We start from the raw sequence: 81,378 nt of genomic DNA, 5'->3' as shown, positions 1-81,378 counted from the left end.
TAGTAATCCGATTACCGAATATCAGGTAGCTGTTGGAGCGACAGAAACAGTATGGGCTCGCAGCATTAGTGGAAATAACTGTATAGGATATGCATCTACTACCTTAGAGGTGTACGACAATCCAGACCTGGTATTAAATCCACAGACCTCTTGTGAAGATGGTCAGACAGGATCTTATACCTTTGCATTAACTGATGCGGTAATGGTAAATGAAGCTGACGGTGGTCAGGTAACTTATTATGCTACCGAGGCAGACGCACAGGCCAATAGTAATCCGATTACCGAATATCAGGTAGCTGTTGGAGCGACAGAAACAGTATGGGCTCGCAGCATTAGTGGAAATAACTGTATAGGATATGCATCTACTACCTTAGAGGTGTACGACAATCCAGACATAGTAGCCACCAATGCAACAATTTGCGAAGCAGAATCTATTGACTTAGCTTCTTTAGTTAGTCAGCTTGACGGAGGAACTGCTAAGTATTACGATGATGAAAATGAGGCGATGAATAATAGTGTAAACACTATTTCATCTACAGTCAGTCCAAATGCTACTGATACATACTACGTTGTTAGCTACAATGCGACAACTGGTTGTTTCTCTTATGAGCCAATTGTAATTACGGTAGTGCCTTGTAGTGAAATTAATATTCTGAAAACTACTCAGGGTAGTACTACTTACACAGATGTCTGGACATTTAGTTTATGGGAAGGACCTGACGGTTTTGGTGGCACAAACATTGCGTCAGAGACTACAGCCGCAGGTAATATCACTTTATTTGATGGTCAGACTCTAAGTATTTATGAAGAGTATACTGTCTGTGAAGAGAATGTGCCAGCAGGTTGGTCTACAACATGGGATATAGGAGGAACAATTGTTATTCCTTATAATCCTAATGCTGATGATGTACCTCCAGCTGATTTAGGAAACAGATGTTTTGATATCGGACCAGGACAGGTCTATCAATTGCCTACAGCAACATACGGAGTGGATGATCCTGCCATATTCAATATTACAGTAGATAATTCCTTCCCTGGTGGTGAAGCAAGAACTCCTGGTTACTGGAAAAACTGGAACACTTGTTCCGGTGGTGGTCAGGCAGCAACTGCAGAAGCCAATGGAGGTTATGACGCTGGTTATATCTTACTCGATGACATATTGAATCAACCAGGTGTAGTATGGTGTGCCGGCACAAACAGTGAATTTGGAATTACAACCTGTGAAGTGGCTGTATCAATACTAGATCAAAGGGATATAGCTACTGGTAAGAAAAATGCCAGCGATCCGGCTTACACATTAGCAATGCATGCTTTAGCTGCTCAATTGAACTTTGGAGCGGGCGCCAGTACATGCCAGGAAGCAATGGATGCGCTTGCGCAAGCTCAGGCATTATTGTGTGACATTGGATTCGATGGAACAGGTACTTACCTGAAATCCAAAGGAAAAAATGGTGATCCAAGAGGATCATATGCACTTGAACTGGCTGCAACCCTTGATGCTTACAATAACAATGAGCTTTGCGATACCGAAGGTGTTACTCAAGCTGAGCTTATTACAGATGATTCATTTAATGAGTTAACTGAGCCATACACCATCAGAACTTATCCAAATCCATTCCAGGATTTTGTAACCATCGAGTTCTCTGTTGAGAAAACTTCAAGAACAACTGTAACACTATTCGATATCTCAGGACGTCAACTTGATATCCTATTTGATGAAGAAGCTGTTGCAGGACATGTATATGAAGTTGAGTTTAACGGAGCGCTTCATGGTGATCAGATGTTCATCTACCGTATCGAATCTGATAATGGTCTGAGAACAGGAAAGATTGTGAAATCAGAATAAATAATTAAAACTTAAAACAAAATTTAGCGGCTTCCTTTTATAGGGGGCCGCTTTTTTTTACTTTCACAAAATTATAAGCATTAAAATTATTTATGTCGTCAAAACCACAGTTGCTCAAAAGATGGAAAAACCTGAAAGCTCTTCATCATTCTTATATAGAGATGTTGAATAACGAATCTGAAGAATTTCTTTATTTTCAGCCCAACGAGGATAAATGGAGTGCCGCCCAGATCATTAATCATCTGACTAAAGTGGATAAAAATACTTATGATTTTATCGCTCAATTTGATTTTAACAGGAAAAAAGAAAAGATGGGATTGAGAAATAAGATCAATAGTTTGATGCTGAATTATTTCTTGAAATCAAGCCTCAAGGCAAAAGTCCCTGTTGAATCGATTTATCCTGAAGACAGACCTGATATTGGATCGATGATTACTTTTTATGAGGATTTTACAGGTGAATTTGAAAAATTCATTAAGCAATTTCCGGAAGACAAATTAGACTTTTTTATATTTAAGCATCCGTTGGCCGGGAAGTTAAATATTTTACAAACTGTTGAATTTTTAACTAACCATTCACGGCACCACAATATTCAAATAAACAAACTAAAAAGAAAATTTAACCAATTACAAAATGGTAGAAGCACTTAAATCTTTAAAGCCTGAAGAAGCAAAAACCATGTTGGAAGCACCGGTTTGGATCACTATTTTGATCGCCAGTGCGGATCATAGTATTGATAAAGATGAACTCGATGAAGCTTTGGAGATGATCCACCTGAGAGAAACAACAGGTAGATTTGTACTAAGAGAATATTATCACGAGGTAGATCAGACTTTCAAAGAAGATCTTAATAAAGCAGTGAATGCATTACCTGAAGATGAGCAGAAGGCAGGGGAATTAGTAATGGGTCATTTGACAAAATTAAATGATATCCTCCCTAAGCTCGACAGGAAATTTGCAATTCAGTTTTATGATGCTATGCAGGATTTTTCCAGCAAGATTGCTAAAGCAAATGGCGGTTTTCTTGGATGGTTCAGAATTAATTACGATGAATCAAAAGTAGTTGATCTTCCTATGATCGATGATCCATCAAAATATTAAAAACAAAATTCTTTCTTGAGCTGCTTATCTTTCGGTAAGCAGCTTTCTTTATTTATGGAGAATATTTTACTGATCATCATTTGTCTATTCGGAGGGGTCTTGCTCCGATACTTGAGATTGGCTCCAAAAAATGCACATATCGGATTAAACGCATATGTGATCAATATTGCATTACCTGCCTTATCACTTTATTTCATCAGCTCCCTTGAATTTACCATGGAGTTGCTTTTTCCGGTGTTCGTGGCATGGATTCTCGTTTTTCTTTCCTGGATAACTTTTGCTGCCTTAGGTAAAATATATAATTGGCCTGATAAACTGATTGGTTGCCTCGTGCTGACTACCGGATTTGCCAATACTTCCTTCTTAGGGTTTCCGGTTATCGAAGCTTTTTATGGCGAAGAAGGATTGTCTAAAGCAATCATTGTTGATCAGGTTGGGTCTTTTATGGCATTATCAACTATTGGACTATTTATCGCTGAAAAATATGCTCATAATGACCAATCCAACAGGAGTATCTTAAAAAGATTGATATCATTTCCTCCTTTTATAGCTTTTACAATTGCTTTGTTATTAAATATCACAGGAATTTCAATTAATAATGATCTTAACCTTGTTTTTAAAAATCTTGGAGGTACCCTTGTGCCAGTTGCTCTGATCTCTGTTGGCCTGCAATGGAAGATCAAGAAAAGAACTGTTTATATGCCGTATTTAGTGATGGGTTCGTTAGCGAAATTGTTGGTTTTTCCCATTGTCATCCTTGGATTATATTATTTCTTGGGAGCTACAGGAATAACCGGTAAGGTAAGTGTTATGGAAGCCGCTATGCCTTCAATGATCACGGCTTCGATTCTGGCAGTGAACTATAATTTGAAAAAAGAACTTGCTAATTCGATGGTAGGAGTGGGCCTTCTCGCCTCGGTAATTTTACTTCCGCTATGGTATTTTTTACTGGAAATTATTTTTTAAAAATCAATTGTTAGTTGAAGATCACCTTCGTTGGCTTTAGTTAATGTTGAAATCCCAAATCCTAAGAGCCTGACAGCAGGATATTTTTTTTCATAAAGCAGATCTTTTAATAATTGCGATGCGACTTTTTGGATCAGATCTTTTTCTTTAAATGGCAGAGTAGAAGAATGACTTTTGGAATAGATCCTGAATTGATTATCCTTTATTTTAATAGTAATTGTCCGTCCAAAATTTTCATTCTTTTTACTCCATTCATAAATTTTATCAATCAGGCCAGTTAGAAAATCCTGCAAATAAGATTCCTGCCTGTGATCTTTATCGAAAGTCCTTTCCGCACTGACAGACTTTCTAATGCGGTCAGCCACAACGGGGCGATCATCAATTCCCCTGGCTATATTATAGAAATACAGTCCCTGTTTCCCGAAATTACTCCTTAACCGCTCGAGGCTTAACTGCTTCAGGTCTCTTCCATAAGAGATCCCCATGCGATGCATTTTTTCTGAAGTTGATTTTCCTACTCCAAAAAACTTTTCAATTGGTAGTTTTTCAATGAAAGAGGTGACATTTTCCGGGGGTATAAGGGTTAGTCCATCAGGTTTGTGAATGTCAGTAGCAGTTTTAGCTAAAAATTTGTTAACCGATATGCCGGCAGAAGCTGTCAGTCCAGTAGTTTCTTTGATTTTTCTTTTAATTTCTTTGGCTATTTTAGTCGCGGATAAAATGCCTAGTTTATTCTGAGTCACATCAAGAAATGCTTCATCAAGAGATAGAGGTTCAACCAGATCTGTATACTCGTAAAAAATCTCTCTGATCTCCTGGGATACCTGTTTGTATATTTCGAATCTGGGTTTAACAAAGATGAGGGAAGGACATTTTCTTTTCGCGATTACACCTGGCATAGCTGATTTAACTCCATATTTACGAGCTTCATAACTTGCTGCTGCTACTACCCCCCGATTGCTACCACCTCCAACCGCTACAGGTTTGTTTCTCAGTTTAGGATCATCACGCTGCTCAACAGAAGCGTAAAATGCATCCATGTCCACATGAATTATTTTTTTGGTTATCTGAGATGATAAGTGGTTTGCATTCATAAAAAAATGCCATTATTATTATACATTATAATTCTGTTGTTAAATCAGGATTAATAATTATATCAAAGATAATCAGGTTAAACTAAAAAAGGAGGAACCTTGAAAAGAAGAGATTTTATACAAATGTCAGGACTCGGGCTTGGAGCAATGGCACTTTCATCAATTCCAATTTTTGGAAAAAGTGTGGATCCGAGCAGGTTTTTAGAAAGTCCCTTAGACGTTGCAGCTAAAAAGGCTTTGGCTGATGCAGCCCTAAATGCCGCTAAAAAAGCAGGCGCTTCTTATGCCGATTTCAGACTGGGCAGATATTTGAACCAGTATGTTATTACCAGGGAGGATAAAGTTCAAAATATAGTGAATACCGAATCTTATGGTATAGGTATTCGAGTTATTGCAAATGGTACCTGGGGCTTTGCCTCTACCAATGAAGTTAATCAGGACAGTATAGCCAAAACTGCTCAAAAAGCAGTAGCCATAGCTAAAGCAAACAGCAGATTCCAAACCGAACCTGTTGAATTGGCACCGGTAGAATCTTATGGCGAAGTTTCCTGGAAAACTCCTATTGAAAAAAATGCCTTTGAGGTTCCTGTTGCAGATAAAGTTGATCTTTTACTTTCTGCTAATTCTAAGGCTATGGAAAATGGAGCGAATTATATTAATAATTTGCTATTTCTGGTTAATGAGCAAAAGTATTTTGCATCAACAGAAGGAAGTTATATAGACCAGGATATCCACAGGATATGGCCAACTTTTACAGTAACGGCGATTGATCCGAAAACTGGGAAGTTCAAATCAAGAAATGCACTTTCTGCGCCAATGGGCATGGGATATGAGTATATGACTCCTAAAGATAGTGAGAAAATTGTCAGTCCTGCCGGATTTAATCTTTACAGAAATAACTATGACCTTGTAGAAGACGCATTAATAGGAGCGGAGCAGGCAAAACAGATGTTGTCAGCACCATCTATTATGCCTGGTAAATATGATCTTGTTCTCGAGCCAAATCACTTAGGTTTGACGATACATGAATCTGTGGGGCACCCACTGGAGCTTGACAGGGTACTGGGTTATGAAGCTAACTATGCAGGGACAAGTTTTGCTACCCTTGACAAATGGAAATCAGGAGACTTTAAATATGGAAGCCCGATAGTTAATCTTGTTGCCGATAAAACTCAACCAAATTCTTTAGGTAATGTAGGTTGGGATGATGAAGGTGTTAAAACCAAGAAATGGCACCTGGTTAAAGATGGGGTTCTGGTTAATTATCAGGCGATCAGAGATCAGGTTGATATCATTGATCAGAATGAATCTCATGGATGTTGCTATGCCGATAGCTGGAATAGTGTACAATTCCAGAGAATGCCAAATGTATCGCTTGAGCCTGGAAAGGATAAATACAGTGCTTCAGACATGGTGAAGGATGTTGAGAAAGGTATTTATATAGCTGGTAGAGGATCTTATTCTATCGACCAGCAGCGATATAACTTCCAGTTTGGAGGAACAACATTTTTTGAAATAGAAAATGGAGAAATAAAAGGTCCTGTAAATGATGTGGCATACCAGTCGAATACTCAGGAATTCTGGAATTCTTGTGTTAAAATATGCGACAAAGATGATTACAGGTTGTTTGGTTCTTTCTTTGATGGTAAAGGCCAGCCTTCGCAGATCAGTTCTGTATCTCATGGAAGCTCCACAACGAGGTTCAATGGTGTGAATGTGATCAATACTGAACGTAAAATTTAACCTAAAGAAATTATCCAATGGCAATATTATCAAAAGAAGAGGCTAAACAGATCCTTGAGAAGGTAATTAGTCTCAGTAAAGCAGATGCGATCGAAGCAAATCTTAGTGGAAATACCGGAGGAAATATCCGATATGCCCGAAATACAGTTTCCACTGCTGGAGCTGAAAGTAATACCTCATTAGTCGTACAATCTAATTTTGGCAAAAAAGTAGGAACTGCAACAATTAATGAGTTTGATGAAGACTCTCTGAAAAAAGTAGTTTCCAGATCGGAAGAGTTAGCAAAACTTTCTCCGGAAAACCCCGAGTTTATGGAGCCACTGGGACCACAAACTTATTTGGAATCCAAATCATTTTATGAGAGTACAGAAAATATATCTCCTGAATACAGAGCTGAAGTAGCAGCAAAATCGATTAACCCAGCGAAAGCAAAAGATGTTACTGCAGCTGGCTTTTTACAGGATTCAGCAGGTTTTTCAGCAATGATGAATTCAAAAGGCCTGTTTGCCTACAACAAGAACTCTAATGTTGATTTCACGGTAACAATGAGATCAAATGATGGAACAGGTTCAGGTTGGGTATCAAGAGATTTTAATGATGTGGACAGATTTGATGCCGAAGAAGCTTCAATGGTAGCCTTGAAAAAGGCAACAATGTCACAAAATCCAAAAGCAATTGAACCGGGTAAATACACAGTTATACTTGAACCAGCCGCTGCCATCGGCCTTCTTCAGAATATGATTGGTAGTATGAATGCAAGATCTGCTGATGAAGGACGAAGCTTTCTTTCTAAGAAAGGAGGGGGGAATAAAGTAGGTGAAAAGTTATTCGACGAGCGAGTAACTATTTATTCTGATCCGACCCATGAACTTGTGCCTTCAGCTACCTGGAATGGTGATGGCCAGCCTCTTAAAAAAACAATGTGGGTAGAAAATGGCGTGGTTAAGAATATGTTTTATAGCCGCTATTGGGCTCAGGAGAAAGGTGTTGAGCCTTTGCCGGGACCAAGCAATGGTATAATGGTTGGGGGTGATAAGTCTTTGGATGAGCTCATTAAAAGCACTGATAAAGGAATACTTGTTACCAGATTATGGTATATCAGAACAGTAGACCCACAAACCTTATTATATACCGGTCTTACCAGGGATGGAACTTTCTATATTGAAAATGGAGAAATTAAATACCCTGTTAAGAATTTCAGATTTAACGAAAGCCCGGTTATTATGCTTAACAATCTGGAAGAGCTCGGAAAACAGCAGAGGATAAATGGAAATTTAGTTCCTTCAATGAAAATTAGGGACTTTACCTTTACTTCGCTTTCTGACGCAGTTTAAATTTGAAACATTAAATACGCTCAGGTGTATAATAGTATGCACCTGAGTTTATTTATATTTGATGAACTATCCGTTTTTCTTTACTCGATTACAATATAATTCCGGCGATTGGAATGTAGATCAGAGAATGCCCAGTAATTTATTGAATTCACTGGCAGAATATACTTCATTAGAAATTGATACTGCTGAAAGAGTGATTCCTTTGAGTAGTAAAAAAATCTTCGAAAGTCCATTTTGCTATCTTTCAGGGCATAAGCTGGTGGAATTTTCAGAAAAAGAGGCCAACAATTTCAAGCAATATGTTGAACAGGGAGGTTTTGTCTTTGTTGATGATTGCAATCATGATATTGATGGTTTGTTTGCTAAATCATTCGAGAGACAAATGGCTGAACTCTTTGGTCCGAATGAATTAAAGAAAATTTCAAATAACCACTATTTGTATAATTGCTTTTTTACATTTGAAGACGGTCCGCCAACAACTTCCCAGGAATTGAATGGATGGGGAGATGATCTTGTGCACGATTATTTAAAAGCAATTACTATAAACAATAGAATTGTTGTGTTGTATAGTAACAAGGATTATGGTTGTGAATGGGACTATGATTATCGAAATAAACGTTGGCTAGCCCGTGATAATACTCGTTTTGGTGTTAACATTGTAATGTATGCCCTTACCGTATAAATATGAGTGAACTAAAAACTAAAGAAGAAGAATTAACCATTCTTCAGGATAAACTAAAAAGTGTAGAACGAGAAGTTCGTAAGCAGATCGTAGGACAACAAAAGGTTCTCGATGAATTACTTACTTCTATGCTTGCCGGCGGTCATGCGTTAATAGAAGGTGTGCCGGGATTGGCAAAAACCTTATTGATAAATTCTATTGCCCAGGCAATGGATCTTAAATTTAAAAGGATACAATTTACACCCGATCTTATGCCTTCTGATATTATTGGAACTGAAGTGCTCGATGAGGATCAGGAGACTGGAAAAAAGATCTTTAAGTTTTTACCGGGACCAATATTTGCCAATATTATATTAGCTGATGAAATTAACCGGACTCCTCCAAAAACTCAGGCTGCCTTACTGGAAGCAATGCAGGAAAAAATGATCACTTACGCTGGTAAAGATCATGTTTTTGATAGGCCATTTTTCATTTTAGCTACTCAAAATCCAATCGAACAGGCAGGGACATTTCCTCTACCTGAAGCTCAGCTTGACAGATTTCTTGTTAAAGTTAATATCGATTATCCCTCTGAACTTGAAGAGGAACAAGTACTTAAAATGACAACAGGCACTCATTTTGATAAAATTAGTCCGGTATGCACCGCAGAAGAGTTTATAGCTGCTCAAAACAATGTTAAAGAAGTATTTATCGATGACAAGCTCATCTCGGAAGTTAATACTTTAATTAGATCTACCAGACCAGCTGAAAATAATAATTCTGAAACATCTAAATACCTTAGATTTGGTGCAGGGCCAAGGGCTGGTCAGGCTTTAATAATGACTGCAAAAGCCAGGGCATTTAAAGCCGGAAGACTGGCAGTAACACCCGAAGACCTTAAATCAATGGCTCCAGCTGTTTTAAGACATCGACTGTTGTTGTCATATAAAGCAGAAGCTGAAAATGTTAATATTGAAGAGTTAATAGAGAAATCTGTTAGTGAGATCGGATGGTAAAGCCGGGTTATTCATATAGAGAACTTGACCAATTAATATTTGAAATACAGAGAAAGGCCGAAGCCTTTTTACAAGGACGTCATGAAGGCTTGAAAACCGGTATTGGCATTACTTTTAGCCATTACCGTCAATATATGCCCGGTGATGATTTGAGGACTCTCGATTGGAAGATGTATGCCAAAACTGGTAAGTTTTATGTTAAAATGTCTGAAATTGAGACTAATTTAAGATTAAAACTTATTGTTGATGCAACTTCCTCTATGCTTCATCCAGTTGGCGATTCTACCAAGTGGAACTACATTCAGAAGTTTTTGGCCGGATTTATTTATGTTGCCCATAGAAGTGGAGACAGACTTAACTTACAATGGGTAGGTGGCACCGATGAGCAGGTTATCAGAAAACTAGATATAAGCCATTGGCAAAATCTGGCTGTAAAAATCTTTTCTACTAGCCCATCAGGAAATGATTCAACAGGCGAGAAAGAAATTACCTGGAAACATATGTTGCCGGACGCTGAAGAAGAGGTTGTGATATTAACTGATGGGTATGATGATCGATTTAAAAAGTTTATTGAGAAATATTCAACCCCCAAAAAACACATCACCTTATTACACGTTCTCAGCCCTGAAGAATTAGAACTAAATTATAATTATGAAAGTTTTCAGGATCTTGAAACGGGGAAAATATTGACAACTTCCACAAACAAAGCCAAAGGTGAGTATTTAAAAAAACTGAATAAATTTATTGCCGAATGGAAAGAGGTATGCTATTCAAATGGGGCTGATTATCGTCAGTTAATATTAAGTGATGATCCCGTAAAGCTATTAGTAGAATTCTTAACTGGGAAACACCGGATATGAAAATTGATTGGCTTCCATATGGACTGGCTTTTTCTGCACTAATTATCCCTTTGATCATTCACCTGGTTAACAGAAGGCAGGGAAAAATTTTAAAAATCGGTTCCCTAAAGTTTTTAGAAGGTAAAGAAGTACAGAAGGCAAGATCAATTAAGCTTCATGAAGTAATTCTGATGCTACTAAGAATGGTACTGATACTCCTTTTAGTATTCTATTTTTTAGATCCAGCAGTAAGAGGTATTAAAAAGGTTAATTTCAAACCAGCAGAATGGATTGTCGGAGATTCTTTAGGTGTAGCTGAATGGTTAAAGAAAAATCCTTCTGATTCTGTAAAAAAGAAGCTTGTCATTAGAGAACAAAATCTAAAGGATCACTTAATGAAAAAAATGATCAGATGGAATAATTCGGATACTTTGCCCGAAAGTGTGATCTTTCTTGCTGATTGGAAAAAAAAGGATATCGCCCGTAGTAATATCCTTCTTGAGTATAATTCATTTTTAGCTAATCCTTTTGTAGATGCCTTTCATACTCAAAAGTATGATATAATTTCAGCTGCTAAAGACAGCATTAAAGGGAAATGGGTTTATGAATACGATTTAGATCGAGATTCTATTTATTTTGAAATAACAGATGATATATCAATAGATACTTTACTTTATGTCATTAACATTGATTCTTCTTTTAATCTGGATAATGAGATAAAAAATTCAATACGTGCAATATCTAAAATTACCGGGGTCAAGTTTTTAGAAATTGCTAATGAAAAGGTTGCTGACCTGGTTTTTTATAGTAATCACCTTTCCCTTCATTCATCTAATCAAACATTGGTTTTATTAAAAAAAGGAACTGATTATAGTGTGATAAAGACAGGGATGAACACTTTTGATTTATATTTTGATCCCGACGGTCTTGAAACTGAAAGAGGGTTATTATTCCCTTATTATGTTAGTCTACCTGTCTTACGGCCTGATACAATTACAGAGCGAAAAAAAATTGATATGTATAAATTTGGCCGTGCAGATAATAAATTAAGAAAAGGCAGTAGAATAATTGAATCAAACTACAGCAGGAAATTCAAGCCCTGGTTACTGACAGCATTTCTGATTATTTTGATCTTCGAAAGGTTTTACGCTAAAAAGGTTGGTTTGTAATGAAGGAGATCAAAGGCAAAATAAATTGGTTTTTGATTAAATGGAAAGTGAAAATACTTTTACAATCCATTTTTTACTCTTTTGGCCTTTCATTGATATTAATTCTATTAGGGGAGGGCTATGAGGATGTCTACTATTGGGCATATGGATTATTTGTTATCACTCTAGGCGGTTTTTTAATGGCCTTTCAGTTTTTTTCGTTGGACAATCAGGATGTAGTTGATTACCTGAATAAAAATTATGATAGACTTCAATCGAGCGCTTCCCTTATTCTCAAAGAAGACCTTTCAGTTATTGAAAGAATTCAGTTAGAAAGAATAAAAACAGATTTTCATGTGGCTCTAAAGAAATTAAAGCCTCCTATAAATCTTTTTAATACATTTCTTTTTGCCTTATTCACAGTTATAGCATGGTTTCTCTCCCAGGAAGCTAACCAGCAAAATGAAAGTATTCTTTCCATGAAGAATGATCTGGTAACCAGTGATACTCTTCCTGATATCAATGAGCAATTAAAAATTTCATTTGATATTGATGAAGCTAATTTGCGAATTATACCTCCATCATATACAGGACTGTCTTCTTATTATAAAGACCTGGAGTCGGTATCAGTTCCTGAGGGATCATCTATGGTATTGAAAATAAGATCAAAACCTGACAGAAAAATAGTATTAATCAATAACCTTAATGATACTGTTGCATTAAATGAAAATAAACCCGGTGAGTATTTTTGGAGAAGCGGTACATTAAAAGACAAGGTAATGGAGATTGGAATCTCAGAAAAAGAACAATACATTTCTGTAACTAATTTCTCAATAAATATTATTCCCGATGAATATCCCCAAATCTCTTATTTAATTCCTGAAGAGGAATATCAGGTAAGAGATTTTAATAAAAATGATGAATTTGAGATCAAAGCAAGAATCGTGGATGATTATGGCCTTGTCGATACAAAACTGATTGCGACAGTGAGCAGGGGATCAGGTGAAAGTGTTAAATTTCGCGATGAAACTTTCGATCTTTCCAATCAGGGAAATAATGTTTTTGGGTCAAAACTATCAGTAAGTTCTTTATCACTAGAGCCAGGCGACGAAATATATTTTCATTTTGAAGCTACCGATAATAAATCACCAAATCCTAATATCAAAAAGAGCCAAACCCGTTTTATTCGATACCTTGATAAGGATGCTGAAAAGAATACATTTTCAGGTGGAATGGCAGTGGATATTATGCCCGAGTATTTCCGATCACAAAGACAAATAATCATCGATACTAAAAAGCTTATTAATGATAGAAGTAGTATTTCACCAGAAAAATTCAGACAAAGAAGTAATGAACTTGGTTATGAACAGAAACTCTTGAGAATACGCTACAGTAAGTTTATGGGGGAAGAATTTGAGACAGGTGGCCTGGGAATTTCTGTTCCGGAAGGAGCTTCCGAAGCCGATGATGCTTCTCATGCTGGTGAAGATCACGAAGATCATGAACATCATGAAGAAGAGGCATCTGAAGCACCAGCTGGTAAACAAGAATTAATTGGACTTGATGATTTTGTTCATACCCATGATGTTCAGGCTGAAGCTACTTTCTTCGATAAGTCAATTAAGTCATTACTCAGAGCAGCATTAAATGAAATGTGGCAGGCAGAGCTTAATTTAAGGTTAAACAAACCTGCCAAAGCATTGCCATATGAAGAAAGCGCTCTTTTGTTTATTAAAGAAATTCAGCAAAGATCACGTATTTATGTGGAAAGAGTTGGTTTTGAACCTCCGCCTATTAATGTTTCTGAAAGAAGATATAAAGGAGAATTAAATGAAATTGGAGATAAAAGATTGAGATATGATCGCAATGAAGAAAAATTGATTTTATACCAATCTTTATTAAACATTAAAAGATTTCTTGCTGGCATGGAAAGTGATTTTAAAGAGGATGATATTAGAATTATTGGTAATTATTTTTCAGAGCAAATTGTTGAAAATAATAATGCCGGATTGATCAAGCCTTTATCGTCTCTTAAGAGATTAAATGAAAGAAAGGAAATGACATCTACTGAAAAGTCACAACTATTAAATGCGATCAATTTAACTTTTATTGAACTTGATTTAAATCCTGGGCAGGATAAAACAAAACTAGATAGTCTTGTTTATTGGTTTAAAACAATGAAAAGTCAATGATGCATTATTGGATAAATATTAGCCTGATTGTATTAATGATGATCATTTCATTGATCCTTGTAATTAAATCACCTAAAATAAGTATGGTCATCCAGGTAATAGGTGTTCTGGTCCTTGCTTCAGGTATCTTATTTATATTTTATCCGATTAAATCTGTAGAAGAGTCTAATCCCATTAACTTGTATCTGGTCGGTTCCGGAGGTAGCTTACCAGACTCTGTAAGTATTTATGATTCTGATGTAAAAGTGGTTTTTGAAGATTCAGTTTCTAACGATCAAAATTCTGAAGAAAATATTAAATATAATATCAAAGTTTTAACTCCCTGGGAAAACCAATATAAATTAAAATCATTTTTATATGGATCGTTTCCCGTAAAATTTATCAAAAATGCTGATTTAGAGCCACCATTTGTTACGGACTTTTATCCTGTTCAGAATAAAGAATGGACTATCCAGTTGAATGATTCTTTTTATGAAAATTATGACAGCATTGTTGTTAATTACGATGAGAAATTAATTTATAACAGGAGAATAACTCCTCAAGACTCTGAACTTCATATTGTACATAAATTCTCGTCACCCGGTCCGGTAGTTCTATTAATTAAGCTATATGACAAGGAAGTAATGAAGAGGGAGTCAAAAGTTTCGTTATTAGTTAAACCTGCCACACTCTCAAAAATCGCATTATTCACCAGGCATCCTAACAGTGAGTTTAACACATTACTCAGATGGCTTGAAGATGAAGGATTTGAATACTTTTATCGGACAGAAATCTCTAAAGATAGATATATTAATAAAAAGGTAGGGAGTATTGATCCTTACCTGTTTAATTCAGAATGGCTTGATCAATTTGATCTGTTTATAATTTCCTCCGATGCATTTAATTCTTACCAGTGGTCAATGCTTACTGATAAAGTGCTAAAAAAGGGTAAGGGACTGATAATTACCGGTGATAATAAAAGAGGTATAAATATCCCTTTAAATTATCTTGGCGGTGATATTTCTGCTTTTTGGCAGGAAGGAGAAAGAAATCCTTTTGAATTAACAGCAGGAAATAAACAAGCACAAATTGAAAAGTCCGATTTGAGAGGTTTAACCTCAACTGGAATCGGGTATTCTATTTTTAAAGATTCTGATTTGAGAGGATTAACCTGGCCGTATTTCATAACTGGCTCAGGCCGGATGACCGTGATGCCTTTTGAAAAGACATACGACCTAATTCTAAAAAATGAGAAGCATATTTACGACTTAATATGGCATGCTTTCATAAACAATGTATCCTATGAAGATGAGAAATATCCGAAATTTCTCAATTATCCGTATATTAGTGCCGGTCATAAGGAAGAACTATTTGTTATAGACCATAGTGATAAGGCTCTGGCAAAATCAAGCGGAACTGATTTGGCCTATTTGCCCTATTTATCGATCATACATAAGAATGGTGAGAAAAAAGGTTGGGAACAACCGGCTGAAGAATCAGAATTGTTTCCAGGTGTTTTTATTTATGATCAGGATTGGCCTGAATTTGAATACATTAATAATAAAATAGAAACCAGTAAAACTATTCAGGCTCATAACAGAGGATTAGAAAACAATAAAATCTTAATTTCAAAGAAAAAGGATCCCGGCTGGCTATCGATTAGTCTTATATTAATTGGATTAACATTAATGTGGGCAGGACCAAAGATTTAAATAAATGGCAAAACAAAATTCTAAATCGAAGAAATATTTTTTGATCTTTTCAGCGATATTTATATTAATAATAGGGATAGTATGTATAGATATTGCCAGAAGAACCACATTTCCCGGTGGTAAACCTCAACTTAAAGAAAGGATTTTCCAGAAAGATGGTGAGAGTCCAGACTCCTCAAAAGTTAGTGATACGATAAAAAAAGCTAATTAAGCCTAAATTTTAGGATGTTTTCTAGAAAATCTTATTATCTTGTTAAGTTTTTAAAGTAGTATAGTACATCTGTATTTTTTAATATTAAATTGCAGTTTTATTGAATTTCTACGTTATGCTATTGTATATTAGAATTCAATTCTGGACAGCTGTATAGATAACAAGTGAAATACTTTATTCAATTAATTTGTATACTGGCCATTTTAATACCTGGGGGAGGTATCGCTGGTCAAAATCTTCAATACGAATTTAGTCAGATCAGAGTAGGTAATACTTACAATGAAACTACCGTTTCATCTGTAACTCAAGATATTAATGGATACCTATGGGTCGGCACTAAAGGTAGTGGTGTCTTTCGCTATAATGGATCAGAATTCATTCAGTTTAATAGAGAAAAAGGCCTTCCATCAGATTTTATTTTAGATATTGAAGTTTCTGGGAATGGTGAAGTCTGGGTTAGTACCTTGAATGGCACCATAATTATCGATGGTGAAAAAGTTAAGCAATATCAGGATTCGATTTTTCAAGAAAGGGTTGATAATATTGTAGCAGGAGCAGGAGATAGTCTTTATCTGATTTCAGAAGGTAAAATTAGTTTAGTCCAGGATACTAAAGTTTTCCAATTTGATATCCCGGTATTATACAAAAATGAAAAAGTAACTTTTCTCAATTACCTCAACGGTCAGTTGTTTGCAGGTACATCCAAAGGTAGATTATTAATAAATGAGGACATTGGTGCTTATCAAGCAATTCAGGTATCCCGTGGACCAATAAGTCTTATTAAAAAATTAAGCAATAATGAACTGGCTATAGTTTCCAATGATGTTATTTATACTTATAAAAATGAAGAAATAAATAACTTTAGTAAAAGTTATCCGGGGCTGTATCGGGCAGGAGTGAACGATATAACTAAGGATAGTAAAAACAACATTTGGATTTCATCATACAAAGGCCTTTTTTCTGTAGATGAGAAAGGAATAATAAAGTATAATTCCAAAAATGGTCTTCCAGCTAACGAAGTCTATGATCTTTTTCTTGATAAGGATGGTGTTTTATGGTTGGCTGCAGGTAATGCAGGGATTTTTAATTACAGGGGGGATCAGTTTTCTTACCTGGTTGTAGATGAAAATAAACTAGGGATTATTACTCAAATTTATTCTCCTGTATCAGAAAGAAATTTACACTGGGTTACTACTTTAGGTAATGGTGCTTACAGAATTTCTTCATCAGATACTGTGAGTCTTTCAGAACTCACCGGGGAAAAATGGCTTGAAAATGAGTTGTTTACAAGCGTAAGTTACGGAGGCGACGCTCTATGGTTTGGTACGAGTGATGGAAGGTTGATAAAGTATAAAAATGGATTTATTGATACTTATAGTTTAAAACCATATACCAGTGGAAATGTAAACGCCCTGTCCAGATCAGTAAGAGGTGTATGGGTTGCCACTAATAGTGGATTGTTGTTGTTTAATAATAAAGTGATCAGGCATTATGATGAAAATGATGGACTTGGTACCTCAAACATTAACGATATTTATTCTGACGAATTTAATAACTTATTGATAGCTACTGACAATGGACTATTTAAACTGGAAGATAATAAGATCAGCCCACTTAAGTTTGATATCCCATTAACAGGTAAAGTAACTCAAATCAGCAAAAGTAAAGATCAGGATTATTGGTTGGCTACTCTTGGTTCTGGAATTATCAGGATTCGAAATGGTAAATTAGTCAAGTATGACAAATCAGATAGCTTAAGTTCGGTCAATGCTTTTAATATATTTATTGAAACAAACAGAAAGATCTGGTTTAGCACAGACAACGGATTGGAATGTCTTTACCTGGATAAGGAAGGGAAAGTAGAAAAAACTGTTTTGTATAATGAAAAAGATGGGTTTTATGGAATATCGAGGTATTCTCATGCTCTTTCATATTCAAAAAATCATTTGTGGATAGGAACCGATAATGGAGTTACTTTACTGAATAGGGCACCTGATATCCTGGGATCATCATCAGCACAATTATTAGTTAATGATCTCACAGCAAATTACGGAGATCTTGATATTGAGTTAAACAATAATGTCAATCATTATGTCAATTCAGTTAATGAAATAGTTATTAATAATGATGTTACTACCTTATCTTTTTATTTTGACTGCATTGATTTAACTGGTAAAACAGATTGGGTTTACCGGTATAGGTTGCTGCCTGTTGAAAAATACTGGTCACCAACCTCTAAGCAAAGAATAGTTTCTTTCAGTAATTTGAAACCAGGTAATTATTCACTGGAATTTAAAGCATCTAATGTAAACGGAACTCAGTCTATAGAACCCGTTACGATCAATTTTAAAATTCTTCCACCTTGGTATGAAACACCCTGGTTCTTATTACTTGCTGGAATATTTGCTCTATTATTTATAGTTCTTATTATTAATATCAGTATTTCAAGCCTCAGAAGTTATAACAGAAAGCTTGAGGAAAGAATTGATGAGAGAACTAAGGAAATTCAACAGCAAAAGAATGAAATCGAGGAAAAGAAAGAAGAACTAGAGACTCTTAATGAACAGCTCAAGGATGCTAATAATACTATTCATGATAAAAACCTGCAATTGGAAGATAAGAACTTTCAATTAAGTGACTTTAATGAGAAACTTAAACTAAAAGTGCAGGAAAGGACAGCCAGCCTGGAAGAAGCAAACAAAGAACTTGCCTTTTTGAATAAAGAACTGGATACATTTTTGTACAAAGCAAGTCATGATCTTCTTGGGCCATTAGCACGACTAAAGGGTTTATGTCATTTAGGTAAACTCGAAGTTAAGGAAGAGCTAGCAGTTAAATATATGGCCTTGCTTGCTAATTCTGCTGATGAGATGTATATCATTTTGAAGAGACTTATAGACATAATTTCCATACGGGAAAATGAACCTTCTTTGAAAAACACAGATTATGAAAAGCTAATTTTAAATGCTTTTAAAGAGGTGAATGTTAAGAAAAACGAGTCAATTAACTTCAAGATAAATAACGAATATAAAAAACAGCTATCTACTGATCCGGAGTTACTCAAAAGAGTATTTGTTAATTTATTTTCAAATAGCTTACTATATAAAGAATCAAAAAAACAATCTGAAGTTAATGTGGATATAATACCAAACGGGGAATTCGTCAATTTTATGGTAAGTGATAATGGAGATGGTATTGGTAAAGAATCTGCTACCAGAATATTTGATATGTTTTATAAAGGATCTGAGAAGTCTAAAGGATCCGGATTAGGCCTTTATATCTCAAAAGTAGCGATGGATAGACTCGGGGGTAAAATCAAACTAGTTGAATCTAAAAAAGGTAAAACCATTTTTCAGGTCTCTCTTAAAAAGGATAAATTATAAGTTGGTTGATTTAGTTGAGCTGGTACTTAATGTTGACCGGTTCTGCAGGAATATTGAAAATAACCTCAGTATAAGAATGTTCTCTGCTTAAAATTGACATTTCTCCCCCTAATTTATTTATTGCAGCTTTACAAAGGTATAAACCTAACCCATTGCCTGTCGATCTGTCTGTTGCTTTGTAAAACATTTTACAAACATTATCCAACTGAGATTTCTCAATGCCCATACCATTATCATAAACTGAAATCACCACATTTTTACACTCTTGTTTTATTTTGATTTCGATTTTACTTTCTGAGTTATTTATGTCTTTTTTACGGTACTGAATACTGTTATCAATCAGGTGAAATAATATGAGAAAAATTAATCTCTTGTTAATATGAATATCTTCAGTATCATGGACGAATTCTAGTTTGACACCGGAGAGAGATAACTTGGATTTGAATTCAGAAAGGATTTCGATCCTCAAGTTGTTTAGATTTACAATATCCTTTTGATCATCATAATGATATATTTCACTAATACTGATCAATTTTTTTAGCATGTTATCCATTGTTCCGGCAGTTTCTCTCATCATTTTAAGTAGCTGATGAAGCTCTTCGGAACTTAAATTTCCAAGTGCGATACTACATAATCCCTGGATTGACGTGAGAGGTCTTCTCAGGTCATGAGATGCTCTGTATAGAAATGTATCTAACTCATTATTTGCTTTTTCTAGTTCTTTTGTTCTTTCAAAAACCTTTTCTTCAAGGCTTTTGTTTATAGCCGTTATTTCTTTATGCTTTTTCTCAAGTTCATCTCTCTGGTTCAGGATTGTATTATGAGATTCCTGGATCTTATTATGCTGTTCTTCAATTTTTATATTTTGAAGAGTAGTTTCCCTTTGCAGGGTTTCCAGTTGGTTAAACCTTTTCGCAAATCTTCTAGACAAAGTACTTGCGTTTAATAGAAAGATCAGAAGGTAACCCAGATCAATACTAAAATCAGGTATTGAAAAAGTCTGGAAAAATAATAGCCATTCTAATCCAAAAATTGCCATTGCTGAGATCGCAGCAGCCAGTCCTATTTTTGAGATGTCATCGTTATTTTTATATGATTGATATGACAGGTAGATAACATAAATAATTACCGGAGAAAGTATGAAATGGACAAATACAGTAGCTTCAGTGAATACTTTAACCGGCGTGACTATGGTGCTTATAACCATTAAAGAGGTTCCGGCTACGACTAATTTTGAAAAATCAGGTATAGAATAGCTTTTAAATAATTTATTAAAAAATAGAAATCCAAAAAGGATACTACAGTAAAAGCCAAAATAATCAATGCGAATCAAGGTTTCCCATTCAAAATTGTTATATAAAAAACTGATATGCTTGGATGCAGTTGATATGCAACGCACAGCCCACATTATTGCGAATAATCCAAAGTATAATATTTCCATGTCCTTTTTCCAGGAAATGAAGAATAATATAAAGAATATACCAAGGAGAATGATACTACCATAAATAGCAGTAAGAATTATATCGCTTTTTCTAATATGCCATAAAACATCATCGTGAGTACCTATTACCGGAGGGGTGATCAATCCGCCCTTAGCATGGGCATAATTAGCGAATGTTATGGAAATGGTATTCTTTCCGGGGTGTAATGTGATATCATACGGCTTTACCTTCATACCCGGATGGTAAAATTTTCTGTTTTGTGATACTTTTCCTTGTTCGGCCACGAGTACATTATTGACCTTCAATTCAAAAGATGTTCTTATGAGTGGAATGTAAATGGAAAGATCGAGTGAAGAATCACTTTCCAATAAAATGTTTTTATGGTAAGTGCCATATGATCTTTTGGAATTGTTAACCGGACCATCTTCAATGGTGATGACTTCTTGTTTATATCCAGGTGATTCTAATAGCCAAACACCCGTTAGGTGTATAATTTCCGGGGAGTCAGCTTCTAATATTAAATTATTATCAGATGCAAATGATTTTGTTGTAAATAAAATTACCGCAAGGGAGATATGTATCAACCTAAAAAATGAAATCATTAACGTAGCCTAGTTTATTGTTTATTCAATAACCAATCAAATAGTAACCTGTTGATGTCACTTTTTGTCAATATAATCTTTAATGAATGATTTACGACCATATTGCTGGGTTATAATATCCTTTTCAAATTTGTATCCTCTCGCTGGCGAATATTCCCTTGCATAGAATATGATTTGTAAATGAACCTTATTCCAGGTTTCTATTGGGAATATCTTTTTCAAGTCTTCTTCAGTTTTCTCTACAGATTTTCCTGTTGAAAGACCCCACCTCCAAGCAAGTCGATGTATGTGGGTGTCAACTGGAAATGCGGGCTCATTAAATGCCTGTGACATGACCACTGAGGCTGTTTTATGTCCTACTCCTGGTAATTCTTCTAGCTTTTTCATATCAGCAGGAACTTCACCATTATATTTTTCAATAAGAATCCTGCTCAGTTCATGAATAGCTTTTGATTTTCTTGGTGATAATCCACAGGGTCTGATTATAGACTTGATCTGATCTACATCTGCTTCAGCCATTTTAAATGGGTTGTCTGCCAATGCAAAAAGTTCTGGTGTTACCTTATTAACTCGTTCATCAGTACATTGAGCCGATAGGAGTACCGCTATTAGTAGTGTATATGGATCTTTGTGATCAAGTGGGACAGGTGGTTCCGGATAAATGTTATTTAATATGTTTAAAATTTCTTTTGCCTTCTCTTTCCTCGTCATTTTCTGTCTCTTCGTTTTTTGGAGCGACCAAGATATTTAAAAGCATCTACTAAAACAATGGTTCCGCCAAGTCCTATAGTACCACCCGCGATAAGTAAGCCCTGACCCAGGTCATCATTTTCACGTCCCAGCATTAACCCGCCTATGATGGTTACTGTATAACCAGCAGCTGCCATTACAGCACCGGTTTTGAATTGTTTGTCCATCTTAGATAAGTTATCCTCCAAATAAGACAAACGTTCTTCCATCATTTGAATTTTAGCCTCAGTTCCTGTGGTGTCTATGGAAACGGGACCCTGAGCGTAAAGAGAGTGATTTAATAGAAAAATAAAAAATAGCAACGGTGTCAGGAATAGGTTTTTCTTCATATTTATTGATTTAACCAGGATTTAAAGGAAGCGACTCTTTCCCTGCTGACTATTGCCTCAAATGGCAATTTTAATTCCGGTAGCATAAGCAGGAGCCTACTATTTACATAATTTCTAATTTCGGAAATTTTATCAATATGTATAATCATTTTCCTGTTAATCCTGAAAAATTTGTTAGGATCAAGTAATTCATTTTCTAAGTGATCCAGGGAATATTCAATTATATATTTAGTGTTGTCATTATTTTTTATACAATATACAGTCTTTCCGTCAGCGTAAAATCCTGATATTTCTTCGGTTTTAATAATGAAAAATTTTGTCCCGATTTGGCTAATGAATCGATCTTTAAACTTATTTCTATTTAAAAGTTTAGATTCAAGTGATAATAAACTTTGAAAGCCATGTAGATCATTTAAAGAATTGAATTTATCAATCGCTTGTTGTAAATCTGAATCAGAAACAGGTTTTAATAAATAATGAACACTATTGACCTTGAATGCCTCAAGTGCATATTCATCATAAGCTGTCACAAATATTACCGGATAATCAAGGTGGGTATTTTTAAATATTTCAAAGGAAATCCCATCGGTTAATTGAATATCCATAAAAACAAGATCAACCGGCTTGTGGTCACTCTTTAATAATTCAATCGTTTCAGAAACACTTTGACAATATCCTGAAAATTCTGCCTGGTTGTCTATTTTTTTTAATTGAGCTTTGAGCTTTTCAGCTGCTATTTCCTCATCCTCTATTATTAAATAATTCATTGCCGCTGTTTGTTGGGATTATTGGTAACATAACAGAAAATGATGAATCATTGTTTAAGCTTTCAATTCTTTTATTCGAAAATGATTTGTATCGATTGATTATATTTTTGAATCCAACACCATTGCTTTCTGAAGGAGATATAGTTTTAGGGTTTCTGGTATTCCAGATTTCAAGGTAATTATTATCGTTATTTTTTAGTGTTATTTTTATTTCGATAGGGTTTTGCCTCGTGAAACTGTTGTATTTAAATATGTTTTCACAAATAAGTTGTGTAACAGAAGGTATAATCAATTGATCCTTTAATTTATCATCTACTAATATTTCATACGTTAATGCATCACCATATCGGTATTTATACAAGTCGAGGTAATTTTTAATAAAATCAAGCTCTTCCTTAATCGTTACTAACTCTTTACTATTGTGTTGCAATAAATAACGAAAGATTAGTGACAATTTTCTTACAAATGATTCAGCCCTGACAGGAGATGTTGATATCAGACTGCTAAGAGCATTCAAATTATTAAACAAGAAATGAGGATTTAATTGATTTCGAAGTGCATCAAATTGCACTTCAAGCATTTCTTTTTCCAACTTATTTTTCTCTTGCTTCATTTTAGAGGCTTTATGAGCATAAATTACAATTGCATTGATGGTGTGTAGAAAAAGATTTACTCTAAATACAAATGCAAGATCTAATTTAAGGTTATTCCAAAATCTCATCTCTGAGACATTTAAAATTAGAGTACTTACATACGTAGCAAATAATGATATTACAATAACCAGGGGTAAGGATATTAAGAAATAATACCCGAGTTTTTGAATGGTATTTATAGATTCATTTTTAAATATCTTATTTAAATATCTGTTTCCTTCCCACACAAAAATCACCTGTACTGCTAATACTATTAATAAATAAAGTGATGGAGATTTAAAATCAAATATTTCTTCTCCTACAGTGAACTTGATGTTCAGGAAAGAATAAACAGATATCAAGGTTATGATACCCCACCGATATTTATTGTTAAATAACATTATATTAAGGTAAAAAGAGAGGAGAAGAAAAATGATGAACCATTCCTACTTCTCCTCGTTTCAGCAGGCAATATATTAAATATCTACTGGTAATAAAATTTCATCTATAGTGTGTACTACACCATTGGTTGCCTGGATATCTGTAGCGGTTACTGCTGCATCCGCATTATCAGGATCGTTATCTGTAATAGTAACATTTGATCCTATGTTAATAATAAAAGTACTTCCTTGAAGAGTCTCAGGAGTTAAACCGTCGGACAGATCAGAACTGTATACGCGGTTACCGAGAACATGATAAGTTAATACAGCTTCAAGGGTTCCATCATCAACACCAGCAGGTCCTTCTACACCTAATGCAGAATAAAGTGCATCAAATGCTGCGTTTGAGGGAGCGAATACAGTATAGTTGCCTTCTTGAGTGAATGTTTCAGCCAGGCCAGCTTCTGTAAGGGCTTCAACTAATCTTGTTAATCCTGCTTCTGAAGCAATCTCTGCTATGGTTCGGGTTTCTGGTACCATTACTGAATTAATAGCATGTACGACACCATTATCTGCCATTACATCTATTGCTATAATGTTTGCATTATCATTTAGGATGAGATTTGTTACGTCAACATCTATTGCCTGTCCATTTAAAGTAGGTAAATAACCATCAGATAGCATGTCAGAAGTGAATGCACCGTCAACTACATGATAAGTAAGTACTGCTGAAAGAAGATCTGTCGGGATATCCGAAATCTGAACATAACTAAGTTGACTTAACAGATTTACAAATGCATCATTTGTTGGGGCAAATACTGTTAACTCTCCACCGCTTAGAGCTTCTACTAATCCTGCTTGTTCAACTGCAACCGCAAGACTATCAAATCCGTTATAAACTGCCTGATCTACTATAGTTTTTGGAGGAAGAACAACACCGTCTATTACATGAATAACTCCATTTGTTCCAAGAATATTAGTTGTTGCAATATTTACAGGATCTTCATTATTCGCACCTTGTAGAGTTCCATTATCTGCGTCTACTGTTAATGGTTCGCCATTTAACATTGTAATATCTCCATTTGTAAGGTCAGAACTAAATGCATATCCTGATAAAACATGATAGGTTAATATATCAATTACCTCTGCATCTGAAAGCTCTGCTGCAACATCTGCTGTAATTCCGGAATTTTCAAAAGCTGTGTTAGTTGGAGCAAAAACAGTGAATTCTCCATTTCTAACTGCGTCTACTAAATCAACTCTTTGTAATAATGAAACGAGTACAGAAAAGTTTTCATCTCCTGCTGCAATGTCCACAATATTATCTGTAGGCGGCATAAGCACCATGTCTATTACGTGTATCACACCATTAGATGCTTCTACGTCAACAGCACTTATATTTGTGTTACCGTTAATTGTCAATGCTGAAGCATTAGGATATAATGCACTTCCCTGAAGTGTTGCTTCAGAATTCCCTAATTCTCCTGAATTTTTAGAGCTAGCTAAAATGTGATACTGCAGTACTGATTCAAGAGCTGCATCAGGAATCTCGGTTACATCTGCCCAGCCATTAGCATTTAAAAAAGCTGCAAAAGCATCATTGGTAGGGGCAAATACGGTCAAATCATTATTTTCATCAGTTAAGGCTCCATCCAGCCCAGCTTCTTCTGCCGCTGCAAGTAAAGAAGTGAAACCATTTTCCGCTGCTACTTCTGCCAAATTTTTATCTGGTTGAATGTTGACGGGATTATCATCGTCATCATCACACGCTGAAAGTGTGATTAAAAAGACACTGAGCAAGGCCAGGGTCATTTTCGTTAGTTTTAGTGATTTTAAGGTCTTCATAGTTTTTGCTGTTTTAATTTCAAACTTGTCTAAACAACTATTGTGGATAAATTTTGATTATCATTAATCCGTGAGTTGTAGGTATTTGGTCGTGAACTGTCAAATAGTCTGAGTAAATTGCATGGGGATATTTTTAAGTAGGGTTATAATATGAGGAAATATGCGATCGTAGACGTTGAAACCACCGGTGGATCTTCGATAGATAACAAGATTACAGAAATAGCTATTTATCTGAGTGACGGTACTCAGATTATCGATTCTTTCCATTCACTTGTTGATCCTGGTGTTCCTATACCTTCCTATATCACATCCATAACAGGGATAGACGAGGAGACTATCCATGGAGCTCCTTCTTTCTCAGATATTTCAGATGAAGTTATATCTATATTAAAGGATAGTATTTTTGTGGCCCACAATGTTAATTTTGATTATCACTTTGTGCGACAGGAATTAAAATCATCCGGATATCAATGGGATTCAAAAAAACTCTGTACTGTCAGGTATGCAAGAAAGATTTTTCCGGGTTTACAGTCTTACGGGCTTGGAAAATTGAGTGCTCATCTGGGTTATACTAATAAGGCCAGACACCGGGCATACGGTGATGCCTCTGTAACCGCTGATATATTGCATTTAATGATCTCAAAGGATAGCCTGGGGATAATGGAAAAATTGATAAGTCATGGAAGTGTGCATGGCTATATTCCTCCAAACCTTGATGAAAATGAATTTAAGAATTTGCCTGAAATGCCCGGAGTTTATTATTTCCATGATGGTAAGGGTAAAGCCTTGTATGTAGGAAAAGCTAAGAATATAAAAAAGCGAGTTAAATCTCACTTCTCAACCAGGTCTGGAAAACCTGAGCTTTCATTTTTAAATCAAATTCATCATCTTGATTATGATCTCTGTGGAAATGAATTGATTTCTTTGCTCCATGAAAATGAGAAGATCAAAAAGCTTTGGCCTCCGTTTAATCGTGCACAAAAATTTAACTCTAAGGTTTTTAGTTTAGTTAGTTATAAAGATGGAAGTTCTTACTTAAGGCATGGCGTTGCCCCAGGAAGAAAGCCTAATCTGCTTATGACTTTTAATTCTTTGATGGAGTCGAGAAATTATCTTTTTGGGGTTGCTAAAGAATATTCCTTATGCCCCAAATTACTTGGTTTGCAAAAAGTTAAAGGTAAATGTTCATGGGTAGATTCCGGAGAATGTGAGGGGGCCTGCGTAGGGGAAGAGTCTTTTGATGAGTATAACAAAAGGGTTGAAAAATGGCATTCTTCAATCACTTCATCCAATAGTGATTTTATTATTATCGGAGAGGGTAGAAATAGTGATGAAAAAGGATTTGTAGTGGTGATGAAAAACTTATACAAGGGGTATGGTTTCGCACCAACTGAAGTTAACATCATGGAAAAATGGGAAGAATATATTCAGCCCGGTATTCACGATGCTGACGTACAAAGAATTTTAAATCAATTCCTTAATCATAATTCCAGCGAGTATAATTTTCTTCCGTTTTAGTTCCTTGATAATTTGGACTAAACGCTTATCTTTGCCCTTATTAACTAACACTTGTTAGGCATGGAATTGTTACCGAGAGATATTTTTAATGAAGAGCATGCGCTTTTCAGAGATTCAGTAAAAGATTTTATAAATAGGGAAGTTGTTCCGTATAATGAGGAGTGGGAGAAGAATAAAATGGTCTCTCGTGAATCGTGGAAGAAATTTGGAGAAAATGGTTTTCTGGGAATCCAGGTACCTGAGGAGTATGGAGGTCTCGGTATTGATGATTTTCGTTATAATGCCATATTAATAGAAGAACTTTCAAGATCAGGATGTGCTGGACCGGCCATCGGATACCCACTTCATTCTGATATAGTATTACCTTATATTATTCACAATGGCTCTGAAGAACTCAAAAAGAGAGTTCTGCCTGAAATGCTTACCGGAGAAAAGATCAATGCCATTGCGATGACTGAACCGGGTGCAGGAAGTGATCTCAAATCAATGCGAACAACCGCAGTAGATAAAGGAGATCATTATTTGGTGAATGGAAGTAAAACTTTTATCACTAACGGTTATTTAGCTGATTACGTGGTTGTTGCAGTTAAGACTTCCCCTGAGCATGGTGCTAAGGGAATTAGTCTTATACTTGTAGAAGAGGGAATGGAAGGATTTAAAAAAGGAGTTCCTTTTCAAAAAGTCGGCTTACATGCACAGGATACTTGTGAATTGTTTTTTGAGGATGTCAAAGTCCCTAAAGAAAACCTGATTGGTGAAGAAGGAAAAGGGTTTCATTACCTTATGTCTGAGTTGCCACAGGAACGACTGGTGGTTGGCCTTAGTGCAGTAGCTGCTGCCGAGGCTGTTTATGAACAGACAGTTGAGTATACAAAACAACGAGAAGCTTTTGGAGGATCAATAAGTAAGCTGCAAACTATTAAGTTTAAACTTGCTGAAATGGCTTCCTCTTTAACAATGGCACGTGCCTTTGCTGATAAATGTTTGATGATGCACAATGAGGGTAAACTGGATACAGCTACAGCCTCAATGGCAAAGTATAAGTTAACTGATCTTCAGTGTGAAATAGCTGATGAATGTGTACAGCTTCATGGTGGATATGGTTATATGTGGGAATACCCTGTAGCACGAGCATGGGCAGATGCAAGGGTGCAGAGAATATATGCCGGAACAAATGAAATCATGAAGGAAATAATATCAAGAAAAATACTCGGTTAATATCTTGTTTTAATACAAAAAATTAATCGTTTATTTCCGATTGCCCATTTAAAAGAGCCCTTGCCCGGGGCTCTTTTTATTTTTACCTTACATGTAGAGCATGTCTTCTTTTTTCTTTTATTAAAAATTGTTTATTTGCTAGCTTAACAGCTATTGGAAATTAAATGCAACGTGCACTAACCGGATTTTTTATTTTTTTAATTTTTGCTGTAGTAATTACTTTTTTCCAGACTTTAACGCCTTTGTTTCTTCTGGAAAAACACAAAGTAATTTCTGCATTTCAATTTCTAGATCAAAAGTACCCTGCAATACATTTTCTGACTAATTATAATGCTTTAAAGAGTTTTTTTGATGGTCTGGACCTGTCTTCTCTTTTGAGAAATATAGAGTTAGATTTAAGTGAATACAGGGTAAAGAATTTTCTTTATGGCCAGGTTCTGTTTATGGTTCATAATTTATTTTGGATTCTGGTTATCGAACTTCCGGTAATATCATATATATCAGGATTTATTAACAAAAAGAAAAAGAAGAAACGATCAAAGAACGCCAAATCTGGTGACAAGGAAGTCGGTTTATCATACCGTTCTCCTGTTTATTACTGGTTAAAAGTGTTTGGCTTCCCGATCGGCTTTTTAACTATTTGCATTCTAATCAGCAATATGTTGATAGTGATTCAATCTGCTGGAAATCTGGAAAGTTCACCCGAAGATATAGAAATGAAAGCGCCTGTTTTAGTGCTTGGTACGAATAAATTTCTTAAAGATGGTGTCTCAAAAAATGCTTATTACGAAAACAGAATGGAGATGGCGGCTAGTCTTTATCGTACTGGTAAGGCCAGTTTTTTTATCCTTTCTGGAGACAATTCATCCAAAAGTTATAATGAACCAGCCTTAATGAGGCAATCACTAATGCAAAGAGGAGTTCCGGGAGAAATTATTGAGCTCGATTATGCCGGTAGAAATACGCTCGGTTCAGTAGTAAGACTTAAAGATCACAATGTCAAAGATGTAATCATTATTTCTCAGAAATTCCATTTAAGGAGAGCTATACCAATTGCTGAATATCATGGGTACAATGTAGTTGGATTAGAGGCAAAGGGAGGAATGACATTAAGAATGTTTGTGAGGGAACTGATTGCCAGATTTAAAGTCCATCTTGATCTTTACATATTTAATACCAAGCCGATTTACAGCGGAACCTTTTCAGGTCCTGATTTAAATATGAAACAGAATAAAAGTGATTATAATTTATTTGTTATTGTTGTTTTTGTCAATTTATTATCAATTTTGGCAACATCATTTGTAATCGGATATAGTTATTCAAATCGACTAAATAAAAGAAATGGCCGTAGCACCGGAAAAAATAATAGAAGAACTAAATAAGGGAACTTATCACCCGGTATATTTTTTACAGGGCGATGAACCTTTTTATATTGACCTGATTACTGAATATATTGAAAATAATGCCCTGGAAGAATCACAGAAAGGATTTAACCAGATGGTGTTTTATGGTAAAGATGTTGATGTTAATACAATAATCACCAATGCCGGTCGCTTTCCGATGATGTCAGATCGACAAGTGGTTATTGTGAAAGAAGCTCAGGATATTCCGGATCTTCAAAAAGAACAAGGAATTAAGTTGATGGAAAATTATATTAAAAATCCTCAGCCCAGTACTATTCTTGTTTTTGCTCATAAACATAAAACTCTTGATGGGAGAAAATCCCTTGCCAAAAGTCTGGACAAATATGCAACGTTAGTAAGCGTTAAAAAATTATACGATAACCAGGTTCCTGACTGGATTGAAAAGTATGTTTCGGGGAAGGGATATAAGATCAATCAGAAAGCGATGATCATGCTCGCTGATTTTATTGGTAATGATCTGAGCAGGCTAAGTAACGAAATAGATAAAATTCTAATAAATTTTAAAGATGGTGATACCATTGATGAAGATCATGTTCAGAAAAATGTAGGTATCAGTAAAGACTTTAATATTTTTGAATTACAAAAGGCATTATCTACGAGGAATGTAGTTAAGGCCAACAGAATTGTTCAGTATTTTGCAGCCAATTCTAAAAGTCATCCAATCATTCCTGCTTTGGCAGTACTGACAGGATACTATACTAAATTGCTTCAAATTCATCATAAACAGGCGTATAACGAGAAGGCTGTCGGTGGGGTGATTAAAATATTCAATCCATATGTTCAAAAAGAATATTTAGCAGCTGCAAAAAATTATCCACCACAAAAGGTGATTGAAAATCTCGGACACTTGTTTAAAGCAGACCTTGCTTCAAAAGGAGTAGGGGCAAGCATTGAAGAAAAAGAATTATGGAAGGAACTTGTTTATAAGCTAATGCATTAAAAGGCTTTTTTAAAAAGACAGGCTTTCTTTATTTTCATAAATCTGGTTATAGATCTTTTCATATAAAAGTTCCGGATTTAATGGCTTAGCAGCAAAGTCGTTCATGCCTGCTTCCAATACCTGCCTTTTTACTTCAGTCATAGCTGATGCTGTAAGGGCAATAATAGGCAAGCTTTGAAATTTGCGGTTATTCATTCCTCTGATTAATTTGGTAGCTTCAATGCCATCCATATCAGGCATTTGCAAGTCCATCAGAATAAGGTCATAATCATTTTTCTTACATTTTTCTAAAACTTCATTGCCGTCCTCAGCGGTATCAACCAAGGCATTCCATCGATTCAGATATTTCACAGCAATAAGCAGATTTACTTTATTGTCTTCAGCAACAAGGATTTTAGCTTTTCTAAGGTCTTTTTTGTCATCGTTGATATTAAGCCCTTCAGGTGCTAATTGTACATCGGACTTGCCAAATTCCAGAGTGAAGTGGAAATCTGCTCCTTTTCCTTTTTCGCTTTCCAGTTTCAGTTCACTTCCCTGAAGTTCTAATAGTTTTTTGCAAATTGAAAGACCAAGTCCGGTGCCGCCATACTTTCGGGTAGTTGAGCTTGAAGCCTGGCTGAAGCTTTCAAAGATCTTCTCCTGCTCTTCATCAGAGATACCAATTCCAGTGTCCTTGACCGAGAAATGTAATTTAATGTTGTCTTCTGTATCTTCATTTATTACTACAGAAATAGTTACTGACCCAGTCTGTGTAAATTTAATAGCATTGCTAATCAGGTTAGTTAATATTTGTGTTAACCTGGTACTATCGCCGACAACTACATCGGGTATATTATCTTCAAGATATAATATAAGTGGAAGATCTTTTTGATAGGCCTTTGTAGAAAGAGAACTTTTTACACCATTAATAACTGTTTTGATATTGAACGGAGCTTTTTCAAGTTCTATTTTTCCGGCGTCAATCTTATTAAAATCAAGGATGTCATTTATAATTGCAAGGAGGTTTTCACCACTGAATTTTAATATTTTTAAATCCTCTATTTGCTCTTTACTTGGATTAGCGTTGAGTAGAAGATTAGAAATGCCTATCACCGCATTTAATGGAGTTCTTATTTCATGGCTCATGGTAGAAAGGAATTGAGCTTTTGAAATAGATGCCTGTTCTGCTTTATCTTTTGCTTCGAGAATTTCTCTTTCGTATTGTTTTCTTTGTGTTATATCCCTGATAAACACACTAAAAATAAATTCACCATAATAGTTTACCGGAGAAATAGATAATTCCGATTCAATATTATAACCTGATTTATGGATAGAATTCATCTCAATTCTCAGGTTATGAGAATTGATTGGATATTGATCCATAATTTTAACCAGGGGTTCTCCCGAGCTTTTTTTAGTAATTTCAATATCAGGTAAAATCGTTTCATTGACCTGCTTGCCCAAAATATCTTCTTTGGAATAACCCAGAAGGATTTCTGCTTGTTTATTCCATTCCATTATAACTCCGGAGCCATTGAATATTACTACAGCATCCATCGCAGATCCGATGATCTGTGCAAGGCGTTGTTCACTGTCTTTTAATGCTGATTCTACCTTTTTACGTTCTGCAATCTCTTCATTCAGCCTGTTGTTTACAGCCTCCAGGTTGCCTACCTTTTCGATAAGTAAATTCTGAATATGCTTCTTGCTTAGCATACTCAACTGTTGTTCATTAAGTGCCTGTTGTGGGATTACAACCACTACGTCTTGAAAGGTATCAAGTAAGCGGTAATTGTCAGCCATGAAATTGTATACCCCCTGGAAAATTTCTGAAGCTGTTTTCTTACCCGCTGAAGTTGTGAGTTCAGAATAAATAGATTCGGTAAAAGACTTTAATTTCCCTATAATTTTTTTTGACCTGTCTGCTTTGAGAGATTTTTTATCAGATATTAAGCTCTCAATAAATTCAGTAGCTTTAGTGATCTGATTTTTGCCTTGCGAATCTATTTGTGAGGCACTATTTGTGATTATTTTTTGAAGGAAAAGAATGCACAATAATTTTTCCTGAATAAGTTTTTCTTCAAATAGTAAACTCATTTCAGGTGAGTTACTGATATTCGGAAAACGTTCACAAAAATCTTTTCGGAAATTCTCTTTATCTGTTTCAGTGGTATATTTAGGACCACTCAGAATATTTCTTTCAAAAAGTAAATAAAGTCCGGGTAAGAAATTCTTTTTATGTTCAGGATCTAACTTGTTTATTTCTCTGATCCTTTCCTTTAAAAGAGAATCTGATTCAATATCTTCAACATTATAAACGAGATAACTTACAAATCGGCTGATCTGCTCATCTCCAAAGGAGGGAGTATTATTAAAGTTACTCTTGTTTCTGAATATTTTCTTTAGACGCTTTAACAATTATTAATGATTTAAAAAATTGCCTTCTACAATAATAGAAATAATTATTTATAGTTTACAGACTAAATATTATTGATTACTGTTCAATCTTACATAAAACCAGATTTAATTGAATTTTTAAGATGTTGGAAATATTCTTTATTCATTTTGTTTTATCCCAACAAAATAATTCAGAATTTTAACTGTTATAAAAATAAAACTAATAGCTTCATATGCATAGAATAAAAGTCTTTTTCGGACTTCTGATTTTTTTTGCGATAAATTTTTCAATTTTCTCTCAGCAAACATTGTTTTTTACTGATGACAATGGTCCGCTACTGCAAGCAATTTCTCTATATAATAGTGGGAAATACAATGCTAGTAGAAGCCAGCTTGAAAATTACCTTGAAACCTCACCAGAGGATAACAATTTGATGGAAGCCAAGTATTACCTGGCGATGAGTGCTATTAAACTTTATCATGATGATGGTGAATATCTTTTGAGGCAATTTACCAACCGATATCCTGGACACCCATTAGCAAACCAGGCATTTATAGAACTAGGAGACTACTATTATCGTTCAGGCACTTATAATAAGGCAATCGAGTATTTTAAACGAGCAGATCTTACCAAACTAAGCAGATCTACTGCAATTGAAACCAGGTTTAGATTAGCTTACTCTTATTTTAATGAGCAACGGTTCGATGAAGCCTTAAGTCAATTCGGGTTTTTAAAAAATTCTTCCAATCCGTATACATATGCAGCTCATTATTATAGTGGATATATTCATTACCGCAATAAAAACTACAATGAAGCATTAAATGAATTCCGACAAGCAGAGGCTGGTGATTCATATAAAGAAATCGTCCCATCTCTTATCGCTTTGTCTTACTACGAAACTGAAAGATATGATGAGTTAATAGAGTATGGAGAACAGATCAATCAATCGGGAAGAAGGATTCGTAATGCATCTGATTTCTATCTCTCAATGGCTGAAGCTTATTTTTTTACAGACAGAAAAGAAGAAGCTTTAGTTTATTATGATAAATTTATTTCTTCCAATAGGGGAAAAGTGGATGAAAGGATCGCACTAAGAATTGGTATTTCTAATTATGAAGCAGGAAATTTTGAAACAGCTGTAAACAGGCTTCGACCATTGGCATTGACCGAAGGTGAGGTGGGTCAAAGGGCTTCATTCTTTTTAGGGTTGTGCTATCTGGAATCTGGAAATAAATCGTATGCTCCAGCTCCATTAAAGAAAGCTTCGGAGATGGATTTTGACGATAAAATTAAAAAAGAATCCTTGTTACTGTATTCAAAGCTAAGCCTGGAATTAGGCAATTTTAATGACGCTATTTCAGGTCTGGAATCATATAAAGATACATATCCTGAGGATGCAAACCGTAATAATGTAAATGACTGGTTAAGCCAGGCATATTTATACAACAATAATTACCAGGCGGCCTATAATCATTTAATAAACACTAATCTCAATACCTATCAACTAAAAGAGGTCTTCCAAAGGGTCACTTATAATCTAGGTGCTGAATCGTTTAATAAAAAAGAGGTTGATAAAGCTGTTAGATATCTTAATGAATCTCTGGAGGTGAATGTAAATGAAAATCTAACTGCGAAAGCCTCATATTTAAAAGGTGAAATTCTGGTTTTGAATGAACAATATTCTGAAGCTGTAAATGCTTATGCCAGAGTATTCAGATTAGAAAATGATAATTCAGAGCTTTTCCTTAATGCACGGTATGGTATTGGATATGCCTATTTCAATAATAAAGAATACGATAAGGCAATTCCTCACTTCAGGATTTATTCGAATTTAACTGGTGAGACGGAAGCTGAAAAAAGAAAAATAGCAGATGCTACATTAAGATTAGGAGATTCTTATTATGTAACTAAACAGTATTCGCAAGCTGTAAATTCCTATCAGGGATACCTGTCAAGATCTACTGTAAATGCAGACTATGCAACTTTCCAATTAGCTGCTTCTCAATGGCTTTCCGGTAATGATCAGGCAGCGGTTCAATCTCTGACAAAATTGGTGAGAAATTACCCGAACAGTGTATATAGAGAAGATGCAGCGTTCCAGATCGGAACTATTCTGTTTGAAGGAGGAAAATATCAGGAAGCGATCGATGCCTTTTCTCGGTTTTTATCCGGAGCTACCAAAAAGGAGTTAATAGTTGAAGCACATGTTAAAAGAGCACTTGCTGCTACTAACTTGCAAAATTATGACATGGCAATAAAGGATTATAAAACAGCAGTGAGTAACTATTCAACTTATCCAAGTGCCTATAATGCATTGCTGGGATTACAGGACCTTCTTGCAAGAACCGACCGTTCTGAAGAATTCAATAAGTATTTGGAGATTTACAGAGATACTAACCCTGAAAATAAACAACTGCTTACAGTTCGTTATGAAAGTGCCAAGTCATTGCTTTATGCAGGTAAATATGATGAAGCGGTAAAATCCTTCAATGAGATTATTAACGAATACGATGGGACAACAGAGGCTTACGAATCTCAGTATTTAAAAGCTGAAGCCTTTAGGTACAGTGGAAAATCTACTGAAGCGATTCGGGCTTATCGCCAAGTTATTGAGCAGAACAAAACAAATAAAGTTAACAGAGCCAGGCAGAAAATTGGTGATCTTCAACAGAGCGAAGGTAACTGGGAAGAGGCAATCGTGGCTTATACAAAACTTGAACAAGATGCTGTTAACAAGCGTCAGAAATACGATGCAGTCGAAGGGTTAATGATAGCATATTATAATTCCGGTCAATATGAAAGAGCTATTGAATATGCTCAAAAAGCTGTTGAGATCGGCTCTCCTAAACCATCAAGTGCAACAATGGCGGCTACCTATAAAGGAAAAGCTTTACTTGGTAAAGGGGATACGACTACTGCAATTCAGGTATTTGACAATGTGATAGCTAATGCTTCCGACGAATATGCTGCGGAATCTATGTATCGAAAGGGGGAGATCCTTCATGCTCAGAAAGAATACGAAAAAAGCAATGAGATACTCTATGAATTTATCAACAAATTCGGGTCTTATGATTACTGGCTGGGTAGAAGCTTTATTCTTATTTCTGATAACTTCATAGCAATGGATGAAATGTTACAGGCGGAAGCTACATTAAAATCAGTAATGGAAAATGCTACCAATGAAGAGATCATAGAGATGGCAAAAGAAAAACTTGATGAGCTAAAAGGCATCGAAAAACAGATTGTAGAGAAAAATTATATTGATACAGACAGTATAAAATAGACTTTTTATGAATATTAAATTCATTCCAATATACATATTCTTACTTTTTACCTCTGTTACTATAACAGCCCAGGACGGAGATAAGAAAAATGATAAACCTGAAAAAGCGGATAGCATTGATCCGACTAATATCGTTATAGAAAAGAATAAGGAGCTTACCGTTCCAAAAGCATCCAAGATTTTTGTAACCGCTGAAGAGTCTGAGGCTGATAAAAAAGACTTAAAAGTTAATTACACTATTCCAAAGCTTGAGATAAAACAATTGCCTGCCTTAATTCCAATAAGGCCATTACGGATTAATACGGAACCTATTGAAAAGCTATACGGTAATTTTGTGAAAGCTGGGTTTGGTAATTATGCCACTCCTTATTTGAAAATATTAGTTAACAATAAACGTAGCGAAAACCTGATACTGGGAGCCAGGGTATTTCATAATAGTTCAGGTAAAGGGCCGGAACCATATGATGAAAATGCAGCTTTCGGGAATACAGACATTGAGCTGAGTGGTAAATATATGGATAATGGATTGCAGGTAGGAGGAACTCTAATTGGTAGTCTTGATAAATATCATTATTACGGTTATGATCCTTCTCTTGAAGTTGATAAAAAAGATATTACACAAAAATACAAAAATATAGGTCTTGAAATTGACTTCGGGACTTACCAGGAAACTAAAGATTTTAATTACAACTTCACAACAAGAGCAAACAGGTTCTGGTCTGACTTTGAAGACTCTGAAACCCAGGTCGGTCTTGAAGGACATGCAGATTGGCATGTTAATGATGAACAAAATTTACAGATTGATCTCGAATTATGGCACAGTAGTTTAAAGGATACAACCCGGACAGATAAAAGAAATCTTTTTCAGTTTACTCCTTCATACTACTTTCACTGGAATGATTTCAGGATAAGAGCAGGTGTGACGGTAGCGTATGAAGATGATACCATAAGCGATAATCAAAAAGATCTCAGGTTTTTCCCTCAGTTATTTGCCGAATATGACCTTCAGGAGATGATCAGTGTGTATGCAGGTATTTCCGGAGGTATTAATAAGCAAACCTATAAAGGATATGTTGCCGACAATCCTTATCTGGGCTCTAATCTCGATATAAGACAGGAAATAAAAACCTTTGAATTTGATGGAGGTATCAGGGGACAGAACAAAAATTATGCTTATAGTGTAGGATTCAGAGCAGGTAGCTATTTAAATATGGGCTTTTTCAACAATAGTGCAGCGGATACATCAAAATTTGAGATAGTATATAACAATGATGCTGTGGCTGTATTTAATTTCTATGCTAACGGAAGATATCAATTTAACGAAAATGGCAATATCCAGTTATCAATGGATGTTTTTAATTACGGTTTGGATGAATTGCTGGGGGCATGGCATAAACCTACCTATAAATTTGACCTTGTAGCACAATATAACTTTTATGATAAACTTCATGTGGGTTTGGGTGCTTACTACATGGGACAGATCGAGGCCTTAAATCCGGCTCAGGATGATATAGTGCAGTTGGATAATATACTTGATCTGAATGCTCAAATATCCTATCTGTTTTCTCCAAGATTCAGCATTTTTTTAGAAGGGTATAATTTATTGAATAATGATTATGAACGTTATTTAAATTACCGTAACAAGAAAGTGCAATTCCTTGCTGGTCTGACTTATAGCTTTTAATTAAGCCTAAATACTTGATTTGGGTTAAAAAAGTGTTTACTTTAGGTTTTTGAGGTATAATTTATTTAAATTAAGTTTACACTCGAAACTTTAAATTTTTTAAAAACTGTCAGCAAATTAATATCATGGAGCAAAAGTACAGGTCTAAAGATTCTGATTACGGGTTGCCGGAAAATCAGTCATACGATCCGATAGATAGAGACAAACCTGCAAAAGCTGAAGGCCAGCAGCAATCTCAAAGAAAACAGACAAGTTCATATAAGAAAAAGAATGATGATTCCAATACGGGATTAATTGCCGCAGTGATTATCGTTCTTTTGATTGCCGCCGGATTTGCAATATGGTTTTTTGTGATTAAACCAAACCAGGAAGCAGATCGAATAGCTGAGGCAGAAAGACAACGACAACAAGAGTTGGAAGACCAGAAGTTGAAAGAAGAACAGGCCAGACAGGCAGAATTAGAAGCTGAAAGACAAAGAGCATTAGACTCTGCAAGAGCTGCACAGGAAAATATTCCGGCTGAAGGAACAATCAATGTACTAAAAAGCAGAACAGGTCGTTCATATGTTGTAGTTGGCAGTTTCTTCGACAAAGATCAGGCTATGGATTTTGCCAATGAAAGAAAAGATGATGGACTTACGTCTTATATCATTGAGCCTTACGGAAAAACCAGATTCTACAGAGTAGCCGTTGAATCTTTTGACACTTATCAGGAAGGTGTACAGCAGGCTGAAGGATATAAGGGCGAGTATGGGTCTGAAGTATGGGTGTTGAAATATTAAAAAATTTATGAGCTTACTTTTGCAACTGACTCAGACGTCAGATTCGCTGGCTATGCAATCTATGTCGTCTGAACAATCACTAACATTTTTAGAATTATTACAAAAAGGCGGATGGTGGTTATTACCTCTTGGTTTATTACAGCTCGCCGCCGTTTATATTTTCTTTGAAAGAATATTTACTATCAGACGAGCGGATGAAGATTCTGCAGATCTTATGGAGCGTGTCAGACATACGGTGACCTCCGGGGATATCTCAGGGGCAAAGAGTATTTGCAAGGCTGAAAACACTCCGATCGCCAGGATGATCGAAAAGGGGATAGACCGAATTGGATCTTCCCTGAAAAACATTGAAGTGAGCATTGAGAATGTTGGTAAGATCGAAATCTACAGGTTAGAGAAGAATCTGAACCTGCTTGCTACTATCGCTGGTGCTGCTCCGATGCTGGGTTTCCTTGGTACTGTTACCGGTATGATCACCGCTTTTATGGACATTACTAAGATCGAAGGGGCATTAACTCCTCAGCAATTATCTGCAGGTATTTACGAAGCACTGATTACCACTGCTTGTGGACTTTTTATCGGTATTCTGGCTTATCTGGGGTATAATTATCTTGTAGCGAGAGTGCTCAAGGTTGTGCACAGAATGGAGTATACTTCTGTCGAATTCATTGATCTTTTACAAGAGCCGAACAAATAATTATGGCACTAAAGTCAAAACACAAAGTCGATCCAACTTTCAATATGTCATCGATGACTGATGTCATATTCTTGTTGCTGATCTTTTTTATGCTGACTTCAACTGTAGTTGATCCGATGGCTTTACCCGTTAATTTACCTAAGTCGAAAAGTAATACGTATAGTAACCCGGTAATCAAAGTAGCTATTACTGATGATCTTCAATATTATTTTAACGGTGAAAAAGTAAGCAGGAAAGAGATTGAGCCTATGCTGAGAAACGAAATCGGGAAAACCGAGACTCCGACAGTTTCGTTATATATTGATAAGTCAGTACCGACAGAACATTTTGTAGAGATCGCCGGTATTGCGACTTCATTAAAAGCGAAAGTTTCAATAGCAACGACACCTGATAAATAAGAATGATAAAGCGCGAGGACGAAATAGCAAGAAAGAAGGATAAGCAGAAATCAATGGTGATAACAATTGCCATTCATGGTGTCCTTTTAGTCTTATTTGCATTTCTTTTAGCGTGGAAAGAACCTAATCCTCCATTACCTCAATATGGTATAGAAATAGATATGGGTATGGATGATGTAGGAAGTGGTGATGATCAGGACAATATCGAAGCTCCTGAGTCTGAAGCTGAAGATGAGCCTTCTCCAGTCGAAGAAGCAGTAGAGGAACCGACCGAACAACCGGTGGAAGAAACTTCAGAGCCTACAGAAGTAGTGGAGACAGAAGAACCTGTTGAGCCTGTAGAAGATGTTTCTGAAAGTGAAGATGCAGTTCCAGTTGAACCTCAGCCGAAGAAAACAACCACTAAAACCGAAACGAAGACTGAAACTAAAAAAGAAACAGTCAAAGCACCGATTTATCCGGGTACTGAAAAAGGAGAGGGTAGTGGAGCAAGTAAAAAAAGTGATGGTGACGATAGCGATCAGCAAGGGGATAAAGGTGATCCGGAAAGTGTAGATCAAAGATATATTTATAAAGGTACATCCGGAGGCGGTGGTGGTGGCCCACAACTGGATATAACCGGCTGGACATGGGATCGTGTACCAGATAAAAGAGATGATTCAGATCAGAGTGGTCGAATCGTCTTTGAGTTTACCATTGATGCTGATGGTTATGTAATTCATACAGAGCCACTAGAGAGTACCGTGAGTCCTGATATTGTTATTTTCTATCAAAGACAATTAGAAGAGACTACCTTTCATCAGACCGGTAGTTTACCAGCAAAACCCAGAACAAAAGGTAAGGTAACTTTCATTATTAAAAGCCAATAACTTACTATCTTTGTCACCGTTTTAAATTACGGTGATGACCTACGAGCAAATAGAAGAATATCTTTTTGAGCAATTGCCCATGTATCAACGGATGGGAACAGTTGCTTTTAAGACTGGTCTTGGTAATATTCAGGAATTTTGTAAGATCCTGGGTGATCCACAGGATCAATTTAAGACAGTTCATATTGCCGGTACTAACGGTAAGGGAAGCTCATCTCACATGATTGCTTCTGTTTTACAGGAAAATGGATACAAAACAGGGCTTTATACCTCTCCACATCTTAAATCATTCCGGGAACGGGTGAAAATCAACGGACTGCTGATTTCCAGGCAATACATCATAGATTTTGTCGAAAAGTATAAGACACAAGTAGAGCATTTAAAACCTTCGTTTTTTGAATGGACTGTCGGACTTGCTTTCAAATATTTTGCCGATCAGAAAGTGGATATAGCAGTAATAGAAGTTGGTTTAGGTGGTAGACTTGATTCCACTAATATAATTACTCCATTAGTTTCTCTGATCACTAATATTGGGTTAGATCATAAGGAGATGCTCGGTAATACTTTGCAGCAAATAGCAGGGGAAAAGGCCGGAATTATAAAGCCGGGAATCGATGTGGTCATAAGTGAAACTCAACCTGAAATAGCAGATGTTTTTAAAGCTAAAGCTAACGAAAACAAGAGCAATATAATTTTTGCCGCTGACAAGTTTACCCTAACCGACCTAAAGAAGTATTCACTGGATCTAAAAGGTGAATATCAGCTGAGAAACTTACCGGGAGTACTGGCTGTAATAGATGAATTGAAAGAAAAAGGATTTGTTCTCCCCAAAATTAACGAAGGGCTTTCAAAGGTGGTGTCTAATACGGGGTTACAGGGAAGATGGCAGATTTTGTCTGAAAAACCATTTGTAGTTTGTGATACTGCTCATAATGTCGAAGGATTAAGAGAAACAATTCAGCAATTTTTGGCCAGAAAGGCTAAAAGGTATCGGTTCGTGATGGGATTTGTCTCAGATAAAGCTGTGGAAGAGGTATTAGAACTAGTACCTAAAAATGCTGTGTATTATTTTTGTACGCCGAATGTACCTCGTGGTTTAAAAGTAGCTGATCTGAAACCAAGAGTGACTCCGGATATTGTTGTAAATGGTTATTATGATAGTGTAAATGAAGCTGTAATTGATGCACGAAAAGATCTGGAAGAATCGGATGCACTATACATTGGCGGTAGTACTTTTGTTGTCGCTGAATTGAATGAATTAGATTATGAGAAATAAGCAAAAGCGCTTTGCTGAGAATAGAGAAAGAGCAAACATTTTTGAGCCGGAGAAACCGGGATACGAGGAAATAAAAGGAAACTGGCACGGGAAGTACTTTGAAAATGAAAATCACATCACATTAGAATTAGCCTGTGGTAAGGGAGAATATACTACCGGTCTTGCCAGGCATTATCCTGAAAGGAATTTTATTGGTGTTGATATAAAAGGAGATCGAATATGGTATGGGAGTAAAGAAGCCGAGGAAGAAGATTTAAATAATGTGGCTTTTTTGCGAACCCAGATACAGCTTCTGGAGAAATTTTTTGTTGATGGAGAAGTTCATGATATCTGGATTACATTTCCCGATCCAAGACCTAAAAAGAGGGATATTAAAAGAAGACTCACTTCACCAAGGTTTCTCGATATGTATAAGAAAGTAATGCAAAAGGAGGGGTGGGTATTTTTTAAAACTGATAATCCTGGATTATTTGATTATACCCTTGAAGTACTTTCTGAAAGAAACGATATTAAGAATCTTTCCTATACGAGAGATCTATATCATTCTGAATTTATGGATGAACACCACGGTATCAAAACCAGGTTTGAAAAAATGTTTTATGAAAAGGGGTTTTCAATTAAATATTTGAAATTTCAGTGGGATCAATAGAACCATAAAGCAACAGCAAGGATAACAAAAACTCCCAGAGTTACATATTTTAAAGTTTTACTTTCTGTATTCACAGACCATCGGCTGGAAATCCATGCTCCAAGCATATTTCCAGCTGCAAGCCATAGGCCTGCAGTCCATTCGATCTTGATTTGATAGGCAAATATTATTAATGCAATAGCAGTATAAACTACGTTAACAAACATCTTAATGCTGTTGGTTCTGACGAGATCTAGTTTATTAATCCCGGTTAAAGCTGCCATTATCAAAAAACCAACACCAGCCTGTATATAACCGCCATAAATGCCAATAAAAAAGAATATGATAATAGAAAATATCAGGTTTTTTCCTCTGAGCAGGGCTTCTTCCGGTTTATAATGGTGTTTTGTGAATAAAACAGTGAAAAACACCAGAATTAGCATGAAAATGGATATAGATTTTTTAAAGAGGTTTGGATCAATTTCTATCGCTAACTGGGTACCTATAACGGCTCCTATCAATGCAGAGACTGAAAGGTAGATACTAAACCGGCCGATATTTACTCCCTTGCTTTTAAAACCTGCAACTCCTGAAATGCTCTGTAATAATACAGCTACCCGGTTTGTTGCATTGGCCACTGCTGGTGGAATTCCGATAAACATCATAAGAGGTAAAACAAAAAAACTGCCCCCTCCGGCGATAACATTAATGAAGCCGGCTACAATACCGACACCAAATAATAAAAAATAATCAATTACAGGTAAACTCACACTGCAAATATATGAACCTGATTATTTATAGTGGAACTTATTTTGTCAAAGATTTGGTAAAAATCAGTTAATAAAAACTCAAGTCTCTTTGATATGTTTGCCTTAACATTAGAGGGGCCAATATAATTTTTACATTTTGTTATTATTTTACTGGTTTGACTTTCATTAAAGCCCCATTTTAAACCAATATGATTGATTAATCGTGCTTCATTTGGATGTATAACTCCATCGGATAATATCAGGGCATAGTATTCCGATAGCTTTTTTCTGCTAAAAAGGTTCCGACGGGTTTTGATTACAACAGCATTTTCCCTGCTGTATTTAATGATCTTCATAATTTCGAAATCCGGGATTTCCATATTATTACCGATTGCAATGATGTATTTCTTTTCCGATTCATCGAATGTTCCATCTGCAATAGCTAATGCACACAGGTTTATCAAATGCTTTTTATTCTGCTTTTCGATTACCTTTTTCCTGATGTTCTTAAAAAATAATATATCCATATCCGTTAATACTTTTTAGAGTGATTAGGTGGCGAAAATTTTATATATTTTCTTTAAATAGTTTACTTTTTTCGATAGAAGTGTTATTTTGGCACATTATCAACCAAAACAATACTTTTTTATTATGAAGACCAGAGCTTGCAAACTATGCGGGAATTCCATCAATTCCGGTAGCAGGTCAGATAAGATATTTTGTTCTGATCACTGCAGGAGCACTTTTAACAACAGAATCTCTTCAGGAGAAAATAATCTCATTAGAAGAGTGAATTACAGATTACAAAAGAATCGCAGAATCTTAAACCAGCTTAATCCAAATGGGAAAACCAAAATAACACGAGAGACTTTAATAGCTTATGGCTTTGACTTTTCATATGTTACCAGTTTTTATAAAGCTAAGAATGGAAATACCTATACCTTTGTTTATGATCAGGGTTATATCGACATTGGTGGTAACAATTTAATTCTTGTAAAAAATCAACGCATTGTAGAAAAATCATCAGTTATTTGAGTAATTTCGCTATCATTATTTTGATAAGTGAAAACAAAAATTGACTTTTTGCCATTGATCGACACGGTTGTCGAAAATGGTTTTGCGATATGTGATGATTTTATATCGTCAGATTATCTTGCCAAACTTCGGCAAATCATAGATAACCATTATCTGGAAGGGGAATTTAAAGAAGCAGAAATAGGAGACAGGTTTAATCAAACCAAAGTTAAGAGTATTAGAAAGGATAAAATTCTTTGGCTTAGCAGAGGCTTAAATACAGATCTTGATCAATTCTATAGTGAAATAGACCGACTCATTTCAGTATTAAATCGTTATTGCTTTTTAAGTATTAATGATTGTGAATTTCATTTTGCTGTTTATCCTCCCGGAGCATTTTACAAGAGGCACATTGATCAGTTTAAAAGTAATGACGGACGCTTATTAACGGTGATTCTTTACTTAAATGAATTCTGGGAAGAGAATAACGGAGGAGAATTAATGATATATCCTGAATCAGGACCAATAAAAGTACTCCCTCAGCCCGGAAGGTTAGTGTTGTTCAAAAGCGATGAACTTCCTCATGAAGTTTTGAAAACAAATAAAAGCAGGTATTCCATAACAGGATGGTTAAAGCATAAACATACACCGCTTTAAGGTTCGTGTAAATAAATTGTACACTCATCGTATAAAATGTACCGTTCATCTAAATACTTTTTATAAATATATTAATATCTGATATATTTGAAGTGCAAGTAGAATCAAGTATATCTTTCTTTCCATAGCTGGTTGAAAAGATGCCCGGAGCTCATTCGGGCTTTTTTTATGTCCAAAAAGTAAAGGCCCCGATTAGAGGCCTTTTATATTAAAGAGTTTTGAATTTTTTATTTATATAATTATTTAAAAGCAATCCGCTGATTATTACCACCAGCCATTGGGTTATTACCGATGCATTACTGTATACATCAAAGACATTCCACATGCCTTCTTTAGTAAACCAAGGCTCCGGACTGTATCCTCTTGATAACCACCACCAGATTAAAACAATTCCAAATGCAATATTTACATACATAGATATGGCGTAATAAAGATCAGGTAATCTTAAGTCTGAATCAGGATCAATCATTTCATCTTTTATTTTCTTAACTCCGATCCTTAAAGCTGGGAAAATTATAAATAGTCCGCTGACCACTAAACCTACTCCCCAAACCCAATCCTGATTATTAAATATATCTAACGACCAGGCACTTGGGAATCCAAATATTGCACAGCATATCGCCGCAATGATTACAGCTTTTTTTCTGAATATTCCCAGATCGGTTAAAGTTTTGATAAATAATTCGATCATTGGAAGCAGACTACTAAATGCAGCCAGGAAAAATGCGCCAAAGAAAATCACACATAATACAGGCCCACCCGGGATTGAAAAGAATAATTTCGGGATTATCGTAAAGGTTAATGCCTGGTTACCACTTTGGAGGTATTCCAACGCATTAGCTTCCGACGCACTCAATGCAAAAACAGATGGAATAATAGCTATACCTGCCAATATCGATGCAATGTTATTTCCAATCGAACTCATTATTATGTTGAGAGTCACATCTTCTTTCTTTCTTGAATAAGCAGAAAGGGTCATGATAAGGCCCCAACCAGCACCTGTTGACCAGGCACTCTGAGATAATGCCTCAATCCAGACTTTTGGATTTGAAAAATGCTTGGCATCGACACCAAACATATATTTTAGTCCAACCTCTCCGCCATCAATATTTAATGCGATAACAGAAATTACTATTAACAAAATAAAAAGAGTTGGGATCAATATTTTATTTGCTTTTTCAAGCCCGTTTTTTACTCCTTTTGTCAAAACGAAAACGGCAAAAGCCAGTGCTAATAGGTGGAGTCCAACTGTTTTAAAATTACCGTTTGCAATATTATCCCAATAACTAGTAAGTTGTTCTTGAGTACCGATACTTGCCAGATCTGCTCCCTGGAAATACTTAAGTGTATATTCAATAGAGAATCCCAGGTACTGCAAACTCCATGCAGTTACCACTGAATAATAAAAAGCTATACCCAGTGTGCATAGAGTTATGAAATAACCCATCCAGGCAAATTTAGAACCAGCAAATTCACTATACGATCCAATTACTGATCGCTTAAACTTTTTCCCGATACTGAATTCAGTAAGTAGAATCGGAATTGACCAAATAAACAAAAACACCATCCATAAAATGATGAAGGCACCGCCGTACTCTCCCGCTAATCTGGGGAACCTCCATAAGTTTCCTGCACCGACAGCCATAGCCAGGGCAGCTAAAATAATTCCCCACCGATTACTGAATTCCTCTTTTTGAGACATAAAAAATATGGTTTAAATGATCTTTATTTATATATTGGTAAATAATATTTTTATTGAGGTTGCTAAGATTATAATTTTTTGGACAAAATGAAATTTAAGGACATATTAAAGTGGGGAATAAAGCCAGATCAGCCCAGGTTTTTAAAAAGAAAAATTTACCAGTCTAATATTACTGCACTTATACTGGCTTTTTTTGTGTCGTTGCCTTTTATAATTATTTCTCAAAATACTCTAAAGCCAACCATCGGAATTCCTATTGCCGGTTTTTTTCTTTCTCTGTTAGCGCTGGTATTAAATCGATTTGGTTTAATATATATAAGTCGAATAATTATTTCATTAGTTCCAATATCTCTAGCAATTAGCGAAGGGGCATTCATAGTTGAATCCGGAAACCCACCCATGGTCGGTATGGCTATGTTATCTTTAGCTTTTCTATTCATTCCCTTTATTGTATTTGATATAAGAGAAAAAGCTTATTTATTTACCTGTGGTGGCTTAGCTATTTTAATGATTTTGGGATTTGATTTTATAAATGATCTTCTTGAGATCGAATTAGACAGGACTGAATTACAAAAGGGAAACCTTACTCGAGTTGCTATTTTAATTTCCGTGGTTTTTGCAGTAGGTATAATTATGGTGCTGCTTCTGGAAAATAAAATGTCTGAAGAAAGATCTTCTTACTACATTGAGGAAAGCAAAGACATAGCCAGAAAAATGGAAGAATCCGAAAAGCAAGCAAAAGAAAATCTGAGGGAAGTTGAACTCGTAAGGCAAAATGAAAAAAAACAGCAATGGGCTGTGCAGGGGTTAGCTCAGGTAACAGAATTGCTAAGGGGATATGATAGTTTAAAAAGTCTTTGTGACAATATTATGGCTTTTTTGGTGGAGTATATGGAAGCAAATCAGGGGAGTATGTACCTGATAGATACCGATGGTTCTGTGCTGAACCTTTATGCAACCTATGCCTATAACAGGAAAAAGTTTGAAGAAAAACAAATCTATCCCGGGCAGGGATTGATTGGTCAGGCTTACATCGAACAAGATGTAATACATTTGAAAGAGATACCACAAAATTACGTCAGAATCACTTCAGGCTTAGGTGAGGCTACTCCAAAAACATTACTTATTGTACCAATGATCTTTAACGAGCAGGTTGAAGGTATCCTGGAAATAGCTTCATTTAAAGATTTTGATGAACATCAGATCAGTTTTGTGAAAAAACTAGGAGAGTCCATTGCTTCCAGTTTAAAAGATATCAAGATCAACGAATCTAATAAAGAGTTACTTGAACAGGCCAGACAGCAGGAAGAAGAAATGAAAGCCCAGGAAGAAGAGATGAGGCAGAATATGGAAGAACTTGCTGCTACACAAGAAGAAATGTTAAGAAAAGAAAAACGTTATTTACAGGAAATCGAAGACTTGAAAAGGCAATTACAATTAGAAAAATAAAAAAGGGGAGTTTTTTGCTCCCCTTTTTATTTTTAAGGTTTTTCCGATGAATGACTTAGACTGATCAGATTAATAAGTAATCGATAAGCTCCAGGTACTCCAGCCGGTAATTCCCTGAAAAAGGATAGACCGGTATACACATAATACCCTTCCCCGTATTCAGCTACTAGAAGACTGCCTTTAAGAGGGTCTTCATTAATATCCTTGATGCTTAACAGGGGAGTGTAGTTGTCATCCCATGTGGCAGGGAAATACAAACCACGCTCCTGAACCCAGTTTTTAAAATCATCTTCTGTGATTTTGTTTGGGAGATTTAAAGCAATGTGATCTTTATTTAAAATTTTGACATCAGAATTTTCATCAGTCACTCTACCTCTAGATATACTGATAGGGTAGGGTCCCGGATTTTCTACATTTAATCCATATGACGTATTATACTGTACTATTACAGTTCCTCCATTGTAGACAAAATTGTATAATTTATCCATAGACCTGGCTAATTCAGCGTTTGTGTTTAAGGCTCTGATGCCCAAAATAATAACATCGTAATCAATGTTTTTCCCTCCATTCAGGTCATCTACACTTATTTGATCAACATACATGCCAACATCAGTTAATAAGTTTGGAACATCATCACCCGCACCCATAATATACCCGACTTTAACTTTTGGTATATTAATGTCTACTGCGGAGACCGTCATTTCAGAGGCTCTGACATCAATCTGATTTGGAATGTGGTCATATTCAATAAATACAGTATATTGATCAAACCGGGATTCATTTGTTATGAACTCAAATGAGACATTGTTTTCCTCAAATTTTGTTGCCTTTTCAGCGGAAATATGAAATTCAAAGCTTCTTACCCTTTCTACTCCATCTCCTTCATACTTAATTTTCTTGTTTTCACATTTGATTCCTTCAGGAAGATTAATTGTTAATTCCCCTGATGGTAATGGTGAATCAGAAGTTAGCGTTACGATTATACTTTTCTTTTTGTTTACCGGAAGAACAAGAACTTTTTGCAGTGGCTCAATGCTGATCTCAGGAATAATATGCATTGGCTGGACCACCTTTCCTTTTACTCTGTCAGTTGTATGGTAGGTGAGAGTTAATTCTAGCTTTACTATTTCATTATATACATCCAGAGTTATTTCTGCCTGGTATACAGGATCATTTTCTGCATTACCTATCAATGAGAAACTTGTTACATCAAAGTTGGCATCAGTCTGATTTCCATTTAACCAATATGGGTCTGTAAAATCTATATTAGGAGGTAAGACCAAATCAGTACTAAACTCAAATGGTTTGTTTGGATTTAAAGCACCGTTTCTGCTAACATCCGTGCCTGGAATGTTGATCTTCGAAATTCTTAAACCAATATCAGATCTGTTTACTGCTTCGAAATTAATTTTAACCGTATCACCCGGGGAATAATAAGGCTGGTCGGAATGCAGACCTATATATAATCCCAGGCATTTTACAATTAGTTCGTCTATCTGACTGAGCTTAGTTTTAATTTTTTCATTTTTAAGATCTGTCTTTCTTATCTCATTCTTAAGCTTTACAAGATCTTCAACAGAACTTTCAGGTCTTAAAGGATTGAAATTGGAGATGATCTTATCAATGCTCTTTTCAATACCAGGAGCTCCCATTTGAGCCCAGGATGTATTTATTCCAGAATAAAAATCTTTTTCGGAACCTGCAACAGTTTTAACAGGAACGAGCCATTCAAAAGATTCTCCTCTTGATCCTGAAGATCCGAATCCTTGTGATTTATGCATGCTTCGGCTTCTTCCCGCAACTTCCTCGATTGATTCACCCATCGAAGGCAGGTAATGCCCAACGTTTAGTTTCACGAGGTTAGTCGTGTCAAATGATTCATCACGCCCCCTGTAAAACCATGGGCTGGTGTTCCAATATATCTTTTTAGGCTGCCATGTTTTAACATGATCCAGTTGCTCTGGATAAGCAGTTGGATCACTGGCCAGATCAAAGGCTTCTCTGGCTATTATGGCACTGGCTGTATGATGGCCATGTGTAATTCCAGGTATTTCAGGAAACCGGGTAATAATTATATCCGGACGAAATTTACGGATGACGTATACAGCGTCCCCGAGTACCTTTTCTCTATTCCATTTATTAAACGTTTCAGTAGGGTTTTTCGAATATCCGAAATCATTGGCTGATGTGAAGAATTGATTTCCTCCATCGATTTTTCTTGCAGCGATAAGTTCCTGAGTTCTAATCAATCCAAGGCCATCCCTGATTTCTGATCCGATTAGGTTTTGTCCGCCATCACCACGGGTCATGGATAAATACCCGGTTTCAAAATGTTTAAATCGGGCAAAATAGGTGATTAACCTGGTGTTTTCATCATCAGGATGTGCTGCAACATATAATACCCTGACAAAAGATTTTAATCCTTTTATTTCATCAGCAATTACAGATGAAGGGGGAGGAGATATTATATGTTCTTCCTGAGCTGATAATGTTGAGAATATAATTGAGGTAAATAAAAAAAGTAAAAACAGTTTATTCATTTCTATCTGTTGAGTTTGAAGTTTGTAATTTACCAAACCTTGATTATTATTGGGAATTCTTATAAAACTATATTCATGAGAAAACGAGTCAAAGTTTTTTACGTTCTGTTAGGAGTTTTTGTTTTCACCTTATTGGTGTTGCTGATCAAAACTTTCATGTTTTCTTCAAAGCAGCCTGTTGCAATGGCTGTGGAAAGGAAAACAGTTGAAGAGACAGATCTGGCACAGCTTTCGAAACTTTTACGTTTAAAAACGGTGTCATACGAAGGTAGAAATACTTCTGATAGTTCAGATTTTGATCTTTTGTTGCCATGGATTAAAGCAAATTACCCTGTAATAACCAGCCAGTCTGAGATCAAAGTGATAAATAATTCGGGTATCCTAATAAAGGTTGATGGTCAGAATAAAAACTTAAAACCTGATCTTTTTGCAGCACATCTTGATGTTGTGCCATTAGCGGAAAATCAGTTAGATCAATGGGTTCATCCACCTTTTGCGGGTGAGTATGATGAGAAATTTGTCTACGGAAGAGGAACACTTGATGATAAAGGGTCGGCATTCTTAATTCTGGAAGCTGCAGAGAGTTTATTGTCTGAAGGGAAAAACCCCACAAGGACTATTTACTTAGCTTTTGGTTTTGATGAAGAGATCGGAGGTAATGATGGGGCAAAGGCAATTGCTAATTACCTCAAAGATCAGGGAGTCAATTTGAGAATGGCTCTTGACGAAGGTTCAATTGTAACAAAGGGTATTGTTCCCGGGCTGGATAAAAATACAGCGATAGTAGGTATTGCAGAAAAAGGATATGTAACATACCATTTGGAAGCTGTGGCAGAAGCAGGGCACTCTTCTATGCCCGCCAGAGATAATGCTATAAATCAATTAACGGAGGTATTAGATAAAATAAGAAAAGAGCCATTTAAGGCCAGGATTTCTGTTCCATTACGGGCTTTTATCGAATATTTGGGTCCTGAAATGCCATTTCCTCAACGCTTAGTGTTCGCAAATACCTGGCTTTTTGATGATCTTTTGATATCTACCTATGAAGAAATTCCATCAGGCAATGCAATGGTGAGAACAACATCGGCAGTAACAATCCTTGATGCAGGAGTTAAAGACAATGTTGTTCCTGCTAAAGCGGAGGCAACAATTAACTTTAGAATCCTGCCCGGTGAGAATATCAAGGGTATTGAAAATTATCTCAATAAGGTGACTGTTAATACAAATGTAAAAATCAAAAAGTCAGATAAGTTCGCTAAAAACCCAAGTAAAATCTCAAATCATCAAAGTGAATCCTTCGTAGAACTATCAAGGATAATTGCAGGAACATTTGATAATACCGTTGTTGTTCCCGGCCTTGTTATAGCAGGCACTGATGGCAGGCATTATGAAGGTATAGCTGAAAACGTATATCGCTTTTCGCCATTTGTTTTAGAAAATCAGGATCTGGAAAGAATCCATGGTAATAATGAAATGATCAGCATTGATAACCTGAATTCAGCTAAGACCTTTTTTTATAATGTTATGGCTAATTAATAAGCTGTTATTTCAATATCGTCTCTGATAACTACATGGCTGGTATGCTCCCATACAGTAGCATCGATATAGATGTGCCCTCCATCTAAATATCCGGATCCTTCGATATCAAAGTGACCAATTTCCTGGTAGGGAATTGAAATTCTTGAACCATTCAGGTAAGCTTCTACGATTATACCGGAATTATAAAAATTTTCTATGTAAATAATATTATCCGGACCAGTTAAATAAGGCTGTTCAACATAAATAGAATAACCAAAATATTCATCATAATAATAACTGTATTCTTCTACTCTGTATGTACCCTCTAAATCCAGGTAAGGTTCTTCAATGTAGGTAGTACAAGATGATATTAACACTATTAAAAGTACAGGTATTAAAAAAAATTGTCTTCTCATATCAGTAGAAAGTTTATTAATAGATATTCAAAAGTTATACCAACTTTTTTAAGACTGTCCCAATGAGTGTATATTCGCGACAAATTTTAATGAGAATGGATAAATACGACATTATAATTATCGGTGGGGGAATAGTAGGTTTAGCAACAGCTTACCAGTTGAGTATTAAAAAGAAAGGACTAAAAATCGCTGTCCTTGAAAAGGAAGACCAGCTTGCCCTTCATCAAACCGGTAATAATAGTGGAGTGATCCATTCCGGGCTATATTATAAACCCGGCAGTCTGAAAGCAAAAAATTGTGTTGGCGGCTATAAGATGCTTCTTGACTTTTGTGATCAAAATGAAATCAAATACGAGCTTTGTGGTAAGGTGGTCGTAGCAACTGATGAATTTCAACTTTCACAGCTTGATGTGTTACGTGATCGAGGTGCTAAAAATGGACTGGAAGGAATTTTGAAACTTAATGAAAGTGAATTAAAAGAATATGAGCCGCATGTTTCTGGTATTGCGGGATTATACGTTCCTCAAACAGGGATTATTGATTATAAGGAAGTAGCAAATAAATATGCTGAATTATTTAAGAAGAATGGTGGCGAAATTCATCTAAATGCAAAAGTTGAAAATATAATATTAAAGGGTGGGGAGAGAATTCTTAACACTAATAAGGGTGACTTTAAAACCAATGTAATTGTTAACTGTGCTGGTCTTTATTCAGATAAGGTCGCAAAAATGACCGGACAGAAAATGAATGTTAAAATCATTCCCTTTCGAGGTGAATATTATGAGCTTAAACCAGAAAAACATCATTTAGTAAAGAACCTCATTTATCCAGTTCCTGATCCGAATTTCCCATTTTTAGGAGTTCATTTTACCAGGATGATTAATGGTGGAATAGAAGCAGGGCCAAATGCTGTTCTTGCTTTTGAAAGGGAAGGATATTCCAAGACAGACATTAATGTTGCAGAACTACTGGAATCTTTGACTTGGCCAGGATTTATAAAAGTGGCATCAAAATACTGGAAGACTGGTTTTGGAGAAATGTACCGATCGTTTAGTAAATCAGCCTTTACGAAAGCACTGCAAAAATTAATGCCCGAACTAAAAGAGGAAGACCTTATGCCGGGTGGAGCAGGGGTAAGGGCTCAGGCTTGTGATAAAAATGGTGGCTTGATAGATGATTTTTTAATTCTTGAGTCTGAAGGAGTTGTGAATGTTTGTAATGCTCCTTCTCCAGCAGCGACATCATCATTGTCTATCGGCGATGTAGTTTCTGATAAAATTCTAGATCAGTTTTGATGAAATAGATCTTGATTTTTTTTGGAATTCTATAAAAATAATTCTTATTTGCGCCAAATAATTACTATCAACTATAATTTTTTAAATGATGAGAGCTGTTCTAATATTGCTATTAGCATTATCTATTTCCATTTTTTCATATTCTCAAACTAAATATAGGGTAGGAAAAGTATCTGAAGATGACTGGCAGATCGAAAAATTAGATTCCTTAAAACAAGTTTGCGATGCAGTTATAATCGAAAATATCGGAAGCTCACGTATTGACTATAGTTTAGCACAAGGCTGGATGCTTGAATACAACTATTATGTCAAAGTATTAGTGCTTAATGAAGATGGAATACAGAAATATGGTAATCTTGATGTAAAGCATTATGAAAAAGATGATGTTTACATAAAGGGATATTCATATAATTTGAATGAATCGGGAAAAGTAGAAAAGGAGAAGTTTAAAACCGGGGATGCGATTAAATCTGAGTATACTTCATCCATGGAGAACTTTATTTTGCATGTTCCAAGTTTAAAGAAGAACAGTATTGTCGAATATGAACTAAAAATCATATCAGAAAATATTGCCAATGTTCGTGATTGGGAGTTTCAAGCGGAAGATCCTGTTTTTTTCAGTGAATATACCACCATTTTACCAGAATATTTTGATTTTAATGCCTTTTACCAGGGATCTTATTCTGTACAAACAGAAAATGAATCTGGTACTTCAACAATTACTGACGAAGATTTTACTGAAAATTATATTTATAAAAAAAGTGTTTATTCAGCAAAAAATCTTCCAGGAGTTCCAGATGAAATATTCTCATCTGTAAAGGAAAACTCCTTCACTAAATATAGGTTTGAAATCAGGGGTTATAAAGACTTTAGAGGTATTTATCATCCATTAGCACAAAGCTATTCTGATATCATGAAGAATAGACTCTTTAAAAGTGATAACTTTTCACAATATAAAAGGAATAATGGTGTATTGGATCAAATTCTTGGTGAAGCAAATATTGAAAACAATATAGCAGGAGCTAGAATGGTTTTCAGATCAGTTAGTAAAAATATTGCCTGGAGTCAAAAATATGGTGGTGTTTTTCCTGATAATGGTTATAGGAAGATAATAAATGATAAAAGAGGGGATGCCAGTGAATTGAATAATTTATTAATAGGGGCATATAGAAGGGCTGGATTTACAGCTTACCCTGTTTTACTCAACACTCGGGAATCAGGATTCGTAAACCCGTTTGTACCTTTATTAAGTAATTTCAACTATGTGATCTGTCTTTTAGAAATTGAAGGTCATCGCATTCTTATTGATGCAACTGAACCACACGCTCCATTTGGTATGATCCCTTTAAGATGTATTAATGGAAATGGCTTAGTAGTAAGAGATGATGCAACCGAGCAGTGGATAAATTTAAGTAAATATCTTGATGCAGAAACCCTGACGACAGCTCAATACTCGATTGATCCAGTTGAAGAAAATATTAATAAGCAAATCACCAGAAAAAGGAAGGGAGTTGATTTAATTACTTTTACAACCGGACTGGATTCAGCAGAATATGTTGAAGAATTTAAAGAGGATTATTTATCGGAGTTTTCCGGGGCAAATATTAAAGAACATAGAGTCTCTGTAGAAAATAATGCCTGTATTGAAAGCTTAGATGTTTCAAAACCTGCCTTGATTGCTAATAATACTATCTATATAAATCTTTTTGAAGATTTTCAACTCAAAAATAATCCTTTCAAAAATGAAAATCGTTATCAGACAATTGACTTTTTAAGCCCCTGGAGAAAGGTGTTTATGATTAATTTAGAAGTGCCGGAGGGATATACTTTACAATCAGAGTTAGAGAACAAGTTATTCATGACATCCGATAAAAAGATGGAATTCAGGCTAACGAAATCGAAGATCGGAAAAAAGGCGACCTATGTAGTTAAACTATCTATTGACGAAAATATATTCTTAAGAACTAAATATCCTGAAATAAAAATGTTTTTCGATGCGATAGAACAGGAACTTTCTAAACAAATAATATTAGTTAAAGAGGTATAATTTATTTTTTTATGAAGAGCAATCAAATAATTGTACTGTTATTATTTTGTATGATAACAGTGGTCAAAGGTGCTAATATAAATGCTGAAAAAAATGTTTCTCAAATAGTAACGATTAACGATGATGGCTCTTTTGAGGTGGAATTCATTGAAGAAACAATAGTATTAAACAGAAATGGTCATCAATACGCTAAAGCATTTTTCCGATATGGAGATCTTTATGACGTTAAAAATCTCAAAGCAGAAATAATAGCAAATGGGAAAACTCAAAAGGTTAAATCCAAAGAATTCTTAGATGTATCAGCTGATTATGGAGGAAACATTACTGGTGAACGAATAATTTATTATCAACCAACTTATCCTGTATACCCCTATGTAGTCAGGTATAGTTATAAAATAGAATGCTCATCACTGTTTTTCCTTGAATTTTTTGGAGCATGGTCTCCAATTAGTAGTGAAGAAGTAAAAGTGAAAAAGTATTACTATGAATTTAATTACAATCATCTTTTTAATATACATAAACAATTCAAGGGGGACACAAGTCTGTATACAGTTAGCGAGAAACAGGATGGGATTACTATTGAAATGGAAAATTATGTTTCTGAATCTGAAAAACATTATTATGTGCCCGGTTTAGATCAGGATCCAGGATTTGTACCACAACCTAATAAATTCTTTTTTGAAGGTAGTTTTGTAGATATGTCTTCCTGGAGGGATTATGGGAATTGGTTTTATAAATTAAATGAAGGAAGAGATAAGTTACCAGAGAATAAAGTTCAGGAAGTAAAATCACTTATACAGGATACTGATTCTGAGCTGGAGAAGATTGAAAAACTCTATAAATATCTTCAGAATAATACCCGATACGTTAGTATTCAGCTAGGTATTGGTGGTTGGCAATCAATGACGGCGGAAAGTGTTGCTGCCAATGGGTACGGAGATTGTAAGGGCCTATCAACCTATATGAAAGGGATGCTTGAAGTTGCTGGTATTAAATCTAATTATGTTTTGGTTGGGGCTACTTACGGAAAAATGCATCAACCATACAATATAGATGTTCCTGAAAACAATTTTAATCATGTTTTTTTGGTAGTACCTATGGAAGAAGATACTATATGGCTTGAATGTACAAGTTCGAATACAGATATGAATTACAGTGGCTTCCATATCGGAAATAGAACTGCCTTATTAGTTGATAAAAATGGATCAAAATTAATAAAAACTCCTTCGTTTACTTATGAAGAAAATGCTGAAGATCTTAAAATTGTTTATGATCTTGAAAAGGATATACCAACTTTTGAGATTAGTAAAACCGTGAAAGGTAATAAGGCTTATATGGAAGGATTAGATAATGATTATAATCTGAAAATTAACGAGATAAAAAAAAGGATGAAAAGAAACTTGCCATTTCAAGTAAGTTCTTTGAATGATTTTAAAGTGGAGAAAATAAAAGAATTAAATCCTACCTTTCAACTAACACTTAAAGGAGAAAGCAAAGGGTTGATGTCTTCAGCAGGAAATAACCGGGTGATTAGGCCATTGATGATATGTAAACTAGATGAGAGAATTAAATTAGAATTAAATTATAACAGAAAGTTTCATATAAATACAAGGCAGCAGGAAAGTTGCACGATTAAAATACTCTTACCAAAAGACTATACAATTGCAGAAGTGCCTTCTGATGTTAATCTGGAATCTACAGCAGGTAGTTATCATTTGAAATATGAGTTAAAAGAAGGAGAATTAGTGATTAATAGAAAAATCAGGTTTTCAGGAAAGGTATTTTCTCCAGAAGAAGTTAAAGAGGTGAATGATTTTTATAATAAGGTACATAAAAATGATAATAAGTCCTTGATTTTACTGAATAACAATAAGAGTTAATTCATTTTTAAAATTTAGTATATTGAAAAATATATTTACAATTATCATATTCCTTTTAACAGGGTTTCAAATAATTTTTGCACAGGAAAAGGACTCTCGTTTGGGTGAAGTGACAAAGGAGAGTTGGGATATTCATAATCTAGATTCAATTAAAGAAATTCATGATGCTGTCATTATAGAGAAGATTGGTAAATCTATTCCCGGTGAATATTTTGGACGAGTTGATTATTCGGTATACTTAAAAGTCTTAGTATTAAATGAGACCGGTGTTAAACGATATTCATCAAAAGATATTATTTATTTCAAAAGAGGATCGTTAAATTTTAATGGTATTACCTGGAATTTAAAAGATGGTAAACTAGAAAAAACTGAATTTAATGCTGAAGATAATGGCTACCATGTCGATTATTTAGGCATGTTAAATAAGGTTATTATTAACTATCCTAATGTTACACCCGGGTCTATAATTGAATATGAATATAAAATTAAAGGGTTAAGCGCTATTAATGTACCTACATGGGAGTTTCAGGCAAAAGACCCGGTGTTATATAGTTCTTTCCATTCTGGTATTTTAACAGATTATATTACGAGGGCCCACTATATAGGGGCTCATCCGGTGAAAGTCACAAAGTTGGGAAAAAGCAAAGCTATTGTTAGCCATAGAGGACGCAAATTCAAGGAATTGACAAATACTCTTTATGAGGCAAATAATGTTCCAGGAATTGTTGATGAACCATATTCACAAGTATTGAAAAATAAACTGACTAGGTATACTTTTGATTTTGTTGGTTATACCGATATAAATTCAGCCTATCATGAGTTGGGGGGTGACTATTCGAAACTTATCAATGATTATCTTCTTTCTGATGAGGGATTCACAAAATATAAGTCAAATAACAAGTTTCTTTTAGATTATTTTGAATTCTCTAAAGCGACGAATCTAACCGATACTCTTTCTATAATTAAGAAAGGGATTAATAATATGGTCGCATATAATGGCAAAGATGGAATTATACCAAGTCAAGGGTTTAGAAAAACAATTAGAGAGAAAAGTGGAAGTTCAGTAGATATTAATTTGATCTTTGTTTCTGTATTAAGGGAATTGGGATTTGTGGCCTATCCTGCAATCACTGCTACAAGAGACCTAGGTTATGTAAACCCTTACATTGAAACGATGGGGCATTTCAATTATCTACTCGTTTATTTATATAGGGGATATGATGATTTTCTTATTCTTGATGCTGTGAAGCCAGAATTAGCCCCAAATGCAATACCCCTGAAGTCTAGAAATGAGAATGCCTTAGTTATTAATGATTCAGGGGATGAATATTGGATTGATATCAATAGAAATTCATTAGCATCAACTATGACAACAGTTGAAATAAAATTGAATTCTGAAAGTAGCATAACCAAAAACATTTCCAAAATCAGAACAGATGCAGATTATGCATTATTTATGGACGAAATAGAGTATAATATAGAAGAACATAAGGAAGATTTCAGAAGAAATTATTCTAAGAACCATATTAACTCCGATTTTGAATCACATGAATTTATATTTGGAAAAGAATACTTAACAGAGAATATAACTATAACCGAAGATATATCTCAAGTTCATAATTCTTTTTACTTAAATATATTTGATGATTTTCAGCTTAGAGAATCTCCTTTTTCGTCAAATCAACGAAATTCTGATATTGATTTTATATCTCCCTGGAGTAAGAAATTTATGGTCACAATTGAAGTTCCAGAAGGCTATAAAGTCAAAGAGGATATAGAGAGTAAAGTAGTGTTGTCAAAAGATAAATTACTTAGTTGTAAGATCATTGAAAATACGAATAAACAAAAATTAACTTATATAATTATCCTGAATATTAAAAAGCACTTTTTCTTAAAGTCTACTTATGCAGGGATAAAAAGCTTTTTTGATCAGGTTAGTCTTGAGTTAAATAAAAATATAGAGTTAACCTTAGTGGAAGAAAAAAGATCTGGCATTGGCGGATAAGGGATTTAAAAATATTAAATTAGCAGCCAATGGAAGAGAATAAATCAAATAATATACCAATATTTAAATCATGGAAGGGCTGGTATGCCCTTCTTTTATTTATATTGCTTTTACAAGTTGTATTGTTTTATTTTTTAGGTAGGATATATTCCTGATTTATGAGTTGGATTGACTGGCTGGTTCTGGCAGGAACGTTGATTTTTATAGTAACCTACGGGGTGATTAAAACCCGGGGTTCAAAAGATATTGAAGATTACCTCAAAGGGGGTAATACTTCAAAATGGTGGACAATAGGTTTGTCAGTAATGGCTACTCAGGCTAGTGCAATTACTTTTTTAAGTACTCCTGGTCAGGCATATGCTGATGGGATGCAGTTTGTGCAATTCTATTTTGGATTGCCAATAGCTATGATCGTCCTTTCCGTAACCTTCATTCCAATATTTTATAAATTAAAAGTTTATACAGCGTACGAATTTCTTGAAAATCGCTTTGATGCAAAAACGCGTTCTCTGGCTGCTCTATTATTTTTATTACAAAGAGGATTAGCCGCAGGAATAACAATATATGCGCCGGCTATAATTCTTTCTACTCTTTTAAGTATTCCTTTATCTATTACTACTCTGATTATAGGGGTGCTAGTTATTATTTATACCGTAGTCGGAGGAACTAAAGCGGTGTCTCAAACCCAACAGCAGCAAATGGCTGTGATGATGGGAGGGATGATTGTAGCTGGTATTATGGTATTTGTTCTTTTACCAGATGATATATCGTTTAAAGACGCTTTATATGTTGCAGGCAAAAGTGGTAAACTCAATCCGATAAGTTTTTCTTTTGATCTGGAAGACAGATATAACATGTGGTCGGGAATATTCGGGGCTTTCTTTTTATTCATGGCTTATTTTGGAACTGATCAGTCACAAGTACAAAGATATATTTCAGGTCTATCAATTCGCGAAAGCAGACTTGGTTTGATGATGAATGGATTACTGAAAGTTCCAATGCAGTTTTTAATACTTTTTGTCGGAATTTTGGTTTTTGTTTTCTATCAATTCAATCAACCTCCCGTATTTTTCAATGAGGTAGCCATTGAAGAAATATCCGAAAAAGAGGGGAGTGCTTTCTTCGATCAGGTTAATGAAGAATTCGAGAATATTCATCAAAGTAAATCCAATGCTTACCGGGATATGCTTTCAGCAATAGATAATGGTGACGACAAAGCTTCTGAAAATGCCCTGAGTAAAGCAATGCAGATGAGTGAAGCTGAAACTGAATTAAGGTCTGAAGTAAAGAAATATATCAATGAGAAATCACCTTTGGTAGAAACTAATGATAAAGATTATGTATTCATGACCTTTGTTATGGATCATTTACCGGTTGGTATAGTAGGTTTATTGTTCGCTGTGATTTTTAGTGCAGCCATGAGTAGTACTTCATCTGAATTAAATGCATTGGGTTCTACTGCAACAGTTGATTTTTATAAAAGATACTTCAAAAAAGAAGCTTCACAACAACATTACTTAAATGCCAGTAAATTATTAACACTATTCTGGGGCATCTTAGCTATGACATTTGCCTTTAATGCAAATCTTCTTGAGAACCTTATTCAACTAGTTAACTTATTGGGGTCCTTATTCTATGGGGCGATTCTAGGTATTTTTGTTACAGCGTTTTACATTAAATTTGTAAAAGGAACTGCAGTATTTATTGGTGCTGTAGTAGGAGAAGGACTGGTTATTGTGACTCATATTCTAAATGTCAAAGAGATCTTCGAGATCGGATATTTGTGGTATAACCTAATAGGATGCCTGGCTGTAGTATTTGTGGCAGTAATTATTCAGTGGATCAGAAATAATAGGGCATAAAAAAAGGAACTCCTTATGAGAGTTCCCTTAAATATTTGATGTTTTTTTTACATCATTTCTTTCCATTTCTTAATCGCGTCCTGGTTATTTTTGATGTAACCAAAATCTCCATTTGGATTTTCTTTAGCTAGCTCCATTGATTTTTCAGCAGTTTCAATTGCAGCTTTGTAATCTCCGTTTTTAGCTTGCATTTTAGCTTTATTATGCATCAACCAGAAAGCTTTTGGATTTGCTTCAAGAGCTTTGTTTACCCATTCGATGGCCTGATCCATATCATCTTTATCTGCCATTAAATAATAATTAGCAGCTGCTGCATATAAGCTTGCGTCAATATCTCCCTCAGCATTAATAACCTTTTCATTGATCTGAGCCATTACCTTACTGTCGACTTCAGTTGAAATTTTAAAGCTGACGACAGTGTTTCCCCATTTGATGTCCATCATTGCATCGGCGAAACCCAGATTTGAAAATTCGATCGTCAAAGTTTCAAAGAAAGTTTTTGAAGATGTTGGTTTTACAGAAAATCTAACCAGATCATCTGATTCATCGTAACCTCCTGAACCCCAAAGCTCAAGGTTTCTGTGAATAATAATATCCCAGCTGTCTTTTCCAGGAATTGTATATAAGGAATATTTTCCAGCTGGTATTTCCTTTCCTTCAAAGGTAAAGTCATCACTTAATGTGATCTTTGTTGAAGCATTCGCCCCGGTTCTCCAGATTTGATCGTAGGGAACTAATGAACCGAATATTTCTCTTCCTTTAGCTCCTGGACGAGAGTATTCAACTTCAATTGTACTTAATCCTACAGACTGAGTTAGTTTCGCTGACGGACTGGGTTGTGGGAGTTGGATACCTTGTTGTGCATTTGCCGTAAACATTATTAATGTCAGGGCAATAATTGAGAAAATAGATAGTGTTTGTTTACGCATGGTAGTTTATAATATGTTTATTAATTTCTTGTAACGTTATAAGCAGTTATACTGTTTAAATATTAAATGGAAAAATTAAGCAAAGAATTTTATTTACAAAATAACGTAGTTAGTGTTGCGAAGCAATTATTAGGTAAGGTAATTAACTATCAAAATGATGGAATTTTACATCAGTTAAAAATTGTTGAAACTGAAGCTTACAGAGGCTTTAATGATAAGGCTTGTCATGCATCGGGTGGAATGACAAAACGAAACACGGTGATGTTTATGGAAGGCGGCAGATGTTATATTTATCTGTGTTATGGAATTCACCATTTATTTAATATCGTTACCAATTCAGAAGGTACTGCCGATGCTATTCTTGTTAGAGCTGTAGAACCGGTTAACCAATCAGACTACATCTATCCTGCAACAGATGGGCCTGGCAAATGGACAAAAGCAATTGGATTAAAAAAAGATAAAACGGGACAAAGTTTAATTTCAGATGAATTGTTTTTAACTAATATGCCGGAATTATCTGATGAGGAGATCATGGTCAGCACCAGGATAGGTGTAGATTATGCAGGTAAGGATGCTTTAAATCCATGGCGATTTTATATTAATGAGTCTGAATTTGTTAGTAAAAGGCTAAAGGAGGACTTTTTGCTTTCAGAATTGTAATGAATATTGGTTTGGTTTTTGCGTAATACAATAATATTGTATTTTAACGTTTTAGAGCCTGATGGATATGAACGATTACAATATTTAATGCAATGTAATATTGGACAAATTTTAGTTTGTCTTTAATATTGATTTCACCAAATATCCAGTTATTTTTGAAATTAAAACAGATCAATTTAAAAATGGCCAACAAATTACCACTCATTCTTTTATTTTTCCTGGTCTACATAGGTTATAGCCAGAATTTTGGCGATGAACAAAAAAGCATTGGAGATGCTATTAATAGCAAAGAAGATGAAAGTGTTCCAGTAGTTTCACCAGATGGTAATACACTTTATTTTACCCGGGCTCACCATCCTGGTAATGTCGGCGGAAAATCAGATAAAGGAGATATCTGGATATCAAAAAAAGGGGCTGATGATAAATGGGATGCCCCAAAAAATGTAGGAGCACCATTCAACGATAAAAGAAAAAATTCAGTCTTAGGATTCTCATCTGATGGGAATATTATTTATTTATATGGATTGTATAGTGAAGATAATTCAGCACCCAAAACTCAGGGGCTTTCATTTTCAATAAAAAGAAATGGTGAGTGGTCTTTTCCTCAAAAGTTGGATATTAAATATTTCAGAAACTATTCTGAAAACCAGGATATTTTTGTATCAGATGATGGGACTATTATGATACTTGCCCTCCAATCCTTTGATACAAAGGGTGCGGAAGATTTATATGTTAGTTTTTTAAATATTGATGGATCTTGGAGCGAACCTAAAAATCTTGGAAATGTTATAAATACAGAGTTTCAGGAAGTTACACCTTATCTTCTAAAGGATAACAGGAATTTATTCTTTTCATCTAATGGCCATGACGGATTCGGTTCAAAGGATATTTATGTTAGTACCCGTTTAGATGATTCCTGGACAAACTGGAGTACTCCTAAAAATCTTGGTAGTGGCATTAATACTTCAGGCATGGAAAAATCTCTGTTTTTTGATCCATCAGGAGAGTTTGTCTACCTGGTTTCAACTCATGACAGCGATGGATATGGAGATATCAAAAAGGTAGATGTAAAACCAGAAGAGATCATTCCTGAAGATACTACAAATGAAGTGGTAACACGCCAGGTAGTACCCCAAGTTATTAAAAAGGATTCAGCAATAATCCATCGGGTAGTGGAGAATAAACTCATCTCATTCAGAGGCTCACTCAGGAATAAGAAAGATAAAACCTTAGTAACTGACGGTGTAGTTAATATTGCCCTGCCGGAAGATAAACAAGTAATAAAAAAGGTGGAAACTAATTCAGGATACTTTGATGTTTCCTTAAAAGAAGAATACAAAGATCAAAAGGTCCTAGTACGGGTCGTTAGTCCTGGGTTTATGCCAGAGGAAAAAGCAGTGTATCTAAATTCTGACAGCCTTTCTGAAAGTATTGATGTATTACTTAATCCATTAGAGGTTGGATCAACCATTCAACTTAATAATGTTCTTTTTAAAAGAGGTACAGCAACAATGCTTACCGGCTCTTATGATCAGCTAGACTTAGTTGTTCAAATGCTAAAGGAAAATCCGAATATGAAGATTAAATTATCCGGACATACCGATAACAGAGGAAACCCTAAACTAAATTTAAAATTAAGTGAAGAAAGGGTAGAGAGAGTGATAGAATATTTAACAGAAAAAGGAATACAGAAAAGCAGGATGAATGGTAAAGGTTATGGAGGGTCACAGCCAATAGCTTCTAATGCTACTGAGGCAACCCGCCGATTAAACAGACGTGTTGAATTCACTATTATAAAGAATTAGAAAGTCTAAAGAATAAAAAAAAGCTGCTAAATGCAGCTTTTTTTAGTTGGCACTGTGATTTAAAAAATAGTCCGTTTCCGGAACTGTTGTAAAAAATCAGAATGATAGGATTTTGATTTCTACCCTTCTGTTTCGCTGTTTGTTTTCTTCTGAATCATTCGGTGCGACAGGTTTTGCATCACCATATCCAATTGTTTCTATTCGTGATTCTTTTACCCCAAGATTAATAAGGTGGCTTTTAATCATGTTAGCTCGGTCGAAGCTTAGCTTTAGTTTAGCTTTTTCATGACCAACATTGTCAGTATGTCCTTCTATTCTTATTTTGATTTTAGGGTTTCTTTGCATTAAATAAGCTATATTTTTCAAATCGGGATAGCTTTCTTTTAAAAGAATAGGTGTGGTTCTTTTGAACAGGAGGTTGTTCATCCTGATGTTTCCACCTTTGGATAAAGGTTCTGCTTTAAGATCTATTCTTGTTTTTACTTTTACATCAGAAAGGTCTATACGCTTGTTAAAGCCAAATATATGATCACCCTTTGCAGAAATATCAATTGAAGCTACTTTAGGTATCATTAAAGTGTATTTTCCTGAATTTTTTGATGTGTAAGCCTGTGCTAATTCTTCGCCAGTCTCTGAATCCTTAACCTTTACTGTAACGGTTTCCTTATTGAGGCCTTCAACGTTTCCTTCAATCAAAACTGTAGTTTCAGGAGTGTAATCAATATGAGATGATGGTAGCCTGTAAACATTTCTGGTTTTTGAATCTGATTTTGTTCCTGATATAAAATAAGCATAGTCAGATATATTAGAAATGGAATAATAAGCTTCCCAACCTGGTGAATTTACTTGTGGTCCCATATTTACTGGTGCCGACCATTTTGTCCATGAATCATCAAGTCTTTTGGAATAATAAATATCACTTTCGCCATAACCTTCGTGTCCAGTGCTGGCAAAATATAAGGTTTTACCATCAGCAGACAGGTATGGAGAGAATTCTGCACCTTTGCTATTAATTATATCTCCCATATGTAAAGGAGGAGACCATTGCCCGTTGTCTAATACAAATGAAACATATAAATCCTGGTCGCCACGGCTGTCATTTCTTTCAATAGCCATTAAAAGCGTACGATTATTAGGTGCCATGTGGAAGTCAGCATAAATGCTGTTATTGTAATAAGAGTATATTTTAATATCCTCAGGTTGAGACCATTTGCCATCTTCATTTTTAAACGATTGAGACACAGGAGCAGAGGTGCCTTTATAACTGTTTAAAAGTAATATATGATTACCATCAGGTGAAATTGAGATTAGTCCGTTTGCACCATGTGTATTTATTGGTGAACCCATATTTACAGGGTAAGACCATTTTCCGTCAATCATTCTTGAGTGATATACATCCTGTTCGTCTGTTATGCCTCCTTTGTTTCCCGGGTAGAACATTCTTGAAAAGAATAAAGATTTTCCATCTGGAGAGATAATAGGTTTCACTTCATGGAAATTAGTGTTTATGCCTAATCCCGGATCTTCCAGATTAATTTGAAATATTCTTTCTTTAACGTTACTTCTCGATGAAGAAGTGTCAGATTTTGCGATCAGGTTGCAGGTAGAAAAGGTAAAGATCGCAATTGCTAAAAATGAGTACTTAATAAATGCCATAGCTTTTGGTATTATGTTATAATGCTAATATAATATAGATATTAATACAAGTCAAGTGCATTATATTATTTTATGTAAAAAATTTCTGATTTATTGTCATTTAAGCTTATTAAAAGCATTTTACCATCTTTTTGTTTGTTAATTATTTCCCGGATATTTTCTCGCTCGATTGTTTTAATTCTTTGCCTGTCGCTTTTAATAGGTTTTAATTGAGTTGTCATTTTGTTCATCCAGTTCATTATAGAGACATTAGATACATCAATTAAGTCTTCTATCGGGCGGTAGCCCATGCCTTCCAAATGAAGAAACAGGGCTAAACGTTTTAAATACGAAGGTTTCTTGCCTTTTTGCCTGGTTGAGTAATGGTAACCACATGATTTACAGAGGTACCTTTGTCTATCGTTTACAAATCCGTCTTTTACTTTTTCTGTGCTTAAACATCTAGGACATTTCATGGAATAATAACTTAGTTTTATACTAAATTATATAATCTATATTAAGTTAGCAATTAAACAGAATAAATTTTTTTAGCTTTTTATTATGCTTTTTCAATTTTTTGCGTTGTGTCTGTCTTTTTCGCAACTGATGATTGGTCTATTTTTGCCTTCGCAGATTTTTTCTTTGAATTAGAAGGAGGGAGGTTATTCCTATTGTTAGGAAGAATTATTTCTACATCTGTTCCTTTGTCTGGTGTTGAATCAAGAAATACCTGCCCATTAAGCTTATTTAAAGTTTCTTTTACAATATAAAGCCCCAGGCCACTGCCGGAGTTCTTATCTGTAGCACGATAGAACATGTCAAAGATCCTTGGCATATGATCTTTTTCTATACCAATACCATTGTCAGAGATTTTTATTCTTACGCTGGCTTTTGTAATCTTAACATCGACTATTACTTCAGGTTTTTCATCATCACTATATCTGATGGCATTAGAAAGTAAATTATTTAGAATAACTCTCAGTCTTTTAGCATCAGATGCAAAATCACTTGATTTTTCTATATTGATCTCTGGTTCAACAGGTTTATTGTGTCCACTATATTTTAATTGCTGGCATATATCCAGTGCCATTCCTGACAAATCAATTATTTCGTTTTCAACTTCTAGTCTGGCGTTCCTTGACAGGTCAAGAATATCTTTAATAAAAGCATCTTGTTGCTCTGCACTTTTAGCAATTTTCTCCAGGATAGTTTTAACTCTTTTTATATCAGTTTCAAGTTGGGCAAGGTTTACCAATCCAAGAACAGATGCAATTGGAGCTCTGAGGTCATGACTAACACTATAAACGAAGTTGTCTAGTTCTTCATTGGCCTTAATTAAATCTCTATTACTTGTAAGTAGTTCCTTTTCAGTTTTTTTCCTGTTAGATATCTCCTCTTTTAACTCCTTTGTTCTTTCCTGTATTTTAACTTCAAGATTTTCATTAAACCCAATCAATTTTTGCTGGGCTTCATTTCTTTCAGTAACTGTTGCGGAAATAATGATAGTCATAGCCGAAACTACAGCTATATAAATTTGTAACAGGAGTAATGAATTTTGATGATTGTTTGCTACAAATGGCCCAAGATCATCGACAGTATAAAAAACTGTTCCCTGGGCAAGAACAAGAATTCCAGTCATTGATGCTTGTAGATTAAATCTGAAAGCCAGCCACAATAAAAATGGGATAGATAATAGTGGAAAAGACTTCTCTATAGGCATACTTAAGAAATCAATTTGCCATAATATCCAAAGAATACTTATGCTTAGTAAGAATGCTATAAATTCAAAGAAATGATTTTTTGTGAGTACCCAGCTGGTTTTAGTATTCCAGGATAAAATAAATGGTGTAAAAAGAAGAAGGCTTACCATCGAACCAATCCACAGGGTGACAAATTTAAATACATAATCTTCATATGAGATCAGCTCAAAATATTGATATGCTCCCACAGTGATAAATGCACCGATGGTACTCATAAACATGCTTACACCTAAAAATTTAAAGGTGTCAATGGTCTTAACAAATATTTTATCGGTTTTAATGTAAAACTTCACCAGAATAAATCCTACTAACACTTCAACAGTATGGCCAATGGAGATAAATACAGCAGCAAGTATGCTGTCGTAATCAAAAGTATAACCAAAAAAGTTAAATAAGAGGAAATTTGATATTAATGAACCAATAAACACCCCAGGCCAGGACTGATACCCCATTAGCAAGACAAAAGCAAAAATTATTCCTGTGGCAGGCCATACCGGAGTAATATTTATATCAGGCATCATAGTTTTAATACCCATTAATGCAGCCAGGATATATATCAGGGAAAGAAAAACTATCTGAAAATTGGCATTTTTAAAAAAAATGTATGCCTTTAGATTATTTATAAGCATCACTGTATCTGTAAAAAATCTATATTTAGCTTAGATTAATAATACTAATATATCATTTTTATACAGTTATAAAAAAAAAATGCTATCTAAGTCCGGTGTTTTTTAAAGTTTTAAGTGTATTAGCCCCAATTTCTTCTCTTTTAACATGCATTCCTGAATCAACTACCTTATTACCTGCCCGGTAAACCTCCTTTATTTTAATCGTTGTATCGCTATATAGGATTGTACTAAGTAGATTTTTTGCGCTGGCCGATCCAACAAGTGGGTGTGAATCATCTATAACGATGGCATCAAATGGTAAGTCCTCACTAAAATATCTGTCAGAATTTATTCCGGCTGATTTTCTTCCCTGTAATACTACATCGTGAAACATTTCTGATCTGAATGAGGTGTTAAAGGTATTTCTCTGGTGGGTGACAAGTCTTTGTCCATAATCCAGCCATCTCATATCCTCAAATGGAGATAACCCAATATGACTATCAGAACCAATACAAAAACGACCTTTGTTTTCTAAGTATAGTTTCATATTAAAAAAACCATCACCTAGATTTCCTTCTGTGCTAGGACAAATTACAGCATTAACTTTAGCATCAGCCATTTGTATGGTTTCTTCTTCAGTCAGATGAGTTGCATGGACCAGGTTCCATCTGTTATCACAAATACCAAGATCCAGTAAATATTCTACAGGTCTTTTGTTATGATAATCAAAGCAATCTTTCACCTCTTTTAATTGTTCGGCAATATGAATATGAATAGGGCAATCAAGTTCATTTCCCAACTCATGAAGTTGAAAAAGATCGTGTTCATCAACCGCTCTTAAAGAATGGGCAGCAACAGCTATTTGGCCATACTTTTCCTCTCTTATCATAGCTTTGGTATCTTTAACAAGATTTTTATATTCGGCAAAGGTTGTCGATAAGAACCTTTTTTGTCCTTCCACTGGAGCCTGGCCAAAATTACCCAGGCGATAATAAACTGGCATTAAAGTGATACCTATTCCTGCAGTTTTGGCTGCTTTAATGAGGCTTCTGCCCATTTTTGCATTATCTGAGTAAGATTGTCCGTCGGGTTGTCTGTGGAGATAATGAAATTCAACTACATGAGTGTACCCGCAGGTGAGCATATCTGAATACAACTGTGAGGCGATTGCTTCAAGATCTTCGGGAGTAATATTAGAAGCCAGATTGTACATTGAATTTCTCCAGGTCCAGAAATCATCGCTTTCGCTGCGTTGCTGAACTTCTGCCAGGCCTGCCATTGCATATTGAAAGGCATGACTGTGAGAATTAGGTACTCCTGGCAATACAATTCCTTTTATCGTTTGGTAATCGATGTCTTTATTTCTGCTATGTCCTGTTTCTGTTATTTTTCCTTCTTCATCCAGGGTTATATATGTTTCTTCAGGACCATTTTCTGTAATTAGTTGTGGTATATGGAGGTGTTTCATTCGGAGATCGCTTACTTATTTTTTAATAAATATTTTCCAAGGTTATTTAATAGTGGTTTCAAAAGCTTTTCCTGTATATTTTTTGCGCGGTCACAATCATATTTAGTTTCATCATCATTCATATAATTAACCTTTGCCATCTCGAGCTGTAAAGCATGAATATTATTCGAGGGATCACCAAAACTTCTTGTTATCTGACCGCCTTTAAATGGCTGATTATGAGTGAATTCTCCGATGTCGTTTAAAGCGAGGTTTTCATAAGCGATTTTAATAATATCTTTTGAAGCTGACTTTTCTTCATTATCTCCAAGGATGAAATCAGGAAAAGGATCTTTACGAATACCCGGCACTTGTTTTTTTATCGAATGTGCATCAAAAAGCAAAGCCTGGCCAAATTTTGATTTCAATTCGTTTAATAATTCTTTAATCTTTTCATGGTAGGGATAGTAGAACTCCTCTTTTCTTCTTTCAATTTCATCATTATCAGGTTCTTTTCCATCCTGATATAATGGCTCATCATTAAATGTTTTTGTCGGGCATAACTCGGTGATCACCCTGCCATCGTTATATAGGGATTGATTATCAGGGTTTCTGTTAAGGTCGATCACCCATCGATGGTAATTAGCGATAATCATTGGAATTCCTTCCTGGTGACAAAACTGGTATAGGCGATCTACAAACCAATCAGTATCTTCAAGATCCGTAATAAGATCTTCATTCATTTTGGCTGAAATTTCATCCGGAATAAATGTGCCGGAATGAGGTACGCTGATTAATATAGGATATTTTATTTGATCGGGTATATGAATGCGGTACAAGTTGTCCATTTTTGTTGTTTATTTTGGTATTCAAATTTAACAACTGCTAACTCTTTTTTATTATAATAGTTAGAATAGTTAGATTTACAGAGAATTTTTTCATATTTATGAGGCTAAATGGAAATTAGATAACATGAGATATTTATTATTTTTTACTTTTTTATCAATTTTTTCAACTATCAATCTTTTGTGTCAGGAAACAAAAGATAAGAAGGAAACTGTGCGTACTGTAACAGATACAGTTTTCGTCGAGGTGGAAAGAGAGCTCCCTGAGAATTATAAAATGTTACTTAAAGACATCAATGATTATTCTGAACTTGAAGACATTGATGAACCCGAACCTTTTGTTTTTGAGGTTACAGAAGTGGATCTTAATAGAGGGAAACATGAAGGAGTTTCTGTAGTGATACCGGAAGCAGAGCTTGAAAGGGCTATAAAGATCTGGGAGAAAGATCTTGAGAATATTTTTTCAGTATTCAAGAGTAAAGTTATCAATGAGGGCAATCTGCATTATGTAGAAAATCAAAAAATTGATGGATTTGGAGATAGGGAATTGAGCTTGTATGCTAAGATCGATAAAGTTGATGATGGGGTGAAAGTTGAGACCTATGTTGCAGATTCCATGAATGTTCTTACAAGTGAAGTTGATCAAAGAGCATTTGACAGGCTAAAGGCTTATGTAGGATTATACGCAAAAGAGGTCTATCAGGATGTTGTCGAGGATCAGATAGATAAAGAAGAAGATATATTAAAAGACCTGGAAAAAGAGCTTGATGATCTACAGAAAGATCACGAGAAATTCCGTAAGGGGGTGAAAGATAACGAAATCGATATCGAGCATGCTAAGCAGGATATTGAAACAAATAAAAGGACTATCGAACTTAATAGTGAGAAAATAGCCAAATATAAGGATGATATGTATGACGCTAAAGTTGCGGACAACAAAGATCTTGAGAAAAACATAAAGAAAGAACTTAGAAAGCTTGAGCGAAACAAAGATAAGTTACAGGATAAGAACAAAGATCTTCATTCGGATATTGTAGAATATGAGCAGGAGATCATGGAGCTTGAGCATGAGATTAAAGAAAATCTTAACAGGACATTCCTTAAAAAAGCAGAGATCAGACGTCAGCAAACAATTGTTGAATTATATAAGAATAAAAAGGAGAATATAGAAAACCCGAATAGCATTTGATCTAGCGACTGTTTCTGGCCGCTTCTTCCATTAACTCTTCGGCACTATCTTTTCCAAGATATCCATCGATAAGCCAGTGGGCAAGATAGAGCAGGGGGGTCAGAACTATTGCAACAACAAATTTATACATGTAATTCATTAGCCCGACATTTAAAAGTTGGGTGTATGTCCATTTGCTATTTGCAGGAGCAAAAAGAATAAAGGCAATATATAATACTATGAAACTATCGATCAACTGCGATACTAAAGTAGAACCTGTAGCTCTTAACCAGATCTTATCTGCTCCGGTGAATCTTCTTAGGTAGTGAAAAACTGTGACATCAAGCAGCTGCCCGATAAGAAAGGCAATTAACGAGCCAATAATAATACCGGCACTCTGTAGAAATAACTTGTTGAAGGCGAAGTTAACATTGAAATTATTACCATCCGGACCTTCTTCATTAGTTTTCAGCCAGAAATCAGCAGGAGCAAGTTTTGTAATGATAAAAATAACGATAAACATATACGAGATAAAGGCGACGGTAGCAAAGCTTATCTTTTTCACCCCTTTACGTCCAAAGTATTCATTTATAATATCAGTAGTTATAAAAACCACAGGCCAGAGTATTACGCCTGCTGTTAAGTTGAAGCTCATATTTGCTCCGGAGAACAGTTCAAAATTTACCGGATTTGCCCCAAAAGTTCTTTCCAGACTGAAAATTTTAACACCTACGATTTCTGCAAGGAGGGCGTTGGTCAAAAATATGCCTGATAAGATGAAAAATAAATTTCTTTTCTTTTCGCTTCCTGAAATTGTCACGTGATCTAATCTTTTAGTTCGTAAACCTTGCCTTCAACAGATAGTTCGGAATTTTCGAATATTTCTTTCGCTTCATCAGCAAAAGGGGCGAGGTTACGGTATCTTGTTGAATAATGTCCTAGAAGAAGTTTGCCAACATTTGCGCGTTTTGCAATATCTGCAGCTTGTAAGGTAGTACAATGAAAAGTTTGTGCTGCACGTTCTTCTTCATCCTTTAAAAAAGTAGATTCATGGTAAAGAAGGTCTACATCTTTAATGTAATCTACTATCTCAGGATCATAAATTGTATCGGAGGCAAAAGCATAACTAAATGATTTTCTCGGAGGTAGAGTATATTCTTTTTTGTCGTATTTGATACTACCGTCCTCATTATAAACAGATTTACCCTGCCTTAAAATAGATACTTCTTCCACCCCCAGGTTTTGAGGAATGGCCTCTCGATTTATTCTGATAGGCTTTGGTTTTTCCCTGAAAATATATCCATGGCAATCGATTCGGTGCTTTAATGGGAAATGTTCAACCTGTATCTTTTTATCTTCAAAAATAACACCACTCTTTCCATAATCAAGTTCGTGAAAGGTAAGTTCGTATCTGAGCTTTGTGTCCGAATATTTAAATTGAATAGTTAATATTTCACCCAAACCTTTCGGGCCGTATATTTCAAGTGGAGTGGTACGACCTAGCAAATGCATGGTGGACACCAGGCCGATCAGACCAAAATAATGATCACCATGCAAATGACTTATGAAAATTTTATTGATACGTTGAATCTTGAGACGATTCTTTTTCAATAACAATTGAGTGCCTTCACCACAATCCATTAAGAAATTATGGCCATGCAATTTTATATACTGCGACGTCTGGTTTCTTCCGTATGCAGGCGTCGATGCATTAGACCCCAGTATTGTTATGTAAAAAGCCAATAGTGTATAGTTTAAAAAATAAAAATCAACTTAACGTATTATTCCCCATCAGGATTTTCTTTTTTGAACTCTCTTTCAAGTTCGTTCATATAAACAAGATCAACAGCCTCTTCTTTGTTCTGCACTATAGACAGAACCTTATCTAACTGTGAAATGTTTATTAATTTCATCACATGTTCAGAAATGTTACAAAGGATAAAGTCTCCTCCATCTTCAGTAAACAGTCTGTTTCCTACCAATAATGCACTTAAACCTGAAGAATCCATGTATTTAACATCTGAAAGGTCAATGACAAGATTGCCAACTCCTTCGGCGTGCATTTTTACTAATTTAGATTTAATATCAGGGGCAATAGAGGAATCTACTTTTTCCTGCTTAAGTGTTATAACAGTATATTTATCTTGTTCTTCGAGTTCGTATTTCATAAAGACAATGCGTTTTTAATGTTTTTTTCAATTCGGGTTTCCATTTGTGTGTTATCAGCTTTTTCAAAAGGTAACCCGGTTACTTTTTCGTATAATTCAATGTACCGGTCACTGATCTCGTTGATCTTCTCTGAAGTCATTTCAGGTATTTCCTGACCATCCTTGCCAGAGAAGCCGTTTTCAAGTAACCATTGCCTTACAAATTCTTTTGACAATTGCTTTTGAGGCTCTCCCTTAGCTTGTCTTTCTTCATATCCTTCCTCATAAAAATATCTCGATGAGTCAGGGGTATGAATTTCATCTATAAGGTATATTTTATCATTGAATTTTCCAAACTCATATTTGGTGTCAACAAGGATTAAACCCTGTTTAGCGGCCATTTCAGTTCCTCTTTGAAACAAGGCCCTGGTATATTCTTCAAGTTTTTTATATTCTTCTTCTGAAACTAAACCTTGTTTAAGAATTTCCTCCCTGCTTATATCTTCATCATGACCTTCATGAGCTTTGGTTGTAGGAGTAATGATCGGTTCTGGTAACTTGTCATTTTCCTTTAAACCCTCCGGAAGCTGTACTCCGCATAGTTCCCTTTTACCAGACTTATAAGTTCTCCATGCATGGCCGGCAAGATAACCCCTGATCACCATTTCTACGGGGTAGGTTTCGCATGCATAACCTATGGTTACATTTGGATCAGGTACTTCTGTTACCCAGTTAGGTACAATATCTTTAGTGGCATTCAGGAATTTTGCAGCAATCGTATTCAGAACTTGTCCTTTGTAAGGTATGGGTTCAGGTAATACCACATCAAAGGCTGAAATTCTATCAGATGCGATCATCACCAGTTTATCACCAAAAGTGTATACATCGCGAACCTTGCCGCGGTAGAATTTGTCCTGACCGGTGAAATTATAATTAGTTTCTTTGAGTGCGTGTTGCTTCATGAATGCAAAAATAAGAAAGTGTTTTTTGCTTCAAAGAATCCCTGCTGATTTTAATTATCAATCCAGTACTTTTTCTCCTTCTAAGAGATTTCCTTCTTCGTCGTAGAACTTCCAGTCTCCAACTCGCTTATCATCATAATACTGTCCTTTTGTTTTTAGTTGTCCGTTTTCATAATATTCTACAAAAGGCCCTTTTCTTTTTCCAAGTTGATATCCAACATTCATTTTTAATTGCTTATTGGGATACCATGAAGTGTATTCTCCGTGAAGAAAGCCTGTAGCGTAATTTGCTTCAGATTCTTTTTCTCCATTAGAGTAGTATGTAGTCACTTTTCCATGCATTCTACCATCAAGGTATGGGATCTCTTTGCTCAGCGTGCCGTTTTCATAATAATATTTCCAGAGACCATTTTTTTCTCCTTCACGAATGTATTGCTTGTGTTTAATATTACCATTAGCATAGTATTCGATAATATCCTGGAATTCTTCATTGTTTTTATAAACAACTTCTCTTTCTAACGAACCATTTTCGAAATAATATTTAGCAGTTCCCTGGCGGCTGCCCTTTCTGTATTCCAGTTCGTGCTTTAATTTACCTGAACCGTAATAGGCTAAATTTGGACCATCAAGTAAGCCATCTTTAAATTCACCTTTCATGATAAGAGTTCCTTCCATGTTATAGGTTTTAAACTCTCCATGCCTGTTTCCATCAACCAGGAAACTCTCAGTTTCAAGCTGGCCATTGGGATAATAAGTTTTAAAGAAGCCTGTCAGATATCCGTCTTCATAATTCGCTTCAGTCTTTAATTGCCCATTACGGTAATATTGTTTGGAAACGCCATTTTGCTTTCCATTTTTATATGTAATATCCTGCTTTACTGTTCCGTCTTCATAATACTGCTTCACGCTGCCTTCAGGCATTCCATTCTCAAATTGTGTTTTACTTTTAAGCACTCCTTCCTCGAGATACACAGCAACATTACCAACGATATTACCCATGACATATTCACCTTCCTGGATTTTTACCCCATCCTGATCATATATACTGAAAGGCCCATGTCGTTGTCCTTCTTTGTAATTTATGATCCTCATTTTGGTTCCATCCTCATAATAGGAAATGAATTCTCCATCCCGTTTCCCGTCCGAAAAAGAACCTTCACCGGCAATTTGTCCATTTGGATAATAGGTGATATACGGACCATTCATTTTATTTTGATCCGCTCCAGTGACATAATATTCTTCTTTGATCTCGCCATTCCCATAACGGGTAATGACTTTTTTACCGTAAGATTCCTGCGCCTTAATAACGACAGACGAGGAGAGAATTATAAAAAGTAATAGAATACGCTTATACATAGGGTAAATATACACTATAAATCATAAAAAAAGAGCCTTACGTTTAACGCAAGGCTCTTAAATTTATTATTGAAAAATTACAATTTCTCTATAACCATTGCGCTGGCACCACCGCCACCGTTACAAATACCAACAGTACCGATTTTTCCATCTTTTTGTTTAAGAACTGAAGTCAGGGTAGTAAGAATTCGTGCTCCTGAAGCTCCTAGTGGGTGACCTAAAGAAACAGCACCTCCGAAGACGTTTACTTTGTCTTCGCTTAGGCCGAGTTTCATGTTGTTAGCAATTGCCACAGCAGAAAAAGCCTCATTGATCTCAAAGAAATCAACATCTTCTAATTTAACTCCTGCTCTGTCTAACGCTATTGGAATAGCAAGAGAAGGAGAGGTAGTAAACCATATCGGATCCTGTGCAGCATCGCCGAAGCCTAAGATCTTAGCCAATGGCTTAAGGCCTAATTCTTCTACTTTTTCTTTACTCATAACAACCAATGCAGAAGCTCCGTCATTGATCGTACTTGCGTTAGCCGCAGTAACGGTACCATCCTTAGCAAAAACAGGTCTTAAAGAAGGGATTTTTTCGAATTTCACATTTTTATATTCCTCATCTTCGGTCATCATGATCGGATCACCTTTACGTTGAGGGATCTCTACAGGAACGATTTCTTCTTTGAAGTAACCTTTGTCAGTACTCTCTGCAGATCTCTTATAACTCATCATTGCGTATTCATCCTGCTGCTCACGGGTAATTCCCATTTCTTTAGCAGTATTGTCAGCACAATTACCCATTGGGAACCCATTGTAAACTTCCCACAGACCATCGTGCATTAAGCCGTCGATCACCTGACCATGGCCATATTTCATTCCCCATCTTGCTTTTGGAAGATAGTAAGGAATTGAAGACATGTTCTCCATACCACCGGCAATTACCACATCATTGTGCCCAAGCATAATACTTTGTGCAGCCAGCATAACAGATTTAAGACCGCTACTACAAACTTTATTTACAGTAGTACAAGGAACATCAGTTCCAATGCCTGCACCCAGAGCAGCCTGTCGGGCAGGAGCCTGGCCTAGTCCGGCAGAAACTACATTACCCATATATACTTCCTGAACCTGGTCTGCAGAAACACCAGCTTTATCTAAAGCTCCGTTGATTGCGATTGTTCCAAGTTTAGTCGCAGGAATGTTTGCTAAAGTTCCGTTAAAGCTGCCGATTGGTGTTCTGACAGCGGATACGATATATACTTCTTTCATGAATATTATGGTTTATAAAAGGGGATTATCCTTAATAGATTAATGTTTGTTTATTCAGTTGCAACTTAATTAAATAACAAATTAAATTCACGTCTGGACGAACAAATGTTAGGGTTGACTATCATAAAAAAAGCCACAATTAAGTGGCTTGCATATTACCAGTCCGGTTTATCGTCATCTTTATCTTTTGTAGACTTTCGTTGCATTTGTTTGAGGTATTGAACCTCATTATTCTGCAGAGCCTCCAGGATCATTTGTGCTTTTTCCTCAGACATATTCATTTCTTTAAGCTTTTCCCGAAGCTTCTTCATCTTTTCGAGCTTTTCTTTATCAGTCTCGTCGTTTTGCTTCTGATCTTCGTCATCCTTTTCGGCTTTACCGTCGTTTTCTTGTTCTTTCTTTTGATCAGCTTCCTGGTTTTCAGCCTTTTCCTGTTCTTCTTTTTTAGACTTATCTTCTTTTTCTTCTCCAGTCTTATTTTTATTCTCGTCGCCTTTCTGGTCTTTGTTTTGCTGATCCTGCTTTTGTTGATCTTTATTTTCCTGGTCCTTATTCTGATCCTGCTTTTGCTGCTGTTTTTTCTTTTCTTCCTCTTCCTTCAGCTTCTTCATGGCCAACTCAAAATCATAACGAGCCTGTTCATTATACGGGTCAGCCAATAAAGATTGCTTGTACATTGCAATAGCAGATTCCAGGTTTTTCTTATGGAAAGAAATGCTTCCTGTTTGCTGGTAGGCTATCGAACGGATCTTCTTATCTTTTGCATCCAGCAGGTTAGAATATGCTCCCTGGGCCTGAGTTGTATCACCAGATTGCCAGTAGGAGTGGGCCAGATTTAATAAAAGACCTTCCTCTTTTACGTTGAATGAGTCTTTAAGAATAGTGAACTTTTCAATAGCCACTTCATAATTTTTATTTTTAAAGGCTTCCGTAGCTTCCTTTTTCAACTTATTGATCTCTGCGATATTATTTGCAGAGATAAAAGTGATTGTGAAAAAAGATAATATAGTGAATAATATGATTCTCATTTTAGTTGTAATGTTTTTACAGGTACTAACATATCAAGTACGAAGAGTCCCATAGCTATTGCCAGGAAGATCCAGTATTTGTTTTGGTTAACATCAATTACTTTAGTAGCCTGAACCTGGCCTTTAATATCTTTAACGTCTTTGATCAGTTTATTTGTTTCATTCTTTTGTGCCGAGATCTCATAATACTCGCCACCGGTTTCATCAGCCAGGCTTATCAGGTCTTCCGGGTTAAGTTTTGTGATCACCGGTTGACCTTGCTTATCTGCTTTGTACGATCTGCCTTCAGGAATTCTGCTTCCCTGTCGGGTTCCGATACCTAAAGTATAAAGAGAAATATCCCGATCTTTAATCTTCTTAACTGCCTCTTTAGTGTTTTCACCAAAATCCTCACCATCAGACATGAGGATGATGATCTTATTGGTTTCTTTTCCGGCTACCTGTTCATTTTCTTCCATTTTGGAAAGAGCCATTTCAAGTGGCGGACCAAAGTTTGTTCCCGTTTCTGGCACGAGACTGGTAGAAAGCGTTTCGATGTATAGACTAAGTGCAGACTGATCGTAAGTAAGTGGGCATTGGATAAATGATTCACCTGAGAAAATGATCAGGCTCATTCTATCGCCACTAAATGCATCGACAATATCTATTAATTCATGCTTAAGCTTTGAAAGTCTTGAAGGTTCGATGTCGTTGGCGTTCATCGACTCGGAGAGGTCGACACAAAAATAGATGTCTTTACCTACAGCTTGTATTTGATCCTTGGCCTGTCCGAAAGAAGGACCCAGCAGAGCGACTATGAATAATCCGAAATAGACAGTACGCAGAATCGCTTTAAAGGCGATGCCATAATAGGGGACACCCATTTTTCGGGATATTAGAGAAACCCTGACTACATAGAGCAGATAGAGAAAAATAAAAAGTCCGGCAAAAATGTAAATTGTATTATCAGGTTCGACGTACCAATTCATGTTATCACAATAATTTAGAAAACAAATATAACTAAGTGAGTGAAAGCGGGAAACCAGATTGGGGTTAAATGGTGTTAAAAACTTTTTTTATTTTTTTTTCGTTGAGGGTTGAAGAAGTAAAAAAGTATCGTTTATATTTGCATCACTTTTGAACGAAAAAGCTAAACGAAGCGATTGTTCAGAAGGTTGAAAAATCAGAAAATTACCCGGAGAGGTGGGTGAGTGGCTGAAACCACATGTTTGCTAAACATGCGTACGGGAGACCGTACCGGGGGTTCGAATCCCCCTCTCTCCGCTGCTAGTCAATATAGACTACGGGGTGTAGCGTAGCCCGGTTATCGCGCCTCGTTTGGGACGAGGAGGTCGCAGGTTCGAATCCTGCCACCCCGACAATGAAAACCTTGCATGAAAATGCAAGGTTTTTTTGTTTGCACTGGGCAAGTCAAGCTCGCTTGAAATTGAACAGTGCGAACAAAAAAATATATCGCGATAGCGATAAGGTTTTCATTAGCACCGACCCCCGACCAGGATCACCGAAGGTAATCCTGCCTTAATTAAATTGAATGTTTAATCTGTTTCGTGAAGACACGAACCAGGGCTTCAT

General features: G+C 35.5%; 65 protein-coding genes and 2 tRNA genes. 40 read left to right on the top strand and 27 right to left on the bottom strand.

The window, feature by feature from the left end:
- The 4 genes from OO013_RS19790 to OO013_RS19775 form a co-directional block, all read left to right on the top strand.
- Positions 1–1,846 (top strand): FIDD domain-containing protein (locus OO013_RS19790; RefSeq protein ID WP_266058840.1); only part of this gene is annotated, 1,846 nt, incomplete at its 5' end.
- A gap of 92 nt (positions 1,847–1,938) precedes the next feature.
- Positions 1,939–2,496, top strand: a complete 558-nt coding sequence (locus tag OO013_RS19785) for a DinB family protein (protein ID WP_266058838.1) — start codon at positions 1,939–1,941, stop codon at positions 2,494–2,496.
- Positions 2,480–2,947 carry a hypothetical protein gene (locus OO013_RS19780; protein WP_266058836.1) on the top strand — a complete coding sequence of 156 codons (468 nt, stop codon included), beginning with the start codon at positions 2,480–2,482 and terminating at the stop codon, positions 2,945–2,947. The genes OO013_RS19785 and OO013_RS19780 overlap by 17 nt, the downstream gene beginning before the upstream one ends.
- Positions 2,948–3,001: 54 nt before the next feature.
- The gene (locus OO013_RS19775; RefSeq protein ID WP_266058833.1) at positions 3,002–3,913 is read left to right on the top strand and encodes an AEC family transporter; all 912 of its coding nucleotides are present in this window, start codon (positions 3,002–3,004) and stop codon (positions 3,911–3,913) included.
- On the opposite strand, the gene dinB is transcribed toward OO013_RS19775, so the two are convergent.
- Complete coding sequence (gene dinB, locus OO013_RS19770; protein WP_266058831.1) at positions 3,910–5,007, bottom strand: DNA polymerase IV; 1,098 nt, start codon at positions 5,005–5,007, stop codon at positions 3,910–3,912. The two genes, OO013_RS19775 and dinB, sit on opposite strands and share 4 nt — an antisense overlap.
- 99 nt (positions 5,008–5,106) lie before the next feature.
- Between dinB and OO013_RS19765 the strand changes: the two genes are divergently transcribed.
- From OO013_RS19765 to OO013_RS20320, 10 genes are all read left to right on the top strand, one after another.
- On the top strand, positions 5,107–6,750 hold the full coding sequence (locus OO013_RS19765; protein ID WP_266058830.1) for a TldD/PmbA family protein: 1,644 nt from the start codon (positions 5,107–5,109) through the stop codon (positions 6,748–6,750).
- A 17-nt stretch (positions 6,751–6,767) separates the two neighbouring features.
- A complete protein-coding gene (locus tag OO013_RS19760) occupies positions 6,768–8,084 on the top strand; it encodes a TldD/PmbA family protein (RefSeq protein WP_266058828.1) in 1,317 nt (438 codons plus the stop codon).
- 61 nt (positions 8,085–8,145) lie between these two features.
- Positions 8,146–8,766, top strand: coding sequence for a DUF4159 domain-containing protein (locus tag OO013_RS19755; protein WP_266058827.1), 621 nt, complete (start codon positions 8,146–8,148; stop codon positions 8,764–8,766).
- A gap of 2 nt (positions 8,767–8,768) precedes the next feature.
- Positions 8,769–9,761, top strand: a complete 993-nt coding sequence (locus OO013_RS19750) for an AAA family ATPase (RefSeq protein ID WP_266058826.1) — start codon at positions 8,769–8,771, stop codon at positions 9,759–9,761.
- The gene (locus OO013_RS19745) at positions 9,755–10,621 is read left to right on the top strand and encodes a DUF58 domain-containing protein (RefSeq protein ID WP_266058825.1); all 867 of its coding nucleotides are present in this window, start codon (positions 9,755–9,757) and stop codon (positions 10,619–10,621) included. The genes OO013_RS19750 and OO013_RS19745 overlap by 7 nt, the downstream gene beginning before the upstream one ends.
- Positions 10,618–11,769, top strand: a complete 1,152-nt coding sequence (locus OO013_RS19740) for a BatA domain-containing protein (RefSeq protein WP_266058824.1) — start codon at positions 10,618–10,620, stop codon at positions 11,767–11,769. The genes OO013_RS19745 and OO013_RS19740 overlap by 4 nt, the downstream gene beginning before the upstream one ends.
- Complete coding sequence (locus OO013_RS19735; RefSeq protein WP_266058822.1) at positions 11,769–13,940, top strand: DUF4175 family protein; 2,172 nt, start codon at positions 11,769–11,771, stop codon at positions 13,938–13,940. Before OO013_RS19740 ends, OO013_RS19735 begins: the two co-directional genes overlap by 1 nt.
- Positions 13,937–15,631 (top strand): hypothetical protein, encoded by a 1,695-nt coding sequence (locus OO013_RS19730; protein WP_266058821.1) that lies wholly within the window; start codon positions 13,937–13,939, stop codon positions 15,629–15,631. The genes OO013_RS19735 and OO013_RS19730 overlap by 4 nt, the downstream gene beginning before the upstream one ends.
- Positions 15,632–15,635: 4 nt before the next feature.
- Positions 15,636–15,842, top strand: coding sequence for a hypothetical protein (locus tag OO013_RS19725; RefSeq protein ID WP_266058819.1), 207 nt, complete (start codon positions 15,636–15,638; stop codon positions 15,840–15,842).
- Between the two features lie 164 nt (positions 15,843–16,006).
- Positions 16,007–19,225, top strand: coding sequence for a sensor histidine kinase (locus tag OO013_RS20320; protein ID WP_266058818.1), 3,219 nt, complete (start codon positions 16,007–16,009; stop codon positions 19,223–19,225).
- 10 nt (positions 19,226–19,235) lie between these two features.
- Here OO013_RS20320 and OO013_RS19715 read toward each other — a convergent pair whose 3' ends face one another.
- The 6 genes from OO013_RS19715 to OO013_RS19690 form a co-directional block, all read right to left on the bottom strand.
- Positions 19,236–21,269 carry a sensor histidine kinase gene (locus OO013_RS19715; protein WP_266058817.1) on the bottom strand — a complete coding sequence of 678 codons (2,034 nt, stop codon included), beginning with the start codon at positions 21,267–21,269 and terminating at the stop codon, positions 19,236–19,238.
- Positions 21,270–21,326: 57 nt separating this feature from the next.
- Positions 21,327–21,980, bottom strand: a complete 654-nt coding sequence (nth, locus tag OO013_RS19710; protein ID WP_266058815.1) for an endonuclease III — start codon at positions 21,978–21,980, stop codon at positions 21,327–21,329.
- Positions 21,977–22,348, bottom strand: coding sequence for a hypothetical protein (locus OO013_RS19705; RefSeq protein ID WP_266058813.1), 372 nt, complete (start codon positions 22,346–22,348; stop codon positions 21,977–21,979). Before OO013_RS19705 ends, nth begins: the two co-directional genes overlap by 4 nt.
- Before the next feature lie 2 nt (positions 22,349–22,350).
- The gene (locus tag OO013_RS19700) at positions 22,351–23,115 is read right to left on the bottom strand and encodes a LytR/AlgR family response regulator transcription factor (protein WP_266058812.1); all 765 of its coding nucleotides are present in this window, start codon (positions 23,113–23,115) and stop codon (positions 22,351–22,353) included.
- On the bottom strand, positions 23,090–24,148 hold the full coding sequence (locus OO013_RS19695; protein ID WP_266058811.1) for a sensor histidine kinase: 1,059 nt from the start codon (positions 24,146–24,148) through the stop codon (positions 23,090–23,092). The genes OO013_RS19700 and OO013_RS19695 overlap by 26 nt, the downstream gene beginning before the upstream one ends.
- A 75-nt stretch (positions 24,149–24,223) precedes the next feature.
- Positions 24,224–25,972: a fasciclin domain-containing protein gene (locus OO013_RS19690; protein ID WP_266058809.1), complete on the bottom strand. Its 1,749-nt coding sequence runs from the start codon at positions 25,970–25,972 to the stop codon at positions 24,224–24,226.
- 150 nt (positions 25,973–26,122) lie between these two features.
- Between OO013_RS19690 and OO013_RS19685 the strand changes: the two genes are divergently transcribed.
- The 4 genes from OO013_RS19685 to holA all read left to right on the top strand — a co-directional run bounded on the left by OO013_RS19685 (position 26,123) and on the right by holA (position 31,072).
- The gene (locus OO013_RS19685; protein ID WP_266058808.1) at positions 26,123–27,490 is read left to right on the top strand and encodes an exonuclease domain-containing protein; all 1,368 of its coding nucleotides are present in this window, start codon (positions 26,123–26,125) and stop codon (positions 27,488–27,490) included.
- Positions 27,491–27,550: 60 nt separating this feature from the next.
- Positions 27,551–28,708, top strand: coding sequence for an acyl-CoA dehydrogenase family protein (locus OO013_RS19680; protein WP_266058807.1), 1,158 nt, complete (start codon positions 27,551–27,553; stop codon positions 28,706–28,708).
- 164 nt (positions 28,709–28,872) lie between these two features.
- A complete protein-coding gene (locus tag OO013_RS19675; RefSeq protein WP_266058803.1) occupies positions 28,873–30,090 on the top strand; it encodes a SanA/YdcF family protein in 1,218 nt (405 codons plus the stop codon).
- On the top strand, positions 30,050–31,072 hold the full coding sequence (gene holA / locus OO013_RS19670; RefSeq protein WP_266058802.1) for a DNA polymerase III subunit delta: 1,023 nt from the start codon (positions 30,050–30,052) through the stop codon (positions 31,070–31,072). Before OO013_RS19675 ends, holA begins: the two co-directional genes overlap by 41 nt.
- A gap of 9 nt (positions 31,073–31,081) precedes the next feature.
- Here the strand turns inward: holA and OO013_RS19665 are convergent, their stop codons facing one another.
- Positions 31,082–33,469, bottom strand: coding sequence for a PAS domain-containing hybrid sensor histidine kinase/response regulator (locus OO013_RS19665; RefSeq protein ID WP_266058801.1), 2,388 nt, complete (start codon positions 33,467–33,469; stop codon positions 31,082–31,084).
- Between the two features lie 212 nt (positions 33,470–33,681).
- Between OO013_RS19665 and OO013_RS19660 the strand changes: the two genes are divergently transcribed.
- The 8 genes from OO013_RS19660 (at position 33,682) to trmB (ending at position 43,087) form a co-directional block, all read left to right on the top strand.
- Complete coding sequence (locus OO013_RS19660; RefSeq protein ID WP_266058799.1) at positions 33,682–36,732, top strand: tetratricopeptide repeat protein; 3,051 nt, start codon at positions 33,682–33,684, stop codon at positions 36,730–36,732.
- A gap of 7 nt (positions 36,733–36,739) precedes the next feature.
- On the top strand, positions 36,740–38,416 hold the full coding sequence (locus OO013_RS19655; RefSeq protein ID WP_266058798.1) for a TonB-dependent receptor: 1,677 nt from the start codon (positions 36,740–36,742) through the stop codon (positions 38,414–38,416).
- A 125-nt stretch (positions 38,417–38,541) separates the two neighbouring features.
- Positions 38,542–39,198, top strand: a complete 657-nt coding sequence (locus tag OO013_RS19650) for a hypothetical protein (protein WP_266058797.1) — start codon at positions 38,542–38,544, stop codon at positions 39,196–39,198.
- Between the two features lie 7 nt (positions 39,199–39,205).
- The gene (locus tag OO013_RS19645) at positions 39,206–39,895 is read left to right on the top strand and encodes a MotA/TolQ/ExbB proton channel family protein (protein ID WP_266058796.1); all 690 of its coding nucleotides are present in this window, start codon (positions 39,206–39,208) and stop codon (positions 39,893–39,895) included.
- 2 nt (positions 39,896–39,897) lie between these two features.
- On the top strand, positions 39,898–40,293 hold the full coding sequence (locus tag OO013_RS19640) for an ExbD/TolR family protein (protein ID WP_266058794.1): 396 nt from the start codon (positions 39,898–39,900) through the stop codon (positions 40,291–40,293).
- 2 nt (positions 40,294–40,295) lie between these two features.
- Positions 40,296–41,162, top strand: a complete 867-nt coding sequence (locus OO013_RS19635; protein ID WP_266058793.1) for a hypothetical protein — start codon at positions 40,296–40,298, stop codon at positions 41,160–41,162.
- Between the two features lie 34 nt (positions 41,163–41,196).
- Positions 41,197–42,438 carry a bifunctional folylpolyglutamate synthase/dihydrofolate synthase gene (locus tag OO013_RS19630; RefSeq protein ID WP_266058791.1) on the top strand — a complete coding sequence of 414 codons (1,242 nt, stop codon included), beginning with the start codon at positions 41,197–41,199 and terminating at the stop codon, positions 42,436–42,438.
- Entirely contained in the window at positions 42,425–43,087 is a 663-nt protein-coding gene (trmB, locus tag OO013_RS19625; RefSeq protein WP_266058842.1) for a tRNA (guanosine(46)-N7)-methyltransferase TrmB, read from the top strand. The genes OO013_RS19630 and trmB overlap by 14 nt, the downstream gene beginning before the upstream one ends.
- On the opposite strand, the gene OO013_RS19620 is transcribed toward trmB, so the two are convergent.
- Positions 43,081–43,836 carry a sulfite exporter TauE/SafE family protein gene (locus OO013_RS19620; RefSeq protein WP_266058790.1) on the bottom strand — a complete coding sequence of 252 codons (756 nt, stop codon included), beginning with the start codon at positions 43,834–43,836 and terminating at the stop codon, positions 43,081–43,083. The two genes, trmB and OO013_RS19620, sit on opposite strands and share 7 nt — an antisense overlap.
- Positions 43,833–44,342: a tellurite resistance TerB family protein gene (locus OO013_RS19615; protein WP_266058789.1), complete on the bottom strand. Its 510-nt coding sequence runs from the start codon at positions 44,340–44,342 to the stop codon at positions 43,833–43,835. Before OO013_RS19615 ends, OO013_RS19620 begins: the two co-directional genes overlap by 4 nt.
- A gap of 124 nt (positions 44,343–44,466) precedes the next feature.
- On the opposite strand from OO013_RS19615, the gene OO013_RS19610 reads away from it, so the two are divergent.
- The gene (locus OO013_RS19610; RefSeq protein WP_266058788.1) at positions 44,467–44,850 is read left to right on the top strand and encodes a hypothetical protein; all 384 of its coding nucleotides are present in this window, start codon (positions 44,467–44,469) and stop codon (positions 44,848–44,850) included.
- 27 nt (positions 44,851–44,877) lie between these two features.
- On the top strand, positions 44,878–45,486 hold the full coding sequence (locus OO013_RS19605) for a 2OG-Fe(II) oxygenase (protein ID WP_266058787.1): 609 nt from the start codon (positions 44,878–44,880) through the stop codon (positions 45,484–45,486).
- Between the two features lie 208 nt (positions 45,487–45,694).
- Here OO013_RS19605 and OO013_RS19600 read toward each other — a convergent pair whose 3' ends face one another.
- The gene (locus OO013_RS19600) at positions 45,695–47,188 is read right to left on the bottom strand and encodes a sodium-dependent transporter (protein WP_266058785.1); all 1,494 of its coding nucleotides are present in this window, start codon (positions 47,186–47,188) and stop codon (positions 45,695–45,697) included.
- A gap of 87 nt (positions 47,189–47,275) precedes the next feature.
- On the opposite strand from OO013_RS19600, the gene OO013_RS19595 reads away from it, so the two are divergent.
- A complete protein-coding gene (locus OO013_RS19595) occupies positions 47,276–48,637 on the top strand; it encodes a GAF domain-containing protein (RefSeq protein ID WP_266058784.1) in 1,362 nt (453 codons plus the stop codon).
- A gap of 32 nt (positions 48,638–48,669) precedes the next feature.
- Here the strand turns inward: OO013_RS19595 and OO013_RS19590 are convergent, their stop codons facing one another.
- Complete coding sequence (locus OO013_RS19590) at positions 48,670–51,177, bottom strand: PIG-L family deacetylase (RefSeq protein WP_266058783.1); 2,508 nt, start codon at positions 51,175–51,177, stop codon at positions 48,670–48,672.
- A gap of 75 nt (positions 51,178–51,252) precedes the next feature.
- Here OO013_RS19590 and OO013_RS19585 point away from each other — a divergent pair, with 75 nt between their 5' ends.
- Positions 51,253–52,713, top strand: coding sequence for a M20/M25/M40 family metallo-hydrolase (locus tag OO013_RS19585; RefSeq protein ID WP_266058782.1), 1,461 nt, complete (start codon positions 51,253–51,255; stop codon positions 52,711–52,713).
- On the opposite strand, the gene OO013_RS19580 is transcribed toward OO013_RS19585, so the two are convergent.
- Entirely contained in the window at positions 52,710–53,111 is a 402-nt protein-coding gene (locus OO013_RS19580; protein WP_266058780.1) for a hypothetical protein, read from the bottom strand. The two genes, OO013_RS19585 and OO013_RS19580, sit on opposite strands and share 4 nt — an antisense overlap.
- 95 nt (positions 53,112–53,206) lie before the next feature.
- Between OO013_RS19580 and lhgD the strand changes: the two genes are divergently transcribed.
- The 5 genes from lhgD (at position 53,207) to OO013_RS19555 (ending at position 62,200) form a co-directional block, all read left to right on the top strand.
- Positions 53,207–54,406 (top strand): L-2-hydroxyglutarate dehydrogenase, encoded by a 1,200-nt coding sequence (gene lhgD / locus OO013_RS19575; RefSeq protein WP_266058779.1) that lies wholly within the window; start codon positions 53,207–53,209, stop codon positions 54,404–54,406.
- Positions 54,407–54,491: 85 nt separating this feature from the next.
- Positions 54,492–56,453, top strand: coding sequence for a DUF3858 domain-containing protein (locus OO013_RS19570; RefSeq protein ID WP_266058778.1), 1,962 nt, complete (start codon positions 54,492–54,494; stop codon positions 56,451–56,453).
- Positions 56,454–56,464: 11 nt separating this feature from the next.
- Positions 56,465–58,333 carry a transglutaminase-like domain-containing protein gene (locus OO013_RS19565; protein ID WP_266058777.1) on the top strand — a complete coding sequence of 623 codons (1,869 nt, stop codon included), beginning with the start codon at positions 56,465–56,467 and terminating at the stop codon, positions 58,331–58,333.
- Between the two features lie 22 nt (positions 58,334–58,355).
- Positions 58,356–60,338: a DUF3858 domain-containing protein gene (locus OO013_RS19560; RefSeq protein WP_266058776.1), complete on the top strand. Its 1,983-nt coding sequence runs from the start codon at positions 58,356–58,358 to the stop codon at positions 60,336–60,338.
- Positions 60,339–60,496: 158 nt separating this feature from the next.
- The gene (locus OO013_RS19555; RefSeq protein ID WP_266058775.1) at positions 60,497–62,200 is read left to right on the top strand and encodes a sodium:solute symporter family protein; all 1,704 of its coding nucleotides are present in this window, start codon (positions 60,497–60,499) and stop codon (positions 62,198–62,200) included.
- Between the two features lie 47 nt (positions 62,201–62,247).
- On the opposite strand, the gene OO013_RS19550 is transcribed toward OO013_RS19555, so the two are convergent.
- Positions 62,248–63,129 (bottom strand): DUF2911 domain-containing protein, encoded by an 882-nt coding sequence (locus OO013_RS19550; protein WP_266058773.1) that lies wholly within the window; start codon positions 63,127–63,129, stop codon positions 62,248–62,250.
- Between the two features lie 66 nt (positions 63,130–63,195).
- On the opposite strand from OO013_RS19550, the gene OO013_RS19545 reads away from it, so the two are divergent.
- Together OO013_RS19545 and OO013_RS19540 are read left to right on the top strand one after the other, a co-directional pair.
- A complete protein-coding gene (locus tag OO013_RS19545; protein WP_266058771.1) occupies positions 63,196–63,789 on the top strand; it encodes a DNA-3-methyladenine glycosylase in 594 nt (197 codons plus the stop codon).
- 182 nt (positions 63,790–63,971) lie between these two features.
- A complete protein-coding gene (locus OO013_RS19540; protein WP_266058770.1) occupies positions 63,972–65,594 on the top strand; it encodes an OmpA family protein in 1,623 nt (540 codons plus the stop codon).
- A gap of 96 nt (positions 65,595–65,690) precedes the next feature.
- Here the strand turns inward: OO013_RS19540 and OO013_RS19535 are convergent, their stop codons facing one another.
- From OO013_RS19535 to OO013_RS19515, 5 genes are all read right to left on the bottom strand, one after another.
- Positions 65,691–67,250: an OmpA family protein gene (locus OO013_RS19535; RefSeq protein ID WP_266058768.1), complete on the bottom strand. Its 1,560-nt coding sequence runs from the start codon at positions 67,248–67,250 to the stop codon at positions 65,691–65,693.
- Positions 67,251–67,315: 65 nt separating this feature from the next.
- On the bottom strand, positions 67,316–67,705 hold the full coding sequence (locus tag OO013_RS19530; protein WP_266058767.1) for a transposase-like zinc-binding domain-containing protein: 390 nt from the start codon (positions 67,703–67,705) through the stop codon (positions 67,316–67,318).
- 83 nt (positions 67,706–67,788) lie between these two features.
- Positions 67,789–69,618, bottom strand: coding sequence for an MASE1 domain-containing protein (locus tag OO013_RS19525; protein ID WP_266058766.1), 1,830 nt, complete (start codon positions 69,616–69,618; stop codon positions 67,789–67,791).
- Positions 69,619–69,700: 82 nt separating this feature from the next.
- Positions 69,701–71,065: a formimidoylglutamate deiminase gene (gene hutF / locus OO013_RS19520; protein ID WP_266058764.1), complete on the bottom strand. Its 1,365-nt coding sequence runs from the start codon at positions 71,063–71,065 to the stop codon at positions 69,701–69,703.
- Positions 71,066–71,076: 11 nt separating this feature from the next.
- Entirely contained in the window at positions 71,077–71,892 is an 816-nt protein-coding gene (locus OO013_RS19515; RefSeq protein ID WP_266058761.1) for an N-formylglutamate amidohydrolase, read from the bottom strand.
- Positions 71,893–72,016: 124 nt separating this feature from the next.
- On the opposite strand from OO013_RS19515, the gene OO013_RS19510 reads away from it, so the two are divergent.
- The gene (locus OO013_RS19510; protein WP_266058760.1) at positions 72,017–73,078 is read left to right on the top strand and encodes a coiled-coil domain-containing protein; all 1,062 of its coding nucleotides are present in this window, start codon (positions 72,017–72,019) and stop codon (positions 73,076–73,078) included.
- 1 nt (position 73,079) lies between these two features.
- Here the strand turns inward: OO013_RS19510 and OO013_RS19505 are convergent, their stop codons facing one another.
- From OO013_RS19505 to OO013_RS19470, 8 genes are all read right to left on the bottom strand, one after another.
- Positions 73,080–73,877 (bottom strand): queuosine precursor transporter, encoded by a 798-nt coding sequence (locus OO013_RS19505; RefSeq protein WP_266058759.1) that lies wholly within the window; start codon positions 73,875–73,877, stop codon positions 73,080–73,082.
- A gap of 5 nt (positions 73,878–73,882) precedes the next feature.
- Positions 73,883–74,800 (bottom strand): ribonuclease Z, encoded by a 918-nt coding sequence (locus OO013_RS19500; RefSeq protein ID WP_266058758.1) that lies wholly within the window; start codon positions 74,798–74,800, stop codon positions 73,883–73,885.
- 38 nt (positions 74,801–74,838) lie between these two features.
- A complete protein-coding gene (locus tag OO013_RS19495) occupies positions 74,839–75,225 on the bottom strand; it encodes an STAS domain-containing protein (protein ID WP_266058757.1) in 387 nt (128 codons plus the stop codon).
- Positions 75,222–76,166, bottom strand: coding sequence for a phosphoribosylaminoimidazolesuccinocarboxamide synthase (locus OO013_RS19490; protein WP_266058756.1), 945 nt, complete (start codon positions 76,164–76,166; stop codon positions 75,222–75,224). The genes OO013_RS19495 and OO013_RS19490 overlap by 4 nt, the downstream gene beginning before the upstream one ends.
- Positions 76,167–76,223: 57 nt before the next feature.
- A complete protein-coding gene (locus tag OO013_RS19485; RefSeq protein ID WP_266058755.1) occupies positions 76,224–77,522 on the bottom strand; it encodes a toxin-antitoxin system YwqK family antitoxin in 1,299 nt (432 codons plus the stop codon).
- 77 nt (positions 77,523–77,599) lie between these two features.
- Positions 77,600–78,778 (bottom strand): acetyl-CoA C-acyltransferase, encoded by a 1,179-nt coding sequence (locus tag OO013_RS19480; RefSeq protein ID WP_266058754.1) that lies wholly within the window; start codon positions 78,776–78,778, stop codon positions 77,600–77,602.
- Between the two features lie 155 nt (positions 78,779–78,933).
- Positions 78,934–79,806: a tetratricopeptide repeat protein gene (locus OO013_RS19475; RefSeq protein WP_266058753.1), complete on the bottom strand. Its 873-nt coding sequence runs from the start codon at positions 79,804–79,806 to the stop codon at positions 78,934–78,936.
- Positions 79,803–80,774 carry a vWA domain-containing protein gene (locus OO013_RS19470; protein WP_266058752.1) on the bottom strand — a complete coding sequence of 324 codons (972 nt, stop codon included), beginning with the start codon at positions 80,772–80,774 and terminating at the stop codon, positions 79,803–79,805. The genes OO013_RS19475 and OO013_RS19470 overlap by 4 nt, the downstream gene beginning before the upstream one ends.
- Before the next feature lie 208 nt (positions 80,775–80,982).
- Between OO013_RS19470 and OO013_RS19465 the strand changes: the two genes are divergently transcribed.
- Together OO013_RS19465 and OO013_RS19460 are read left to right on the top strand one after the other, a co-directional pair.
- Positions 80,983–81,069, top strand: a tRNA-Ser gene (locus OO013_RS19465).
- A 20-nt stretch (positions 81,070–81,089) separates the two neighbouring features.
- Positions 81,090–81,164: transfer RNA gene (locus tag OO013_RS19460), tRNA-Pro, on the top strand.
- Positions 81,165–81,378 lie beyond the last annotated feature (214 nt).

Origin of the sequence: Mangrovivirga halotolerans, from assembly GCF_026241165.1 — a bacterium.
Taxonomy (GTDB): domain Bacteria; phylum Bacteroidota; class Bacteroidia; order Cytophagales; family Cyclobacteriaceae; genus Mangrovivirga; species Mangrovivirga halotolerans.
This window is presented reverse-complemented; position numbering and strand designations above follow the sequence as displayed.

Bases quoted from the DNA above. Each gene is read 5' to 3' on its own strand.
- OO013_RS19785 (WP_266058838.1), top strand. From the start codon at position 1,939: ATGTCGTCAAAACCACAGTTGCTCAAAAGATGGAAAAACCTGAAAGCT.
- OO013_RS19780 (WP_266058836.1), top strand. From the start codon at position 2,480: ATGGTAGAAGCACTTAAATCTTTAAAGCCTGAAGAAGCAAAAACCATG.
- OO013_RS19775 (WP_266058833.1), top strand. From the start codon at position 3,002: ATGGAGAATATTTTACTGATCATCATTTGTCTATTCGGAGGGGTCTTG.
- dinB (WP_266058831.1), bottom strand. From the start codon at position 5,007: ATGAATGCAAACCACTTATCATCTCAGATAACCAAAAAAATAATTCAT.
- OO013_RS19760 (WP_266058828.1), top strand. From the start codon at position 6,768: ATGGCAATATTATCAAAAGAAGAGGCTAAACAGATCCTTGAGAAGGTA.
- OO013_RS19755 (WP_266058827.1), top strand. From the start codon at position 8,146: ATGAACTATCCGTTTTTCTTTACTCGATTACAATATAATTCCGGCGAT.
- OO013_RS19750 (WP_266058826.1), top strand. From the start codon at position 8,769: ATGAGTGAACTAAAAACTAAAGAAGAAGAATTAACCATTCTTCAGGAT.
- OO013_RS19745 (WP_266058825.1), top strand. From the start codon at position 9,755: ATGGTAAAGCCGGGTTATTCATATAGAGAACTTGACCAATTAATATTT.
- OO013_RS19740 (WP_266058824.1), top strand. From the start codon at position 10,618: ATGAAAATTGATTGGCTTCCATATGGACTGGCTTTTTCTGCACTAATT.
- OO013_RS19735 (WP_266058822.1), top strand. From the start codon at position 11,769: ATGAAGGAGATCAAAGGCAAAATAAATTGGTTTTTGATTAAATGGAAA.
- OO013_RS19730 (WP_266058821.1), top strand. From the start codon at position 13,937: ATGATGCATTATTGGATAAATATTAGCCTGATTGTATTAATGATGATC.
- OO013_RS19725 (WP_266058819.1), top strand. From the start codon at position 15,636: ATGGCAAAACAAAATTCTAAATCGAAGAAATATTTTTTGATCTTTTCA.
- OO013_RS19715 (WP_266058817.1), bottom strand. From the start codon at position 21,269: ATGATTTCATTTTTTAGGTTGATACATATCTCCCTTGCGGTAATTTTA.
- nth (WP_266058815.1), bottom strand. From the start codon at position 21,980: ATGACGAGGAAAGAGAAGGCAAAAGAAATTTTAAACATATTAAATAAC.
- OO013_RS19705 (WP_266058813.1), bottom strand. From the start codon at position 22,348: ATGAAGAAAAACCTATTCCTGACACCGTTGCTATTTTTTATTTTTCTA.
- OO013_RS19700 (WP_266058812.1), bottom strand. From the start codon at position 23,115: ATGAATTATTTAATAATAGAGGATGAGGAAATAGCAGCTGAAAAGCTC.
- OO013_RS19695 (WP_266058811.1), bottom strand. From the start codon at position 24,148: ATGTTATTTAACAATAAATATCGGTGGGGTATCATAACCTTGATATCT.
- OO013_RS19690 (WP_266058809.1), bottom strand. From the start codon at position 25,972: ATGAAGACCTTAAAATCACTAAAACTAACGAAAATGACCCTGGCCTTG.
- OO013_RS19685 (WP_266058808.1), top strand. From the start codon at position 26,123: ATGAGGAAATATGCGATCGTAGACGTTGAAACCACCGGTGGATCTTCG.
- OO013_RS19680 (WP_266058807.1), top strand. From the start codon at position 27,551: ATGGAATTGTTACCGAGAGATATTTTTAATGAAGAGCATGCGCTTTTC.
- OO013_RS19675 (WP_266058803.1), top strand. From the start codon at position 28,873: ATGCAACGTGCACTAACCGGATTTTTTATTTTTTTAATTTTTGCTGTA.
- holA (WP_266058802.1), top strand. From the start codon at position 30,050: ATGGCCGTAGCACCGGAAAAAATAATAGAAGAACTAAATAAGGGAACT.
- OO013_RS19660 (WP_266058799.1), top strand. From the start codon at position 33,682: ATGCATAGAATAAAAGTCTTTTTCGGACTTCTGATTTTTTTTGCGATA.
- OO013_RS19655 (WP_266058798.1), top strand. From the start codon at position 36,740: ATGAATATTAAATTCATTCCAATATACATATTCTTACTTTTTACCTCT.
- OO013_RS19650 (WP_266058797.1), top strand. From the start codon at position 38,542: ATGGAGCAAAAGTACAGGTCTAAAGATTCTGATTACGGGTTGCCGGAA.
- OO013_RS19645 (WP_266058796.1), top strand. From the start codon at position 39,206: ATGAGCTTACTTTTGCAACTGACTCAGACGTCAGATTCGCTGGCTATG.
- OO013_RS19640 (WP_266058794.1), top strand. From the start codon at position 39,898: ATGGCACTAAAGTCAAAACACAAAGTCGATCCAACTTTCAATATGTCA.
- OO013_RS19635 (WP_266058793.1), top strand. From the start codon at position 40,296: ATGATAAAGCGCGAGGACGAAATAGCAAGAAAGAAGGATAAGCAGAAA.
- OO013_RS19630 (WP_266058791.1), top strand. From the start codon at position 41,197: ATGACCTACGAGCAAATAGAAGAATATCTTTTTGAGCAATTGCCCATG.
- OO013_RS19615 (WP_266058789.1), bottom strand. From the start codon at position 44,342: ATGGATATATTATTTTTTAAGAACATCAGGAAAAAGGTAATCGAAAAG.
- OO013_RS19610 (WP_266058788.1), top strand. From the start codon at position 44,467: ATGAAGACCAGAGCTTGCAAACTATGCGGGAATTCCATCAATTCCGGT.
- OO013_RS19600 (WP_266058785.1), bottom strand. From the start codon at position 47,188: ATGTCTCAAAAAGAGGAATTCAGTAATCGGTGGGGAATTATTTTAGCT.
- OO013_RS19595 (WP_266058784.1), top strand. From the start codon at position 47,276: ATGAAATTTAAGGACATATTAAAGTGGGGAATAAAGCCAGATCAGCCC.
- OO013_RS19590 (WP_266058783.1), bottom strand. From the start codon at position 51,177: ATGAATAAACTGTTTTTACTTTTTTTATTTACCTCAATTATATTCTCA.
- OO013_RS19585 (WP_266058782.1), top strand. From the start codon at position 51,253: ATGAGAAAACGAGTCAAAGTTTTTTACGTTCTGTTAGGAGTTTTTGTT.
- OO013_RS19580 (WP_266058780.1), bottom strand. From the start codon at position 53,111: ATGAGAAGACAATTTTTTTTAATACCTGTACTTTTAATAGTGTTAATA.
- lhgD (WP_266058779.1), top strand. From the start codon at position 53,207: ATGGATAAATACGACATTATAATTATCGGTGGGGGAATAGTAGGTTTA.
- OO013_RS19570 (WP_266058778.1), top strand. From the start codon at position 54,492: ATGATGAGAGCTGTTCTAATATTGCTATTAGCATTATCTATTTCCATT.
- OO013_RS19565 (WP_266058777.1), top strand. From the start codon at position 56,465: ATGAAGAGCAATCAAATAATTGTACTGTTATTATTTTGTATGATAACA.
- OO013_RS19555 (WP_266058775.1), top strand. From the start codon at position 60,497: ATGAGTTGGATTGACTGGCTGGTTCTGGCAGGAACGTTGATTTTTATA.
- OO013_RS19550 (WP_266058773.1), bottom strand. From the start codon at position 63,129: ATGCGTAAACAAACACTATCTATTTTCTCAATTATTGCCCTGACATTA.
- OO013_RS19545 (WP_266058771.1), top strand. From the start codon at position 63,196: ATGGAAAAATTAAGCAAAGAATTTTATTTACAAAATAACGTAGTTAGT.
- OO013_RS19540 (WP_266058770.1), top strand. From the start codon at position 63,972: ATGGCCAACAAATTACCACTCATTCTTTTATTTTTCCTGGTCTACATA.
- OO013_RS19535 (WP_266058768.1), bottom strand. From the start codon at position 67,250: ATGGCATTTATTAAGTACTCATTTTTAGCAATTGCGATCTTTACCTTT.
- OO013_RS19530 (WP_266058767.1), bottom strand. From the start codon at position 67,705: ATGAAATGTCCTAGATGTTTAAGCACAGAAAAAGTAAAAGACGGATTT.
- OO013_RS19525 (WP_266058766.1), bottom strand. From the start codon at position 69,618: ATGCTTATAAATAATCTAAAGGCATACATTTTTTTTAAAAATGCCAAT.
- hutF (WP_266058764.1), bottom strand. From the start codon at position 71,065: ATGAAACACCTCCATATACCACAACTAATTACAGAAAATGGTCCTGAA.
- OO013_RS19515 (WP_266058761.1), bottom strand. From the start codon at position 71,892: ATGGACAACTTGTACCGCATTCATATACCCGATCAAATAAAATATCCT.
- OO013_RS19510 (WP_266058760.1), top strand. From the start codon at position 72,017: ATGAGATATTTATTATTTTTTACTTTTTTATCAATTTTTTCAACTATC.
- OO013_RS19495 (WP_266058757.1), bottom strand. From the start codon at position 75,225: ATGAAATACGAACTCGAAGAACAAGATAAATATACTGTTATAACACTT.
- OO013_RS19490 (WP_266058756.1), bottom strand. From the start codon at position 76,166: ATGAAGCAACACGCACTCAAAGAAACTAATTATAATTTCACCGGTCAG.
- OO013_RS19485 (WP_266058755.1), bottom strand. From the start codon at position 77,522: ATGTATAAGCGTATTCTATTACTTTTTATAATTCTCTCCTCGTCTGTC.
- OO013_RS19480 (WP_266058754.1), bottom strand. From the start codon at position 78,778: ATGAAAGAAGTATATATCGTATCCGCTGTCAGAACACCAATCGGCAGC.
- OO013_RS19475 (WP_266058753.1), bottom strand. From the start codon at position 79,806: ATGAGAATCATATTATTCACTATATTATCTTTTTTCACAATCACTTTT.
- OO013_RS19470 (WP_266058752.1), bottom strand. From the start codon at position 80,774: ATGAATTGGTACGTCGAACCTGATAATACAATTTACATTTTTGCCGGA.